Here is a 115,343-nt window from a genome sequence, read left to right as displayed (position 1 = left end):
AGGGCGACGGCGCCACCATCGCCGACGGCGACACCGCCCTCGTGCAGTACAAGGGTGTGCAGCTCGACGGCGGCAAGGAGTTCGACTCCTCGTGGTCGAAGGGCGCTCCGACGACGTTCACCGTGTCCGAGGGCTCGCTCATCAAGGGCTTCGTGACCGGCCTGGTCGGGCAGAAGGTCGGCTCGCAGGTGCTCATCGTGACCACCCCGGAGGACGCCTACGGTGCGAACCCGCCCGAGGGTTCCGGCATCCCGAAGAACGCGTCGCTCGTGTTCGTCGTCGACATCCTCGCCAAGGGCTGAGCGTGGCGAACGGCGTCGGGTCCGGCACGCCCGACCGGTACGGAACGGCCGCAGGACCCGGGGCTGCCCGGCGTCGCATCGTGGTCCTCGGCAGCACGGGATCGATCGGCACGCAGGCCCTCGACGTCGTCGCCCGCAACCCCGACCGGTTCGAGGTCGTCGGCCTGACCGCCGGCACGAACCGCGACCTGGTCGCCGAGCAGGCGGACCGCTTCGGCGTGCGTGACACGGCCTTCGGCGCCGAGGACGCCGAGCGCCTCGTCCGCAGCGTCGAGGCCGACGTGGTGCTCAACGGCATCACCGGATCGGTCGGGCTCGGCCCGACCCTCGCGGCGCTCGGGACCGGCGCGACGCTGGCCCTGGCGAACAAGGAGAGCCTGATCGTCGGCGGACCGCTGGTGCAGCAGGCCGCCGCGCCCGGCCAGATCGTGCCGGTCGACAGCGAGCACTCCGCCATCGCGCAGGCGCTCCGTTCGGGCTCCGACGCCGAGGTCCGGCGGCTCGTCCTCACCGCGAGCGGCGGACCCTTCCGTGGACGCTCGCGGGAGAGCCTCCGTGCCGTCACCCCTGCCGAGGCGCTCGCCCACCCCACCTGGGACATGGGCCTCGTGGTGACGACCAACTCGGCGACGCTCGTGAACAAGGGGCTCGAGGTCATCGAGGCGCACCTGCTCTTCGGCGTGCCGTACGACCGTATCGACGTCACCGTGCACGCGCAGTCCGTCGTGCACTCGATGGTGGAGTTCGTCGACGGCTCGACGATCGCACAGGCCTCGCCGCCGGACATGCGGCTCCCGATCGCCCTCGGCCTCGCATGGCCCGACCGGGTGCCCGGAGTCGGTGCCCCGCTCGACTGGACCACCGCGAGCACCTGGACGTTCGAGCCGCTCGACGCCGAGGCGTTCGGAGCCGTCGACCTCGCCAAGCACGTGGGCGTGCTCGGCGGCACGTACCCCGCCGTGTTCAACGCCGCGAACGAGCAGGCCGTCGCCGCCTTCCACGCGGGCGCGATCGGGTTCCTCGACATCGTCGCCACGGTCCGGCGTGTGGTCGACGAGCACCGCGCGGGGGAGGCGTCCCTCGAGGGCGTCCTCGCGGCGGAACGCTGGGCGCGCGCCGCGGCGGACCGCGCGCTGGCGCGCTGACCGGAGCCGCATCCTCGTCGGCACCCCGGAACGACGACGCGGTTCGCGACCGCGTCCCGCGACCGGCACCGGACGCACGGCCGGACCACGCGGTGACGTGACCGACGCGGTTCCGGTGGGTCCTGCCTCCAGGCCGGCCGGGAGGCGCGGCAGACCTCCCAGGGCGCGCTCGGCTCCGTCATGGGCGCGGTCCCGTACCCTTCTCCGGTGACCGTCGAATCCGTGCTCCTCTTCGTCCTCGGTGTGGTCGTCTTCATCGTCGGCCTGCTGGTCTCGATCGGACTCCACGAGCTGGGACACCTCTCCTTCGCGAAGCTCTTCAACGTGAAGGTGACCCAGTACTCGCTCGGCTTCGGCAAGGCGATCTGGTCGTTCCGGCGCGGAGAGACCGAGTACGGCATCCGACCGATCCTGCTCGGCGGCTACATCTCGATGGTCGGCATGCTCAAGCCGCGGGCGTCGGGTCGGCCGAACGCGATCACGAACACCGGCATGTACGGCGCGTTCGTGCAGGACGCTCGCCAGGCGAGCGCCGAGCAGATCGCGGACGCGGGCGGCGACGACTCCCGGGCGTTCTACCGACTCACCCCGTGGAAGCGGATCATCGTCATGGTCGCCGGCCCGGCGATGAACCTCGTCATCGGCATCGTGCTGTTCGGCGTGCTGCTGTGCGGCTTCGGCGCACCGACCACGACCTTCACGTCGAGCGTCGACTGCGTCCTGCCGACGAGCAGCTCGACGGCCTGCGCGCCCGGTGACGCCGAGTCGCCCGCGAAGCAGGCCGGGATCCGTGACGGTGACGTCGTGCTCGCGGTGAACGGACGGCAGGACCCGACGATCGCCGAGGTCTCGAGGGTGTTCCAGCGGTCGGCCGGCAAGGTGGTCACGGTGGTCGTCGAGCGCGACGGTGCCCGCAAGACGCTCGAGGTGACCCCGCAGCTCGCCACCCGCGACGTCGTGACCGACCGGGGCACGGCGGCGAAGAACGCGGACGGCACGACGAAGACCCAGCGCGTGGGCGTCGTCGGCGTCAGCATCGGACAGTCCCTCGTCCGGCAGTCGCCCACCGCGGTGCTGCCCGCGACCGGCGCGCAGATCTCCGCTTCGGCGCACCTCATCATCGACCTGCCGCAGCGGTTGGTCGCGGTGTGGAACGCCGCGTTCGGGGCCCAGGAGCGGTCACAGGACAGTCCGGTGTCGGTCGTCGGCGTCGGGCGGGCGATCGGCGAGGTCTCGTCGATGAGCGGCGTCCCCGTGGTGGACAAGGCGTACACGATCCTCGGCCTGCTGGCGTCGCTGAACATCGGACTCTTCGTGCTCAACATGGTGCCGCTCCTGCCGCTCGACGGTGGGCACATCGCCGGTGCGCTCTGGGAGGCCGTGAAACGTCGGGCCTTCACGCTCGTCGGCAAGCCGGACCCGGGTGCGATCGACCTGGCGAAGTCCATGCCGCTGACGATGGTGGTCGTCGTGTTGCTGGCCGGCATGAGCGCGCTGCTCATCTACGCCGACCTCGTCCGGCCCGTGGACCTGTTCGGGTAGCACTACGCTCACCGCATGAGCACAGCGCCCATGCCCCCTGCCGCCGAGGTCCGCACCGTCGAGCGCCAGGGCATCGACGTCATCGCCGAGTCCGACCGGAAGGGCCGTCCGCGCGGCCTGTTCTGGCCGTGGTTCGCCGCGAACGTGTCGGTGCTCGGGCTGAGCTACGGCTCGTTCGTGCTCGGCTTCGGGATCTCGCTCGCACAGGCGACGATCGTCTCCGTCGTGGGGGTGGCGTTCTCGTTCCTGCTCTGCGGCATCGTCGCGATCGCCGGCAAGCGCGGGTCGGCGCCGACGATGGTGCTGAGCCGTGCCGCGTTCGGGGTCCGGGGCAACCGGTTGCCGTCGTTCCTCAGCTGGGTGCTCACCGTCGGGTGGGAGACGGCGCTGGCGTCCCTCGCGGTGCTCGCGACCTCGACGGTCTTCCGCGAACTCGGGTGGGACGACGGGGTCGTGACGAAGCTCGTCGCCCTCGTCGTCGTGGCGGCGCTGGTCGTCGGCGCGGGCATCGCCGGCTTCGACGTCATCATGCGGCTGCAGACGGTGATCACCGTCGTGACCGCCGTGCTCACGGTCGTCTACGTCGTCCTCGCGGTGCCGTCCATCGACCTCGGTGCGCTCGGCGCGCTGCCGAGCGGGAGCACCCAGAACGTCATCGGCGCCCTCGTCCTCGTCATGACCGGCTTCGGGCTCGGCTGGGTGAACGCCGCGGCGGACTACTCGCGGTACCTGCCGCGGACGTCCTCGACCGGTGGCGTGGTCGGCTGGACCACCTTCGGCGGGGCGCTCGCGCCGGCGGTGCTCGTCGTCGTCGGTGTCCTGCTGGCCGGCTCGTCGAAGACCCTGGACGCCGCGATCGGCGCCGACCCGATCGGAGCCCTGACGACGATCCTGCCGGTCTGGTTCCTCATCCCGTTCGCCGTCGTCGCGATCCTCGGGCTCGTCGGTGGCGCGGTGCTCGACATCTACTCGTCCGGTCTGGCGCTGCTGAGTGCTGGCGTCCGCATCCCGAGGCCGGTCGCCGCGGGGGTCGACGGCGCCTTCATGGTCGCCGGCGCGGTGTACGTGGTCTTCTTCGCCAAGGACTTCATCAGCCCGTTCCAGGCGTTCCTGGTCACCCTCGGCGTCCCGATCGCCGCCTGGGCCGGGGTCTTCGTCGCGGACGTGCTGCTGCGTCGCCGCGCGTACGCCGACACCGAGCTCGACGACGTCCGCGGCCGGTACGGCGACGTCCGCTGGTCCGCCATCGGGCTCGTCGTGCTGGGCACCGCGCTCGGGTGGGGGCTCGTCACGAACACGTACGGGGTACCCGCCTGGCTCAACTGGCAGGGCTACCTGCTCGGCCCGTCCGGGCTCGGCGGCCGCGAGGGCGCGTGGGCCTACGCCAACCTCGGGGTCCTCGTCGCCCTCGTGGTCGGCTTCCTCGGCACGCTCCTCACCGCGCGCGGCGCGGTGCGACGCCAGGAGCAGGCGCCGATCCCCACGAGCAGCGCGACCGGCGCGACCGGCGACCGTCGGGAGTCGGCAGCGTGAGTGCGGGCGTCGAGGTCCCGTCGGACGCCTGGCTCGTCGCGATCGACCTGCAGCAGGTCTTCACCGGGGACAGCCCGTGGGCGACGCCGCGGTACGACCACGCCGCCGCCGGTACCGAGCGGCTGCTCCCACGGTTCGCCGGGCGGACGGTCTTCACGCGCTTCGTGGCGCCCGAGCGTCCGCAGGGCGCCTGGGTGCCGTACTACGACGACTGGTCGTTCGCACTCGTGCCGGACGCGGATCCGTTGTACGCGCTGACCGAGCCGTTCGCGGCCGCCGCAGCCGACCGACGCGACCCCGTCGTCACCGAACCGACGTTCGGCAAGTGGGGGACGAGCCTCCAGGCCGTGGTCGGCGACCGCCCGCACCTCGTGCTCACCGGCGTCTCCACCGACTGCTGCGTCGTGTCGACCGCCCTGGCGGCGGCGGACGCCGGCGCGACCGTCACGGTCGTCGCCGACGCGTGCGCGGGGGCGAGCGACGAGGACCACGAGCGCGCCCTCGCGCTCATGCGGCTGTACGCGCCGCTCATCACCGTCGTCGAGCGCGGGACGGACCTGGTCACGCGCCAGGTGTGACGTCACCCGGAGCGCGTAGAGTCGCACTCGTGCCAGCAGTGAACCTCGGTCTGCCGAAAGTCCCCGAAACCCTGAGCCCGCGTCGGAAGTCGCGGCAGATCCGGGTGGGGAAGGTCCTCGTCGGCGGTGATGCGCCGGTGTCGGTCCAGTCCATGACGACGACCCCGACGACGAACATCAACGCGACCCTGCAGCAGATCGCCGAGCTCACCGCCTCCGGCTGCGACATCGTCCGCGTGGCCGTCCCGAGCCAGGACGACGCCGACGCGCTCCCGATCATCGCGAAGAAGTCGCAGATCCCGGTCATCGCCGACATCCACTTCCAGCCGAAGTACGTCTTCCAGGCGATCGACGCCGGGTGTGCCGCGGTCCGCGTGAACCCGGGCAACATCCGGAAGTTCGACGACCAGGTCGGCGCGATCGCGAAGGCCGCGAAGGACGCCGGCGTCTCGCTCCGCATCGGGGTCAACGCCGGGTCGCTCGAGCCGAGCCTGCTGCAGAAGTACGGCAAGGCCACCCCCGAGGCGCTCGTCGAGTCCGCGGTGTGGGAAGCGAGCCTCTTCGAGGAGCACGACTTCCACGACTTCAAGATCTCGGTCAAGCACAACGACCCGATCGTCATGGTGAAGGCGTACCGGCAGCTCGCCGCGGCGGGGGACTGGCCCCTGCACCTCGGCGTGACCGAGGCCGGCCCGGAGTTCCAGGGCACGATCAAGAGCGCCACCGCCTTCGGCATCCTGCTCGCCGAGGGCATCGGCGACACCATCCGCGTCTCGCTCTCCGCGCCCCCAGCGCAGGAGGTGAAGGTCGGCCTGCAGATCCTGCAGTCGCTCAACCTCCGCGAGCGCAAGCTCGAGATCGTCTCGTGCCCGAGCTGCGGCCGCGCGCAGGTCGACGTCTACCAGCTGGCGAACGACGTGACGAAGGGCCTCGAGGGCATGACCGTGCCGCTGCGCGTCGCCGTCATGGGTTGCGTCGTGAACGGCCCCGGCGAGGCCAGAGAGGCCGACCTCGGCGTCGCGTCCGGCAACGGCAAGGGCCAGATCTTCGTCAAGGGGCAGGTCGTGAAGACCGTCCCGGAGAGCGAGATCGTCCCGACGCTCATCGCCGAGGCGAACCGCATCGCCGACGAGATGGGGCCCGACGCCGCCACGGGGACTCCGCAGGTCGTCACCACCACCTGAGCCGGCGCGCGGGCGCGGCGCGGGAGCGTGAGCGCTGCCCGTGGAGCAGAAGACGTCGGGTCGCGGTCCGCGACCCGACGTCTTCTGCTCCATCCACTGCCGCTCCAACCACGTGGACGGGGGTGGACGGGACCAGGCGACGGACGGGAGGCGCGGGGCGGGCCCGCCCCGCGCCTCCCGTCCGTCGCGGCGCGGCTCCGCGCACGTCGGTCGCCTGCCGCTCATCGGTGGAGCAGGAATCGTCGGGTCGCGATCCGCGACCCGACGATCCCTGCTCCACCGACAGGCCCACGCACGGACGCACGCCCATGCGAACGCACGCGCACGCGCCGCGGCCGCGACGCGCGCCGCTAGGCTTGCGTCCGTGGTCACACGGCTCTCCCATCTCTTCCTCCGCACGCTCCGCGACGACCCCTCCGACGCCGAGGTGACGAGCCACAAGCTGCTCGTCCGCGCCGGCTACGTCCGCCGCCAGTCCCCGGGGATCTTCGCGTGGCTGCCGCTCGGCCTGCGCGTCCGCCGCCGGATCGAGGACATCGTCCGCGAGGAGATGGTGGCCGCCGGCGCGCAGGAGGTCCTGCTGCCCGCACTCCTGCCGCGGGAGCCGTACGAGGCGACGAACCGCTGGACCGAGTACGGCGACGGCATGTTCCGCCTGCAGGACCGCAAGGGCGCCGACTACCTGCTCGCGCCGACGCACGAGGAGATGTTCGCGCTCCTCGTGAAGGACCTGTACGGCTCCTACAAGGACCTGCCCGTCACGCTGTTCCAGATCCAGGACAAGTACCGCGACGAGGCCCGCCCGCGTGCCGGTCTGCTGCGCGGTCGCGAGTTCACCATGAAGGACGCGTACTCGTTCGACCTCACCGACGAGGGCCTCGAGCGCAGCTACCAGGTGATGCGCGACGCCTACGAGAAGATCTTCACGCGCCTGGGCCTCGAGTACGTCATCGTCAAGGCGGACGCCGGCGCGATGGGCGGCTCGAAGTCCGAGGAGTTCCTGCACCCGATCGGCGTCGGCGAGGACACCTTCGTCCGGAGCGCCGGCGGCTACGCGGCCAACGTCGAGGCGTACGTCACCCCCGCCGCGCAGGCCCTGCCGGTCGGCGGCCAGCCGGAAGCCGTGCGCCTGCCCGCCGCGGACACCCCCACCATCGACACGCTCGTCGCGCACGCGAACGAGGCCGCTCCGCGCGCCGATCGCCCGTGGACCGCGGCGGACACCCTGAAGAACGTCGTGCTCGCCTTGACGCACCTCGACGGCACCCGCGAGGTCGTCGTCGTCGGGCTGCCCGGTGACCGCGACGTCGACCTGAAGCGCGCCGAGGTGGCCTTCGCGCCCGCCGAGGTCGAGGCCGCCGGCGACGACGACTTCCGGAAGCACCCGGGCGTCTTCGTGAAGGGCTACATCGGCCCGCAGGTCCTCGGGGCCGACAGCCCCTCCGGCATCCGCTACCTCGTCGACCCCCGCGTCGCCGACGGCACCGCGTGGGTCACCGGCGCGAACGAGCGCGGCGTGCACGTCTCCGGGCTCGTCGCGGGCCGCGACTTCACCGCGGACGGCACCGTCGACGTGGCGGACGTGCGTGCGGGCGACCCCGCACCGGACGGCTCCGGCCCGCTGGAGACCGCGCGCGGCATGGAGATCGGGCACGTGTTCCAGCTCGGCCGCAAGTACGCCGAGGCGCTCGACCTCAGGGTGCAGGACGAGAACGGCAAGCTCGCCACGGTCACGATGGGCTCCTACGGCATCGGTGTGACGCGCATCATGGCGATCCTGGCCGAGGCGCACAACGACGAGAAGGGCCTGGCCTGGCCGAAGGAGATCGCGCCGTTCGACGTGCACGTGGTCGCCACCGGCAAGGACCAGGTGGCGTACGACCTCGCGTCCTCGCTCATCGACACCCTCGAGGGCGAGCGGTACGACGTCGTGTACGACGACCGGCCGAAGGTCTCGCCGGGCGTGAAGCTCCGCGACGCCGAGCTGCTCGGCGTCCCGGTGGTCGTCGTCGCCGGGCGGAACGCCGCCGACGGTGTCGTCGAGCTCTGGGACCGCCGGTCCGGCGAGCGGCGCGACGTGCCGGTCGCCGAGCTGCTCGAGGCGGTCCGCGCGATCTAGCCGGCCCGGGCGAGCCGAGCCCGCAAGACGCAACGTCGGCGGTTCCTCGCAGCGGTACTCCGCTGCGCGAAGCCGCCGACGTTGCGTTCTGCGGCAGGACGTCCGTCTCGGGTTCTGGGGTACGCTGGTCGCCGACTTCCGCGTAGATCCACCCGCGGGAGCGACTCAGCTGAATACGGAGGCACCTCGGTGAAGATCGATCTCGCAGTCCTGCGACTCATGGAGCGCGAGCGGGAGATCCCGTTCGACGAACTCGTCCGCATCATCGAACAGGCCATCCTGACCGCCTACCAGAAGCACCGCGCCGAGAACGACGAGCCCGTCGACGCCCAGGCCCGCGTCGAGCTCGACCGGAAGTCCGGAGAGGTCTCCGTGTACGTGCCGGAGCGCGACGAGGAGGGCACCGTCGTCGGCGAGGCCGTCGACCAGCCGAGCGACTTCGGCCGCATCGCCGCGTTCGCCGCCAAGCAGGTCATCAACCAGCGCCTGCGCGACATCGGCGACGACAAGATCCTCGGCCAGTTCCGCGGCAAGGAGGGTGACATCGTCGCGGGTGTCATCCAGCAGGGACCGAACCCGAAGATGGTGCACGTCGACCTCGGCACCGTCGAGGCGATCCTGCCGCCCGAGGAGCAGGTGCCGGGCGAGGAGTACAAGCACGGCAACCGCATCCGTGTGTACGTCACGAGCGTCGGCCGCGGTCCCAAGGGCCCGCAGATCACGGTCTCGCGCACGCACCCGGGCCTGGTCCGGAAGCTCTTCGCGCTCGAGGTCCCGGAGATTGCGTCGGGCGTGGTCGAGATCACGTCGATCGCTCGCGAGGCCGGCCACCGCACGAAGCTCGCCGTCAAGGCGAACGAGCCCGGCGTGAACGCCAAGGGCGCGTGCATCGGCGAGCTGGGTGCGCGCGTGCGGGCCGTCACCACGGAGCTCGGCACCGAGAAGATCGACATCGTCGACTACTCGTCCGACCTCGCCTCGTTCGTCGCCAGCGCGCTCTCGCCGGCGAAGGTGACGAGCGCGTTCGTGCTCGACGCCTCGACGAAGGCCGTCCGCGCCCTCGTGCCGGACTACCAGCTGTCGCTCGCGATCGGCAAGGAGGGGCAGAACGCCCGCCTGGCCGCCAAGCTGACCGGTGCGCGGATCGACATCCAGCCGGACTCCATCCTCGACGGCGACGAGTAGTGGGTGCCCGTGCCGGCCGACGAGCGTCGTCCGGCACGGTTTCGCCCGTGGCGTGGCCGGAGCGGGCGCGCCGGATCGCGGTCGTCGGAGGCAAGGAGTAAGGTGTATCCCGTCAGAACATGCATCGGCAGTCGTCGTCGTGCTCCCCGGTCCTCCCTCCTCCGTGTCGTCGCCCTGAGTGACGGTCGCGTCGTGGCGGACCCGAAGGCAGTCATGCCGGGGCGGGGAGCGTGGCTCACACCGACCGTCGAAGCACATGATCAGGCCGTCAAGCGCAGGGCCTACCGCCGTGCGCTCAGGCTCGATCGTGAACCCGACACGTCAGCGGTACGTGACTACCTCGAGGCGCTCAGCGCTGCAGAGCAGGCGCGGCACCGGGACACGACAGAACAGGCTGAACGGCTTATGGACAACTGATGAGCGGCTCGAAATGAGACCCGTCATCCAGTGAGTCCTGCCCCCTTCGCGGGGTGGGACCCGTGAAGGAGAACAGTGGCAAAACCACGCGTACACGAGATCGCATCCGAACTCGGTGTCGACAGCAAGACCGCAATGGAGAAGCTCAAGGAACTCGGTGAGTTCGTCAAGGGCCCGAGCTCCAGTGTGGAACCCCCCGTCGCGCGCAAGCTCCGTGCTGCGCTGCAGGCGGACGGCGCCTCGACGGCGTCGAAGCCCGCGGCCTCGGCAGCGCCGAGCGCCCCCGCGAAGACCGCTGCCCCGCGGTCCGGCGCTCCGAAGCCCGGCGGTCCCCGCCCCGGCCCGGCGCGTCCGGCTCCCGCTCCGCAGCCCGAGCCCGAGGTGCAGGCGCCCGTCGCCGACGCGCCGACGCCGGCCGCCCCGAAGTCCGTCGCGCAGCGACAGGCCGAGGCCGAGGCCGCACGGAAGGCCGCTGCTGCCGAGAAGGCAGCCGCAGCCGAGCAGGCCGCGTCCGGTGCGCAGCCCGACGGCGGCACGAGCGCCCCGAAGAGCGACTCCGTCAAGCCCGGCGGAGCGCCGAAGCCCGGTTCCGCAGCCGGCCCGAAGCCCGGTGGTCCGAAGCCGGGTGCGCGTCCGGGCAACAACCCCTACGCGTCCAGCCAGGGCATGGGCTCGCGCCCGCCGCGTCCGGGCAACAACCCGTACTCGTCGAACCAGGGCATGGGTCAGCGTCCCGCCGGCGGTGCCGGTGGTGGCAACGGCATCCCGCGTCCGGCTCCGCCGCGTCCCGGTGTGCCCCGCCCGGGCGCTCCGCGTCCCGGTGGTCCCGGCCAGGCGAACCGCGCGCCCGGTTTCGGGCAGCGCCCCGGTGCCGGCGGTCGTGGCGGCCCCGGTGGTCGTCCCGGCGGTGCCGGTGGAGCCGGTGGCGGCTTCCCGCGTCCGGCCTTCAGTGGTCCGCGTCCCGCCGGTGGCGGCGGCCGTGGACGTGGTCCCGGTGGTGGCACCGCCGGTGCGTTCGGTCGTGGTGGCGGCAAGAGCCGCGCCCGCAAGTCGAAGCGGACGAAGCGCGCCGAGTACGAGATGCGGCAGGCGCCGTCGCTCGGCGGCGTGCAGGTCCCTCGTGGTGACGGCAACACGGTCGTCCGTCTCCGCCGGGGTGCGAGCATCTCGGACTTCGCGGACAAGATCGACGCCATGCCCGGCAACCTGGTGACGGTGCTCTTCCACCTCGGTGAGATGGCGACCGCGACCGAGTCGCTGGACGAGGCGACGTTCGAGGTCCTCGGCGAGGAACTGGGCTACAAGATCCAGATCGTCTCGCCGGAGGACGAGGACCGCGAGCTCCTCGAGGGCTTCGACATCGACATCGACGCCGAGTACGCCGACGAGGACGACTCCGTCCTGCAGCAGCGTCCCCCGGTCGTCACCGTCATGGGCCACGTCGACCACGGCAAGACCCGCCTGCTCGACGCGATCCGCAACTCGAAGGTCGTCGAGGGCGAGGCCGGTGGCATCACGCAGCACATCGGTGCGTACCAGATCGTCACCGAGCACGAGGGCATCGAGCGTCCGATCACGTTCATCGACACCCCGGGTCACGAGGCCTTCACGGCCATGCGTGCCCGCGGTGCCCAGGTGACGGACATCGCGATCCTGGTGGTCGCGGCGGACGACGGCATCATGCCCCAGACGATCGAGGCGCTGAACCACGCGCAGTCGGCGAACGTGCCGATCGTGGTCGCGGTGAACAAGATCGACAAGGAGGGCGCGAACCCGGCGAAGGTCCGGCAGCAGCTCACCGAGTACAACCTGGTGGCCGAGGAGTACGGCGGCGACGTCATGTTCGTCGACGTGTCGGCGCGCAACAACGTCGGCATCCAGGACCTGCTCGACGCGGTCCTGCTCACGGCGGACGCCGGTCTCGACCTGCGTGCCAACCCCGACAAGGACGCCCGCGGTGTCGCGATCGAGGCCCGACTCGACAAGGGTCGCGGTGCGGTCGCCACGGTGCTCATCCAGTCCGGCACGTTGCACGTCGGTGACGCCATCGTCGCGGGTACGGCCTACGGCCGCGTCCGTGCGATGACCGACGAGAACGGTGTGGCGGTCAAGGCCGCGACGCCGAGTCGTCCGGTCCAGGTGCAGGGTCTGTCGTCGGTGCCGCGCGCCGGTGACACGTTCCTCGTCACGGAAGAGGACCGCACGGCACGTCAGATCGCTGAGAAGCGTGAGGCCGCCGAGCGCAACGCCCAGCTGGCCAAGGCCCGCAAGCGCATCTCGCTCGAGGACTTCACCCGTGCGCTCGAAGAGGGCAAGGTCGACTCGCTCAACCTCATCATCAAGGGTGACGTCTCCGGTGCCGTCGAGGCACTCGAGCAGTCGCTCCTGGACATCGAGGTCGACGACAGCGTCCAGCTCCGCATCCTGCACCGCGGTGTGGGTGCGATCACCGAGTCGGACATCGACCTGGCCACGATCGACAACGCGATCGTCGTCGGCTTCAACGTCCGCCCGGACGTCAAGGCCCGCGAGCGTGCGGCGCGCGAAGGCATCGACGTGCGCTTCTACTCGGTCATCTACAACGCACTCGAGGACATCGAGCAGTCCCTCAAGGGCATGCTCAAGCCCGAGTACGAAGAGGTCCAGTCCGGTGTCGCCGAGATCCGCGAGGTGTTCCGCTCCTCGAAGTTCGGCAACATCGCGGGTGTCATCGTCCGCTCCGGAACGATCACGCGCAACGCCAAGGCGCGCGTCATCCGTGACGGTGTGGTCCTGGCCGACGGACTGGCGATCGAGTCGCTGCGTCGCTTCAAGGACGACGTCACCGAGGTCCGCACGGACTTCGAGGCCGGTATCGGTCTGGGCAAGTACAACGACATCCAGATCGGTGACGAGATCGAGACCACCGAGCTCGTCGAGAAGCCGCGCGACTGACGCCTGGCTAGTCTGGACCCCGCTCCTCCTCCGGGAGGGGCGGGGTCCGTCCCGTTCCACCAGAAGAATCCCTGCCCCAGGAGGCACCAATGGCCGATCCGCAGCGCGCGCGCAAGATGGCGGACCGCATCAAGGAAGTCGTCGCTCGTCGACTGGACAAGGGTCTGCGCGACCCACGACTCGGTTTCGTGACCATCACCGACGTCCGTGTGACGGGTGACCTGCAGCACGCGTCGGTCTTCTACACCGTGTACGGCTCCGACGAGGAGCGCGCCGACTCCGCGGCGGCGCTCAAGGCCGCGACCGGGATGCTCCGCAGCGAGGTCGGCAAGAACATCACGGCGCGACTCACCCCGTCGCTCGAGTTCATCGCCGACGCCCTGCCGGAGACCTCGGCCCACATGGAGGACCTGCTCGCCCAGGCGCAGGTCCGCGACGCGCAGGTGCGTGCGGCCTCGGCCGGTGCGCAGTACGCCGGCGACGCCGATCCGTACAAGCACGACGAGGACGACGACGAGGACGAGGCGCGCGCCTAGTCCTCACACACTCGGGAGCGTGTACCCGCCCGCATCGTCGCCGACGGCCAGTCCGTCGCGGAGGAGCGAGGCGAGGGCACGCTCCCGTTGTGCGTCGTCGGGCCAGACCAGGTCGATCTCGGACCGGAGCACGGGGACGTCGCTAGACCGCAGCTCGGCCATGATCAGCCCGCGGACCTGCCGGTCGCTCCCGGCGAAGCGCGCCTGCTTCGGCGCACGCGGCCCGTCGTGCTCCGGGTACCCGGCGGCACGCCACGCGCAGCGGTCGGCGATCGGGCAGGCGTCGCAGGCCGGGGAGCGGGCGACGCAGACGAGCGCTCCGAGCTCCATCACGGCCGCGTTGGTCGCAGCGGCTGCGTCGCGGTCCTCGGGCAGCACCGACTCCATGAGCGGCAGGTCCTGCTTCGCCTTCGCCGGTCCGGGCTGCCCGTGGCCGAGGAGGGCGCGCGCGAGGACGCGCCGCACGTTGACGTCGACGACGGGGTGCCGGTCCCCGTACGCGAAGACGGCGACCGCGCGCGCCGTGTAGTCCCCGATGCCGGGCAGTGCCAGGAGCGCGTCCACGTCCCGCGGCACCACGTTGCCGTGCTGCTCGGCGATGGCGGTCGCCGCCGCGTGCAGCGCGATCGCGCGTCGCGGGTAGCCGAGCCGGTCCCAGGCACGCACGGCCTCACCGGGAGGCGAGGCCGCCAGGTCCGCAGGTGTCGGCCACCGGGTGAGCCACGCCTCCAGGCGGGGGACGACGCGCGCCACCTGCGTCTGCTGGAGCATGATCTCGCTCACCAGCGTGCCCCAGGCGGGGAAGCCGGGCCGACGCCAGGGCAGGTCCCGCGCCGCGTCGCGGAACCAGGCGACCAGCGGGGTCGCGATGTCGGGTCGGCCACGGTCCGGTGCGTTGTCCACAGACCGCCGGGAGGCTCCGCTCGCGTTCACCACGACAGCCTACGGTGGGTGCATGGCACGCTGGGCACCGCAGGAGACCGACACGATGGCCGCGATCGCTGGCGAGGTGATCGCACAGGTCGGGACGAACCGCACGGTCGTCGGGATCGACGGACAGGACGGCACCGACCTCGAGCGCGTCGCCGCCGCCCTCGTCACGGGGTTCCAGCAGCACGGCGTGTCCGCGATGGCCGCCGCGGCGCCGTCGGCCGACGCCGACGTCCTCCGCTCGGACATCGTCACCCCGTTCCGCACGACCGGCGCCGGTGAAGGCGTGCTCGTCGTGCACGGCCAGGGGCTCCTCGCTCCCGGGGCGCGCGGTCTGTGGCGGTGGTCGCTGTGGGTGGAGCAGGAGGCCGGTCGGCTCGAGCGGCGGGCGGACGTCAAGATCGCAGCCTCGGCCGTGCTCGACGTCACCGACCCGGAGCACCCGCGCCGCGAGTGGAACGACGCCTGCTGACCTGGCGTCTGCTGACCTGGTGGGGACCGGCGGCGCTGGTAGCCTCGTCCGGTGCTCGCTACCGCGCCTGACGGCATCCTCCTCGTCGACAAGCCGCAGGGCATCTCCAGCCACCGGGTGGTCTCGATCGCCCGACGTCGGCTCGGACTGAAGAAGATCGGCCACGCGGGCACGCTCGACCCGATGGCGACCGGGCTGCTGCTGCTCGGCGCCGGCCCGTCGACGCGGCTCCTGACCCACCTGGTCGGCCTCGGCAAGACCTACACGGCCACCGTCCGGCTCGGCGTGGCGACGGACTCCGACGACGCCGACGGCACCCCGACCGCCGCGCTCGGTGTGCTGGCAGCCGACGTGAGCGACGACGCCGTCGAACGCGCCGTGGCCGCGCAGCGAGGGGTCATCGACCAGGTGCCCTCGACGGTCAGTGCCATCAAGGTCGACGGCCGTCGCGCCTACGACCTCGCGCGCAAGGGCGAGGACGTCGTCCTGCGGTCGCGCACGGTGACCGTCTCCCGCTTCGAGGTCACCGGGCGGCGTGACCACACCGTCTCCGTGGACGGGGACCAGGTCGCCGTGGTCGACCTCGACGTCGTGGTCGACTGCTCGTCCGGCACCTACGTGCGTGCGCTCGCGCGGGACATCGGTGCCGCGCTGGGGACCGGAGCACACCTCGTGGCCCTCCGGCGCACGGCGGTCGGCCCCTTCGACGTCGCCGACGCGGTCGACCTCGAGGACGACGTCGTCGACGTCTCCGGGGCGCTCATCCGCCCGGCGGACGTGGCCCGTCGCCTGTTCGACGTGGTCACGCTCGACGCCGGTGCCGCGAAGGACCTGACCGACGGCAAGCGCGTCGCCGCGGAACACCCCGACGCCGACGGTCCCGTGGCCGCGATCGCCGCCGACGACGACCGCCTCGTCGGGCTCGTGTCGGTCCGTCGGGGGAGACTGCGGGTCATCACCAACTTCCCGGCGCCGACGACGTCCGGCACGACCACGGACGGAGCCGACGCGTGATCGAGTGGTTCATGTGGGTGCAGCTCACCATCGCCGTCGTCGCCGGCCTGTTCGCGGTCGTGGTCGGGTTCATCGGGTGGAAGCCGAACGACTACACCGTCGGTTCGCTGGCGCTCATCGAGCTGCTCCTGCTGGCGCAGGGTGTGATCGCCCTCGTGCTCCCCGCCGTCGGCAGCCCGCCGCAGGGCAGCGCGCTCGAGTTCGGCGTCTACGCGGTGTCGGTGCTCCTCGTGCCGCCGGCCGCGATCCTCTGGGCGCTGATCGACCGGACGAAGTGGAGCACCGTCGTCCTCGGGGCGGGCGCCTTCACCGTCGCGGTCATGGTCTACCGGATGTACCAGATCTGGTTCGCGCTCAACTGATCCGACTGTCGTCCGACGACGTCGACACCGCTCCGGGCTGCCGATCGTCGCGGACGGGGGACGGGCGTCAGCGGGCGTCGTCGGCCGTCGGTAGACTCGGTGCCGTGGCGACCAGATCCTCCCTCGCGACCGGTGTCGGCCGGGTCCTCATCGCCGTGTACGGCATCCTCGCCCTCGCGGCGACCGGGCGCAGCGTCGTCCAGATCATCGAGAAGTTCTCCTTCGCCCCGTTCGCGTACACGCTGAGCGCGGTCGCGGCGGTCGTGTACATCGTCGCGATGATCGCCCTGATCGCGCCGGGCCGCGCCTGGTACCGCGTCGCCTGCGTCACGATCGGCTTCGAGATGGCCGGCGTGCTCGTCGTCGGGACGCTGTCGCTGCTCGACCGGCAACTCTTCCCGGACGACACCGTGTGGTCGTACTACGGCCTCGGCTACGTCTTCGCCCCGCTCGTGCTGCCGATCGCCGGCCTCTGGTGGCTCCGCAAGCACCACCGCGCCGCCGTCGCCGAGCCCGTCCGGGCCACCGCACCGGCCGGCGAGTAGGGACCGCCGTGCAGTACTACGACGACATCGCCGACGTCGCGCAGGGCTTCGGTCCGAGCGCGGTCACGATCGGCAAGTTCGACGGGGTCCACGTCGGCCACCGCGCCGTCGTCGCCCACCTCGAGCGCGCAGCGCGGGAACGCGGCCTCGTCTCGACCGTGGTGACCTTCGACCGGCACCCCCTCAGCGTGATCGACCCCGAGCGCGTCCCGCCGGCCCTCACGAGCACGGCGCAGCGACGCGAGCTGCTCGAGGGGATCGGCGTCGACGCGATGCTGCTCCTGCGCTTCGACCAGGACCTGCAGTCACAGGCGCCCGAGGCCTTCGTGTCGGAGATCCTCGTCGGCACCCTGCACGCCGAGCTCGTGTTCGTGGGCAGCGACTTCCGCTTCGGTGCCCGCGGCGCCGGCGACGTGGCACTGCTGCGGCGTCTCGGGGAGCAGTACGGCTTCCGTGTCGAGCTCATCGACGACGTCGACCTGCGCGACGACGTCCGGCCGTCCGACGAGCGCCGGGTGTCCTCGACGTGGATCAGGGAGCTGCTCGGTGGTGGTCGGGTGGCCGAGGCCGCACGGCTGCTGGGGCGCGAGCACGAGGTACGCAGCACGGTGGTGCACGGCAACCAGCGCGGGCGTGCCATGGGGTACCCGACCGCGAACCTCGACCCCGCGTGCGAGGGGTTCGTGCCGGCCGACGGCGTCTACGCGGCCCGGGTGCTCCACGAGGGCACGGTGTACCCGGCCGCCGTGTCCGTCGGGAACAACCCGACGTTCCAGGGGGTGCCGGCGAAGCAGATCGAGGCGCACCTGCTCGACGTCGACATCGACCTGTACGGGGACACGATCTCGGTGCTGTTCGTCTCGTACGTGCGGGGCATGGTGGCCTTCTCGTCGATGGACGAGCTCGCCACCCAGATGCGTCAGGACGACCTCGACATCCGCCTGCTGCTCGGGATGCCCGCGCCGGTGCAGTAGCCGAACGCTGGCGCTCGTCCGCACGCCGCTGCAGGAGCGTCGCGCGCCGGTGCTCGGGAGCCCGCGCCGTCGCAGGAGCTGGTGCGCCGTTGCGCCGTTGCAGCAGTGCGGTGCCCTCCCGGCGATGCCGGCTTCGGCCAGGCGGGGCGACGACGACACCGTCGTACGACGACGAAGACCCCGTGCCATGTGGCACGGGGTCTTCGCAGTCGTCCGGAGGCGGGCGGACCCGCGCGGGGGGTCAACCGCCGAGTGCGTCCAGCCAGATCTTCCGGGCGTCCAGGGCTTCCTGGGCCTCCTTGATGCGTCGGGAGTCGCCGGAGGCCTGCGCGGACTCGAGCTCCGACTGGAGCTTCCCGATGGCGTCCTCGAGCTGGCTCGCCAGGCCCGTCTGCCGGGCCTTGCGCTCCGGGTCGGAGGCCTTCCAGTGCTCGTCCTCCAGGCTGCGCACGTGGTCCTCGACCGCACGGAGCCGGTCCTCGATGCGGCGGACGTCCCCGCGGGGGACCTTGCCGATCTCGTCCCAGCGGCGCTGGATGTCGGTCAGCGTGCGGCGCGCGGCGACGCGGTCCCGCTGCTGCAGGAGCGGCTCGGCCTCGGTCAGCAGGGCCTGCTTCGCGACGAGGTTCGCGGAGAACTCCTCGTTCTCGACGGCGGCCTCGGCGTGGCGCTGTTCGAACAGCACGTCACCGGCAGCCTTGAAGCGTGCCCAGAGTGCGTCGTCGTGGCGCTTGCCGGCGCGGCCGGCCCGCTTCCAGTCGTCGAGCAGCTCGCGGTACGCCGGGATGCCGTCCGAGCCGCGCGAGGCGAGCGCCTCGGCCTGCTGCACGAGCTCCTGCTTGCGATTGCGGGCGTCGCGGTGCTGGGCGTCGAGCTCCGAGTAGAACGCGCGCCGGTGCTGGTCGACGGTCGAGCGGGCGGCGCGGAAGCGCTTCCAGAGCTCGTTGGCCTCGTTCTTGGGCAACCGGGGCCCGTCGTGCTGGTGCTGCTGCCACCGTGCGAAGACGTCGTCGAGCTGCGCGGTGATCTGCTTCCACTGCGCTCGAGCCGGGTCGACGGCGGCGAGCGACTCGGCCTCCTCCACCAGTGCGCTCCGGTACGCGAGTGCCTCGGTGAGAGCCTGCTGCGCCTGCGCGCTCTGCTCCTTCGTGAGCGTGCCGACCTGCTCGGAGAGTGCCGCCACGCGGTCCTCGAGCGACTTCAGGTCGCCGACGACGCGTGCCTCCGACACCTGGGCACGGAGGTGCTCGACGGTCCGGCCGACGTCGTTCGCCGAGGCGCCGCGCTGTGCGCGCTGCTCGGCGATCTTCACCTGTCCCTCGAGGTCGGCGTACTTGCGCGCGAAGTACGCGAGGGCCTCGTCAGGGGTGGCGTCCGGGTACTCACCGACCGCCTTCTCGGTGTCCTCGTACCGGACGTACACCGTCCCGTTCTCGTCGACCCGGCCCCAGGTCGTTGCTTCGTCAGGTCCCACAGGTCTCGCCTCGATCGTGGTCGTGCATCACCGACGTCCCCGTCGGCACGGTCAGATCGTCAGCCTATTGCACGCAGGGGTCCCCGCGACCAGCGCGACGTGCGGCCTGTGGACGAAGGCCAGCACCCGACCGTCGGCGTGACCGGTCAGTCGGCCTCGCGCACGGTCGCCCCGGTGATCTTGGTCGCGACCTCGGGCTCGCCGCTGCCGTCCGAGCCCGCCGACGTGATCCCCTTCGACGTGATCTCCGACTCGAGGTCGTCGAGGCCGCTCGTGACCCTGCCGACGACGGTGTAGCCGCCGCTCGACCCGTCGAGCGTGGTGTCCCCGTAGACGATGAAGAACTGCGTGCTCTGCGAGTACGGCGAGGACCCGCGGGCGATCGCCAGCGTGCCCTTCGCGTACCGCCCGTCGCTCGGCACGTTCTCGAGCGGTCCGTACTCGAACCCGGCGTCGCCGGTGCCGTCGCCGTTCGCCGACCCGCACTGCAGGAAGCGGAAGTCGGCACGGTCGGCGAGCCGGTGGCAGGTCGTGCCCTGGTAGAACTGCTTGCGGATCAGGTCGATCTCGACGCTCGCGGCCTGCGGCGCCTTCGCTCCGTCGAGCTCGAAGCCGAGTTCGACGTCGTCGTTCAGGGTCAGCGTCCCGGTCCAGGTCCTGCCGTCGGCGATGCCCTTGCTCGGCACCTTCCCGGTGTTCCCCGCGGTGGCGCTGGCGGACGGCGTGGGGGTCCCGGTCGCGCTCGCACCCGACCGGGCCGGTGCCTGCGCGCCGGCGAACACCAGCTGCGACCCGGTGGCCAGCGCCGCGACGAGCACGAGCACCACGACCCCGACGACGTCGTCCCGCACGCGACGGCGTCGCTGCCGCTCGTGCAGGCCCTGACGAGCCTGGTACAGACGGAGCCGCTCACGCGCCTCGCGGTTGTCACGCGCCTGGTTCTTCGGTGCCACGGTGCTGATCGGACCTCTCGTCGACTGTGCCGACGAGCGTAGCGGACCGCTGGGTGCGCCCAGCCGGGAGGCACGCGGCACGTCGGTGGGTCGGCCTACGATTGACCCATGGCGGATCGATCGGGCATGCGTGCGCCCACGACCGGCGGTCGCGCCGGCTTGGCGCAGGGCTCCGTCCCGCTCGCCGTGCGCATGCGACCGACCAGCCTCGACGAGGTCGCCGGGCAGCAACACCTGCTCGGACGGGGGAGCCCCCTCGTGCAGCTCGCCACCGGCACGCGCGAGAACCCGGGTGGGGTCTCCGTGATCCTCTGGGGGCCGCCCGGCACCGGCAAGACGACGCTGGCACAGGCGATCGCCCGGCAGTCCGGCCGCGAGTTCGTCGAGCTCTCCGCCGTGACCGCCGGTGTCAAGGACGTGCGCGAGGTCATGGAGAAGGCCCTCACGCACCGTGACCTCTACGGCTCGACGACGGTGCTCTTCCTCGACGAGATCCACCGCTTCAGCAAGGCCCAGCAGGACGCGCTGCTGCCGGGGGTCGAGAACGGCTGGGTCATCCTCATCGCGGCCACCACCGAGAACCCGTCGTTCTCCGTCATCTCACCGCTGCTGTCCCGGTCGCTGCTCCTCACGCTCAAGCCCCTCACCGACGAGGACCTCGGCATGCTCGTGGACCGCGCGGTCGAGGACCCGCGCGGGCTCGGCGGGTCCGTCGTGCTCGGGGACGACGCCAGGGCCGCCATCGTCCGGTTGTCGTCCGGTGACGCACGGCGCGCCCTGACGGCACTCGAGGCGGCAGCGTCGTCGGCGCTGGCCGCGAACGACGACGACCACGACGAGGACGACGCGTCGCTCGACGGCGTCGAGACCGTCCCGCTCGTGGACGCGGACACGGTGGCGGCCGCCGTCGACCGTGCCCTGCTCCGCTACGACCGCCAGGGCGACGAGCACTACGACGTCATCAGCGCCTTCATCAAGTCGGTCCGGGGCAGCGACGTCGACGCCGCGCTGCACTACCTGGCCCGGATGATCGAGGCGGGCGAGGATCCCCGGTTCATCGCGCGACGGATCATCATCTCCGCGTCGGAGGACATCGGCATGGCCGACCCGCAGGCCCTGCCGATCGCGGTCGCCGCGGCGCAGGCGGTGCAGCTCATCGGGATGCCCGAGGGGCGGATCCCGCTGGCCGAGGCCGTGGTCTACCTGGCGACGGCCCCCAAGTCGAACGCTGCGTACAACGGGGTGAACGCCGCGATCGCCGACGTGAAGGCCGGGCGGATGGGCGTCGTGCCGACACACCTGCGGGACGCGCACTACCCGGGGGCGAAGCGCCTCGGTCACGGGAAGGGCTACGTGTACTCGCACGACGCCGAGCACGGGGTGGCACGACAGCAGTACCTGCCCGACGCCCTCGAGGGCACCGAGTACTACGCGCCGACCGGCAACGGGTACGAGCGCGAGGTCGGACCGAGGCTCGAGCGCCTCCGCAGGATCACCCGCGGCGAGTGACGCTTCACGAAGGCCCCGGATGCTGCTAGCATCAACGGGCCTACGTCCTGGTCCTCGCGTGCGGCTGCGCCGAGGACAGAGTCCCGCTCCGGCGGTACGGGGACAGAGGTTCGGACTGTAGCCGTCCGATCCCACAGGCTCATCCCTCTGGATCCCGTCGCCGGGACCGAACCGCCCGCGCGCCCTGTGCCGACTGCCCAGAGCCCGCGGAGGCACGGTGCCCGTCGAGTCATTCAGTTCAGACAGAGAAAAGGACCCTGTGTCTACCAAGTCACGCACCCGCAGCAAGACCCGTCTCTCGCGCGCGCTCGGCATCCCGCTGACGCCGAAGGCGGCCCGTTACCTCGAGAAGCGCCCCTACGGCCCCGGTGAGCACGGCCGCACCCGCCGTCGTGCGGACAGCGACTACGCCGTCCGCCTCCGTGAGAAGCAGCGTCTGCGCGCCCAGTACGGCATCCGCGAGAAGCAGCTCCGCATCGTCTTCGAAGAGGCCCGCAAGACGAAGGGCCTGACCGGTGAGAACCTGGTCGAGCTCCTCGAGCAGCGCCTCGACGCCCTCGTGCTCCGTGCCGGCTTCGCCCGCACCACCGCGCAGGCCCGTCAGCTGATCGTGCACCGCCACATCCTCGTCGACGGCAAGCTCGTCGACCGCCCCTCCTTCCGCGTCAAGGAGGGCCAGATGATCCACGTCAAGCAGCGCTCCGAGTCGCTCGAGCCCCTCCAGGTCGCCGCCGCCGGTGGTCACCTCGAGGTCCTGCCGAAGGTCCCGGGCTACCTCGAGGTCGAGATCGAGAAGCTCCAGGCCCGCCTGGTCCGTCGCCCGAAGCGCGCCGAGGTCCCCGTGACCTGTGAAGTGCAGCTCGTCGTCGAGTACTACGCAGCTCGCTGATCCACCGATCACACCCGGACGGCGGGTCGTCCTCTCAGGAGGGCGGCCCGCCGTTCGGCGTACCCGGGGCCCTGCGCCACTACACTCGTTCGGGCACGCACCGCTCGCGTGCACGACAGGGAGAGGCACCGTGAAGCAGCTGTTCTTCGTCGCCGTCGGCATCGTCATCGGGTTCGCCGCGGCGCACCGGATCGCGAACACGCCCCGCGGAGCGCGCTTCTTCGCGGACGTCGACGCCCGGACGAAGGCCTTCACCGGCGCCGTGGCCGACGGGTACCGCTCCCGCGAGGCCGAACTCCGCACCGACGGCTGACCGCTGCGTCGCCCACGCCTCACACCCTCCCGCCGACCTGAATCAGGAAGCACCATGCAGACCGCAGAGATCCGCCGCCGTTGGCTCCAGTTCTTCGGCGACCGCGGACACACCGTCGTCCCGTCCGCGTCGCTCGTCTCGGACGACCCCTCGCTGCTCTTCACGGTCGCCGGCATGGTCCCGTTCATCCCGTACCTGACCGGGCTGATCCCCGCGCCGTACCCGCGCGCGACGAGCGTGCAGAAGTGCATCCGCACGAACGACATCGAGGAGGTCGGCAAGACCCCTCGGCACGGCACGTTCTTCCAGATGAACGGCAACTTCTCGTTCGGTGACTACTTCAAGGAGCAGGCGATCCAGTACGCCTGGGAGTTCCTGACGTCACCGGAGGCGGACGGTGGCCTCGGGTTCTCGGCGGACGACCTCTGGGTCACCGTCTACGAGGAGGACGACGAGGCGATCGCGTTCTGGAAGGCGCACTCGTCGCTGCCGGACGACCGCATCCAGCGTCTCGGTAAGGACACCAACTACTGGTCGACCGGACAGCCCGGCCCCGCGGGCCCCTGCTCCGAGATCTTCTTCGACCGCGGCCCTGCTTACGGCCAGGACGGCGGCCCGGCGACGGACGACGACCGGTACGTCGAGATCTGGAACCTCGTGTTCATGCAGTACCAGATCGCCGACGTCCGCTCGAAGTACGACTTCGCGATCACGGGCGAGTTGCCGAACAAGAACATCGACACCGGCATGGGTCTCGAGCGCGTCGCGTTCATCAAGCAGGGCGTCGACAACATGTACGAGATCGACCAGGTCCGTCCGGTGCTCGACCGGGCGGCCGCGATCTCGGGCCGCGAGTACGGAGCCGTGCACGAGGACGACGTCCGCATGCGCGTGATCGCCGACCACGTCCGCTCCTCGTTGATGCTCGTCGCCGACGGCGTGACCCCGTCGAACGAGGGCCGCGGGTACATCCTCCGCCGCCTGCTCCGTCGCACCGTCCGCGCGATGCGCCTGCTCGGTGTCGAGGGCGCGACCTTCCCGGAGCTGTTCCCGGCGTCGCGCGACGCGATGCAGGGCGCGTACCCCGAGGTGGCGAGCGACTACGACCGCATCGCGCGCACCGTCTACGCCGAGGAGGAGACGTTCCTCCGCACCCTCGCGCAGGGCACCACCATCCTCGACGTCGCCGTCGAGCGCGCGAAGCAGGACGGCGCCCCGGCGATCGGTGGCGACACCGCCTTCCTGCTGCACGACACCTTCGGATTCCCGATCGACCTCACCATGGAGATGGCGGAGGAAGCGGGCGTGCAGGTGGACCGTGGCGCGTTCGAGACGCTCATGTCCGAGCAGCGTGCCCGCGCCAAGGCCGACGCGAAGAGCAAGAAGACCGCCCTCGCCGACCTCAGCGTCTACAGCGCCTTCCGGGCGAAGGGCGAGACCGTCTTCCTCGGCTACGACGCGCTCGAGGCCGAGTCCGCGGTGCTCGGCATCATCGTCGACGGCGTCAGCGTGGACCGCGCGGTCGCGGGGGACATCGCCGAGGTGATCCTCGGCGAGACGTCGCTCTACGCCGAGTCGGGCGGCCAGGACGCCGACCAGGGCTCGATCGTCGGCAACGGCTTCGACCTCGAGGTGCTCGACGTCCAGCGCCCGGTCACCGGCCTGTGGAGCCACACGGTCCAGGTCCGCTCCGGCGAGGTCGGTGTGGGTGACGCCGCCACGACGATCGTCGACGCGGAGTACCGTCGCGGAGCCACGCAGGCGCACTCCGCCACGCACCTGGTCAACGCGGCGCTCCGCGACGTGCTCGGGCCGGAGGCGCTCCAGGCGGGCTCGTACAACAAGTCCGGCTACATGCGCCTCGACTTCTCGTGGTCGCAGCCGGTCTCGGGCGCGACCCGCTCCGAGATCGAGGAGGTCGTGAACACGGCGATCCGGTCCGACCTCGAGGTCTCCACGCGGATCATGCCCCTCGACGAGGCGAAGGCCCTCGGCGCACAGGCGCTGTTCGGCGAGAAGTACGGTGCCGAGGTCCGCATGGTCGACATCGGCGGCCCGTGGTCCCGAGAGCTGTGCGGCGGTACCCACGTCGCGTCGAGCGCGCAGGTCGGGCTCGTCAACCTGGTGGGGGAGTCGAGCGTCGGCTCGACCAACCGCCGCGTCGAGGCGCTCGTCGGCCTCGAGGGCTTCCGTGACCTGGCGGTCGAGCGCACCATCGTGTCGCAGCTGTCGAGCGCCCTGAAGGCCCCTCGCGAGGACCTGCCGACCCGGGTGCAGGGTCTGATGGAGGACCTGCGCGCGGCCCAGAAGCGGATCGCGGAGTTCGAGTCGGCGAACCTGCAGCAGCGCGTCCCGTCGATCGCCCGCCAGGCGACGACCGTCGGTGCCACCACCGTCGTGGCCGAGACCGTCGACGGCCTGCAGTCGGGCGACGACCTGCGATCGCTCGCCACCGGTGTCCGCGGGCAGCTCGGTGACGGCGCCGCGGTCGTGGTGCTCGGCGCGGTCGTGGCCGGCAAGCCCGTCGTCATCGTCGCCACCAACGACGCAGCCCGCGCAGCCGGGGTCCAGGCGGGTCCGCTCGCCAAGGAGGCCGCGGGCGTCCTCGGCGGTGGGGGTGGCGGCAAGCCGGACCTCGCGCAGGGCGGTGGCACCGACGCGACGGCGCTCCCCGCGGCGCTGCGTGCCGTGACGGCGCGTCTGGCCGGCTGACCGTGGCGATGCGACCGGGCCGACGGCTCGGCATCGACGTCGGCCGGGCACGCATCGGTGTCGCCGTGTGCGACCGGGACGGTCTGCTGGCCACGCCGGTGGAGACGGTCCGGCGGGACGACGCGACCGACGTGCAGCGGATCGTCGAGCTGGCGGACGAGTACGACGTGCTCGAACTGGTCGTCGGTCTGCCGCTGTCGATGTCGGGCGACGACACGCCGTCGACCGCGGACGCCCGGTCCTTCGCGGAGCGGCTCGCCGCTCACCGGGCCGTCCGTCTCGTCGACGAGCGCCTGTCGACGGTGACCGCACAGCGCGGACTGCACCAGGCGGGACGGAACACGAAGCAGTCCCGGGCCGTGATCGACCAAGCGGCCGCTGTTATCATTCTGCAACACGCGCTCGACCACGAGCGTGCGTCCAGCGCCGCTCCCGGCGCCACGCTCCCCTGACCGACCGGCCCCGGGGCGGGTCGGGAGACCGTCGTTCCCGGACCGGCGGGGCCCAGGTGGAGCCCCAGACCCGAGAGACCGAGGATCCGTTGGCAGACGACCTGGACTGGAACGCGATCATCGCGCCCGGCAACGACGCCGAGCGACGACGACGCGCCACCGACCCCGCGGCCGAGACCGACCGGCCGATGTCGCGGCGTGAGGCGAGGGCGGCCGAGGCCGACGCCGCTGCCGCAGCCGCTGCCGCTGCCGCTGCAGAGCGTGCCCGATCGCAGGACACCGCGGCGCCCTCGCCGCACGACCCGGCCGGCGGTGCACGCGAGCAGTCCGGTGGTCGGCCCGTCTCGCCCGCGGACGCTCCGGTGGCGCGGTCACACGACGAGCTCCACCCCGAAGTGCAGGCGCTCCTCACCGGTGAGGTCCCCGCGCCCGACGCCGACGAGGTGCGGAGTGCTCGCGGCGGCGGCGCGGGTGCCGGCGCAGCCGGTGGGCACGGCGGGTCCGGGCGCGGCGGTGGTGGCACGGGAGGCACCGGGGGCGACGGACGGGGCGGCGGAGGCCGTGCCTCCCGGCCGCAGCGCGAACCGCGCCCGAAGCGACGTCGGGGACCGCTCGTCGCCGGGATCCTGATCGTCGCGGTGGTCGTGGGCGGCGGTGTGGGTGCGTACGCGTTCGCGGCACCGAAGGTGCAGCAGCTCGTGGGCGCCCTCGGCGGCGCGAAGGAGCCCGACGACTACACGGGGAGCGGCACCGGCAAGGTGACCATCACCATCAAGCAGGGCGACATCGGCGAGGACGTCGCGAAGACGCTGCAGCGCAGCGGTGTGGTGAAGAGCTCGCAGGTCTTCTACAAGCTGCTGCTGGCGACGCCGGACGTGCAGTTCCAGCCCGGCTCGTACGCCATGAAGAAGGAGATGAGCGCGAAGTCGGCGCTCGACGCGCTGCAGGACGACGACAACCGCGTGCAGGCGTCCATCGTCATCCCCGAGGGCACGGCACTGAAGGACATCGAGGCCGGCATGGTCTCGAAGGCCGGACTGACCGCGGCCGAGGTGTCGGCCGCGGCGAAGGACGTGCAGGCGTACGGGCTGCCGGCGAACGCCACCACGCTCGAGGGCTGGCTGTTCCCCGCCACGTACCCGATCAACCCGGGTTGGACGGCGAAGCAGTACTTCCAGTCCATGGTCGACACGATGAAGCAGCACCTGGCCGCTGCGGGCGTCGCGGAGGCGGACCAGGAGCGCGTGATCGTCTTCGCGTCGCTCGTGCAGAAGGAGGCCGGTCTGGCCGCCGACTACCCGAAGGTCGCCCGGGTGTTCCAGAACCGGCTCGACATCGACATGCCACTGCAGTCGGACGCCACGGTGGCGTACGGGACGGGCAACACGCACACCGTCACCACCACCGACGCCGAGCGCGCCGACGCGGGCAACCGGTACAACACCTACGTGCACAAGGGCCTGCCGCCCGCGCCGATCTCGAACCCCGGCGACATCGCCATCAAGGCGGTCACGCAGGAGGCGACTGGGAACTGGCTCTACTTCGTCACGGTCGACCTGGAGACGGGCGAGACGGTCTTCTCCGACACGTACGCGCAGCACCAGGTGGCCGTGAAGCAGTTCCAGGCCTGGCTCCGGGCGCACCCGGACTACCAGTAGCCGCAGTCGCCGCACGGGCCGTGCGCGCGGGGGTACCAGCCCGCGTCGCACGGCCCGACGCTGTGGGAGGATGGTCGACATGCTTCGTTGGTTGACCGCTGGTGAGTCCCACGGACCCGAACTCGTCGCGATGCTCGAGGGCCTGCCCGCTGGCGTCCCGGTGTCGTTCGAGTCGATCCGCACCGACCTCGCGCGACGCAAGCTCGGCTACGGGCGGGGCTCGCGCATGAAGTTCGAGCAGGACGAGCTGCACGTGTCCGGCGGCGTCCGCCACGGGTACTCGCTCGGCAGCCCGATCGCGATCCGCATCGGCAACACTGAGTGGCCGAAGTGGGTCGAGGTGATGAACCCGGAGCCCGTCGAGTCCACCGAGATGTCGCGCGGTCGCAGCGCGCCCCTGACCCGACCGCGTCCGGGCCACGCCGACCTGGTCGGCATGCAGAAGTACGGCTTCGACGAGGCCCGACCGATCCTCGAGCGTGCCTCGGCCCGCGAGACCGCGGCTCGGGTGGCGCTCGGCGCCGTCGCGAAGTCCTTCCTGTCCGAGCTGGGCATCCGTTCGGTGGCGCACACGCTGCAGGTCGGCACCGTGCGGGTCCCCGACGGCACCGACCTGCCGCTTCCCGACGACGTCGACCGCCTCGACGAGGACCAGCTCCGGTGCTTCGACGCCGAGACCTCGGCACGGATGGTGACCGAGGTCGAGGCCGCGAAGAAGGACGGTGACACCCTGGGCGGCGTCGTCGAGGTCCTCTTCTACGGCGTGCCGCCGGGGCTCGGCTCGCACGTGCAGTGGGACCGGCGGCTGGACGCCCGGCTCGCTGCGGCGATCATGGGCATCCAGGCGATCAAGGGCGTCGAGGTCGGCGACGGCTTCGCCACCGCGGGTCGCCGTGGCTCCGAGGCGCACGACGAGCTGTACCGCGAGGACGGCCAGATCGTCCGTACGAGCGACCGCGCCGGCGGGACCGAAGGTGGCATGTCGACCGGCACCGTGCTGCGCGTCCGCGCCGGCATGAAGCCCATCGCCACCGTGCCGCACGCGCTCCACACGATCGACGTCGCCACCGGCGAGGACGCCTCCGCGCACCACCAGCGCAGCGACGTGTGCGCCGTGCCCGCCGCCGGGGTCGTCGCCGAGGCGATGGTCGCACTGGTGCTGGCCGACGCCGTGCTCGAGAAGTTCGGCGGCGACAGCCTGGTGGAGACGAAGCGGAACCTCGACGCCTACCTCGCCTCGATCCCGGAGACCCTGCGCTCGCGTCGCACCGAGGCCGCCGAGCACTCGACCGCCCGGTGAGCGGCACCGACGCGTCGAGGCGGGCCACCAGCGCCGGCACCGCACCCGTCGTGGTCATCGGGCCGATGGGCGCCGGCAAGTCGAGTGTGGGCAGACGGGTCGCGAAGGCCCTCGGCGTCCCGTTCACCGACACGGACCGGGTGATCGCGCGGGAGCACGGTCCCATCCCGGGCATCTTCGCCGAGCGCGGCGAGCCGGTGTTCCGGGTGCTCGAGGCCGAGGCCGTGCGCGTCGCCCTGGCGGCCGGCGGCGTGATCGCCGTGGGCGGGGGAGCAGTGACGCACCCGGACACCAGGGCCCAGCTCGCCGGCGCACGCGTCGTGCTGCTGACGGTCTCGCCCGAGGCCGTCGCCGACCGGATCGCCGGCAGCGACCGTCCGCTGCTGGCGCAGGGCGGCATCGACGCGTGGCAGTCGATCCTCGACGCCCGGGCCGCGACCTACGCCGAACTCGCCCACGCCACGTTCGACACGTCGAGGCGGCCGATGTCCCACGTCGTCCGTGACGTCGTGGCCTGGCTCACCGACACGACCGGCACCGATGCGGCCGGTACCGATGCGACCGGCACCGCCGCGGCCGGCACCGCCGCGACCAGCACCGACGAGAACAGCACCGACGAGACCAACGCTGACGAGACCAACGCTGACGAGACCAGCGCCGGCACGGGCAGCCGCCCGCAGTCGACCACCGGAGGGACACCGTGACCACGTCGAACCTGCCCGAGGGCACCACCGAGATCCGCGTCGGCGGCGCCGACGGCTACCCGGTCGTGGTCGGCAACGGCCTGTTCGGATCGGTCGCTGCGCTCCTCGGTCCCCGCGTGGCCAAGGTCCTGATCGTGCACGCTCCGACACTCGGCGCGCGCGCGAACGACCTGCGCGCCGTCCTGGTCGAGGCCGGGCTCGACGCGCTCATCGCCGAGGTTCCGGACGCCGAGGCCGCGAAGCGCGTCGAGGTCGCCGCCTTCTGCTGGCAGGTCATGGGACAGGCCGACTTCACCCGCACCGACGCCGTCATCGGGCTCGGCGGCGGCGCCGTCACGGACCTCGCCGGCTTCGTCGCCGCGACCTGGCTGCGGGGCGTGGCCTTCGTCGCCGTCCCGACCAGCGTCCTCGGCATCGTCGACGCGAGCGTCGGCGGCAAGACCGGGATCAACACGAACGAGGGCAAGAACCTGGTGGGCGCCTTCCACCACCCGCGCGCCGTCGTGGCCGACCTGGACCTGGTCCGGACGCTGCCCAGGAACGACGTGCTGACCGGCTTCGCGGAGATCGTGAAGGCCGGCTTCATCGCCGTGCCCGAGATCCTGGACGTCATCGAGGCGGACGTCGACCGGGCGACCGACCCGACCACACCCGAGTTCCGCCGGGTGGTGGAGCTCGCGATCGCGTTGAAGGCCGAGGTCGTGGCGGACGACTTCACCGAGCAGGGGCGGCGTGAGGTCCTGAACTACGGGCACACGCTCGGCCACGCCATCGAGCACGCGGAGCGCTACCAGTGGCGGCACGGTGCCGCGGTGTCGGTCGGCATGGTCTTCGCGGCCGAGCTCGCGCGACTCACGGGGCACCTGGACGACGCCACGGTGGACCGGCACCGCTCGATCCTGGAGTCGCTCGAGCTGCCGACCTCCTACGGGATCGGGCGGTGGGAGGGGCTGCTGGCGACCATGCGTCGTGACAAGAAGGCGCGCGCCGGCATGCTGCGGTTCATCATCCTCGACGGGGTCGGCAAGCCGGTCACCCTCGAGGGGCCGGAGGACCACCTGCTGTTCACCGCGTACCAGGAGGTCGGCGTCTAGTCGACCTCGTTCGGTCGCCCACGGATGCGGTGTCCGTGTCGGGGGGCGAGCGGTCAGACCGAGCGCGTCGAGGACCCGGGCCGATCTGTGGACGGTGCGTCGCGCCTCCAGGCTGTGCAGGAGCGGGGCGGGACCGCGGGGCGGGGGAGCAGACTGGCTCGGTGCCCACCCCGCCCCGCCTGAGCGACCTCGGCCAGCAGGACGTCGCCGTCGGCAGCCTCCGGTCCCGCGCCCGCCGTGCCGCCGAGCTGCTCGCGATCGCCCGCCGCCACGAGCTCGTCCCGTTCCGCCGGCTCGACTTCACCCGCGACCCCGAGACCGCCGACCTGCGGCGGCGGCAGGCCGAGCACCTCCGCCGGGCGCTCGAGGAGGCCGGTGGCGGGTTCGTCAAGATGGGCCAGCTGCTGTCGACGCGCGACGACCTGTTGCCCGACGAGTGGACCGAGGGGCTCGTCCACCTGCAGCGCAGCGTGCGGCCCGCCGACCCGGCCGCGGTCGTCGCGCTGCTCGAGGAGGAACTCGGGGCTCCCGTCGACGAGGTGTTCGCCACCTTCGACCCGGAGCCGGTGGCCGCCGCGTCCATCGCCCAGGTGCACCGCGCCACCCTGCGTGACGGCACGGTCGTCGCCGTCAAGGTGCAGCGGCCGGGCATCGACCAGGCCGTGCGCCGCGACGTCGACATCGCCCTGCGGGTGGTCCGCTTCCTCGCGCGGACGAGCGCCGAGGCGCGCCAGGTCGGCGTGGCGGACGTGGCACAGCAGTACGCCGACGACCTCGTCCGGCAGGTCGACTTCACGGCCGAGATGCGCAACCTGACGGCCCTCCGCGCGGCCCAGGCCCGGAGCGCCCGCCCCGACGCGGTGGCGTTCCCCGAGCCGTACCGGGACCTGTCCGGGCGCCGGGTGATGGTGATGGAGTACCTGGAGGGCGAGACGCTGAGCGCGCTCCGGGCGGCCGGCGCGGGGGAGGACCTCGACGCCCCGATGCGTGCGGTGCTCGACGCGTTCCTGCGGCAGGTCGTCTTCGACGGGATCTACCACGCCGACCTCCACCCCGGGAACGTCGTGCTGCTGCCGGACGGTCGCCCGGCGCTCATCGACTTCGGGTCGGTCGGGCGGCTCGACCCCGGCCTGCGGTCGACCGTGCAGGACCTGCTGGCGGGGTACATCCAGGACGACACCGAGCGGATCGCCGACGCGGTGATGCGGATGGCACCGGTGCGGGACGCCGAGGACGAGCCCGACTTCCGCCGTGACATCGCCGCGTTCGTCGCGGACGAGCTCGGCCCCGGTGCCCGGATCGGCGTCGAGACGGTGGACGACGCCGTCGCGGTGTTCGGGCGGTACCGGCTCAAGCCCCCGCCGGACTTCGTCGCGGCCGCACGTGCGCTCGCGATCTTCGAGGGGACGCTCCGCAGTCTGGCGCCGTCGTTCGACCTGCTCGAGGAGTCCCGTGACCTGGCACGGCGGCAGATCCGCGACCAGCTCCGACCACGGGCGGTCCGCGACCTCGCGCTCCGCGAGCTCTTCGGCGTGGTGTCGACGGTCCGGAAGTTGCCGCGCCGCGTCGACCGGATCGGCGAAGCCCTCGAGTCGGGCAGGCTCGCGGTCAACATCCGGCTCTTCTCGGACCGGCGCGACCGCGAGGTCGTGTCCGGGCTCGTCCGCCGCGTGCTGCTCGTGCTGCTCGGCGCGGGGGCCGGCGTGCTCGCGATCGTGTACCTCGCGACGCCGGCACGGCCGACCGCGGTGCTGAGCACGGGGGCGGCGGGCGGCATCCTCGGCGGCACGGCCGTCGTGCTCCTGGTGTGGGCCGCGGTCGATGCCTGGCGTGCGCGCCGACGACGCTGACACCGCCCGGGAGCGGACGGCCCGGGCCGTCGACGCCGGCACCGCCCGGGAGCGGACGGCCAGCGCCGTCGACGCCGGCACCGCCCGGGAGCGGACAGCCCGCGCCATCGGCGCCGGCGCCGACGCGGCCAGGGGCCCGGCACGCGCCCGGGGTGGTGGGCACCCGTCCGCTACACTCGTCGGGGCGTCGACACGGGCACGGCCCGCCGACACCGGGACCGGACGCACGTCCGGGAGACCTTCACAACACCATCGAACGGAAGACCCATGGCGAGTACCACTGACATCAAGAACGGCGCCGTTCTCATCATCGACGGGCAGCTCTGGTCGGTCGTCGAGTTCCAGCACGTCAAGCCGGGCAAGGGCGGCGCGTTCGTCCGCACGAAGCTCAAGAACGTCGTGTCGGGCAAGGTCGTCGACCGCACGTTCAACGCCGGTGCGAAGATCGACACCGCGACCGTCGACCGTCGTGACTACCAGTACCTGTACCAGGACGGCGAGTCCTACGTCTTCATGGACACCGACACCTACGACCAGGTCCCGGTCTCCGAGACCGTCGTCGGTGACGCGAAGAACTACCTGCTCGAGTCGGCGATGGTCACCATCGCGATGAACGAGGGCAACCCGCTCTACATCGAGCTGCCGACCTCGATCGTCACCGAGGTCGAGACCGAGCCCGGTCTGCAGGGCGACCGTTCGTCCGGCGGCACCAAGGACGCGACGATCATCGCGACCGGCCACCGCATCCAGGTCCCGCTCTACCTGGACAACGGCACCACCGTGAAGATCGACACGCGCGACGGCAGCTTCCTCGGCCGCGTCAACTCCTAGGCGCGCTGCATGAGTGCTCGTTCGAAGGCCCGCAAGCGCGCCCTCGACATGCTCTACGTGGCGGAGGTCCGTGAGCTGCCGATCGCTGACGTCCTGGCCACCGAGACCGTGCGGCACCTGGACCAGCCCGAGCGCGCCTCGAGCTGGGACTACGCCCGCCAGATCGTCACCGGCGTGGACGACGACCGCCCGGCGATCGACAAGGTGATCGTCGAGCACGCGCAGGGCTGGTCGATCGCCCGCATGCCGGTGCTCGACCGCTGCATCCTGCGGATGGGCGTCTGGGAGCTCCGGTACAACCCGGAGGTCCCGGACGCGGTCGCGATCGCCGAGGCCGTCGAGCTCGCCCAGTCGCTCTCGACGGACGACTCGGCCGGCTTCGTGAACGGCGTCCTCGGTGCCGTCGCCGGTGGCCGTGCGCCGTCGTCGAAGGGTGCGGACCACGGTGCCGCACCGTCCGGTCGGACGGTCGCAGGGGACCAGGAGTCCCGGTAGGGTTGACCACGTCAGCGTCCTTTAAGTCCGTCCGGTGAGGCGGGGAAGGAGGTCGGCGTGGGTACCAGAACGGTCCTGCAACACACCGACATCACGCGTGCTCTGACACGCATCGCGCACGAGATCCTCGAGGCCAACCACGGCGCCTCGGACCTCGTGCTCCTGGGCATCCCGACGCGGGGAGCCGTCCTGGCCGAGCGGCTCGACCGCGTCCTGGCCGACATCGAACCCGACTGGGCAGCGGACCGCGACCAGCGGCTCGGCACACTCGACGTGACGATGCACCGGGACGACCTCGGCCACGGCATCGGTCGGGCGCCGCACCGCACGACCATCCCGACGAGCGGCATCGACGGCAAGGTCGTCGTGCTCGTCGACGACGTGCTGTACTCCGGCCGCACCGTCCGGGCCGCGCTCGATGCCCTGCAGGGCATCGGGCGCCCCCGGGCGGTCCGGTTGGCGGTGCTCGTCGACCGTGGGCACCGGCAGCTGCCGATCCGTGCCGACCACGTGGGCAAGAACCTGCCGACGGCGTCGGACGAGCGGGTGACGCTGCGCCTGACCGAGACCGACGGCAGCGACGAGGTCGTCATCGAGCAGCCCGAGCAGCCCGAGCAGCCCGAACGGCCCGAGCAGCCCGAACGGCCCGAGCGGGAGGTCGCGCCGTGAAGCACCTCCTCTCCACCGCCGACCTCTCCCGCGACGAAGCCGTCCACGTCCTCGACGTCGCCGAGGAGATGGCCGAGGTCGCCACCCGCGAGGTCCGCAAGCTCCCGGCACTGCGGGGCAAGACCGTGGTGAACCTCTTCTTCGAGGACTCCACGCGCACGCGCATCTCGTTCGAGGCCGCCGCCAAGCGCCTGTCCGCCGACGTCATCAACTTCGCCGCGAAGGGGTCGAGCGTCTCCAAGGGCGAGTCCCTGAAGGACACCGTGCAGACCCTCGGCGCGATGGGCATCGACGGCATCGTCATCCGGCACCCGGCCTCGGGGGCCCCGCGCGTCCTCGCCGAGGCGGACTGGATCGACGTCCCCGTGGTGAACGCGGGCGACGGCACCCACGAGCACCCGACGCAGGCGCTGCTCGACGCGTTCACGATGCGCCGACGCCTGCACGGCACCGCGAGCCGCGGCAAGGCGCTCGACGGCATCCGCGTGACGATCGTCGGCGACGTCCTGCACAGCCGGGTCGCCAGGAGCAACGCCTGGCTGCTCCGCACGCTCGGCGCCGAGGTCACCTTCGCCGCTCCGCCGACCCTGCTGCCCGCGGTCGACCGGCCCTTCGGAGCCGCCGTGCACCACGACCTCGACGTCGCCCTCGCCGAGGACCCGGACGTCGTCATGCTGCTCCGCATCCAGCAGGAGCGGATGAACGACGCCTTCTTCCCGAACCCCCGCGAGTACACGCGCCACTTCGGCCTGACGGCGGCCCGGACGGCAGCCCTGTCCGAGCGCACGCTGATCATGCACCCCGGGCCGATGAACCGTGGCCTCGAGATCGCCGGCGTCGCCGCCGACGACCCGCGCTCGACGGTCGTCGAGCAGGTCGCCAACGGTGTCTCCGTCCGCATGGCCGTCCTGTACCTCGCCCTCACCGGCGAGCACGAAGCGAAGGAGTCCGCCGCATGACCGCCCACCTCATCCGCGGCGCGCAGCTGGTCGACGGCTCGCGTGCCGACATCCGCCTGGAGGCACGGCGCATCACCGCGGTCGGGTCCGGTCTCGACACGGCCGGCGCCACGGTCGTCGACGCGGACGGGCTGATCGCCCTGCCCGGTCTCGTGGACCTGCACACCCACCTGCGCGAACCCGGCTCCGAGGAGTCGGAGACCGTCCTGACGGGCTCGCGGGCCGCGGCCGCCGGCGGCTTCACCGCCGTCAACGCGATGGCGAACTCGTCGCCCGTCGCCGACACCGCGGGCGTCGTCGAGCAGGTGCAGGCGCTCGGCGACGACGCCGGCTACGTCACCGTCCGCCCGATCGGTGCGGTGTCGCAGGGCCTGCAGGGCACACACCTGTCGGAGATCGGGGCGATGGCGACGAGTCGCGCGAAGGTCCGGGTGTTCTCGGACGACGGCTCGTGCGTCGCGGATCCGCTGCTCATGCGTCGGGCGCTCGAGTACATCAAGGGCTTCGGCGGGGTGCTCGCGCAGCACGCCCAGGAGCCGCGCCTGACGATCGGTGCGCAGATGAACGAGGGCCGGCTGTCGTCGGAGCTCGGACTCGCGGGCTGGCCGGCCGTCGCGGAAGAGGCGATCATCGCCCGCGACGTCCTGCTCGCGGACCACGTCGGTGCGCGCCTGCACGTGTGCCACGTCTCGACCGCGGGCAGCGTCGAGGTGATCCGCTGGGCGAAGTCGCGCGGGATCGACGTCACCGCCGAGGTCACGCCGCACCACCTCGTGCTCACCGAGGACCTCATCGCCGGGGTCGACGGCGCGCCCGGGTACGACGCCCGCTACAAGGTGAACCCGCCGCTGCGCTCCCGCGAGGACGTCGACGCGCTCCGCGCCGCCCTGGCCGACGGCACGATCGACATCGTCGCCACCGACCACGCTCCGCACACCGCCGAGGCGAAGTGCTGCGAGTGGCCGGCCGCCGCGAACGGCATGGTCGGTCTCGAGTCGGCGCTGAGCGTCGTGCACGCCGCCGTCGTCGAGTCCGGCCAGCTCGGGTGGGCCGACGTCGCCCGCGTGCTGTCCGAGGCGCCGGCTCGCATCGGCCAGGTCGACGGCCACGGCCGGGGCATCGCCGAGGGCGCCCCCGCCGAGCTGACGCTGTACGACCCCGCCGTGGTGCGGGAGTTCTCGGTCGACGACCTCGCCGGCCAGTCGCAGAACTCGCCGTACCTCGGCATGCGCCTGCCCGGACGGGTCGTCGCGACCTTCCACCAGGGGTACCCGACGGTCCTCGACGGCCGGCTCACCGACGCCGGGACGGTCGCCGCGCGCGCGGCGGCGGCACGGGCGGCGAGCGCGTGAGCGGCGACGCGCTGCGCTGGCTCGAGGGCGCGGTCGTCCTCGCCCTGGTCGCCCTGCTGTTCGTCGCCATGGCGCGCAGCTGGCGGACGCGGGCCAGGAGGCAGGCGGATGCCGTGCCTCCCGTCCCGGTGCCGGCCGGGCTGGGACCGGCGGCCGGGTCGTGGGACGGGTTCACCGTCGCGACGACCCGCGCCGACCAGCCGCTCGAGCGCATGACGGCAGGCGGCCTGGGCTTCCGCGGGCGCGGCGGCGTGACCGTGCACGACACCGGGGTGGTGCTGCACCACGCCGGGGTCGCGGACCGCTGGATCGCGGCGGCCGACGTCCGCGGTGCCGACCGGGCCACCGCGGCCATCGACCGCGTGGTCGAACCCGGGGGGCTGGTCCGTCTGCGATGGACGGCGACCGGCGCCGCAGGTGCGACGGACCTCGACACCTACTTCCGGTTCCCGGAGGGCGACGCAGCAGCACTCGCCGCCCTGCAGGGACTGACGACGACGCACGAACCCCCGCACACCGCGGGCGAAGGGACGAACTGATGACACGCGAACGGGCCGTACTGGTCCTCGAGGACGGCACCCGCTACGACGGACGGGCGTACGGCGCCCGCGGCCGATCCCTGGGAGAGGTCGTCTTCGCGACCGGCATGACCGGGTACCAGGAGACGCTGACCGACCCGTCCTACGCCGGACAGATCGTGGTGCAGACCGCGCCGCACATCGGCAACACGGGCGTCAACGACGAGGACCCCGAGTCCCGTCGCATCTGGGTCGCCGGGTACGTGGTGCGCGACCCCAGCCGGGTGGTGTCGAACCACCGCGCGAACGCCACGCTCGACGACCACCTGGTGCGCGACGGCATCGTCGGCATCTCCGGCATCGACACCCGTGCGCTGACCCGCCGCATCCGCGACGCCGGCGCCATGAAGGGCGGCGTCTTCAGCGGTGCGGACGCGGACCTGTCCGCCGACGAGCAGCTGCGTGCCGTCCGCGAGCAGGCCGCGATGACGGGCGCGAGCTTCTCGTCGATCGTGTCGACGCCGGAGACCTACGTGGTCCCCGCCGTCGGCGAGCAGATCGGCAAGCTGGCGGTGCTCGACCTCGGGGTCAAGGCGTCGACCACCCGGTACCTGGCGGAGCGCGGGTTCGAGGTGCACGTGGTGCCGCAGGACATCACCGCCGCGTCCCTCGAAGCCCTCGCGCCGGACGCCCTCTTCTACTCGAACGGCCCCGGTGACCCTGCGGCGTCCGACGCCCAGGTGTCGCTGCTGCAGGAGTCCCTGAAGACCGGCCGTCCGTTCTTCGGCATCTGCTTCGGCAACCAGCTCCTCGGCCGCGCGCTCGGCTTCGGCACCTACAAGCTGCCGTTCGGCCACCGTGGGATCAACCAGCCGGTGCTCGACACCGTGACCGGGAAGGTCGAGATCACGAGCCAGAACCACGGCTTCGCGGTCGACGCGCCCCTCGGCGAGGTCATCGAGTCGCCCGCCGGGTTCGGACGGGTCGAGGTCTCGCACTACTCGCTGAACGACCAGGTCGTCGAGGGGCTCCGTGCGCTCGACGTGCCCGCGTTCAGCGTGCAGTACCACCCCGAGGCCGCCGCCGGCCCGCACGACTCCATGTACCTGTTCGACCGGTTCGCGGACCTGGTCCGTGCGCGTCGCGAGGGCAGGCCGCTCGATGCGGCCACCGCCGACGCCACGACCCCCGCAGCAGACATCACCAAGGAAGCGAACTGATGCCCAAGCGCGCAGACATCAACTCCGTCCTCGTCATCGGCTCGGGCCCGATCGTCATCGGTCAGGCCGCCGAGTTCGACTACTCCGGCACGCAGGCGTGCCGCGTGCTCCGCTCCGAGGGCGTCCGCGTCATCCTCGTCAACCCGAACCCGGCGACGATCATGACCGACCCCGACTTCGCCGACGCGACGTACATCGAGCCGATCACGAGCGCCTCGCTCGAGGAGATCATCAAGATCGAGCGTCCGGACGCCGTGCTGCCGACGCTCGGCGGGCAGACCGCCCTGAACGCGGCGATCAAGCTCGACGCCGAGGGCATCCTCGCGAAGTACGACGTCGAGCTCATCGGCGCGAAGGTCGACGCGATCCAGCGCGGCGAGGACCGGCAGCTCTTCAAGGAGCTCGTGCTCGAGTCCGGCGCCGACGTCGCCCGCAGCCACATCGCGCACACCCTCGACGAGGCCAAGGAGTACGCCCAGGACCTCGGGTACCCGCTCGTCGTGCGGCCGTCCTTCACGATGGGCGGTCTCGGCTCCGGCTTCGCGTACAACGAGGAGGAGCTCGTCCGCTTCGTGGGCGACGGCCTGCAGTCCAGCCCGACCACCGAGGTGCTCCTCGAGGAGTCGATCCTCGGCTGGAAGGAGTACGAGCTCGAGCTCATGCGGGACAACTACGACAACACCGTCGTGATCTGCTCCATCGAGAACGTCGACCCGGTCGGCGTGCACACCGGCGACTCGATCACCGTCGCCCCCGCGCTGACGCTGACCGACCGCGAGTACCAGAACATGCGGAACATCGGCATCGACATCATCCGTCGCGTCGGCGTCGACACCGGTGGCTGCAACATCCAGTTCGCCGTCGACCCGTCGAACGGCCGCCTGATCGTCATCGAGATGAACCCGCGCGTCTCCCGCTCGTCGGCGCTCGCGTCGAAGGCGACGGGCTTCCCGATCGCGAAGATCGCCGCGAAGCTCGCCATCGGGTACCGCCTCGACGAGATCGAGAACGACATCACCCGCGTGACGCCGGCGAGCTTCGAGCCGACGTTGGACTACGTCGTCGTGAAGACCCCGCGCTTCGCGTTCGAGAAGTTCCCGGCGGCAGACGCCACGCTCACCACGACGATGAAGAGCGTCGGCGAGGCGATGGCCATCGGCCGGAACTACGCCACCGCCCTGCAGAAGTCGCTCCGCTCGCTCGAGAAGCGCGGCTCGTCCTTCCACTGGGACACCCCGGCGGCCGAGCTCGACAAGGACGCCCTGCTCGAGGAGTCGAAGACCCCGACCGACGGTCGGATCGTCACGGTGCAGCAGGCCCTCGTCGCCGGCGCCACCGCGGACGAGGTCTTCGAGGCCACGAAGATCGACCCGTGGTTCATCGACCAGATCGTCCTCATCAACGAGGTCGCGGACGAGGTGCGCGCCGCGGAGACGCTCGACGCCGACACCCTGCGCTGGGCGAAGGAGCACGGGTTCAGCGACGCCCAGATCGCCTCGCTGCGGGGGATCTCCGAGCAGGAGGCGCGCGACGCCCGACACGCCGAGGGCATCCGTCCGGTGTTCAAGACCGTCGACACCTGCGCCGGCGAGTTCCCGGCCCTCACGCCGTACCACTACTCGTCGTACGACACCGAGACCGAGGTCGCCCCGAGCGACCGGAAGAAGGTCGTCATCCTCGGCTCCGGTCCGAACCGCATCGGTCAGGGCGTCGAGTTCGACTACTCGTGCGTGCACGCCTCGTTCGCGCTGTCGGACGCCGGCTACGAGACGATCATGATCAACTGCAACCCGGAGACGGTCTCCACCGACTATGACACCTCGGACCGGCTGTACTTCGAGCCGCTCACCACCGAGGACGTCCTCGAGGTCATCGAGGCCGAGGCCGCGTCCGGCGAGCTCGTCGGCGTCGTCGTGCAGCTCGGCGGCCAGACCGCCCTCGGGCTGGCGAAGCCGCTCGAGGCCGCGGGCATCCCGATCCTCGGCACCACCCCGAGCGCGATCGACTCCGCCGAGGAGCGCGGGCAGTTCGCCGCGATCCTCGAGCAGGCCGGTCTGCTCGCGCCGCGCAACGGCACCGCGCACGACCTCGCCAGCGCGACCGCGGTGGCCGAGGAGATCGGCTACCCGGTCCTCGTCCGCCCGTCCTTCGTGCTCGGCGGGCGCGGCATGGAGATCGTCTACGACCCGTCCGCCCTGGCGGACTACTTCGACCGGATGGCCGACCAGGCGATCATCGGCCCGGACCTGCCGCTGCTCGTCGACCGGTTCCTCGACGACGCGGTGGAGATCGACGTCGACGCGCTCTTCGACGGGGAGCGGCTGTACGTCGGCGGCATCATGGAGCACATCGAGGAGGCCGGCATCCACTCCGGCGACTCGGCCTGCACCCTGCCGCCGGTCGGGCTCGGCAAGGCCGAGATCCGTGGCGTGGTCGAGGCGACCGAGAAGATCGCACGCGGCATCGGTGTTCGTGGCCTGCTCAACGTGCAGTTCGCGATCGGCGCCGGCGTGCTCTACGTCCTCGAGGCCAACCCCCGCGCCAGCCGCACGGTCCCGTTCGTGTCGAAGGCGCTCGGCATCCCGCTCGCCAAGGCCGCCTCGCGCATCATGACCGGCACGTCGATCGACGCGCTCGTCGCCGAGGGCCTGCTGCCCGAGCGCGACGGCTCCTCGGTGCCCGCGCAGGCGCCGGTCGCCGTCAAGGAGGCCGTGCTGCCGTTCCGTCGCTTCCGCACCCACGACGGCCAGGTGGTCGACTCGGTGCTCAGCCCGGAGATGCGCTCCACTGGCGAGGTGATGGGCATCGACCGCGACTTCCCGCGCGCGTTCCTCAAGTCGCAGGACGCCGCCTACGGCGGCCTGCCGACGAGCGGCACGGTCTTCGTGAGCGTCGCGGACACCGACAAGCGCCAGGTGGTGCTGCCGGTGCACCGCCTGCAGCAGCTCGGCTTCACGATCACCGCGACCGAGGGCACCGCCGAGGTGCTGCGTCGGAACGGCATCGAGGTCACCCTCGTCGGCAAGTACAGCGAGGGTGGCGAGAGCGTCGTCGACCTGCTCGCCCGCGACGCGGTCGACATCGTCATCAACACCCCGTCCGGTGCCGCCGGTCGTGCGGACGGCTACGAGATCCGCGCGGCCACCGTCGCTGCGGACAAGCCGCTCTTCACGACCATCGCGCAGCTCGGCGCGGCGGTGGCGGCGATCGAGACGATCGGCACGCCGCTCTCGGTGCGCAGCCTGCAGGACTACGCGCTCGAGCGCGCGACCTGGTGACCGTCGACGTGTCGACGGCCCAGCCGGGAGGCGCGCCCTCCTTCGGTGTCCGGCTCGCCGCCGCGATGGGGGAGCGTTCCCCCCTGTGCGTCGGCATCGACCCCCACGCCGCCACCCTGGCGGCGTGGGGGCTCGGGCGCGACGAGCAGGGCCTGACCGCCTTCGGCGCGACCCTGGTCGACGCGGCCGCAGGCCGCGCCGCGATCGTCAAGCCGCAGATCGCGTTCTTCGAGGCGGCGGGCGTCGCTGGCTACCGCGCGCTCGACGCGACCCTGCGTCGTGCGCGTGATGCGGGCCTCCTGGTCGTCGCCGACGTCAAGCGGGGCGACATCGGCTCGACCGGTGACGACTACGCGCTGGCGTGGTTGGACCGCGACGGGCCGTTCCGAGCGGACGCGATGACGGTCTCGCCGTACCTCGGGTACGGGGCCCTCGCCGGCACGGTCGACGTCGCCCGTCGCAACGGCGCGGGCGTGTTCGTCCTCGCCGCGACGAGCAACCCGGAGGCGCGCGTGCTGCAGACCGCCGTGCTCACGGAGGGGCCGCGTGCCGGGCGGTCCGTCGCGGCCGGTATCGTCTTCGACGTGGCAGACGACAACCGGACCGGCGGCGAGCAGCCGCTCGGGGACGTCGGGCTCGTGCTCGGCGCCACCCTCGACCTCGACGACTTCGGCATCGACGCGGACGCCATCGGCAACGCGCCGGTGCTCGCGCCGGGCTTCGGTGCCCAGGGCGCCCGCATCGAGGACCTGCGCGCCCGGTACGGTGCGCGGGCCGAGCAGGTGCTCGTGAACGAGTCGCGTGGCCTCCTGACGGACGGACCCGAGGGTGTCGCCGCCCTCGTGCAGGACCGTGCCGACCGCATCCGCCGGGCCCTCGGGGCTGCCGCGTGACGGACGAGACGCCCGCGGTCCCCGACCGGAGCGAGCTGCCGGCACACCGCAACCCGCCGGAGGTCGACCGCGTCGCCGCTGCCCGTGCTGCGGTCGCCGCGCGGCGAGCCCGTGCTGCCGTGAAGGCACAGGTCGCCTCGGGGGAGCGCAGCGCCCTCGAGGTCGCCCGCGCCGCGTGGTCCGACGACGACCTGCCTGCCGAGAAGTCCCTGCGGGTGCGGGACCTGCTCACCAGCATCTCCGGCATCGGACCGGCCCGTGCCGAGGCCGTGATGGGGGAGCTCCGCATCGCCCCGTCCAAGCGGCTCGGCGGGCTCGGTACGCGCCAGCGGTCCGCCCTGGCCGACTGGCTCGCCGCGCGCGGCCGGAAGCGCGGAGCGTCGAAGCTCGTCGTCCTGGCCGGTCCGACGGCCGTGGGGAAGGGCACGGTGAGCGCGTACATCCGCGAGCAGTACCCGGACGTCAACCTCAGTGTCTCGGCGACCACGCGCAAGCCCCGCCCGGGCGAGGTGGACGGGGTGCACTACTACTTCGTGGACGACGACGAGTTCGACCGGATGATCCGCGACCGCGAGCTCCTCGAGTGGGCGGTCGTGCACAACTCGTACCGGTACGGCACGCCGAGGCCGCCGATCGACCGCGCGCTCGACGCCGGCGACAAGGTGATGCTCGAGATCGACCTGCAGGGTGCCCGGCAGGTGCGCGACGCCATGCCCGAGGCCGTCCTCGTGTTCCTGCTGCCGCCCACGTGGGAGGAGCTGGTCCGCCGGCTCATCGGCCGCGGCACCGAGTCGGCCGAGGAGCAGGCCCGTCGGCTCGAGACCGCGAAGGTCGAACTCGCCGCGCAGGACGAGTTCGACGTGCGCATCGTGAACTCCCATGTCGGCACGGCGGCACGCGAGGTCGTAGACTTGTTCACTGCGCCCTAGCCGGGAGCGCCCGTGCCCCCCGGGGCGCGCACCATCTTCTGTCGACTGGAGACACCATGGCCAACCCCCAGGGCATCATCGACCCGCCCATCGACGACCTGCTCGCCAAGGTGGAGTCGAAGTACGCGCTCGTCATCTTCGCCTCGAAGCGCGCGCGCCAGATCAACGACTACTACGCCGACCTGCACGAGGGTTCGCTCTTCGACAACGTCGGCCCGCTCGTCGACTCGACGATCGACGACAAGCCGCTGTCCGTTGCTCTGCACGAGATCAACGAGGACAAGCTGACCGTCACCAAGCAGCAGCAGCCCAGCGACTGATCGCGGTGACGAGCACCAACCTGCGCCTCTTCACGTCCGAGTCGGTGACGGAGGGGCACCCCGACAAGATCTGCGACCAGATCTCGGACACGATCCTCGACGCCCTGCTCACGGTCGACCCGCACGCCCGGGTCGCCGTCGAGACGATGGTGACGACGGGACTGGTGCACGTCGCCGGCGAGGTCACGACCTCCGGGTACGTGGAGATCCCGAAGCTGGTCCGAGACGTCATCACGGGCATCGGCTACAACTCGTCCGAGGTGTCCTTCGACGGCCGCACGTGCGGTGTCGAGGTCTCGATCGGCGCGCAGTCGCCGGACATCGCGCAGGGCGTGGACGAGTCACTCGACAGCCGGTCCGGCGCGGGCGTGGACGAGCTCGACCGCCAGGGTGCGGGTGACCAGGGCATCATGTTCGGCTTCGCGACGAACGAGACCCCCGAGTACATGCCCGTCGCGATCTGGCTCGCGCACCGCCTGGCGGAGCGGCTGGCTGAGGTCCGCAAGAGCGGGCAGCTCGACTTCCTCCGCCCGGACGGCAAGACCCAGGTCACCGTCGGCTACGACGGCGTCGTGCCGAAGACCGTCGAGACGGTCGTGCTCTCCACGCAGCACTCGCCCGCGGTGACGCTCGACGAGCTCACGGCGCAGATCACCGAGCACGTGATCCGTCCGGTGCTCGACCTGGTCGACCTGGACTCGTCCCACGTCGACGTGATCGTGAACCCGACCGGCCGGTTCGAGATCGGTGGCCCGCAGGGTGACGCCGGACTGACCGGGCGCAAGGTGATCGTCGACACGTACGGCGGCGCCTCCCGCCACGGCGGTGGCGCGTTCAGCGGCAAGGACCCCTCGAAGGTGGACCGTTCCGCTGCCTACGCGTTGCGCTGGGTCGCGAAGAACGCCGTCGCCGCGGGACTCGCGGACCGGCTCGAGGTGCAGGTCGCCTACGCCATCGGCCGTGCGAAGCCGGTCGGCCTGTACGTCGAGTCCTTCGGCACCGGGCACGTCGACGACGCCACGATCGAGGCCGCGATCACCGAGGTGTTCGACCTGCGTCCGGCTGCGATCATCCGCGACCTCGACCTGCTCAAGCCGCGGTACGCACAGACCGCCGCGTACGGGCACTTCGGCCGCGAGCTGCCGGGCTTCACCTGGGAGCAGCTCGACCGCGTCGAGGAGCTCCGCGCCGCAGCAGGGCTCGTCACCGCCGCCGTCTAGGCACCGTGTGACCACCGTCGCGCGCGTCGTCCTCGACTCGCCGCTCCCGCAGTTGGACCGTCTGTTCGACTACCGGGTGCCGGCCGAGCTCGAGGACGACTGCGTGCCGGGGGTTCGCGTGAAGGTGCCGCTGCGCACGGGCGCACGGATGTCCGATGCGTACGTCGTCGAGGTCGTGTCCGAGGGTGACTGGCCCGGTGAGCTCAGCCCGATCGAGCAGGTCGTCTCCCCGGTCCCGGTCCTCGCCCCGGAGATCTGGACGCTGGCGCGTGCCGTCGCCGACCGCGCCGCCGGGGTGGCGTCCGACGTGCTCCGGCTCGCGGTGCCGCCCCGACAGGTTCGCGCCGAGAAGGCCTGGCTCGCGCGGGACCCGGAGTGGTCGCCCGCCCCGGTGTCGGCACCGCCCGTCGCGGGGTACGGCGAGGGCGTCCTGGAGGCGCGGGTCGCCGACCACGGTCGGGCTGCGGTCGCCGCCGTGCCCCACCCCGTCGCACTGGTCCCGACTCCGGGCTCGGCCACGGGGTCCGCGACGGCCAGCGGGTCCGAGTCTGCCTCCGAGTCCGAGTCTGTCTCCGGATCAGGGGCCGTCGCGGGGTCCGAGTCGGCCGCGCCGACACCGACGTCCGCGCCGTCCGCGAGCGCGGAGCGGCCCCCGACCGCCGCCGGGCCGGAGCCCGTCTGGGTGCCGGGTTGGGCGGCGACGATCGCCCAGGCCGCTGCGCACGCCGTCGCGGCCGAGCAGTCCGCCGTCGTGGCCGTGCCCGACTTCCGGGACGTCACCGACCTCGAGCGCGCCCTGCTCGCGGTGCTCCCCGCGGAACGCGTGGTGCGCTTCGACGCGAAGCAGACGAACGGCGCGCGGGCCAAGGCGCTGCTGCAGGCCCGGTCGCACGCCGTCGTGGCGATCGGCAACCGGACCGCGATGTACGCGCCGGCGGCCGACCTCGGGCTCATCGCGGTGTGGGACGACGGGGACGCCTCGTTCGTCGAGCCCCGCGCGCCCTACGTGCACACCCGCGACGTGGCCCTGGTCCGCGCCGCACAGTCCGGCGCCGGGCTGCTGTTCGTCTCGCACGCCCGGAGCACCGACGTGCAGCGACTCGTCGAGCTGCACTGGCTCGACGAGGTCGCGCCGCACCGGGTGCCGACCCCGAAGGTGATCCCGACCGTGCAGCAGGCCGGCGCCGAGGGCTTCGCGGCCCAGGCCCGGATCCCGAGCACCGCCTGGCGGGCCGCACGCGAGGCGAGCCAGCACGGACCCGTGCTGGTGCAGGTCGCCAGCCCGGGCTTCGGCACGGGGTTGGTCTGCGCGCAGTGCGGAGAGCGCGCCCACTGCCGCATCTGCGGCGGTCCGCTCGGGCAGCCACACCGCGGTGCGACGCCGCAGTGCCGGTTCTGCGGTGCCCTCGCCGTCGGCTTCCGCTGCCCGACCTGCGGCAACGGCACGGTGAAGGCGGTCGGCCAGGGCGCGCAACGCACAGCCGACGAGCTCGGCAGGGCGTTCCCCGGCACGCGCATCGTCGTCGCGGACGGGTCGCGGCCGCTCGACGAGGTGCCGGCGCGCCCCTCGGTCGTGGTGGCCACACGCGGGGCCGAACCGGACGTGCCCGGCGGCTACGCCTGCGTGCTGCTCCTGGACGGGGAGCGGATGCTCGCCCGCGAGGGCCTGCGGGTGCAGGAGGACGTGCTGCGCTTCTGGACGGGCGCCGCCGCGAAGGGTGCCCCCGGCGCCGAGGTCTACCTGGTCGGGATCGGCGGGAGGCTCGCCACGGCGATGGCGCTGTGGCGGCTCGACGGCCCCGCGCACGACGAGCTCGTCGACCGCCGGGCCCTGCACTTCCCGCCGGCAGTCCGGGTGGCGACGCTCACCGGCACGGACGACGCCGTCACCGCCGCGGTCGAGGCGCTCGGGGACGCGACCGTCGGGGACGTGCTCGGCCCGGTCCCGGTACCCGACGACCCGAGCCCGGGCACCGTGCGGGCGATCGTGCGGTTCCCGTACGCCCACGGTGCCGAGGTCGCCGCGACCCTGAAGGCCGAGGTCATCCGCCGCTCGTCGACCCGCCGCGTGCTGCCCGGCGGCAACCGACGGCGGGCTGCCCCGGCGCTCCGCGTCCGGCTCGACGACGCCGAGCCCTTCACCGAGGTCTGACGCCCCCTGCTCTCCGCGAAACGCAACGTGGGCGGTTCCTCGCAGCGGTACTGCGCTGCGAGGGACCGCCCACGTTGCGTGTTGCGGGGTCGGAGGAGGCGTCAGGCGCCGACGGGGCGACGACGCTCGCGCGGGAAGACGATGCCGAGCGCGACCATGCCGATCGCGAGCACGAGGTGCAGCCAGTTGTCGGCCCAGTTGAGCGGGACGAAGTTCGCACCGGACATCGTGCCCGCCGTGAACAGGCCGTACACCCACAGCACGAAGTAGACGACGCCGCCGATCACGAGGTACATCCGAGAGCCGGTCGCACGGTTGGCCGCGAGCAGGCCGACGACGCCGAACAGGAGGTGCACGATGTTGTGCAGGACCGACACCTGGAAGATCCCGAGCAGCATCGCCATGGAGTGGTGCCCGGCGCCGCCGAGGTCGCCGGAGGTGAGCCCCGGCACGAACCCGGCGATCCCGACGAGCAGGAACACGATGCCGACGACGAGCGTGACCTTCTGGATCGACGAGCCGGCGTAGCGGTTGGTGGGGGTGGTGACGTCACTCATGCCCCGGACGATACCCAGCCGGTTCACGGTGCGTTCGCAGACCGGTCCGACGTCGGTCACGTGGGACACTCGTCGGGTGACGACGGGGGAGGCGACGGGTCCGCTCGCGGGCTGGCGGTACCGGGGGACGCTGCGCACCTACCAGCGGGACGTGCTCGAGCGCGTCCCGGTGGTGCCGGGAGACCCGGTGCACGTCGTCGCACCGCCCGGCGCGGGCAAGACCCTGCTCGGGCTGCTCCTCGCCGCACGCCACGGTGCTCGTGCGGTGGTGCTCAGCCCCACGACGACGATCCGATCGCAGTGGGCGCGCTCGGCGGTCGGTCTCGAGGGGACCGCCACCGTCTCGGAGGACCCGGAGCGCCCCGGCGACCTGACGGCGCTGACCTACCAGGTGCTGTCGGTGCTCGAGACCGGCAACCCGCTGACCGACCTCGCGCGGACGCAGTGGCTCCAGGAGCTCGCCGAGGGCGGTCGCGACCCGGCGGCTGCCGCGGCCTGGCTCGACGACCTGGAGCGCACGAACCGGACGGCGCACCGCAAGGGGATCGCCCGTCGGTCACGGACCATCCGCCGTCGGCTCGCCCAGGAGGACCCCGCGCTCCTCGCATCCGTTCTCCACCCCAACGCCCGGGCACTGGTGGACCGTCTCGTCGCGCACGGTGTCGAGACGATCGTCCTCGACGAGTGCCACCACCTGCTCGACCACTGGGCGCTCGTCGTCGCGTACCTCGCCGCCGCGGTCCGCGCGGCGGGACGGGAACCGGTGCTGATCGGCCTGACCGCGACGTTGCCGTCGACCGAGGACCGCGACGCCCACGACAACTACACGGCGCTCCTCGGCGAGGTCGACCACGAGGTGCCGACGCCCGCGGTCGTGAAGGAGGGCAACCTCGCGCCCTACCGCGACCACCTCTGGGTCGTCGAGCCGACCGCCGACGAGCTGGCGTTCCTCCGCGACCACGAGGCGCGGCTCGCCGAGCTCGTGCGCAGCGCGTTCGCGGACCAGGACGGCACCGACTGGCTGGTGGCGACCCTCCAGCCCGGCTCGGGTGACGCCGAGCACCGGCTCGCCGCCGCGTTCGACGCGGACCCCGCCGTCGCCGAGTCGGCGGTCCGGATGCTCGCCCTGGTGCGGCCGGAGCACCCGCTGCTCGCGTTCCTCCCCGCCGAGGCCCGGACCGAGCCGGACGTCGAGCAGCGCCTGCGGGTCCTCGCCCGCTACGCCCTCGACCGCCTGCTGCCCGACCCCGCGCGCGCCGACCAGTGGCAGCGGATCAAGCGGTCGATCGTCGACTTCGGCTTCACGCTGACCGACCGCGGGGTCCGCCGTGGCCGCGACCCGGTGGACACCGTGCTGGCGTCGTCCGCCGCGAAGGACTCCGGGGTGGGCGAGGTGCTGCGCCTCGAGCTCGCTCAGGAGACCGGGGACCGCCTGCGCGCCGTCGTCGTCACCGACCACGCCACACACGGCAACGGCCGGGGAGGCGACGGGCACGGGGCGGGGGCGCTCCGCACCTTCGCGACCGTGGTCGCTGACGAGTCGCTGTCCACGCTGCACCCGGTGCTCGTCACCGCCCGGCACCTCCGCATCGCCGCACGGGACGCCGACGTGCTGCTGCCCGCCCTCGCGGACCGGGTCGGGGCGATGCTCGAGGCCGCGCCGGTCGGGGACGACCCCGCGGTGCTCGCCCTCGACACGGCGGGACTCGGATCCGCGCGTGTGCTCGGCGCGGTCTCGGCCCTGCTGACCGACGGCACCACGCGGCTCGTGGTCGGCACCCGCGGCCTGCTCGGCGAGGGATGGGACTGCCCGGCGGCGAACACGCTCCTCGACCTCACCGCGGTCGCGACCTCGTCGGCGACCCAGCAGCTCCGGGGCCGGACGCTGCGACTCGACCCTGCATGGCCGGAGAAGGTCGCGCACAACTGGACGATCACGGCGGTCGTCCCGTCGGACGTGCGGCTCCCGGCAGCACCCGACGTCGCCCGTGCGCACCGCAAGCACGACCAGCTGTGGGGACTGCTCCGCGCGGACGACACGCAGGTCGTCCGCGGCGCGGGTGCCGTGACGACCGACCGGCAGGCACGGCTGCTCGGTGCCGTCGTGGCGAAGGACCGTCGGGCGACCGTCGCGGACGTCGACGCCGCCGTCGTCGCTGAGCTCCCCTCGCGCCGCGACACCCGCGCCGCGTGGCGGGTCGGCGAGCCGTACGCCGATCGCGAGAGCGCCGCCGCGGTGCTCGACGGCCCCCGGGCCGCGCCGTACACAACCGGCCCCACGGCAGAGGCGGTGCTCGCCGCGGTGCTGGTCGTCGTGCTGTTCGTGGTGCTGCAGTCTTCACGCGGGCTCGTCGAGGCCTGGCGCTCCGGAGCCGTGGCGGGTGTCCTCGGCACCGTCGCCGTCGTCGCGGTCGGAGTCGGAGCGGCCTGGCCGGTCGCCCGGCAGCTCGGGACGGCCCTCCGACAGCGGTTCGACACCGCCCTCGGCTACCGACGGGCGGTCCGGGTGGTCGTCGACGGGCTGCACCGCGCCGGTCGGGTTCCCGCGTACGGCGACGGCGACCTCCGCATCACGCCGCACACCGAGGGACGGATCGTGCACTCGTTCACCATCGAGGCACTCGGCGGGCCGATCGGGGCCCGTCGGACGGTCACTGCCGCCCTCGCCGAGGTGTTCGGTCCGGTCCGCACACCGCGGTTCCTGCTCGAGCTCGGGCGGACCCCACCCGCGCGGGCGCGCCGGGCCCCGCTCCTCGCGCTCGCGCTGTGGATCGCCCGACGCACCACGCGACGGACCCGCTACGTGCCCGTGCCGAGCGCGATCGGCCGCCGGCGTGCGGACGCCGAGGCGTTCGCGGCCGACTGGGCACGCACGGTGGGGCCGTGCCGGCTGCTGGAGACGGACTCCCCGGACGCGCTCGTGGTGCTCTTCCGGGCACGGCGGGAGTCCGGCGCGACCAGGACCCCGCCGACGCTCCGCGACCAGTGGTCCTGACCGAGCCGACCGAGCCGACCGAGCGGACCGAGCGGACCGGTCCGACCGATCCGACCGCCCCGACCGCCCGACCGGGCCGACCGGTCCCGACGCGCACGACCGGTCCGACCGGGACCCCGCCTCGTGGGACCATGGAACCCATGCGCCTCGTCGTCGCCGGCAGCCCCGCTGCGGCCGTCCCCACCCTCCGACGCCTCGCGGCCTCCGACCACGAGATCGCCGCCGTGCTCACCCGCCCGCCGACCCCGCAGGGCCGCAAGCGCGTGCTGACCCCCACACCCGTCGCGCAGGTCGCCGAGGAGCTCGGACTGCCGGTCGTCGAGGCCACCCGTGTCGACGACGCGGTCACCGCGCAGCTGCGGGACCTGCACGCCGACCTCGGTGTGATCGTCGCGTACGGCGCACTGCTGCGTCGTCCGGCCCTCGACGCACCGCGTCTCGGCTGGGTCAACCTCCACTTCTCCGCCCTGCCCGCGTACCGGGGCGCCGCCCCCGTGCAGCGCGCCGTCATGGCCGGCGACACCCGCACCGCGGCGACGGTCTTCCAGCTCGTCGAGGCGCTCGACGCCGGCCCCGTGTACGCGAGCGACCCGTTCGACATCGACCCCGAGGCGACCGCCGGCGAGGTCCTCGCCGCGATGGCCGAGACGGGCGCCGACACCGTGGCGCGTGTCGTCGACGGCCTCGCCGCCGGCACCGCGGTCGCCGTCGAGCAGGTCGGCGAACCGACGACGGCCCCGAAGACGACGATCGCCGACGGCCACGTGGACTTCGGCCGCTCCGCGGCTGCCGTGCACGCGCACCTGCGCGGCGTCACGCCCGAGCCCGGCGCGTACGCCCACCTCGCGGACACCCGGGTGAAGCTGCTGCGCAGCAGACGGTCTGGGGCCACGCCGCCGGTTCCTGACCGACGCGTCAGCGGCGGGCAGGCCGTGCCGGCGGGGAGAGACACGTCCGCCTCCGCCACGCCGCTCGCGCCCGGCGCGCTCGGCCTGGTCGACGGGCGGCTGCTGGTCGGCACCGCGGACGAGCCCCTCGAGCTGCTCGAGGTGCAGCCCGCCGGCAAGAAGCCCATGGACGCCGCCGCCTGGGCGCGCGGCCTCGGCGCACTGGACGGGAAGGTCCTCTCGTGAACGACACGGCGCGGCAGCAGGCCCGGCGGCAGCGGAGTGATCGGGGTCCCCGGGCCGTGAGTGCCCGCCGCGTCGCGTTCGACGTCCTCCGCGCGGTGCAGGTGGACGACGCGTACGCCAACCTGCTCCTGCCGACCCGCATCCGCCGTGCCGGGCTGTCCGCACGCGACGCCGCGTTCGCCACCGAGCTCACCTACGGGTCGATCCGGATGCTCGGCCGGTACGACGCGATCGTCGGCGCTGCCTCCGGCCGACGGGTCGAGAACATCGAGTCGGACGTCCTCGACGTCCTGCGGCTGGGCGTGCACCAGCTGCTCGGCATGCGGACGCCGACCCACGCGGCGGTGTCCGCCACCGTCGAGCTCGCCCGGGAGGTCGGGGCCCGACGCGCCACCGGCTTCGTGAACGCGGTGCTCCGCAAGGTCGTCGCGCGGTCCGACGACGAGTGGGACGCGCTGATCACCGCCGGTCGGGGCGGGGACGCCCTGCTCGCGACCCGCTGGTCGCACCCGGCGTGGGTGGTCGCGGCGCTGCGGGACGCCCTCGCGGCGGAGCGGTCGCGCGACGAGCTCGCCGCGCTGCTCGCCGCCGACAACGTCGCACCGCGCGTGCAGCTCGTCGCGCTGCCCGGCCTGGCGACCGGCGAGGACCTGCAGGCCGCCACCCGCGAGCCGGCACCGGCAGCGGGAGTGGAGCCGAGCGCTCCGGAGACCCGCGCCGACGCGGCGACGGAGGACGAGCCTCCCGTCAGCGTGCCGGCAGCCGACGGCGACGGGGCGGACGTGACCGACGCGCCCGGACCGACCGACGTGGTCGACGCGCCCGCCGCGATCGCAGTGGCGGACGCGGGCCCGGTGTCGCCCGTCGGCATCCGCGGGACGTCCGGCGACCCCGCACGCGTCCCCGGTGTCGCAGCCGGGCGGCTGCGCGTGCAGGACGAGGGCTCGCAGCTCGCCGCCCTCGCCCTGACCAGGTCGTCGGCCGTGCGCCCGGGGGAGCGGTGGCTCGACATGTGCGCCGGACCCGGCGGCAAGGCGGCACTCCTGGCCGCCGAGGCCGCGCTGGGCGGCGCCACACTGGTCGCGAACGAGCTCGTGCCGGCGCGCGCCGGACTGGTCCGCAAGGCCCTCGCGACCGTGGCGGGCGACGACGTCGTGACGGTCGTCCAGGGCGACGGACGCCGGTTCGGGCGGCCGGACGACGAGCGCTTCGACCGGATCCTCCTCGACGCGCCGTGCACCGGTCTCGGTGCGCTCCGCCGTCGACCCGAGGCCCGGTGGCGCAAGCAGCCCGAGGACGTCGAGGAGCTCGCGGCGCTGCAGACCGAGCTGCTCGACGCCGCGGTCCGCGCCCTCGCACCCGGTGGCACGCTGGCGTACGTCACCTGCTCGCCGCACCTCGCCGAGACGCGCGGGCAGGTCGATGCGCTCGTGGCCCGCCACGGTGACGTCCTGGAACAGCTCGACACCGCCGGTGTGGTCCGGTCGGTGGCGGCCCGGGACCCGCAGGTCGCCGACGGCCCGACGGTGCAGCTCTGGCCGCACCGGATCGGCACGGACGCGATGTTCATCGCCCTGTTCCGCCGCACCGCCTGACCCCTCCGCAACACGCAACGTCGGCGACTCCTCGCAGCGCAGTACCGCTGCGAGGAGTCGCCGACGTTGCGTCTTGCGAGGGAGCGGATCGGTAGGATCGGCTGGTGACGATCCGCATCTCGCCGAGCATCCTGTCCGCCGACTTCGCCAACCTCGAGCGGGAGCTGCACCGCATCGAGAGCGCCGACATGGTGCACGTCGACGTGATGGACAACCACTTCGTGCCCAACCTCACCCTGGGGCTGCCGATCGTGCAGCGCCTGCAGGAGGTCTCGACGGTGCCGCTCGACGTGCACCTCATGATCACCGACGCCGACACGCAGGCGCCGAAGTACGCCGAGACGGGCGCCTCGAGCGTCACGTTCCACTTCGAGGCCGCCACCGACCCCGTGGCCACCGCCGCCGCGATCCGGTCGAACGGTGCTCGTGCCGCCGTCGCGGTGAAGCCCGGGACGCCGATCACGCAGGTGCTCCGACACCTCGACGCCTACGACATGGTCCTGCTCATGACCGTCGAGCCCGGCTTCGGCGGGCAGTCGTTCATGCCGTCGGTGATGCCGAAGCTCGCCGACGCGCGCGCGGCCGTCGACGCGTCGGGGCTCGACGTCTGGCTCGAGGTGGACGGTGGCATCGCGGTCGACACCGTGCCCGAGGCCGTCCGGAGCGGCGCCGACACGCTCGTCGCGGGGTCCGCCGTCTACGGCGGCGAACCGTCGCAGCGCATCGCCGACCTGCGCGCGGCAGCCGCGGCGGCGCGCGCGTGACCGGCGACCCGGGCCAGCCGACGATCGACGCGACCGGCGTGGCGGATGCGGGACGGGCCTCCCGTCCGGACGGTGCGTCGGCGGGTCCTGCGCCGACCGGTAGCCTGGTCCCCGTGAAGACGTTCGACGACCTGTTCGCGGAGCTGATCGAGAAGGCGCGGACGCGCCCCGAGGGCTCCGGCACCGTCGCCGAGCTGGACGCCGGCGTGCACCAGATCGGCAAGAAGATCGTGGAGGAGGCCGCCGAGGTCTGGATGGCGGCCGAGTACGAGGGCGACGAGCGCACCTCAGAGGAGATCTCGCAGCTGGTCTACCACCTGCAGGTCCTCATGGTCGCGAAGGGGCTCACCCCGGCGGACGTCTGGCGACATCTGTAGGAACGCGTGCCGCGCCACCCCGGCGCCGCCGCGACCACAGCCGTCCCGACCCTCCAGCAGGAAGCAGACCACCTGATGCTCCGCATCGCCGTGCCCAACAAGGGCTCACTGTCCGAGACCGCCTCCGAGATGCTCAAGGAGGCCGGGTACGCCGGTCGCCGTGACCCGAAGGCACTCCACCTGCTCGACGAGCGCAACGGCGTCGAGTTCTTCTTCCTCCGTCCGCGGGACATCGCGACGTACGTCGGATCGGGCGCGCTCGACGTCGGGATCACCGGGCGCGACCTGCTGCTCGACTCCGGGTCGGCGGCGCACGAGGTAGACGCGCTGGGCTTCGCCGACTCGACGTTCCGGTTCGCCGGCACGCCCGGCCGGTTCACCGAGCTGCAGGACCTCGACGGCGTGCGGGTGGCGACGAGCTACCCCGGCCTGGTCGGGGAGTTCCTCGCGCAGCACGGCGTGACCGCGACCCTCGTCAAGCTCGACGGCGCCGTGGAGAGCGCGGTCCGCCTGGGCGTGGCCGACGCGGTCGCCGACGTCGTCTCGACGGGCAGCACGCTCCGCGCGGCCGGCCTCGAGATCTTCGGCCCGGTCATCCTCGAGTCGACGGCCCTGCTCATCTCGACCGACGAGACGATCCCGGGGATCGACGTCCTCCGGCGCCGGCTGCAGGGCGTCCTGGTCGCCCGCGGCTACGTGATGCTCGACTACGACATCCCGACCGGTCTGCTCGAGCAGGCGACGGCGGTGGCCTCGGGCATCGAGTCGCCGACGGTCTCCCCGCTGCACGACCGTGACTGGTCGGCCGTGCGGGTGATGATCCCGCGCGAGGACGCCAACCTCATCATGGACGCGCTCTACGACCTGGGCGCGCGCGCGATCCTGGTCAGCCCGATCCACGCCGCACGCCTGTGAACGAGACGGCGCAGTCCGGAGCGACGGAGCCCGACAGCGGCCTCGCCGGTGTCGCCGGCGGGGTGTCCGTCCGGGTCGTCCCGTGCCTCGACGTGCAGGGCGGACGGGTCGTCAAGGGCGTCAACTTCCTCGACCTGCAGGACGCCGGCGACCCCGTCGAGCTCGCCGCGCGGTACTACGAGCAGGGTGCCGACGAGTTGACCTTCCTCGACGTCGGCGCGACGGTCGAGAACCGCGCGACGATGTACGACACCGTCACCCGCACCGCGGAGCAGGTCTTCATCCCGCTCACGGTCGGTGGTGGCGTCCGGAGCGTCGACGACGTCTCGCGCCTGCAGCAGTGCGGCGCAGACAAGATCGGCGTGAACAGCGCCGCCATCGCCCGCCCGGCGCTGGTCGGCGAGATCGCGGACCGCTTCGGCGCGCAGGCGGTCGTGCTCTCGCTCGACGTCAAGCGCAGCGACCGGATGCCCTCGGGCTTCGTCGTGACGACACACGGCGGGCGGACCGAGTCCGACCTCGACGCGATCGCGTGGGCGCGCGAGGGCGTGGAGCGCGGCGCGGGCGAACTGCTCGTCAACTCGATCGACGCCGACGGCACGAAGAACGGGTTCGACCTCGAGCTCATCGCCGCGGTCCGTGCGGTCTCCTCGGTGCCGGTCATCGGTTCGGGAGGCGCGGGGCGCGTCGAGCACTTCGCCCCGGCCGTCGAGTCGGGTGCGGACGCCGTGCTCGCCGCGAGCGTCTTCCACCGCGGTGAGATGACCATCGGCGACGTCAAGGCGGCGCTGCGCACCGCCGGCCTGCCCGTCCGCTGATCCGCCGCCGTAGGCTAGGAGCCTCATGACCGACAGCACCAGCACCAGCACGGACGCGGTCCTCGACCGCGCACGGTTCGGTGCGGACGGGTTGCTCCCCGCCGTCGTGCAGGAGGAGTCCACGAAGGACGTCCTCATGCTCGGCTACATGGACCGGGAAGCCCTCCGCCGCACCCTCACCGAGGGGCGGGTGACCTTCTGGTCGCGCTCTCGGCAGGAGTACTGGCGGAAAGGCGACACCTCCGGGCACGCCCAGTACGTCCGCGCGGCCGCACTCGACTGCGACGACGACACCCTGCTGGTCACCGTGCAGCAGGTCGGTGCGGCCTGCCACACCGGCGCGCACCGATGCTTCGACGTCGACCCGCTCGACCCGGTGACCGCGTCGGCCCCCGATCCTGCACCGAGCGCACCGATCGCACCGAGTGCTCCGAGCGCACCGACCGCGTCGGTGCCGGACGGCGTGTCCGGCGACCCGTCGTCGACGGACGCGACCACGGCAGTGGAGGCGACCCGATGACGGGCGCGACCGGCGCCGAGGAGCCGCGCACGACCTCCCGTCCGGCCTTCGACGCCCTGCTCGCCGACCACCGCGTCGTCCCCGTCGTCCGCGCGCTCTACGCGGACAGCGAGACCCCTGTCGGCGTGTACCGCAAGCTCGCGGACGGGCGTCCCGGTTCGTTCCTGCTCGAGTCGGCAGGCCAAGGCGGCCTGTGGTCCCGCTGGTCCTTCGTCGGCGTCCGCAGCTTCGGTGTCCTCACGCAGGACGGCGACCGGGCCGCGTGGATCGACACCGGCATCCCGGCGACGCGGGCCGTGGACTCGCTCGACGGCGAGCCCCTCGAGGTGCTCGCGCGGCTCCACGAGCGCTGGTCGACGCCGCGGGTCCCCGGGACACCGCCGCTCGTCGGCGGCACCGTCGGGTTCATCGGGTGGGAGGCCGTGCGGCAGCTCGAGCACCTGCCCAACGTGCCCGCGGCCGACTTCGAGGTACCCGGCCAGGCACTCGCGTTCGTGTCCGAACTCGCGGCGCTCGACCACCGCACCGGGCTCGTGCTGCTCGTGGCGAGCGTGCTCAACGACGGCACCGACGACGCCGACACGATGTGGACCGATGCGCAGTCCCGGCTCGACCGCATGCAGGCAGACCTGGTGCAGCCGAGCCCCGCGACCGTCGCCGAGGCGTTCGAGATCGCCGAGCCCACCCCGCGGCACCGCACCTCGCCCGAGGACTACATGGCCGCGGTCGAGCGGTCGAAGGACTTCATCCGTGACGGCGACGTGTTCCAGGTCGTCGTCTCGCAGCGGTTCGACCACGACGTCACGGCCGACCCGCTCGACGTCTACCGGGTGCTGCGGACCCTCAACCCGAGCCCGTACATGTACTTCCTGTCCCTGTCGGACACGGCGGACGAGCGCTTCTGGATCGTCGGCGCCTCGCCCGAGGCCCTGGTCAAGGTGCAGGACGGCCGGGCCATCACCCACCCGATCGCCGGGTCGCGGCCGCGCGGCGACACCCCGGTGGAGGACGTCCGGCTCGGCGACGAGCTGCTCGCCGACCCGAAGGAGCGGGCCGAGCACCTCATGCTGGTCGACCTGGCGCGCAACGACCTGCAGAAGGTGTGCGAGCCCGGCACGGTGGCGGTCACCGAGTTCATGACCGTCGAGCGCTTCAGCCACATCATGCACCTGGTGTCGAGCGTCGAAGGGTCGGTGCGACCCGGAGCCTCGGCGATCGACGTGTTCCGTGCGACGTTCCCGGCCGGCACGCTGTCCGGGGCGCCCAAGCCGCGTGCGCTCGAGATCATCGACGAGCTCGAACCGTCGAAGCGTGGTGCCTACGCGGGCGTGGTGGGCTACTTCGACTTCGCGGGTGACGCCGACCTCGCGATCGCGATCCGGACCGCCCTCATCAAGGACGGAGTCGCCCGGGTGCAGGCGGGGGCCGGCCTCGTCGCCGACTCCGACCCGCGCACCGAGCACGTGGAGGCCGTGAACAAGGCGGCAGCCCCGCTGCGCGCCGTGGCGACCGCGAACCGGATGCGCGAGGTGCGGTCGTGACGCCGGCACGCTCCCGTCCGCTCGTCGTCGTGGCAGGCCTCGCGGTCGCGGGCATCGTCATGCTCTCGTGGACCCAGACGTGGTTCACCGTGCACCTGCAGGCCGGCAGCGCGGTCGTCCCGCGGGTCGTCGCGGACGGCGCCGCCGTCGTGCCGCAGTACACGGCGCTGGCCATCGCGAGCCTGGCGCTGTTCCTCGCGCTGACGATCGCGGGCCGGGTGCTCCGCATCGTCCTCGCGGCGGTCGAGGTGCTGCTCGGCGTGGCGGTCGTCGCGACCGGCGTCGCCGCGCTGTCGGACCCGGTCGGCGCGTCGAAGGGCGCCGTGGGCAAGGTCGCCGGCGTGAGCGACGCCGACGCGGTGCGCCGTGTCGTGGAGCGTGTCGACGTGACCGCCTGGCCCGCGGTCGGGATCGCGGGTGGCGTGCTCGCCGTGCTGCTCGGGGTCGTCGTGTTCGTCGTGCAGCGCTCCTGGCCCGGACCGACGCGGAAGTACGCCGCCGCCACGGCCGGCGCGGCGGCCGATGCGCGCACGGCCGCGCCCACGGAGCGCGACGCGATCACCGACTGGGACGACCTGAGCGCCGGTTCCGACCCCACGGCGGGCGGCGCTGCGGGGGAGTCCTCGACGCCCGACACGGTAGGATCGGAGGGGCGTCGGTCGAACGACGACGCCGGAACAGAACGAGGAGCACCGTGAGCAACACTGAGCCCGCAGAACTCGGCGAAGGCCACTCGCCGGCAGCCTGGACCGCCGTCGTGATCATGCTGATCGGATTCGCGGCAGGCACGCTGTTCTTCTGGTTCGACCAGCCCTGGGGCGTCTGGGCCTCGGCAGGCGTCGTGGTCATCGGCCTCGTCGTCGGCGCGGTCATGAAGCGTGCCGGTTACGGTGTCGACGGCCCGAAGTTCGTCCCCAAGCACCACGGCGAGTAGGTCCCGCATGGCGAACGTGCTCGAGACCCTCGTCGCCGGCGCGCTCGAGGACGCCGCGGCCCGGCGCCTCGACCGTCCGTACGCGGACGTCGAACGCGACCTCGACCGTGTCGCGTCCCCGCTCGACGCCCTCGACTTCCTGGCTCCCGGCGACCGCGTGAAGATCCTCGCCGAGGTCAAGCGTGCGAGCCCCTCGCGTGGCTCCATGGCCACGATCGAGGACCCGGCGGCCCTCGCCGCCGACTACGAACGCGGCGGCGCGTCGACGATCAGCGTCCTGACCGAGGGGCGGAAGTTCCTCGGCAGCCTTGCCGACCTCGAGGCGGTCAAGGCCCGCGTGTCGCTGCCGGTGCTCCGCAAGGACTTCATCGCCGAGCCGTACCAGGTGCTCGAGGCCCGCGCCGCGGGTGCCGACCTCGTGCTGCTCATCGTCGCGGCGCTCGAGCAGCGTCAGCTCGTCGAGCTCCACGAGCTCGCCGAGCAGCTCGGCATGCGCGTGCTCGTCGAGGCGCACTCCGGGGACGAGGTCGCTCGCGGCCTCGACGCCGGTGCCCGCATCCTCGGCGTCAACGCTCGCGACCTGACCGACTTCTCGTTGGACCGCGACCTGTTCGGCTCGCTCGTCGACCGGATCCCCGACGGGGTCGTCCGCGTCGCCGAGTCCGCCGTCGCCGGTCCCGCCGACGTCGCGCACTACCGCGCGGCAGGTGCCGACGTCGTCCTGGTGGGGGAGGCGCTCGTCACGGGCGACGACCCCGCCGCCACCCTCGCGTCGTTCATCGCCGCCGCGGACGGCTCCGGCCGCCCGCGCGCCTGAGCGACCCCGTCCCCACCGGCGGTGTCCCCGTGGACGCTGCCGCACACCCCGGGAGACCCACCGTGACCTCACTCCGTGACCTGCAGGGTCCGTACTTCGGCGACTTCGGCGGACGCTTCGTCCCCGAGTCGCTCGTCCTCGCGCTCGACGAGCTCGAGACCGCCTTCCGCGAGGCCTGGGCCGACCCGTCGTTCCGGCAGGAGCTCGACGAGCTCCAGCGCGACTACACCGGTCGGCCGTCGATCATCACCGAGGCGCCGCGGTTCGCGAAGCACGCCGGCGGTGCGCGGATCATCCTCAAGCGCGAGGACCTCAACCACACCGGCTCGCACAAGATCAACAACGTGCTCGGACAGGCCCTCGTGGCGAAGCGGCTCGGCAAGACCCGCCTCATCGCGGAGACGGGTGCCGGACAGCACGGCGTCGCCACCGCCACCGCGGCGGCACTCTTCGGCATGGACTGCGTCGTGTACATGGGGGCGGTCGACACCGAACGGCAGGCCCTGAACGTCGCCCGGATGCGGCTGCTCGGCGCCGAGGTGATCCCCGTCGAGACCGGGTCCCGCACGCTCAAGGACGCCATCAACGACGCCCTGCGCGACTGGGTGGCGAACGTGGAGTCGACGCACTACCTGCTCGGCACGGTCGCCGGTCCGCACCCGTTCCCCGAGATGGTCCGTGAGTTCCACAAGGTGATCGGGGAGGAAGCGCGTCAGCAGGTCCTCGACCGGGTCGGTCGCCTGCCCGACGCCGTCGCGGCGTGCGTCGGTGGCGGCTCGAACGCCATGGGCATCTTCGAGGCCTTCCTCGACGACGAGTCCGTCCGGCTGCACGGCTACGAGGCCGGCGGCGACGGGATCGAGACCGGTCGGCACGCCGCGAGCATCTCCCTCGGCCGCACCGGCGTGCTGCAGGGCACCATGTCGTACCTCATGCAGGACGAGGACGGCCAGACCATCGAGAGCCACAGCATCTCGGCCGGCCTCGACTACCCGAGCGTCGGTCCGGAGCACGCCTACCTCGCGTCGATCGGCCGCGCGCAGTACGAGCCGATCACCGACGCCGAGGCGATGGAGGCGTTCCGCCTGCTGAGCCGGACCGAGGGCATCCTGCCCGCGATCGAGTCCTCGCACGCCCTCGCCGGGGCGATCAAGCTCGGCAAGGAGCTCGGCCCGGACGGCGTCGTGCTCGTGTCCCTGTCCGGACGCGGTGACAAGGACGTCGCGTCCGCCAGCCGCTACTTCGGCATCCTCGACGAGAACGCGGTGCAGCTGTGACGAAGCACGGTACGACCCGCTCGGTCGCCACGACCATCGACACCGCGAACGCCGAGCGCGCGGGCGCCGTCGTCGGGTACCTGCCCGCCGGCTTCCCGGACCTGCGGACGAGCGTCGACGCAGCGGTGGCCCTCGCCGAGAACGGCGTCGACGTCATCGAGCTCGGCCTGCCGTACTCCGACCCGGTCATGGACGGTCCCGTGATCCAGCGTGCCGCCGAGGAGAGCCTGGCGAACGGGTTCCGGGTCGCCCAGGTCTTCGACGCGGTCGACCAGATCACGAGCCGTGTCGACGTGCCGGTGCTCGTGATGACGTACTGGAACCCGGTGCTGCGCTACGGCGTCGACCGGTTCGCGGACGACCTGGTCGCCGCGGGTGCGTCCGGTCTCATCACCCCGGACCTGATCCCCGACGAGGGCCGCGCGTGGATCGACGCCTCGGAGCGCACCGGGCTCGACCGCGTCTTCCTCGCCGCACCGTCCTCGACGGACACGCGCATGGAGCAGGCCGTCGCGTCGAGCCGCGGCTTCGTCTACGCCGTCTCGACCATGGGCGTCACCGGCGCCCGCGTCGGCGTCGACACCGCCGCCCGGACGGTCGTCTCGCGCCTGCGGGACGCCGGCGTCGAGCGCACGTGCGTCGGCCTCGGCATCTCGACGGCGGACCAGGTCGCCGAGGTGCTCGAGTACGCCGACGGCGCGATCATCGGCTCGGCCTTCGTCCGTGCCCTCGCCGACCTCGGTGTCCAGGGCGTCGCCGACCGGGCCGCCGACCTGACCAGCGGGGCGCGACGCGGCTGACGCCACCAGGCGCCGGACAGGAGGCACGGTGCGGGTGACCGTCGGCGGTCACCCGCACCGTGCCTCCCGTCCGATCCGGTCACAGTTCCCACAGGACGGTCCACCGCGTTCCAGGGACGCGCGCTTCCCGCGCTACAGTGAGCGGGGCCGCCCCTCCGGCGGCACCGCGGCCGTCCAGCACCGAAAGGCGACAGCACCTCCATGCCCCTCCTGAGCATCCCGAGCCCGAGCACCGCGTGGCAGTACTTCGACCTGACCGCCTGGTTGCGCGACGTCTTCGGTTGGTCGCTGCCGCTCGACTTCCGGATCCACGCCTACGCGATCTGCATCCTGCTGGGCATCGTCGCCGCCGTCGTGCTGGCGAACCGTCGCCTGAACGCGCGGGGGGTGGAGCGCTGGATCATCATCGACATCGCCATCTGGGCGGTGCCGGCGGGCATCATCGGCGGTCGCCTGTTCCACGTCCTCACCCACGTCAGTGACTACTTCGGTCCGGGGCGCGACCCGTGGTCCTTCCTCTACGTGTGGGAGGGCGGTCTCGCGATCTTCGGCGCGCTCATCCTCGGGTCGCTCGGTGCGTACATCGGTTGCCGTCAGGTCGGCCTGCGCTTCTCGTCGCTCATCGACGCCATCGCGCCGGGGGTGCTGCTGGCCCAGGCCTTCGGCCGCCTCGGCAACTACTTCAACCACGAGCTGTTCGGCATGCCGACGAGCCTGCCGTGGGGCCTGCAGATCGAGTCCACGAACCCCGCGTTCCCGAAGGGCCTGCCGGACGGCACCCTCTTCCACCCGACGTTCCTCTACGAGATCGTCTGGAACGTCGTCGGCGTCGTCGTGATCCTGCTGCTCGACAAGCGCTTCCGGCTGCAGTGGGGCAAGGTCATGGCCCTGTACCTGGTCTGGTACGGCACCGGTCGCTCCGTCCTCGAGTCGATCCGCGTCGACACGAGCGAGACGTTCTTCGGCATCCGCACGAACGTCTGGATGTCGTTCGCCGCGATCCTGCTCGGCATCGTCGTCTTCCTCGTGCAGTCGCGCCGCCACACCGGCAAGGAGCCGAGCCCGTACCTGCCGGGTCGCGAGCCGCGTCGGAGCACCGATGTAGACTCGGACGACACCTGGTCGGAACACGACGACGACGCTCCTGCGGCCGCCGCCGACGCCGATCCGGTACCCGCGACGGGCGCCGCCCGGTAGCACCCCGACACCCCGGGGCGGCGCCGGACCGGACGGTCCGTCGCGGGCCGCCGAACCCCGTGGACGGTACCCGCCGACCACGACGATCCACCGCACGGTCGAACCGCCACGAGCGGCTCACCCTCCTCGCGCGCCGTCCACGCACCCTCCCGGACGCCGCGCACGGGCACCAGTCCCGCCCGCTCGGGCGGAACGCACCACCGGGCCACCGACGTCCCTGTTCCACTTCCTCGTGAGGACGGTTCCCCATGGCGCTCCAGCCAGACCCTGCCCCCCGTTCGACGCGCTCGACCCGGCCGCTGCCGCCGGCGCACCGCCGATTCTCGGCCGTGCCCGAGGCGGCCGGCATGTACGACCCTGCGAACGAGAAGGACGCCTGCGGCCTCGCGATGGTCGCGACGCTCCGCGGCACCGCCGGGCACGACATCGTCGACGCCGCCCTCGGCGCGCTGCGGAACCTCGAGCACCGCGGCGCGGTCGGCTCGGACGCCGGCACCGGTGACGGCGCGGGCATCCTGTGCCAGGTGCCCGACGCGTTCCTGCGCGACGAGGTCCCCTTCGAGCTTCCCGCGCCGGGGGAGTACGCCGTCGGCACGGCCTACCTGCCCGTGGACGAGGACGAGCGCCACGCGGTGCAGGGTGCCGTCGAGCGCATCGCGCGCGAGGAGGGCCTGAAGGTCCTCGGCTGGCGCGAGGTGCCCGTGCGCCCCGAGGTCCTCGGCACGCTGGCCCGTGCTGCGATGCCGGCGTTCGCCCAGCTCTTCGTCGCCTCGACCCGGCACGACGTGCACGGTGCCGCCTGGAACGGGATCGCCCTGGACCGTCAGGCGTTCCGGCTCCGCAAGCGCGCGGAGCACGACGTCGAGGTCTACTTCACGTCGCTGTCGAGTCGGACGATGGTGTACAAGGGCATGGTCACGACGCTGCAGCTCGAGCCGTTCTACCCCGACCTCAGCGACGAGCGCTTCGCGTCGAAGCTCGCGATCGTGCACTCGCGGTACTCGACGAACACCTTCCCGTCGTGGCCCCTCGCCCAGCCCTTCCGCACGCTCGCGCACAACGGTGAGATCAACACCGTGCGCGGCAACCGGAACTGGATGCGGGCGCGGCAGTCGCAGCTCGAGAGCGAACTGCTCGGCGACCTCGCGCCGCTGCTGCCGATCGTCAGCCCCGGTGCCAGCGACTCGGCGTCGTTCGACGAGACGCTCGAGCTCCTCACGCTGACCGGCCGCAGCCTGCCGCACGCCGTGTCGATGATGGTGCCGGAGGCCTGGGAGAACCAGGTCGGGATGGACCCGGACCTCCGGGCGTTCTACGAGTACCACTCGATGCTCATGGAGCCGTGGGACGGACCGGCTGCGATCACCTTCACCGACGGCGCGATCGTCGGCGCCACGCTCGACCGCAACGGGCTGCGCCCCGGCCGCTTCCTCGTGACGGACGACGGGCTCATCGTGATGGGTTCCGAGACCGGTGTGATCGACGTCCCGCCGGCGAAGGTCGTCCGCAAGGGCCGCCTGCGTCCGGGCCGCATGTTCGTCGTCGACACCGAGGCCGGCCGCATCATCGAGGACGACGAGGTCAAGCGCGAGCTCGCCGCTTCCGGCCCGTGGGCGCAGTGGCTCGACGAAGGGCGCATCAACCTCGCCGACCTGCCCGAGCGCGAGCACATCGTGCACACCCCGGCGTCGGTGACCCGGCGGCAGCGCGCCTTCGGCTACACCGAGGAAGAGGTCCGCATCCTGCTGCGTCCCATGGCGCAGACCGGCGCGGAGCCGCTGGGTGCCATGGGGTCGGACACGCCGATCGCGGTGCTCTCCGAGCGACCGCGCCTGCTGTTCGACTACTTCACGCAGCAGTTCGCCCAGGTGACGAACCCGCCGCTGGACTCGATCCGCGAGCAGGTCATCACCTCGATGGGCATGGGCCTCGGTCCGGAGCGCAACCTGCTGAGCGCGGGTCCGGAGCACGCGAAGCAGATCGTGCTCGACTTCCCGGTCATCGACAACGACGAGCTCGCGAAGATCCAGCACTTCGAGACGACGTCCGGACGCCACCTGACCGTCACGATCAAGGGCCTGTACCGCGTCGACGCGGGCAAGAAGGCGATGCAGAAGCGCATCGCGGCCGTCTGCGACGAGGTCGACCAGGCCATCGAGTCGGGCAAGCAGTTCATCGTGCTGTCCGACCGCGACGGCAACGCGGAGCAGGCGCCGGTCCCGAGCCTGCTGCTCCTCGCCGCCGTGCACCACCACCTCATCCGCACGGAGCAGCGCATGAAGGTCGGGCTCATCGTCGAGGCCGGCGACGTCCGCGAGGTCCACCACGTCGCGACCCTGATCGGGTACGGCGCCTCGGCGATCAACCCGTACCTGGCGATGGAGACGTGCGAGAACCTCGTGCGCTCGGGCATGATCACCGGCATCACGCCCGAGCAGGCCGTGAAGAACGTCATCAAGGCGCTCGGCAAGGGCGTCCTGAAGATCATGTCGAAGATGGGCATCTCGACGGTGTCCAGCTACGCCGGCGCGCAGGCGTTCGAAGCGGTCGGGCTCAGCCAGGACTTCGTCGACCGGTACTTCACGGGGACCTCGTCGATCCTCGGCGGCGTCGGCATCGAGGTCATCGCGAAGGAGAACGCCGAGCGGCACGCGCAGGCGTACCCGCAGGACGGCGCGGTGCTCTCGCACGAGCGCCTGCAGACCGGTGGCGAGTACCAGTGGCGCCGCGAGGGGCCGCCCCACCTGTTCAACCCGGACACGGTCTTCCGCCTGCAGCACGCGACGCGTGCCCGCCGGTACGACATCTTCCGTGAGTACTCGCGCGCGGTGGACGACCAGTCCGAGGAGCTCATGACGCTCCGCGGCCTGTTCCGCTTCCGCCACGGCGTGCGGGAGCCGATCGCGCTGGACGAGGTCGAGCCGATCGAGTCCATCGTCAAGCGGTTCAACACCGGCGCGATGTCGTACGGGTCGATCTCACAGGAGGCGCACGAGACCCTCGCGATCGCGATGAACCGGCTCGGCGCGCGCTCGAACACCGGCGAGGGCGGCGAGGACGTCGAGCGCCTGCTCGACCCCGAGCGTCGCAGCGCGATCAAGCAGGTCGCCTCCGGCCGCTTCGGCGTCACGAGCATGTACCTGACGCACGCGACGGACATCCAGCTCAAGATGGCGCAGGGCGCGAAGCCGGGTGAGGGCGGTCAGCTGCCCCCGACCAAGGTGTACCCGTGGGTCGCCCGCACGCGGCACGCGACCGCCGGCGTGGGACTCATCTCGCCGCCGCCGCACCACGACATCTACTCGATCGAGGACCTCAAGCAGCTCATCTTCGACGTGAAGCGGGCGAACCCGTCCGCACGCGTCCACGTGAAGCTCGTGAGCCAGTCCGGCATCGGCGCGGTCGCGGCCGGCGTGACCAAGGCACTCGCCGACGTGGTGCTCGTCTCCGGCCACGACGGCGGGACGGGTGCGTCGCCGCTCAACTCGCTCAAGCACGCGGGGACACCGTGGGAGATCGGCCTCGCCGAGACCCAGCAGACCCTGATGCTCAACGGGATGCGCGACCGCGTGGTCGTGCAGGTCGACGGGCAGATGAAGACCGGCCGCGACGTGGTCGTGGCGGCGCTGCTCGGTGCCGAGGAGTACGGCTTCGCGACGGCACCGCTCGTCGTCGAGGGCTGCATCCTGATGCGGGTCTGCCACCTCGACACCTGCCCGGTGGGCGTCGCCACGCAGAACCCGGAGCTGCGCAAGCGCTTCACGGGCAAGCCGGAGTTCGTCGTGAACTTCTTCGAGTTCATCGCCCAGGAGGTCCGCGAGCTCCTCGCCGAGCTCGGCTTCCGGTCTCTCGACGAGGCGATCGGACAGGTCGACGCGCTCGACACCGACCGTGCCGTCGAGCACTGGAAGGCGTCCGGGCTTGACCTGGCACCGGTGCTGCACGGCCCGGAGTTCGGTCGTGAGGAGCCGCGCCGTCACCTCCGCGAGCAGGACCACGAGCTCGACGAGCACTTCGACGTCCAGCTCGTGCAGCGCACCGCTGACGTCCTCGAGCACGGCGGGTCCGTCGCACTCGACCTGCCGATCCGGAACACCGAGCGCGCCGTGGGCACGATGCTCGGCCACGAGGTCACGCTCCGCCACGGCGAGCACGGGCTGCCCGCGGGGTCGATCGACATCACGCTGCGCGGATCGGCCGGGCAGTCGCTCGGCGCGTTCCTGCCGGCCGGCATCACGCTCCGTCTCGTCGGCGACAGCAACGACTACGTCGGCAAGGGCCTGTCCGGGGGCGCGATCGTCGTCCGACCGGACTCCGAGTCCGCGTTCGAGCCGTCGGAGAACGTCATCGCCGGCAACGTCATCGGCTACGGCGCCACCCAGGGCAGCATGTTCATCCGCGGCATCGTGGGAGAGCGCTTCCTCGTCCGCAACTCCGGCGCGACGGCCGTCGTCGAGGGCGTGGGCGACCACGCGCTCGAGTACATGACCGGTGGTCTCGCGCTGATCCTGGGCGAGACCGGCCGCAACCTCGGCGCCGGCATGTCCGGTGGTACGGCGTACGTGCGCGGGCTCCGACGCGAGCACGTCAACGCGGACGCCCTGGCGAGTGGCGAGCTGCGGCTCGGGGAAGTCGACAGCGCCGACGTCGAGATCGTCACCGACCTGCTCCGGCAGCACCACGCCGAGACCGGGTCGACCCTCGCGGGCGACCTGCTCGAGTCCGGCGACCTGGGCGACTTCGTCAAGGTGCTCCCGCGCGACTACGCCGCGGTGCTCGAGACCCGACGGCAGGCGGTCGACGAGGGCCTCGACCCCGACGGCACCGTCGTCTGGAACCGCATCCTGGAGGTGACCGGTGGCTGACACGTCCACGGCGCGTCCCAGTACCGACCACCCCACCCTGAACCAGAACGAGCAGGAGGCGAACCATGGCTGACCCGAAGGGCTTCCTCAAGGTGCAGGAGCGCGAGCTCCCGCCCCGTCGTCCCGTGCCGTTGCGGCTCATGGACTGGAAGGAGGTCTACGAGCAGCAGGACTCCGGCGCGCTCAAGCGACAGGCCGGCCGGTGCATGGACTGCGGTGTGCCCTTCTGCCACCAGGGCTGCCCGCTCGGCAACCTGATCCCCGAGTGGAACGACCTGACGTGGCGCGGCGAGGGCCGGCAGGCGATCGAGCGGCTGCACGCGACGAACAACTTCCCGGAGTTCACCGGGAAGCTCTGCCCGGCTCCGTGCGAGGCGTCCTGCGTGCTCGGCATCAACCAGCCGCCGGTGACCATCAAGCAGGTCGAGGTCTCGATCATCGACGAGGCGTACAAGAACGGCTGGGTCACCCCGCACCCGCCGGAGCGGCTGACCGGCAAGACGGTCGCGGTCGTCGGCTCCGGTCCGGCCGGACTCGCCGCCGCGCAGCAGCTCACCCGCGCCGGGCACACCGTCGCCGTGTACGAGCGTGACGACCGGATCGGTGGTCTGCTCCGCTACGGGATCCCGGACTTCAAGATGGAGAAGCGCCAGATCGACGCGCGCCTCGCCCAGATGCAGGCCGAGGGCACCCGGTTCCGCGCGGGTGTGGAGATCGGCGTCGACATCACGTGGGACGACCTGAAGTCGCGCTACGACGCGGTCGTGGTCGCCACCGGCGCCACCGTGCCGCGCGACCTGCCCATCCCGGGCCGCGACCTCGCGGGCGTGCACTTCGCGATGGACTACCTCGTCCAGCAGAACAAGGCGGTCGCCGGCACGACGGTCGACAACCAGGTCACCGCGGAGGGCAAGCACGTCGTGGTCATCGGCGGCGGCGACACCGGTGCGGACTGCATCGGCACCGCTCACCGACAGGGCGCCCTGAGCGTGACGAACCTGGCGATCGGCAAGCAGCCGCCGCTGGAGCGTCCATCCGACCAGCCGTGGCCGATGTTCCCGACGGTGTTCGAGGTGACGAGCGCCCACGAGGAGGGCGGCGAGCGGCACTTCCTCGCCTCGACCGTCGAGTTCCTCGGCAACGCCGCCGGCGAGGTCCGCGCCCTGCGTGTGGCCGAGACGGAGTACCTCGACGGACGCCGCGTGCCGAAGGCGGGCACCGAGCGTGAGATCCCGGCGGACCTCGTGCTCATCGCGATGGGCTTCACCGGTCCGGAGACCGACACGATCGAGCCGCAGCTCGGGCTCCCCGCCACGGTGTCCGGCGCGGTCGCGCGGCAGGCCGACTACTCGACGAACGAGCCCGGCGTGTTCGTCGCCGGGGACGCCGGCCGCGGACAGTCGCTCATCGTGTGGGCGATCGCCGAGGGCCGTGCGGCCGCCTCGAAGGTCGACGCGTACCTCGAGGGCTCGACGATCCTGCCCGCCCCCGTCAAGGCGACCGACCGTGCCCTCACGATCTGACCTCGTGAACCAGCACGGAACACCGGTCCGACAGTGACCAGCAGGCCACCGGCACTCGATAGGGTGCTGGTGGCCTGCTCTCGTTCCGCGCGGCCCCACAGCGCGGAAACCCGGCACCATCCACCACACGAAGGAATCCATTGAGACGCGCAAAGATCGTTTCGACGCTCGGTCCGGCTACGTCGGACTACGAGACCGTCAAGGAGATCATCGAAGCGGGCGTCGACGTCGCCCGCCTCAACCTCAGCCACGGTGACTACAGCGTCCACGAGGCCAACTACGAGAACGTGCGCCGCGCGGCCGAGGAGCTCGGCAAGCCGGTCGCGATCCTGGTCGACCTGCAGGGCCCGAAGATCCGCCTGGCGAAGTTCGCCGACGGCCCGCACGAGCTCGCCGTCGGCGACGTCTTCACGATCACGACCGAGGACGTCCCCGGCTCGAAGGAGATCTGCGGCACGACGTTCAAGGGCCTGCCGCAGGACGTCAAGCCCGGCGACCCGCTGCTCATCGACGACGGCCGTGTCCGTCTGCGCGTGCTCGACACGGACGGCGTGCGCGTGCGCACCGAGGTCGTCGTCGCCGGCACCGTGTCGAACAACAAGGGCATCAACCTGCCCGGCGTCGCCGTGAACGTCCCCGCGCTGAGCGAGAAGGACGAGGCGGACCTCCGCTGGGCGATCCGTCAGGGCGCCGACCTGATCGCGCTGTCGTTCGTGCGCAACGCCGCCGACGTCGAGCGCGCCCACGAGATCATGGACGAGGAGGGCAAGCGCCTCCCCGTCATCGCCAAGGTCGAGAAGCCGCAGGCCGTCGACGCGCTCGAGGAGATCATCGACGCGTTCGACAGCATCATGGTCGCCCGCGGTGACCTCGGTGTCGAGCTCCCGCTCGAGGCCGTCCCGATCGTGCAGAAGCGCGCGGTCGAGCTGTCCCGCCGGATGGCGAAGCCGGTCATCGTCGCGACGCAGATGCTCGAGTCGATGATCTCCTCGCCGATCCCGACCCGCGCGGAGACCTCCGACGTCGCGAACGCCGTCCTCGACGGCGCGGACGCGGTCATGCTCTCGGGTGAGACCAGCGTCGGCGAGTACCCGGTGCAGACGGTCCGCACGATGGCGCGCATCGTCGAGTCCACCGAGGACCACGGCCTGGAGCGCATCGCCCCGCTCGGCACGAAGCCGCGCACGCTCGGCGGCGCGATCACCCTCGCCGCGGTCGAGATCGCGGAGTTCACCGAGGCGTCGTACCTCTGCGTCTTCACCGAGTCCGGCGACTCGGCGCGCCGCATGTCGCGACTGCGCCACGGCCTGCCGATCATCGCCTTCACCCCCAACGAGGCCACGCGTCGCCGCATGGCACTCACGTGGGGCGTGCGGTCGTTCCTCGTCGAGCGGAAGACCCACACGGACGAACTCTTCTCGCAGGTCGACGACGTGCTGCTCGCGAACGGTCTCGCTGCTCCCGGCGACCGGGTGATCGTGACGGCCGGTTCGCCTCCCGGCATCGAGGGGTCGACCAACGACCTCCGTGTGCACCGTGTCGGCGACGCGCACGCCGAGGCGGCGCCCGCCTACGTGCGGGACTGACCTGGTCACCGCACTCGGACACGCCGACAGGGCGCGGACGGGAGGCACGGCGCGACACCGCGCTCGGCCTCCGTCCGCGCCCTGTCGCGTCCCACCCTCGCGGCGCCTCGCGCCGCGCCGCGCCGCGAGGGCGAGCCTCGTCTCTCCGGACACCTTCGTGCCCCGACGGGTGCGGGAGCGTCCGCCTGGCCGAGCCTCGGCGCCGCGCCGCCGCGCCGCCGCGCCGCCGCGCCGCCGCGCCGCCGCGCCGCCGCGCCGCCGCGCCGGCGCGACCACCCGCCGACGGGACCGGGCAGGATCGGTGCTGTGAGCCTCCAGGACGAACGCCCCACCACACCCACCGCAGCGGACGTCCGCCGCTGGCGCCGCTACCTGGCGGACGAGCGGGCGGAGGCCGCGGTCTACCGCAACCTGTCGACCCGCAGGACCGGTGAGGAACGCGAGATCCTCGCCGCCCTCGCCGACGCGGAGGGACGCCACGAGCAGCACTGGCTCGACCTGCTCGGCGACGACGTCGGGCGGCCGCTCCGCGGCAGCCTGCGCACCCGGGTGCTCGCCGCGCTCGCGAAGCGCTTCGGTTCGGTGTTCGTGCTCGCGCTCATGCAGCGCGCCGAGGACCGCTCGCCGTACGCCGAGGACGACGACGCGACCGCGCGGATGGCGGCCGACGAGCGGATCCACGGGGAGGTCGTGCGCGGCCTCGCGAACCGCGGGCGGATGCGCTTGTCGGGCACCTTCCGCGCAGCGGTGTTCGGCGCCAACGACGGGCTCGTGTCGAACCTCGCGTTGATCATCGGCATCAGCGCCTCCGGAGCAGACCGGCACTTCGTGCTCCTCAGCGGCATCGCCGGGCTGCTCGCCGGTGCGCTGTCGATGGGTGCGGGGGAGTACGTGTCGGTGCGGTCACAACGCGAACTGCTCGACGCGTCCGCGCCGCACCCCGAGGCCGGACGGGCGGTGGCCGACCTGGACGTCGACGCGAACGAGCTCGCGCTGGTGTACCGGGCTCGTGGGATGGACGAGGCCGCTGCCCGGGAACACGCGGCAGAGGTCCTCGGCGGTCGCACGGTCACGGCCGCCACCGCGACCGACGAGCACGAGGCGGTGGGGAGCGGCACGAGCGCGGCGGTGTCGAGCTTCTGCTTCTTCGCCTCCGGTGCGATCATCCCGGTGCTGCCGTACCTGTTCGGGCTCGAGGGGTGGCCGGCGATCGTCCTCGCGGCCGTGCTGGTCGGCATCGCGCTCCTCGGCACCGGCGCCGTCGTGGGCGTGCTCAGCGGGGCCTCACCGCTCAAGCGCGCGCTGCGGCAGCTCGCCATCGGGTTCGGAGCCGCCGTGGTCACGTACGGGCTGGGCCTGCTGTTCGGGACCGGGAGCGCGTGACGCCGTCGTGAGCGGCTGTTGCCCGACGCCTCAGCGGCGGGCAGCCGCGCGCGGCGGCAGCAGCAGGAGTGCCGCAGCGCCGACGACGACGAGCGCGATGCCGGAGAACACCGTGAACACCGTGAGCGCGAGCCCCGGCGCGACGAGCACGACGACCCCGCCGATGACCGAGAGCAGACCGCTCACCGCGGTCGGCAGCCGCGAGGAACCCGGGTGCCCGACGACTGCACCGACGAGCGCGGCGACGCCCTCGAGCAGGAACGCCACCCCCGCCAGCACGGCGTAGGCCAGCAGGGGGATCGCCGGATCGACGAGTGTCACCAGGCCGGCGACTGCGACCAGGCCGCCGACGACCCCCGACGTCCACCGCCAGACGGCGGACGTACCGTGTCCGCGCACCGCCGCGACCACGCGCATCGCACCCGCCGCCACCAGGTAGACGCCGAAGACGAGCGCGACGAGGACGAGGGACGGCTGGGGCCAGACGACGGCGACGATGCCGAGCGCGATCGCGACCACGGCCGTGACGACGACGAACGCGCGGAACGACCGCACGGCACGAGAGTCCACGGGTGCCCCTTCCGCTCGGTCCGCGTGGACACCGACGGTACCCGTGGGAGCGCTTCGGCGTCCGCTGTCGAGACCGGGGCACCCCGGTCCGGCCGGGAGGCGCGCCGTGCGTCGACCGTGCGGCCGACGGCGGGCGCCTCCCGCACCGGGCGTGCTCCGCTCAGGATCCGGAGGTCGGCGCCGGCGTCGCGGAGCCGTCCGTGCCCTTCGGCGGGGTGGGTGCGTCGCCGTCCTTCGGCTTCGGAGCATGCCCGTCCTTCGGCTTCGGGGCATCCGTGCCCGTCGGCGGGGTCGGGGCGTCCGTGCCCGTCGGCGGGGTGGGGCCCTTGCCGTCCTCCGGCTTCGGTGCGTCGCCCGCCGCTGGCGGGGCCGCCACGCAACCGGGAGCCGGAGCAGCGCCAGGGCCCGTGCCCTCGGCACCCGGGCCGGGGGCGCCCTCTGCGCCCGGGGTGGGAGCGCCGCTCGGTGCGCCGCTGGGTGCGCCACTGGGAGCCCCCGTCGGCGCGCTCGGCGTGCTCGAGGTGCCGGTGCCGTCGGCGACGGCCGCGGTCACGCCGAGACCGCCGAGGAGCAGTGCCGCGGCAGCAGCGGAGCCGATCCCCACGCGACGCAGCGTGCGTCGACGGCGCTCGGGAGCGGAGACGGGCTGGGCGTGTCGTTCGTCCTGCATGGTGTGCCTTCCGTGTCGGTGTCGCGGGACCGGGTCGGTCCGGCGACGAGGACGACGGTCGAGCTCGAATCTGAAGCAGGACTGAAGCACAGGGGTCCTCCAGCGTCCTCCATGCTCCTTGCGGGCAGTTCCCACCTAGCGTGTCCGCCGTGAACGCACCCGCACGTGTCCTGGTGGTCGAGGACGACGACTCCCTCCGCACCGCCGTCGCGACGACCCTGCGCGCCGAGGGCTTCGTCGTGACCGACGCGACCGACGGCCGGTCGATCGCCGAGGACCTCGACCGTGCCGCCCCCGACCTCGTGCTCCTCGACTGGATGCTCCCCGGCCCGAGCGGCATCCTGCTCGCAGCGCGGGTGCGGCAACGGTCGGACGCGGCCGTCGTGATGATGACGGCGCGCGACGAACTCGACGACCGACTCCGAGGCTTCGCCGAGGGTGCCGACGACTACGTGGTGAAGCCCTTCGCGATGGCGGAGCTCGTGGCAAGGGTGACCGCGGTGCTGCGTCGACGGGGACGGGTCCCGTCGGTGATCGAGGTCGGGGACCTGGTGGTCGACCCCGAGGGCGCGACCGTCCGACGCGGTGGTGTCCTGCTCGACCTGACCGCCACGGAGTTCCGACTGCTGCGCTTCCTCGCCGAGAGCCGCGGCCGGACGGTGTCCAAGGGGCAGATCACGACGCAGGTCTGGGGGTACGAGGACATCGCGCCGAACCTGGTGGAGGTGCACCTCAGCGCGCTGCGCCGCAAGATGGAGGCACACGGGCCCCGACTCGTGCACACGGTCCGGGGGCTCGGCTACCGGCTCGCGGTGGACCGGGGCGCGGCGTGATCCCGGCGGGCGGACGGTTGCGCACCACGTCGCTGCGGCTCCGGACCGTGGTGGCGGTGCTCGTGCTGCTCGCGGTGCTGCTCGCCGGCCTCGTCGTCGCGGTCGAGGCGGTGCTCGGTGCCCGGCTCCGCGCCCAGGTCGAGGACCGGCTGCGGGACCGGGCTGCCGCCGCCGCAGCGCTCGTCGGGGTGCTCGACGCCGACGATCTGGCCGACCGGTTGTCGGCGCAGGGGCTCTCCGTGCGGATCGTGCAGTCCGACGGTGCCGCGGTCGAGGCCGGTCCGACCCCCGACCAGCTCCGCTCCGGGCCACCCGACCCGGCAGGGCTCCCGGGCCCGGCGGCGCGCGAGCGGTCGTCCGGTGGCTCGTCGAGCCCAGGATCGTCGGCGCCGGGATCGTCGGACCCGGGATCGTCCTCGGCCGGCTCGACCAGGTCCGGGGCGGGGGCCACGACGACGTCCGGTGCATCCGTCGTGTCCGCCGACGTGCGCGACGACGACGGCGTCCTCACGCTCCGGTCCGTCCTCGACGACGGCACCCGCATCACGCTCACCGCCGGGACGCGCGACGTGCAGGAGACCCTCGCGCAGCTCGGGTGGGTGATGGGCGGGGCGTCCGCGGCCTTCCTCGGGGTCGCCGTGGTCGGTGTCGTCCTGGTCGTCCGTCGCGCGTTGCGTCCGCTCGACGAGGTCACGGCGACGGCGCGCTCGATCGCCGACGGCGACCGCGGTCGGCGGCTGCGACCCGCACGGACCGACACCGAGATCGGCCGCGTGGCCGCCGCCTTCGACGAGATGCTCGACGCCGTCGAGGGCGCCGAGGCCCAGGCCGTGGCGGCCGAGGAGCGCGTCCGCGGGTTCCTGTCGGACGCCGCACACGAACTCCGCACGCCGGTGGCCGGGGTCCGCGCGGCCGCGGACACCCTCGTGCGGAGCGGCGGCGACGACCCGGCGACGACCGAGGTCCTCGCCGTGCACGTCGTCCGGCAGGCGGACCGTGCAGCGCGCCTCGTGGACGACATGCTCACCATGGCCCGCCTGGACCGTGGGATCGCCCTCGACCGACGGCCGACCGACCTCGTCGCGTGGCTGCGTGCCGAGGTCGACCGGCTCGGACTCCGGCTGCCGGGTACCGCCCTGCGTCCCGAGCTGCCGTCCGGACCCGTCCGTGCGGACGTGGACCCCGACCGGCTCGCGCAGGTGCTCGCCAACCTCGTCGACAACGCCGCACGCGCCACGGGTGGGACGGGGACCGTGCGGCTGTCCCTCGCCGCCGACGGTGACGGAGCGGTGCTCGAGGTCGAGGACGACGGCCCCGGCATCCCGCTCGGGGACCGGGAGCGGGTCTTCGACCGGCTCGTGCGGCTCGAGGACGCTCGCGACGTCCGGTCGGGTGGTGCGGGACTCGGTCTGCCGATCGCCCGCGGCATCGCGGTCGCCCACGGCGGCACCCTCGTCCACGGGGACGACGGCACGCTCGGTGGCGCCCGGTTCGTGCTCCGCCTGCCACGGACCTGCCGGTCCGTCGAGCCCGGGTCGGCAGCAGGTCGGGGTGTCGACCGGGCGCCCGTGTCTGCCACGATGGAGGCGTGAGCACTCGTCAGGAGACCGGTCGGGTCGTCGCCGTGGGTCGCGACGCCGAGCACCGCTTCAGCAAGCCCGTCGTGGAGGAGATCACCCTCGTCGCGGGGTGGGGCGTCGAGGGCGACGCCCACGCCGGCGCCACCGTGCAGCACCGGTCCCGCGTCGCCCGGGACCCCTCGCAGCCGAACCTCCGACAGGTGCACCTGCTGCACGCCGAGGTGTTCGACGAGGTCGCGGCGGCCGGGCACACCGTCGTCCCCGGGGACATGGGGGAGAACGTCACCACGCGCGGTGTCGACCTGCTCGGGTTGCCGACCGGGACGCTGCTCCACCTCGGTGACGAGGCCTCCGTCCGCGTCACGGGGCTCCGGAACCCGTGCCAGCAGATCAACGACTTCGACCCGGGGCTGCTCCGCGCGGTCCTCGGCCGGTCCGAGGACGGCAGCGTGGAGCGCAAGGGCGGCGTGATGGGCGTCGTGGTCACCGGCGGTACGGTCCGAGCCGGCGATGCCGTCCGTGTGGAGCTGCCCGCGGGGGAGCCGCAGCCGCTGGTGCCGGTGTGACGGCCGGAGGCGGACCCGGGCCCTGCTAGCCTGGTGCCCTCGCGAGTGTGGTGGAACGGTAGACACGGGGCACTCAAAATGCTCTGCCTCACGGCGTGCGGGTTCGAGTCCCGCCACTCGTACAAGGTCGCTCACGGCGTGCGGGGCTGCGCACACGGAGCGTCCCGCCACTGGTACAAGGTCGCTCACGGCGTGCGGGGCTGCGCACACGGAGCGTCCCGCCACTCGTACGAGGTCGCTCACGGCGTGCGGGGCTGCGCGCGCGGAGCGTCCCGCCACTCGTACGAGGTCGCTCACGGCGTGCGGGGCTGCGCGCACGGAGCGTCCCGCCACTCGTACAGAACGGCCTCCTTGAACGGTGCCTCCACAGTTGACGGAAGCCGCGCGCTCCGTCTAGTAGGCTCTCGGTCGTGAGTGACACAGAAGCAACCCCAGCAGCACCGCGTCGCGTCGTCGTCGCCGAGGACGAGTCGCTCATCCGTCTCGACATCGTCGAGATCCTCCGCGACAACGGGTTCGACGTGGTCGGTGAAGCCGGTGACGGTGAGACCGCCGTGCAGCTCGCGACCGACCTCCGCCCGGACCTCGTCGTCATGGACGTCAAGATGCCCCAGCTCGACGGCATCTCCGCGGCCGAGAAGCTCTCCAAGAACCACATCGCTCCGGTGGTCCTCCTCACGGCGTTCAGCCAGAAGGACCTCGTCGAGCGCGCGACCGAGGCCGGCGCCCTCGCGTACGTCGTGAAGCCCTTCACCCCGAACGACCTCCTCCCCGCGATCGAGATCGCCCTCTCGCGGCACCAGCAGATCATCACGCTCGAGGCCGAGGTCGCCGACCTGGTCGAGCGCTTCGAGACGCGCAAGCTCGTCGACCGCGCCAAGGGCCTGCTCAACGAGAAGATGGGCCTCACCGAGCCCGAGGCGTTCCGTTGGATCCAGAAGGCCTCGATGGACCGCCGCCTGACCATGCACGACGTCGCGAAGGCGATCATCGAGCAGCTCAGCGCCAAGAAGTAACGCGGCACCCACCGCTCACGCCACAGCGCCGCCGGACACCGTCCGGCGGCGCTGTCGCGTCGTCCGGCCGTTCCGACGGTCCTCGGTGGAGCAGTTGCTGTCGGGTCGGCGGGCGCCACCCGACAGCAACTGCTCCACCGAGGGCACGGGACACGGGCTCCGTGCGTGTGTGCGCGTCGGACGGGAGGCGCGGGTCGGCCCCGCCGCAGCGGCGACCACCTGGCAGGGTGGAGCGATGGACGACGTGGTGATCCGTGCCTCCCGGCTGGAGGACATGCCTGCGGTGGCCGACCTCCGGTGGCGGTGGAGCGTGGACGAGGACGGCACCGCCCCGGCGGTCACGCCGGCGGAGTACCGCGAGGCGATGACCGCGTTCGCACGGGAGCACGCTGCGACGCACCGGTGCGTCGTCGCCGAGCGGGACGGCACGGTGCTCGGCATGGCCTGGCTGGCGCTGAACGCCCGACCGCCGGCACCGCACCGACCACGGGGGCGTGTCGCCGCGGAACTGCAGACGGTCTACGTGCACCCGGACCTGCGCGGTGGCGGGGTCGCTGCCCGACTGGTCGACCGGCTGGTCGAGACCGCGGACGAGCTCGGCGCTGAGCGCATCGTGGTGCACTCGAGCGTCGTGGGGGAGTCGCTCTACCGACGGCTCGGGTTCGGGGACGCGCGACTGCTGCTGCAGCGCCCGCCGGAGGACTGACCGGTCCGGACCGGGGTCAGCGCCGCTCGCGGATCATGTTGGTGATGCGCACGGTCGAGCAGCGGCGGCCCTCGTCGTCGGTGAGCACGATCTCGTGCGTGGTGAGCGTGCCGCCGAGGTGGATCGCGGTGCACGTACCGGTGACGCGTCCGCTCGTGGCGCTCCGCGAGTGCGATGCGCTGAGCTCGATGCCGACGGCGAAGCGGCCGGGACCGGCGTGCACGTTCGCGGCCATCGACCCGAGGCTCTCCGCGAGCACCACGTAGGCGCCACCGTGCAGCAGGCCGACCGGCTGGCGGTTGCCCTCGACGGGGATCGACCCGACCGCGCGTTCGGCGCTGAGCTCGGTGATCTCCATGCCCATCTTCGTGGCCAGTTCGCCCATCCCGCGGTCGGACAGTCGCTCGTCGACGGCTCCGGAGGTGGTCGGTTCGTGGGTCACGTCGTCGGTCACGCTCGAGGACTCCCGTGTCGGATGGCGTCGGTAGGCTGTCCGGGTGTCGGACTCCGCAAAGCCTACCCTCATGGTCATCGACGGCCACTCGCTCGCCTTCCGGGCCTTCTACGCGCTCCCGGTCGACAGCTTCGTGAACCGCGAGGGGCAGCACACGAACGCCATCCACGGCTTCATCTCGATGCTGCTCATGCTCCTGCAGCGCGAGAAGCCGACCCACCTGGCGGTCGCGTTCGACATCTCCCGGTTCTCGTTCCGCACCCGTGAGTACGAGGACTACAAGGGCACCCGCTCCGAGACCCCGCCCGAGTTCAAGGGCCAGATCCCGCTCCTGCAGCAGGCGCTCGAGGCGATGGGCATCACGACGGTGACGAAGGAGGACTACGAGGCCGACGACATCCTCGCCACCTTCGCCCGTCAGGGCTCGGAGCAGGGCTACCAGGTGTACGTCGTCTCCGGCGACCGCGACTCGATCCAGCTCGTGAACGACGACGTCACGCTGCTGTACCCGTCGGTCCGCGGCGTCTCCGAGCTCACCCGGTACGACCGCGACAAGGTCTACGAGCGGTACGGCATCGAGCCGCACCAGTACCCGGACATCGCGGCGCTCGTGGGGGAGACGAGTGACAACCTGATCGGCATCGACAAGGTCGGCGAGAAGACCGCGGTGAAGTGGGTCACCGCCTACGGCTCGCTCGACGGGGTGCTCGAGCACGCGGACGAGATCAAGGGTGTGGTCGGCAACAACCTCCGCGAGCAGAAGGACCGGGCGATCCGGAACCGGAAGCTGAACCGGTTGGTGGACGACGTCGAGCTGCCCGTCGGGCCGGCCGACGTCGCCCTCCGCCCGCTGGACGAGCAGGCGGTGCGCGACCTCTTCGCGAAGCTGCAGTTCCGCACGCTGCTCGACCGCGTGTTCAAGGTGGCCGGGACGGGCGAGCCGGCCGAGGCCACCGACACGACCGGATCGGTCGACAACGGTGCGCCGACCCCGCCGCCGGTGAAGACCGTGATCGACGAGGAGCTCGGACACTGGCTCGAGCGCAAGGGGGCGAACGACGCCGAGAACGGCTTCGGCGTCGCGGTCGAGGTCGTCGACGGCCGGCTCAGCGCGATCGGCATCGCCACGCACGACGACGCCGTCCTGGTGCCCGGCGGCAGCGGCGCGAAGGACTACGAGCAGCTCGCCGCGTGGTTCGCCTCCGACGCACCGAAGCACTTCCACGACGCCAAGGCCGCCATCAAGGCGCTCGGCACCGTCGGCATCACGGTCGCGGGCATCGCCGGCGACGCACGCCTGACCGGCTGGCTCGCGCAGCCCGGCAAGCAGGGCCAGCCCCTCGCCGACCTCGTCTACCAGGAGCTCGGCGAGGAGCTGCCGACCGCCGACCCGAACCAGCTCGTGCCCGAGACCGAGCCGGTCAACATCGGCGTGCACGCCTGGTACGTCCTCCGCGTCGACACCGCGCTGCGCGCCCGCGTCGACGAGTCCTCGCTCCGGGTGCTCGACACCATCGAGCTCCCGCTCGTCCCGGTCCTCGCCAGCATGGAGACCATCGGCGTCGGCATCGACCGTCCCGTGCTCACCGGTCTGTCGCACGACCTGGGGGAGCGCGCCGCCGAGCTCGCGCAGCAGGCCTTCGCGGAGATCGGGCACGAGGTGAACCTCGGATCGCCGAAGCAGCTGCAGGAGGTGCTGTTCACCGAGCTCGCGATGCCGAAGACCCGCAAGACCAAGACGGGCTTCTCGACCGACGCTGCGAGCCTCGCCGACCTGCAGGAGCAGCACCCGCACCCGTTCCTCGGTCTGCTGCTGCGGCACCGCGACGCCACGAAGCTCCGGCAGATCGTCGACACGCTCGACGCCGCCGTGGTGGACGGCCGCATCCACACGAGCTACGAGCAGACCGGCAGCAGCACGGGCCGGATCTCGTCGACCGACCCGAACCTGCAGAACATCCCGGTGAAGACCGCGGTGGGCCGCCGGGTCCGTTCGGCCTTCGCGGTCGCCGAGCCGTACACGACGCTCGTGACCGCCGACTACTCGCAGATCGAGATGCGCATCATGGCGCACCTGTCCGGCGACCCCGGGCTGATCCAGGCCTTCAACGAGGGCGAGGACCTGCACCGCTTCGTCGGCGCCCGCGTGTTCGGCGTCGAGCCGGCTGACGTCAGCCCGGAGATGCGCACGAAGGTCAAGGCGATGTCCTACGGCCTGGCGTACGGCCTGAGCCCCTTCGGCCTGTCGAAGCAGCTCCGCATCGAGCAGTCCGAGGCGCGGACGCTCATGAACGAGTACTTCGCCCGGTTCGGCGCGGTCCGCGACTACCTCCGCGGCGTCGTCGAGCAGGCACGGGAGGACGGCTACACCGAGACGATCTTCGGCCGTCGCCGTCCGTTCCCGGACCTGAAGAGCCCGAACCGCGTCCTGCGCGAGAACGCCGAGCGAGCGGCGTTGAACGCCCCGATCCAGGGGTCCGCCGCGGACATCATGAAGATCGCGATGCTCGGGGTCGACGCGGACCTGCGCGAGGGGTCCCTCGAGTCGCACCTGCTCCTCCAGGTGCACGACGAGCTCATCCTCGAGGTCGCACCCGGTGAGCAGGAGCGCGTCGAGGAGATCCTGCGCACCCGCATGGGTGCGGCAGCCGAGCTGAGCGTCCCGCTCGACGTGTCCGTCGGCGTCGGCGCGAACTGGGAGGCCGCGGCGCACTGACGCGCACGGGTCGCGACGCGACCGGCTCACGGACGGGAGGCACGGTGCCAGCGGGTACCGTGCCTCCCGTCCGTCGTCGGCTCGCCTCGCGCCGCGGTCACATCGCGTCGACCCCCGTCTCGCCGACCGGACACCGCGGACGCGACCGCGTCGCCGCGCGTCGACGCCCCCGACTCGTGAGCAGGACCTCCCGCCCCCGCCGCACCGCTCGGTAGGGTCGGGGCATGAGCGAAGACCGACCCGTCCGCCAGCCCTCCGCCGTCGACCGCGTCGCCGAGGACTGGGTGACCACCCTCGTCGACCTCGACCCCACCGTCGCCACGTACATCGGCGTCCCCGGACGGACCGACGGCTACGGCGACACCTCGCCCGCCGGCGCGGACGCCCTCGCCGACGCCGCCCGTGCCGCGCGTCGGGCCCTCGACGCCGCCGAGTCGTCCGACGACGTCGACCGTGTGACGAAGACCGACCTCGGTGCCGAGCTCGACCTCGTCGTCGAGTCGCACGAGCGGAAGCTGCACCTGCGCGACCTCAACGTCATCCAGAGCCCGGCGCAGGAGCTCCGCGACGTGCTCGACCTCATGCCCACCGCGACCACCGACGACTGGCAGGACGTCGCCGGACGGTTGCACGCGCTGCCCGACGCGCTCGAGGGGTACCGCGAGACGCTGCTGCAGGGCACGCGCGAACAGGTCACCCCGGCCCGCCGCCAGGTCGCCCTCATCGCCGAGCAGGCCGCGCGGAACGGTGCCGAGGGCGGGTTCTTCCGGCAGCTCGTCGACGGCGCGACGCTCGAGGGCGGCGCGCCGCTGCCCGGGACGCTGCAGGCCGAGCTGACCCGTGGTGCCGAGGTGGCCGCCGCCGCCTACCGGTCGTTCGGCGGCTTCCTCGAGCACGAGCTGCTGCCGCTCGCCACCCCCGTCGACGCCGTCGGCCGCGAGGACTACGCGCTGCACTCCCGGCGGTTCCTCGGCGCCGTGGTCGACCTCGACGAGACGTACGAGTGGGGGATCGAGGAGCTCGCCCGCATGCGCGACGAGCAGGAGCGCATCGCCGACCGCATCGAGTCCGGCGCCTCGGTCGCACGCGCCATCGAGGTGCTCGACGCCGACCCGGCCCGGGTCCTGCGCGGAACGGACGCACTGCAGCGCTGGATGCAGGAGACGAGCGACGCGTCGATCCGCGCGATGGACGGGGAGTACTTCGACATCGCCGACCCGATCAAGCGCCTCGAGTGCCGCATCGCCCCGACGCAGGAGGGCGGGATCTACTACACCGGCCCGTCCGACGACTTCTCGCGGCCCGGCCGCATGTGGTGGTCCGTGCCGCAGGGCGTGACCGAGTTCGGCACCTGGCGCGAGAAGACCACGGTCTACCACGAGGGCGTCCCGGGCCACCACCTGCAGATCAGCCAGGCGGTCCACAACCGCGGGGAGCTCAACACGTGGCGTCGGCAGCTCGCCGGTCCGTCCGGCCACGTCGAGGGCTGGGCGCTGTACGCCGAGCGCCTGATGGAACAGCTCGGCTTCCTCGACGACGACGGCGACCGCCTCGGCATGCTCGACGGGCAGCGGATGCGCGCGGCGCGCGTCGTGCTCGACATCGGCGTGCACCTGCAGAAGACGAACCCCGACGGCGGCGGCTGGACCTGGGAGTACGCGCTCGACTTCATGGGCCAGAACGTCAACATGGCCCCCGAGTTCGTGCAGTTCGAGGTCGCCCGCTACTTCGGGTGGCCCGGACAGGCACCGTCCTACAAGGTCGGCCAGCGTGTGTGGGAGTCGATCCGCGACGAGGTCGCCGCCCGCGAGGGCGCCGCGTTCGATCTGAAGGCGTTCCACCACCGGGCGCTCGCGCTCGGCGGTGTCGGCCTGGACACGCTCCGGAGCGCCCTGCTCGGCTGACGGCCGGCGGCTCCCGACCGACGGCCGGCGGCTCGCGACCGACGGCCGGCGGCTCCGCACCGAGGGCTGACGGACAGGAGGCGCGGGGCGGGCCCCGCCACGTGCCTCCCGGCCGTCACCGGTCGGGGCTCGTCCGTTCCGCGACACGCGGCGACACGCCCGGTTGTCAGCGCCTCTGCGCTGCGGTTAGACTCGATCGGCGCAATCTGCGTCATCCAATCAACCGCTGCGGCGGCTCGCACCTGTGTCAGGTGCGGACCAGGGGGTCGCTCCCTCGCCGTCACGGCCCGACTCATGTCCGTTCGGAGCAATCTCTACATGACAACCACCACGACCAAGGCTCCCAAGCAGGTCGCCATCAACGACATCGGCTCGGCTGATGACTTCCTGGCCGAGGTCGAGAAGACCCTGAAGTTCTTCAACGACGGAGACCTCATCTCCGGCACCGTCGTGAAGATCGACCGCGACGAGGTCCTCCTCGACGTCGGGTACAAGACCGAGGGTGTCATCCCCTCGCGCGAGCTCTCGATCAAGCACGACGTCGACCCCAACGAGGTCGTCGAGGTCGGCGACGAGGTCGAGGCCCTGGTCCTCCAGAAGGAGGACAAGGAAGGCCGCCTCATCCTGTCGAAGAAGCGTGCGCAGTACGAGCGCGCGTGGGGCGACGTCGAGAAGATCAAGGAGTCCGACGGCGTCGTGACCGGCACGGTCATCGAGGTCGTCAAGGGCGGCCTGATCGTCGACATCGGCCTCCGTGGCTTCCTCCCGGCCTCGCTCATCGAGCTGCGTCGCGTCCGCGACCTGACCCCGTACCTGGGCCAGGAGCTCGAGGCGAAGATCCTGGAGCTCGACAAGAACCGCAACAACGTGGTCCTCTCGCGCCGCGCCCTGCTCGAGCAGACGCAGTCCGAGTCGCGCACCACCTTCCTCAACAACCTCCACAAGGGCCAGGTCCGCAAGGGCATCGTGTCGTCGATCGTCAACTTCGGTGCGTTCGTCGACCTGGGCGGCGTCGACGGTCTCGTCCACGTCTCCGAGCTCTCCTGGAAGCACATCGAGCACGCCAGCGAGGTCGTCGAGGTCGGTCAGGAAGTCACCGTCGAGATCCTCGAGGTGGACCTGGACCGCGAGCGCGTGTCGCTCTCGCTCAAGGCCACGCAGGAGGACCCGTGGCAGGTCTTCGCCCGCACCCACGCGATCGGCCAGATCGCACCGGGCAAGGTCACGAAGCTCGTGCCGTTCGGTGCCTTCGTCCGCGTCGCCGACGGCATCGAGGGCCTCGTCCACATCTCGGAGCTCTCGAACAAGCACGTCGAGCTCGCCGAGCAGGTCGTCTCCGTCGGTGACGAGGTCTTCGTCAAGATCATCGACATCGACCTCGACCGTCGCCGCATCTCGCTCAGCCTCAAGCAGGCCAACGAGGGCGTGGACCCGGAGGGCACCGAGTTCGACCCGGCGCTCTACGGCATGCCGACCGAGTACGACGAGCAGGGCAACTACAAGTACCCCGAGGGCTTCGACCCGGAGACGAACGAGTGGCTCGAGGGCTACGACACCCAGCGCACCGAGTGGGAGGGCCAGTACGCGGCCGCCCAGTCGCGTTGGGAGGCCCACAAGGCCCAGGTCGCGAAGACCATCGCCGACGAGGCGCAGGGTGGCTTCGACCTCCCGGCCGCCGCGTCGACCGCGTCCTCCTCGTCGTCGTTCTCGAGCGAGTCGAACGGTCAGGGCACCCTGGCCGACGACGCCTCGCTCGCGGCGCTCCGCGAGAAGCTCAGCTCGAACAACTGATCGAGCGGGTCGCACCGTACCGGAAGCCCGGCACCCCTGACGGGGTGCCGGGCTTCCGGCGTTCCCGGGCTCGGTAGCCTGGGGCGGTGCGCATCATCGGTCTGACAGGCGGCATCGCCGCGGGCAAGTCCACCGTCTCCCGTCGCTGGGCCGAGCACGGAGCGGTGGTCGTCGACGCGGACCAGCTCGCGCGCCGCGCGGTCGAGCCCGGCAGTCCAGGGCTGGCGCGGGTCGTCGAACGCTTCGGCCGGGGTGTGCTGGCCCCTGACGGGTCGCTCGACCGCCCGGCGCTCGGGAGCATCGTGTTCGCGGACCCGGCCGCGCGGAAGGACCTCGAGGGGATCACGCACCCCGAGGTCTGGCGGCTGGCGCAGCAGGCGTTCGACGCCGCCGAGGCTGCCGACCCGGACGCGGTCGTCGTGTACGACGTCCCCCTGTTGGCCGAGGCCCGGGGGAGCCGGCCGATCCGCTTCGACGCGGTCGTCGTGGTCGACGCGCCGGCCGCGGTGCGGGTCGAGCGGCTCGTCGAGCACCGGGGGATGCCCCGCGACGAGGCCGAGCGTCGCGTCGCCGCGCAGGCCTCGGATGCCGACCGGCTGGCCCTCGCCGACCACGTGGTCGACGCCACGGGGACCGAGGGCGACACCGTCCGGTCTGCGGACGAGGTCTGGACGCGCATCGCCGGGTGACCGCTCCACCGCCGGTCCGGGGCAGCCGCGTTCCGGCGCTCTGCTGTGGGCGATCAGGGCCGCGTGGTGTCAGCGGTGCCGACTACCGTTGACGTCATGGCAGTGTCGATCGAGCCCACGCGGGCGATCCGTCCGTTCGAGGTGATCAGCGAGTACTCGCCGAGCGGTGACCAGCCGGCGGCGATCGCCGAGCTCGCCGGTCGGATCAACGCCGGTGAGACCGACGTGGTGCTGCTCGGCGCCACCGGTACCGGCAAGTCGGCGACCACGGCGTGGCTCATCGAGCAGGTGCAGCGTCCGACGCTGGTGCTCGCGCACAACAAGACGCTCGCCGCGCAGCTCGCCAACGAGTTCCGCGGCCTGCTGCCGAACAACGCTGTCGAGTACTTCGTCTCGTACTACGACTACTATCAGCCCGAAGCGTACGTGCCGCAGACGGACACCTTCATCGAGAAGGACTCCTCCGTGAACGCCGAGGTCGAGCGGCTCCGGCACTCGACGACGAACTCGCTGCTCAGTCGGCGCGACGTCGTGGTCGTGTCGACCGTGTCCTGCATCTACGGCCTCGGGACGCCGGAGCAGTACATGAACGCGTCCATCGCCCTGCACATCGGGCAGACGATCTCGCGCGACCAGCTCGTCCGCAAGTTCGTCGGGATGCAGTACCAGCGCAACGACGTCGACTTCGCACGCGGCACGTTCCGCGTCCGCGGCGACACGATCGAGATCATCCCGATGTACGAGGAACACGCGATCCGCATCGAGATGTTCGGTGACGAGATCGAGGCGCTGACCTCGCTGCACCCGCTGACGGGCAACGTCATCGCCGACCTGCCCGGGGTCTCGATCTTCCCGGCGTCGCACTACGTGGCCGACACCGACGTCATGCACCGCGCGATCGAGCGCATCAAGGAGGAGCTCGCCGAACGGCTCGCCGAGCTCGAGGGGCAGGGCAAGCTGCTCGAGGCCCAGCGGCTCCGGATGCGGACGACGTTCGACATCGAGATGATGGAGCAGATCGGGTTCTGCTCGGGCATCGAGAACTACTCGCGGCACATGGACGGGCGCGAGGCGGGCGAGGCCCCGCACTGCCTCATCGACTACTTCCCGGACGACTTCCTCATCGTCATCGACGAGTCGCACGTGACCGTGCCGCAGATCGGCGCGATGTACGAGGGCGACGCGTCCCGCAAGCGCACCCTGGTGGAGCACGGCTTCCGCCTGCCGAGCGCGCTCGACAACCGCCCGCTGACGTGGGAGGAGTTCCTGGAGCGCGTCGGCCAGAAGGTCTACCTGTCGGCGACCCCGGGCAAGTACGAGCTCGGGGTGACGGACAGCGTCGTCGAGCAGATCATCCGCCCGACCGGCCTGGTCGACCCGGAGATCGTCGTCAAGCCGAGCGACGGACAGATCGACGACCTGCTCGAGGAGATCAAGCTCCGGGTCGAGCGCGACGAACGTGTGCTCGTGACGACGCTCACGAAGCGGATGGCCGAGGAACTCACCGACTTCCTCGGCAACGCCGGCGTGCGGGTGCGGTACCTCCACTCGGACGTCGACACCCTGAAGCGCGTCGAGCTGCTCACCGAACTCCGGCAGGGCGTGTACGACGTGCTGGTCGGCATCAACCTGCTGCGTGAGGGCCTGGACCTGCCCGAGGTCTCCCTCGTGGCGATCCTCGACGCCGACAAGGAGGGCTTCCTGCGCTCGTCGACGTCGCTCATCCAGACGATCGGTCGCGCGGCCCGCAACGTGTCGGGTCAGGTGCTCATGTACGCGGACAAGATCACCGACTCGATGCGACAGGCGATCGACGAGACCGATCGTCGCCGCGAGAAGCAGGTGGCGTACAACCTGGAGCACGGCATCGACCCGCAGCCGCTCCGGAAGAAGATCGCGGACATCACCGAGGTGCTGCAGCGCGAGAGCGACGACACCAAGGCCCTGCTCGAGGGCCGCCCGGCCGCCGACGGACGCCGTTCGCCGACCCCGAACCTGCGGCGTGAGGGGATCGCGGGCGAGGGCGCGACCCAGCTCGAGGCGACCATCGCGGACCTGAACGACCAGATGCTCCAGGCGGCGGCCGAGCTGAAGTTCGAGCTCGCTGCACGGCTCCGCGACGAGGTCCAGGACCTGAAGAAGGCGCTGCGGCAGATGGAGTCCGCCGGCCATGTCCGCTGACACCGAGGGCGACCCGGCGGCGGGCCGTCGCACCGTCGTCGTGACCGGTGCGAGCGCGGGTCTCGGGTACCACGCCGCGGAGCAGCTCGCGGCGCAGGGCCACCGTGTCGTCCTCGCGACACGGAATGCCGAGCGCGGCGCTGCAGCCGAGCGGAGCATCCGCAGGCACGTCGACCACGCGGACCTGGTGCAGTTGCACCTCGACCTGGCGGACCTGGACAGCGTCCGTGCCGCCGCGTCCGAACTCGCCGGGCTCGGCCCCGTGCACGCCCTGCTGAACAACGCCGGGGTCGTCGGTTCCGCCGAGCGGCAGGACACCGTGCAGGGCTTCGAACTGCAGGTCGGGACGAACCACCTCGGGCACTTCGCCTGGACCGCGCTGGCGATGCCGCTGCTCGACCAGGAGACCGGTCGGGTCGTGCACGTCGGCTCGATCGCGCACCGGTTCACGCGGCTGGACCGGAGCGAGCCGCTCGCGGTGGGGCGGTACGAGGGACACCGCCAGTACGCCAGGAGCAAGCTCGCGGTGATGCTGTTCGGCTTCGAGCTCGCGCAACGGCTCGGTGACGCCGGGTCCGGTGTCCGCAGCGTCGTCGCGCACCCCGGGCTGGCCCTCGACGCCGCCGCGCCACCCCGCCCGGACGTCGCACCGACGCGGTCCGAGCCGGCGTGGATGCGCGTGGGGTCCGGCTGGGTCGCGCAGGGCAAGGACGCCGGAGCGTGGCCGCTCGTGCACGCGGCCGTCGGCGACGGTGTCCGGTCGGGGGAGTACTGGGGACCCGCCGGTCCGCTGCAGCTCGCGGGGCCGGCCGCTCCGGTCCGTGCCCGGACCCGTGCACACGACCGCACCGTGGCGGCGCAGCTCTGGACGGCGAGCGAGCGTGCGACGGGCGTCGCGTTCGCTCTCGACGCACTCGACTGAGGCGATCCCGGGCGCCACGCCCGGACGGATGTCGGCGGGGCTTCGTACAATCGTCTGCGATGACCATCACTTCTGACCGCGGAACCGCGACCCCGGGCCGGACCGCCTTCGGCGAGCCTGCCGACCTCCACATCCCGGGCGGGACGGCACCGCACAGCACCTCGACGCTCAGCGTCCGCGGTGCCCGCGTCCACAACCTCCGCGACGTCGACCTCGAGATCCCGCGCGACTCGCTCGTCGTCTTCACCGGACTGTCCGGGTCGGGCAAGTCCTCGCTCGCGTTCGACACCATCTTCGCCGAGGGGCAGCGCCGCTACGTCGAGTCGCTCTCCGCCTACGCGCGCCAGTTCCTCGGGCAGGTGGACCGCCCGGACGTCGACTTCATCGAGGGCCTGTCGCCCGCGGTCTCGATCGACCAGAAGTCGACGAACCGCAACCCGCGGTCGACGGTCGGCACCATCACCGAGGTCTACGACTACATGCGTCTGCTCTGGGCGCGCATCGGCGTCCCGCACTGCCCCGTCTGCGGCGAGGTGATCAGCAAGCAGAGCGTGCAGCAGATCGCGGACCAGCTCATGGAGTTCGAGACGGGCACCCGCTTCCAGGTGCTCGCACCCGTGATCTCGAAGAAGAAGGGCGAGTTCGTCGACCTCTTCCAGGAACTCGCCGCGTCCGGCTACGCCCGCGCGATCGTCGACGGGGAGCGGGTCCAGCTGAGCGATCCGCCGAAGCTGAAGAAGCAGGTCAAGCACGACATCTCCGTCATCGTCGACCGTCTGGTCGCGAGCGACGACATCCTCGGGCGTCTCACCGACTCGCTCGAGACGGCCCTGCGCCTGACCAACGGCACCGTGGCGATCGACCTGGTCGACCACGAGGGCCCCGGCGCGGTGCGGACCTACTCCGAGAACCTCTCGTGCCCGAACAACCACCCGCTCGCGCTGACCGAGATCGAGCCCCGCACGTTCTCGTTCAACGCGCCGTTCGGTGCGTGCCCTGAGTGCTCGGGTCTCGGCACCCGCATGTCGGTCGACCCCGACCTGGTGCTCGGCGACCCCGAGGCGTCGCTCCGCGACGGCGTGCTGCTGCCCTGGACGGGCACGAGCGGGCTCTACTCGTACTTCGAGAAGCTCCTCGCGGGCCTCGGCAAGGACCTCGGGTTCAGCCTCGACACCCCGTGGAGCCAGCTCGACCCGTCGGTCCAGGCGGCGATCCTGACCGGCAAGGACTTCCAGGTCTCCGTGTCGTGGAAGAACCGCTTCGGCCGTGAGATGCGGTACACGAGCGGGTTCGAGGGCGTGATGCCCTACATCGAGCGCAAGTTCGCCGAGGCCGAGTCGGACTCGCAGCGTCAGCGCTTCCAGGGCTACCTGCGCGAGGTCCCGTGCCCGGTCTGCGACGGCACGCGCCTGAAGCCCGAGGTCCTCGCCGTGACGGTCGACGGCCGCAGCATCGCGGACGTGACCGACATGTCGCTCGACCAGGCGTACGGCTTCATGGAGGAAATCACGCTGACCGAGCGTGAGGCGCACATCGCTGCAGCGGTGCTCCGCGAGATCCGCGCACGGCTCGAGTTCCTGCTCGAGGTCGGGCTCAACTACCTGACGCTCGCACGCGGTGCCGGCGGACTCTCCGGCGGCGAGGCCCAGCGCATCCGACTGGCGACGCAGATCGGCTCCGGCCTGACCGGCGTGCTCTACGTGCTCGACGAGCCGAGCATCGGTCTGCACCAGCGCGACAACCGCCGGCTCATCGACACGCTCGTCAAGCTCAAGGACCTCGGCAACACGCTCATCGTGGTCGAGCACGACGAGGACACCATCCGGACCGCGGACTGGGTCGTCGACATCGGACCCGGCGCGGGCGTGAACGGCGGCAACGTCGTGCACTCCGGTTCCTACGAGGGCATCATCGCGAACCGCGAGTCCATCACGGGTGACTACCTCGCGGGTCGTCGCGCCATCGAGGTCCCCGCCGAGCGGCGGAAGATCAACCCGAAGCGCGTCATCAGCGTGCAGGGCGCCCGCGCGAACAACCTCAAGCAGGTGGACGTCGACTTCCCGCTCGGGGTGTTCACGGCAGTCACCGGCGTGAGCGGTTCCGGCAAGTCGACCCTGGTCAACGACATCCTGTACAAGGTGCTCGCGAACCAGCTCAACGGTGCGCGGCACATCGCCGGCAAGCACACCCGCGTGAAGGGGCTCGACCAGCTCGACAAGGTCGTGCACGTCGACCAGGCGCCGATCGGTCGCACGCCGCGGTCGAACCCGGCGACCTACACGGGCGTCTTCGACCGCATCCGGCAACTCTTCGCCGAGACGCCCGAGGCGAAGGCGCGCGGCTACCAGCCGGGTCGCTTCAGCTTCAACGTCAAGGGCGGTCGCTGCGAGAACTGCTCCGGCGACGGCACCATCAAGATCGAGATGAACTTCCTGCCGGACGTCTACGTCGCGTGCGAGGTCTGCGGTGGTGCTCGGTACAACCGCGAGACGCTGCAGGTGCACTACAAGGGCAAGGACATCTCCGAGGTCCTCGACATGCCCATCAGCGAGGCCGCCGAGTTCTTCGAGCCGATCTCCGCGATCCACCGCTACATGGCGACCCTCGTCGACGTGGGCCTCGGGTACGTCCGGCTCGGGCAGAGTGCCACGACGCTCTCCGGGGGCGAGGCGCAGCGCGTCAAGCTCGCGACCGAGCTCCAGCGTCGCTCGAACGGACGGACGGTCTACGTGCTCGACGAGCCGACGACCGGTCTCCACTTCGAGGACGTCCGGAAGCTGCTGCTCGTGCTGCAGAGCCTGGTCGACAAGGGCAACACCGTCATCACGATCGAGCACAACCTCGACGTCATCAAGTCGGCGGACTGGCTCGTCGACATGGGCCCCGAGGGCGGCGCGGGTGGCGGGACCGTCCTGGCCGTCGGCACCCCCGAGCACGTCGCCGACGTGCCGGAGAGCCACACCGGCGTGTTCCTGCGCGAGATCTTCGACGCGCAGGACGCACGGGTCGGCAAGGAGCAGGCCGTCGGCGCACGTCAGGCGACCCAGAAGCAGCAGCAGGGCAAGCAGAAGGCAGGTGCTCGGTAGGTGGCGGACACCGTCTCCTGGCGGCCGAAGGCGGGGGAGATCCCGACCGACCCGGGCGTCTACCGATGGCGTGACGAGGCCGGACGGGTGCTCTACGTCGGCAAGGCGAAGAACCTCCGCGCACGGCTGAGCAACTACTTCGCGCCGCTCCCGACGCTCCACGAGCGCACGCGGCGGATGGTGCTGACCGCCCGCAGCGTCGAGTGGACCACGGTCGGCTCCGAGATCGAGGCCCTGCAGCTCGAGTACACGTGGATCAAGGAGTTCGACCCGCCGTTCAACGTCAAGTTCCGGGACGACAAGTCGTACCCGTACATGGCGATCACCCTGGGCGAGGAGTCGCCGCGGGTGATGGTGACCCGCAACCGGAAGATCAAGGGTGCGAAGTACTTCGGGCCGTACCCGAAGATCTGGGCGGTGCACGACACGATCGACCTGATGATCAAGGTGTTCCCGATCCGCACCTGCTCGGACTCCTCGTACAAGAAGGCGATGCAGACCGGCAAGCCGTGCTTCCCGGGGCAGATCGGCAAGTGCGGCGGCCCGTGCTCGCAGAAGGTCACGATCGCCGAGCACCGCGCGATCGTCGAGGAGTTCGTCCGCTTCATGGGCAGCTACGACCGACGCGTGATCACCACGCTGCGGCAGCGCATGGCCGCGTCGGCCGACGCGATGGACTACGAGCAGGCCGCGAAGTACCGCGACCAGGTCGGTGCGCTCGAAGCCGTCCTCGAGAAGTCCGCGGTGGTGCTCCGCGACTCCGTCGACCTCGACCTGTTCGGCGTCGCGGAGGACGAGCTCGCGGCCGCCGTGCAGCTGTTCTCGGTCCGGGGTGGACGCATCCGTGGTGTCCGTGGCTGGGTCGTCGACAAGGAGCTCGACATCAGCACGGGCGACCTCGTCGAGCAGATCGTGCAGGGCCAGTACGCGACGAGCGAGGACGTCCCGCGCGAGGTAGTCGTGCCGGAGCTGCCCGAGGACGCCGAGGCCCTGCAGCAGTGGCTCAGCGAACGCCGTGGCGGCCGCGGCACGAAGCTCAGCACCGCGCAGCGCGGCGACCGTGCCGGCCTGGCCCGGACCGCCGCCCAGAACGCGGCGCAGGCCCTCATGCTCTACAAGACGAAGCGGAGCGCCGACTACACCACCCGCTCGGCCGCGCTGGCCGACATCCAGGACGCCCTCGGCATGACCGAGGCGCCGCTGCGGATGGAGTGCTACGACATCTCGCACCTGCAGGGCACGAACGTCGTGGCCTCCATGGTGGTGTTCGAGGACGGGCTCCCGCGGAAGGACCAGTACCGGCGGTACACGATCGCCGAGACGACCGACGACACCGACAGCATGTACCAGGTGCTCTCGCGACGTCTGGCCCGTCTCGACGAGGACGCAGCCGTCCCGGACGTGCCCGACGCCACGAGCGACGGCGTCGTCGAGGGCACGAAGCCCACGAAGCGCTTCGCCTACCGACCGCAGCTCGTCATCGTCGACGGCGGGCAGCCGCAGGTGCAGGCGGCGAAGCGGGCGATGGACGAGGCCGGCGTGCACGACATCGCGCTCGTCGGCATCGCGAAGCGTCTCGAGGAGCTCTGGCTGCCCGACGACGACTTCCCGGTGATCATGCCGCGCAACTCGGAGGCGCTCTTCCTGATCCAGCGGATCCGCGACGAGGCGCACCGCTTCGCCATCACGCACCAGCGCACCCGGCGAAAGCGGGACGTGCGGTCGCAGCTGTCGGAGATCCCCGGTCTCGGGCCGTCCCGGGTGAACGCGCTGCTGAAGCACTTCGGGTCGGTGGCCCGGCTCCGTGAGGCGACGGCGGAGCAGGTCGCCGAGGTGAACGGCGTCGGCCCGGCCACCGCGGCGGCGGTCGTCGCCAAGTTGGCCCAGACGCCGCAGAGCGCCCCGACCACGAGCCCGGCCGAGCCCACCAGCGCAGCCGAGCCCACCAGCGCAGCCGAGCCCACCAGCGCAGCCGAGCCCAGCAGCGCATCCGAGCCGGGCAGCGCAGCCGAGCCGGGCAGCGCAGCCGTTCCTGCCAGCGCGACCGGACCCGCCAGCCCGACGGACGCGACCCCGATCCCGGTCCCGACCCCCGCGACCGGCGCGACCGAGCCGGGTCGTGCCTCCCGTCCGGCCGGTCCCGTCCGCGTCCCGGACGTGACCGGCGAGGGTCCGCACCGCCCGCTGTGACCGGGCGGCACGACGGACCGGACCCCGCTGCCGGACGCAGCAGCGGGGTCCTGCCCGCTCCGCGGGCGGCGGGCCGCCCCGTCCAGCACGCGGACGGTAGCCTGGACGTGCAGCCGAGACCTCCCCGGGCCGTGGCCCGGGCCGCCACGACGGAGCCCTCCCACACATGAGCGACACGAGCGACACGAGTCGCACGAGTGACCCGAGTCCCACGAGCGACCCGAGTCCCACGAGCGAGACGAGCACCGGCAGAGCGCCGGACGGGACGGGCCGCACGACGCAGCAGCACGACATCCTCATCGTCACCGGCATGTCCGGGGCCGGGCGGTCGACCGTCGGCAAGGCCCTCGAGGACCTCGGCTGGTACGTCGTCGACAACCTGCCCACCCAGATGCTCGGTCCGCTCACCGAGCTCGCCGACCGAGCGGGCGAGAAGATCCCCAAGATCGCCACGGTGGTCGACGTCCGCGGCGGGCGGTTCTTCACCGACCCCGAGCAGGCCGTCGAACAGGTCCGGTCCGGCACGTCGGCCCGCGTCCGCGTCCTGTTCCTCGAGGCGACCGACGCCGTGCTCGTCCGCCGCTTCGAGCAGGTCCGCCGCCCGCACCCCCTGCAGGGGGACGGCACGCTCCTCGACGGCATCGGGCTCGAGCGGTCGCGGCTGTCGGGGCTCCGCGAGGCGTCCGACGTGGTGATCGACACGTCGGACCTCAACATCCACCAGCTCGCGAACACCGTGACGGAGCGGTTCGCCGACGACCACTTCGTCGGCGTGCAGGTCACCCTGATGAGCTTCGGCTTCAAGTACGGGCTGCCCGCCGACGCCGACATGGTCGCCGACGTGCGGTTCATCCCGAACCCCTACTGGGTGCCGGAACTCCGTCCGCACACGGGCCTCGACGCCCCCGTCTCCGACTACGTCCTGGCCCAGCCGGGAGCCCGTTCGTTCGTCGAGCGCTACGCCGCCGTGCTCGAGCCCGTGCTCGCCGGGTACCAGCGCGAGAACAAAAGACACGCTACGATCGCCATCGGCTGTACCGGCGGCAAGCACCGCTCGGTCGCCGTCGTCGCCGAGTTGGCGAACCTCCTCCGCGGGATGCCCGACGTCGCCGTGCGTGTGAAGAACCGAGATCTCGGCCGGGAGTGACCGTCCCTCCGGCCGCTCCACACGGACGTGCGCCGGGGCCGCGGACCCCACCGAAGAAACGTTAGGAATGATGCTGTGCCGTTGACTGCCGAGGTCAAGGACGAACTGGCCAGGGTCGTCGTGAACCGCAACACGGTCCGCGCCGCCGAGCTCGCGACCATCCTGCGGTTCGCGGGCGGCCTGCACGTCATCTCCGGCAGGATCGCCGTCGAGGTCGAGCTCGACACCCGGATCATCGTGCACCGCGTGCGGAAGGACCTGGCGGAGCTGTACGGCGTCCGGTCCGAGGCGAGCGTCGGCTCGTCCGCGTCGTCGCGGCGCGGCACCCGCTACCTCGTGCGCGTGCTCGAGGCGGGGGAGACCCTCGCACGCCAGACCGGTCTGATGGACGCCCGACGTCGTCCCGTCCGCGGGCTGCCGAACCGGCTCACCACCGGGAACCGCGAGGACCTCGCCGCCATCTGGCGCGGCGCCTTCCTCGCCTCCGGCACCCTCACGGACCCGGGTCGGGCCGCGGCGCTCGAGGTCACCTGCCCGGGCAACGAGGCCGCGATGGCCCTGGTCGGCGCCGCCTCGCGCCTCGGCATCGCCGCGAAGGGCCGTGAGGTCCGCGGTGTCCACCGTGTCGTGATCCGGGACGGCGAGGCCATCGGCCAGATGCTCACCGTGATGGGTGCCGCGCGGACGACCGCGGAGTGGGAGGAGATGCGCCAGCGCCGCGAGGTCCGCGCCACCGCCAACCGCCTGGTCAACTTCGACGACGCGAACCTCCGCCGCTCCGCGCAGGCCGCCGTCGCCGCCTGCGCCCGTGTCGAGCGTGCGCTCGAGATCCTCGGCGACGAGGTCCCGGACCACCTCAAGTACGCCGGTTCGCTGCGCCTCGAGCACCGGGACGCCTCGCTCGACGAGCTCGGCCAGCACGCCGACCCGCCCATGACGAAGGACGCCATCGCCGGCCGCATCCGCCGCCTGCTCGCGATGGCCGACAAGAAGGCCTCCGACCTCGGCATCCCGGGCACCGAGGCCAGCGTGCCGGAGGAGCTCGAGGGCGCGTAGTCGCAGCGTGCGGGCCATCCGGACGGGAGGCGCGGTGCCAGCTGGCACCGCGCCTCCCGTCCGTCTCCGGCCCGGTTCCACCCCCGTCCGGACCACCGTCCGGACGGACCGTCATCCGGCGCTGGCGCGCAGTGTCCGACTGCTAGGGTCGTGACGGCGACGTTACGGGGCGTATCGTCCACCACACGTGGGCCCGAAGGGCACACGACTCCGAAAGCAGCGCCCCCGGGGCGCTCCACACCCACCAGGAGATCCATTGACCGTCAAGATCGGCATCAACGGCTTCGGCCGCATCGGCCGTAACTTCTTCCGGGCCGCCCTCGCGAAGGGCTCCGACCTCGAGATCGTGGCGGTGAACGACCTCACCGACAACGCGGCCCTCGCGAACCTGCTGAAGTTCGACTCCGTCACGGGTCGTCTCGGTGTCTCCGTCGAGCTCGACGGCGACAGCATCGTCGTCGACGGCAAGCCGATCAAGGTCCTCGCGGAGCGCGACCCCGCCAACCTCCCCTGGGGCGAGCTGGGCGTCGACATCGTCATCGAGTCGACCGGTTTCTTCACCAAGGCCGCCGACGCGCAGAAGCACATCGACGCGGGCGCCAAGAAGGTCATCATCTCGGCCCCGGCGACCGGCGACGACGTCACCATCGTCCTCGGCGTGAACGAGGACCAGTACGACCCGGCCAACCACAACATCATCTCGAACGCGTCCTGCACCACGAACAGCCTCGCGCCGCTCGCCAAGGTGTTCCACGACAAGTTCGGCATCGAGCGCGGCCTCATGACGACGGTGCACGCCTACACCGCCGACCAGAACCTGCAGGACGGCCCGCACAAGGACCCGCGTCGTGCCCGTGCCGCCGCACTGAACATCGTCCCGACCTCGACCGGTGCCGCCAAGGCCATCGGTCTGGTCATGCCGGAGCTCGCCGGCAAGCTCGACGGCTACGCGCTCCGCGTGCCGGTGCCGACCGGTTCGATCACCGACCTCACCCTCGAGACCAAGTCCGAGGTCACCGTCGACGAGATCAACGCGGCGTACAAGGAGGCGGCCGAGGGCCCGCTCAAGGGCATCCTGCTCTACAGCGAGGACCCGCTGGTGTCGACCGACATCACCACCGACCCGCACTCCTCGATCTACGACTCGGGCCTGACCAAGGTCATCGGCGGTCTCGTGAAGATCACCTCGTGGTACGACAACGAATGGGGCTACTCGAACCGCCTCGTCGACCTCACCGAGTACGTGGGCGAGCGACTCTCGGCATGAGCCTCCGCACCCTCGAGGACCTCGGCGACCTCGCCGGCAAGCGGGTCGTCGTCCGTTGTGACCTGAACGTCCCGCTCAAGGACGGCACGATCACCGACGACGGCCGCGTGCGGGCGTCGCTCGGCACGCTGAACACCCTGGTGAACGCCGGGGCGCGGGTCATCGTGATCTCGCACCTCGGCCGGCCCGACGGGTCGCCGGCACCGGAGTACTCGCTCGCCCCCGTGGCGCAGCGACTCTCCGAGCTGCTGGGCAAGGAGGTCACCTTCGTCGGCGAGACCGTCGGCGACGAGGCGACCGCTGCCGCCGAGGCCCTCGGGGACGGCGACGTCCTGCTGCTCGAGAACCTCCGCTTCAACCCGGAGGAGACGTCGAAGGACGCCGCCGCGCGTCAGCAGTTCGCCGAGCGGATCGCCGCCCTCGGCGACGCGTTCGTGTCCGACGGCTTCGGCGTCGTGCACCGCAAGCAGGCCTCGGTCTACGAGCTCGCCGACGCGCTCCCCAGCGCTGCCGGCTCGCTCATCGAGTCCGAGCTGACGGTGCTCGAGCGGCTGACCAAGGACCCGCAGCGCCCCTACACGGTCGTGCTCGGCGGGTCGAAGGTCAGTGACAAGCTCGGCGTCATCGAGCACCTGCTCCCGCAGGTCGACACGCTCTGCATCGGCGGCGGCATGCTCTTCACCTTCCTCGCGGCTCAGGGCCACGGGGTGGCGAAGTCGCTGCTCGAGCAGGACCAGCTCGACACCGTCCGCGCGTACCTGGCGAAGGCCGACGAGCTCGGAGTGACGATCGACCTGCCGACCGACGTGGTGGTGGCCTCCGGGTTCTCCGCCGACGCGTCGCACGAGACCGTGGCGGCGGACGCGATCGAGTCCTCGTCGTTCGGTGCGGACGGCATCGGCCTCGACATCGGCCCGGAGACGGCGGCGCGGTTCGCTGCGGCGGTGTCCAGCTCGAAGACCGTGTTCTGGAACGGCCCGATGGGCGTGTTCGAGTTCCCGGCCTTCGCGGCCGGCACGAAGACCGTTGCGCAGGCCCTGACCGAGGTCGACGGACTCGGCGTGGTCGGTGGCGGCGACTCCGCGGCGGCCGTCCGGTCGCTCGGCTTCTCCGACGACCGGTTTGGGCACATCTCGACGGGTGGTGGCGCGAGCCTCGAGTTCCTCGAGGGCAAGTCGCTGCCCGGCCTCGAAGCACTGGGGTGGTCCCGATGAGCCGTACTCCGTTCATCGCCGGGAACTGGAAGATGAACCTCGACCACCTGCAGGCGATCGCCACCGTGCAGAAGCTCGCGTGGACGCTGAAGGACGCGCGTCACGACCACGACGACGTCGAGGTCGCGGTGTTCCCGCCCTTCACCGACCTCCGCAGCGTGCAGACGCTCATCTCGGCGGACAAGCTGCAGATCCGGTTCGGCGCTCAGGACCTCTCGCAGTACGACTCGGGTGCCTACACCGGTGACGTCTCGGGCGCGTTCCTCGCCGCCCTCGACGCGCAGTACGTCATCGTCGGGCACTCCGAACGTCGCACGATGCACGGCGAGACCGACGAGGTCGTCGCCGCGAAGACCGCCGCTGCCGTCAAGCACGGCATCGTGCCGGTGGTCTGCGTCGGCGAGACCGGCGAGGAGCGCGAGCAGCGGGGTGCGGGCGTCGTCCCGGTCGAGCAGCTGAACGTGGTCCTCGGCGCGGTGCAGCCGGCGGAGATCGTCGTGGCGTACGAGCCGGTCTGGGCCATCGGCTCCGGTCAGGCCGCGACGCCCGAGCAGGCGCAGGACGACTGCGCCGCACTCCGTCGTGCCGTCGCTGCGGCGTGGGGCGAGGAGGCGGCCGCGGCCACGCGGGTCCTCTACGGCGGTTCGGTCAAGTCGGGCAACATCGCCGGCTTCCTCCGCGAGCCCGACATCGACGGCGCGCTCGTCGGTGGCGCCTCCCTCGACGTGCAGGAGTTCGCGGCCATCGCGCGCTTCCGGCAGCACGTCGGACTCTGAACCACCCCGTCCAGGCCGGTCACGTCCGCGTGACCGGCCTGGACCACGTCCGGGCCTGCGGTGCGCCGCGGGCCACGCCCGTGCCGGTGACCCCGGCCGCTCCGGTGGCCCGCTACACTTGCATGGCTGACTGACACGAAAGGTACGTCGTGGCGATACTCTCCGTCGTGCTGCAGGTCCTGCTCGCGATCACGAGCCTCCTGCTCACGCTCCTCATCCTCCTGCACAAGGGCCGCGGTGGTGGCCTGTCCGACATGTTCGGCGGCGGCGTGACGAGCAACCTCGGGGCGTCCGGCGTCGCCGAGCGCAACCTCAACCGCATCACGGTGATCCTCGGTCTGGTCTGGATCGTGTCGATCATCGTGCTCGGTCTCATCAACAAGTTCACGGCTGGGAGCTGACACATGGCGAGCGGAGGCAGTGCAATCCGGGGATCCCGCGTCGGCGCGGGCCCGATGGGTGAGCAGGACCGCGGGGTCCAGGCCGAGCGCGTGGCGATCTCGTACTGGGACGCCCTCGGCAACGAGGTCGTGCGGTACTTCGCCGCGAACCTGCCGGACGACGAGATCCCGGAGACGGTCGACTCGCCCTCCACGGGGCTGCCGGCCGGCCGCGACAAGGAGAACCCTCCCGTCGTCGCGAAGACCGAGCCCTACAAGACGCACCTCGCGTACGTGAAGGAGCGCCGCACCGAGGAAGAGGCGGCGCAGCTCCTCGAGGACGCGCTCCAGCAGCTCCGGCAGCGGCGCGGCACCGCGAAGTAGCACCACACATCCGAAGGCCCCCGCACCGATCCCGGTGCGGGGGCCTTCGTCGTCTGTCGTCGAACCCTCGGACGCGCCAGACACGGCTCGTCGAGGTTTCACAACTCGCCGCGTCCGTGCGGCGGGGTTCCATGAAGCGAGTCCGCGTGCACCGAGAGCGCAGGATTTCGGAACCCGGAGGGACCGGGGTCAGGCGGGTCTAGAAGCCAGGTGGGCGGAGACGGATGGGAGGCGCGGTGCCAGCTGGCACCGCGCCTCCCATCCGTCCGTCCGGGGTCGCGTCTAGTAGGTGGAAGCGATGAGGTTCTCGGGGACCTCGCGGGCAGCGTCCTGGTCGACGAAGAAGACCGTGCGCTTCCGGCCCTGCACGCCGCCGACGGGCACCTCGTCGACCGCGGCACCGGCCAGCGCGAGGCCGAGGACGGACGCCTTCTCGGCGCCGGACAAGATGACCCACACGCGCTGCGAAGCGTTGATCACCGGGAAGGAGAGCGTGAGGCGCTGCGGCGGCGGCTTGGGGGAGTCGTCGACGGTGAGCACGGCGCGGTCGGTGACCGAGAGCTGCGGGAACTCCGGGAACAGCGACGCCGTGTGGCCGTCGGGGCCGACGCCGAGCAGCGTGATGTCGAAGCGCGGGGTCACGGCTCCCTCGGGGGCGGCCTCCTGCAGTTCGCGCTCGTACTGCGATGCGGCCTCCTCGATGGTGAGGCCGGCGTCCGACGCCGCCATCGGGTGGATGTTCTCGGCCGGGACGTCGACGTGGGCGAAGAAGTCTGCCTGCGTCCCGGTGACGTTGCGGTCCGCGTCACCCTCGGCGACCCAGCGCTCGTCGACCCACCACACGTGCACCTTCGACCAGTCGACGCTCTCGCGCGCCGGCGACTGCCCGATCGCGGCGAGGACGAGGGACGACACCGAACCACCGCTGATCGCGATGTCCGCGCGCTCCTGCTCGTCGAGCACGTCGATGATCTTCGTGATGAAGCGAGCGGCGACCGATGCGCCGAGGGCCTGCTTGTCCGGGTGCACCAGCACCCGTCGTTCGTTGGTCACGTGACTCCCGTGTTCGTGGCGGCCGACCGGTGCGACCGCCTTCGGTCCGACCGGGCGGCACTGCCGTCCGGTCCGACCGGGCCCCCGCGCGAGCGGGAGGCCCGGTCCGGGCGGGCCGGGTCGGCGCTCGTGGAGAACGCCGACCCGGACCCGACCGTGTGGGCGCTCAGCCCGCGATCGAGTCGCGGAGCTGCGGCACCCCGTGCTTGACGACGTCCCCGAAGAGGACGTCCGGGTCGAGTCTACGGAGTTCCTCTGCGAGGCAGTCACGCAGGTTGCGCCGCGGCAGCGAGAGGTCGTGCGTCGGCTGGCCCGGCATCGACAGCGTGGCGACGTCGACGAGCGAGCGCTCCAGGTCGATCGCGCCCGAGGCGCGCTCGAGCTTGACCCCGTGGATGCCGCTCGACCCGGTCGCGCGTGGCGACGTGACGACGGACACCGGGACCTGCAGCTGCAGCTGGAGCCACGCGGCGAGCAGGATCGTCGACGGGCTGTCGCTCGCTCCGGAGACCTCCACGCCCGTGACCGGCTCGTACGGCGGCTGGTCGAGCGCCGCGGCGAGCTGGTTCCGCCAGAGCGTGAGCCGCGTCCACGCGAAGTCGGTGTCGCCCGGCACGTAGGACTTCCCGAGCGCCTCGATCGCGCCGTTCGGGTCCTTCTGCGCGGCGGCGTCGGTGATGCGGCGCTGCGCGATCCGGCCCAGCGCGGACGCCGCCGGCTGCTCCGGAGCGGTCTGCGGCCACCAGGCCACGACGGGCGCGTCGGGCAGGAGCAGGCCGGTGACCAGGCTCTCCTCGTCCGTCGCGGTCTCGCCGTATGCGCGGAGGACGATGACCTCACTCGCACCCGCATCGCTGCCCACGCGGATCTGCGCGTCGAGACGACCGGGGGACTTCGTGTCACCGTCGTTCTTCGACACGATGATCACGCGCATCGGGTGCTCGCGCGACGCCTGGTTCGCGGCCGAGATCGCCTCTTCCTCGTGGCCCAGTGCCGTCGAGATGATGAGCGTCAGCACGCGGCCGAGGGCGACGGCGCCGCCCTCCTCGCGGATGTGCACGAGCTTCTTCTGGATCTTGGACACCGTGGTGTTCGGCATGTCGATCTTCATGGACGCCTCCAGGTCCGGCCGTCGCGGGCGAGCAGGGCATCGGCGGACGCCGGACCCCACGTGCCGGGACGGTACTGCTCGGGCTGGCCCTGCGTGGCCCAGAACTCCTCGATCGGGTCGAGGATCTTCCACGACAGTTCCACCTCTTGGTGACGGGGGAACAGGGGCGGATCGCCGAGGAGCACGTCGAGGATGAGCCGCTCGTACGCCTCGGGCGAGGCCTCGGTGAACGCGTGTCCGTAGCCGAAGTCCATCGTCACGTCGCGCACCTGCGTGCCGACGCCCGGGACCTTCGAGCCGAAGCGGAGCGTGACCCCCTCGTCCGGCTGCACGCGGATGACGAGCGCGTTCTGCCCGAGCGGCGCCTGCGTGTTGCCGTAGACGTCCTCGGGGACGCGCTTGAACACGATCGCGATCTCGGTGACGCGGCGACCCAGGCGCTTGCCGGCGCGCAGGTAGAAGGGCACGCCCTGCCAGCGACGGGTCGCGATGTCGAGCTTGATCGCCGCGTAGGTCTCCGTCGTGGACTCGGGGTTCATGCCCGCCTCCTCGAGGAACCCGAGCACCTTCTCGCCACCCTGCCAGCCGCCGTCGTACTGCCCGCGGGCCGTCGCCGTTGCGAGGTCCTCGGGCAGTCGGACCGCGGAGAGCACCTTCTCCTTCTCGGCACGCAGGTCCGCGGCCTTGAACGAGACGGGCTCCTCCATCGCGGTCAGCGCGAGGAGCTGCAGCAGGTGGTTCTGGATGACGTCGCGCGCCGCACCGATGCCGTCGTAGTAGGCGGCACGCCCGGCGACGCCGATGTCCTCGGCCATCGTGATCTGCACGTGGTCGACGTAGTTCGAGTTCCAGATGGGTTCGTACATCTGGTTGGCGAACCGGAGCGTCAGCAGGTTCTGGACGGTCTCCTTGCCGAGGTAGTGGTCGATGCGGAACACGTCGTCGGGCGCGAAGACGCTCTCGACGATCGCGTTCAGCTCTCGGGCGGTGCGGAGGTCGGAGCCGAAGGGCTTCTCGACGACCACACGGCTCCACGAGTCCTCGCGCTTCTCGGTGAGCCCCGAGACCTTCAGCTGCTCGGTCACGACCGGGAACATCTTGGGCGGGATCGACAGGTAGAAGGCGTGGTTGCCGAGCGTGCCGCGCTGCGCATCGAGCTCGTCGACCGTGCGCTTGAGCTCGAGGAACGCCTCGGGGTCGTCGAACGAGCCCTGCACGAAGCGGATGCCCTGTTCGAGCTGCTTCCAGACGGCCTCGTCGAAGGGGGTGCGGGAGTGGTCCCGGACCGCGTCGTGCACGAGCTGGGAGAAGTCCTGGTCCTCCCAGTCGCGCCGGGCGAACCCGACGAGTGCGAAGCCCGGGGGCAGGAGGCCCCGGTTCGCCAGGTCGTAGACCGCGGGCATCAGCTTCTTGCGCGACAGGTCGCCCGTCACGCCGAAGATGATGAGGGTGCTGGGACCCGCGATCCGGTTCAGACGTCGGTCGGTCGGCAACCGGAGCGGGTTGTGCTCCGGGGTGATCGCCACCGGTGACATGAGTCGGTGAACTCCTTGTGAGTCGAACGGAGACGGCGGAGCGCTGCGCTGCGGTGGCAGCGGCGACTCCGCCGTCGTGGTGGTCGGGTCCGGCCGGGAGGCACGTGGCGGCCCCGGCGGTCGGGTCACGACCGTGGGTGCCCGCGTCCCGAGGGCGGTGGTGCCGTCCGCGGGACGCGGGCTCCTGGTGTGCTTACTTGCTGTTCTCGAGCGCGGTCTTCACCGTGTCGACGAGCTCGCCCCAGGAGACGTTGAACTTGTCCACGCCCTCCTTCTCGAGCAGGGCCACGACGTCGTCGTAGTCCACACCGGCGGCGGCGATCTGGTCCATGACCTGCTGCGCGTCGTCGAACGAGCCGGCGATGGCGTCGCCGTGGATCTCGCCGTGGTCGAAGGTCGCGTCGAGCGTCTTGCCCGGCATGGTGTTGACGGTGTTCGGCGCGGCGAGCTCGGTCACGTAGAGCGTGTCGGGCAGCGACGGGTCCTTGACACCGGTCGAGGCCCAGAGCGGGCGCTGCGTGTTGGCACCGGACTCGAGCAGGCCCAGGGCGCGCTCGGTGGCGAACTGCTCGGTCCAGACCTGGTACGCGAGCTGCGCGTTGGCGATGCCGGCCTTCGACTTGAGGGCCTTGGCCTCGTCGGTGCCGACGGAGTCCAGGCGCTTGTCGATCTCGGAGTCGACGCGCGACACGAAGAACGACGCGACCGAGTGGATCTTCGAGAGGTCGTGACCGGCAGCCTTGGCCTTCTCGAGCCCGCCGAGGTAGGCGTCGATGACGGCGCGGTAGCGCTCGAGCGAGAAGATCAGGGTGACGTTGACCGAGATGCCCGCACCGATGACCTCGGTGATGGCCTCGAGGCCCTCGAGGGTCGCGGGGATCTTGATGAGGACGTTCTCGCGGCCGACCTTCTCGAACAGGAACTTGGCCTGCTCGATGGTCTTCTGCGTGTCGTGGGCCAGGCCCGGCTCGACCTCGATGGAGACACGGCCGTCGAAGCCCTTGGTCTCGTCGTAGATCGGCTTGAAGACGTCGGAGGCGTTCGCGACGTCCTGCGTGGTGATCTCGAAGATCGCCTCGGTGACGTCGGTGCCCTTCGCCGCGAGCTCCTTGACCTGCGAGTCGTAGCGCTCGCCCTTGGCGAGGGCCGACGCGAAGATGGTCGGGTTCGTGGTGACGCCGACGACGTTCTTCTGCTCGATGAGCTCGGTCAGCTTGCCGGTCTCGAGCAGCTCGCGCGACAGGTCGTCGAGCCAGATGCTGACGCCGACCTCGGAGAGGGCGGCGGTGGGGGTGTTCTCAGCCATGGGTTTCTCTTCTTCTTTCGTCGACCGGCCCGGTCTGCGTGACGCGACCGGGGCCGTGGTGTCGTGGTCTGGAGGCCGGGAGGCACGTGGCGGGGCCGCCGCGTGCCTCCCGGCAGAGGGGCCGGATCCGGCGTACCGGACCCGGCCCCTCGAGGGTCAGGAAGCTGCGATCGATTCCTTGGCGGCGGCGACGACGTGCTCCGTCGTGAAGCCGAACTCGGCGAACAGGCGCTGGTAGTCCGCCGAGGCACCGAAGTGCTCGATCGAGACGCTGCGGCCCTTGTCGCCGACGATGTCGCGCCAGCTCATGCCGATGCCGGCCTCGACGGAGACGCGCGCGGTGACGGCCTTCGGGAGGACCTGCTCGCGGTAGGCCTCGTCCTGCTCGAAGAACCACTCGAGCGACGGGGCGCTCACGACGCGGGCGTTGATGCCCTCGGCCTTGAGCTGCTCGCGTGCCTCGACCGCGATCTGCACCTCGGAACCGGTGCCGATGAGGATGACGTCCGGGGTGCCGTTCGGCGCCTCGGCCAGGATGTACGCGCCCTTCGCGACGTTCTTCGCGGAGGCGAGCGTCTCGCCGGAGGCGTCGCCCTCACCACGCTCGAAGACCGGGAGGTTCTGGCGGCTCAGCGCGATGCCGGCCGGACGGTCCTTGTGCTTGAGCATCTCGAGCCAGGCGTACGAGACCTCGTTGGCGTCGGCCGGACGGACGACGTCGAGACCCGGGATCGCACGGAGGGCGGTGAGCTGCTCGATCGGCTGGTGCGTCGGGCCGTCCTCGCCGAGGGCGATGGAGTCGTGGGTCCAGACGTAGATCGCCGGCGCCTTCATGAGCGCGGCGAGACGGACCGCCGGACGCATGTAGTCGCTGAAGATGAGGAACGTGCCGCCGAAGGGGCGGGTGTTCCCGTGCAGCACGATGCCGGACAGGATCGAGCCCATCGCGTGCTCGCGGATGCCGAAGTGCAGCACGCGGCCGTACGGGTCGGTCGACCAGGTCTTCGTCGACGCCTCGGCCGGACCGAAGGACTTCGCGCCCTCGATCGTGGTCAGGTTCGACTCGGCGAGGTCCGCCGAACCGCCCCAGAACTCGGGCATGAGCGGCGCGATGGCGTTGATGACCTTGCCGGAGGCGGCGCGGGTGGAGACGGCCTTCTCGGTGGAGAAGACCGGCAGGGCCTCCTCGAGGCCCTCGGGGAGCTCGCCGGCGTTGATGCGGTCGAGCATCGCCTTCTTCTCCGGGTTGGCCGCGGCCCACGCGTCGAAGGTCTTCGTCCACTCGGCGTGCTGCTCCTGGCCCTTGGCGATCGCACCGCGGGTGTACTCGAGCACCTCGGGGTCGACGTCGAAGGTCTTCTCCGGGTCGAAGCCGAGGACCTCCTTGAGGCCCTTCAGCTCGTCGGCGCCGAGCGCGGAGCCGTGGATCTTGCCGGAGTTCTGCTTGGTCGGCGACGGCCAACCGATGATCGTCTTGAGGACGATGAGCGACGGCTTCGTCGTCTCGGCCTTGGCGGCCTCGACGGCGCGGTGGAGCTCCTCGACGTCCTCGGAGTACTCGCCGGTCTTCTTCCAGTCGACGTGCTGGACGTGCCAGCCGAGCGACTCGTAGCGGGCGGCGACGTCCTCGGAGAACGCGATGTCGGTGTCGTCCTCGATCGAGATCTGGTTCGAGTCGTAGAAGACGACCAGGCGGCCGAGCTGCTGGCGGCCGGCGAGGCTCGCGGCCTCGTTCGTGACGCCCTCCTGCATGTCGCCGTCACCGGCGATCACGTAGGTGAAGTGGTCGAAGGGCGACTCGCCGTCGGCGGTCTCCGGGTCGAAGAGGCCGCGCTCGAAGCGCTGGGCGTAGCCGAAGCCCACGGCCGAGGCGAGGCCCTGGCCGAGCGGGCCGGTGGTGATCTCCACGCCGTCGGTGTGGCCGTACTCCGGGTGACCCGGGGTCTTCGAGCCCCACTTGCGCAGGTGCTGGAGGTCCTCGAGCTCGAGGCCGTAGCCGTGCAGGTAGAACTGCACGTACTGCAGGATCGAGGCGTGACCGGCGGAGAGGATGAAGCGGTCGCGGCCGATCCAGGTGGAGTCGCTGGGGTCGCGACGCATCACCTTCTGGAAGAGCAGGTGGGCGACCGGCGCGAGGCTCATCGCGGTGCCGGGGTGACCGTTGCCGGCGGCCTCGACCGCGTCGGCGGCGAGGACGCGTGCCGTGTCGACGGCCTTCCGGTCGATGGCGTCCCAGGTGAATTCAGCCACTTGGATGTTGACCCTTCGTTGTTGCGACATGTGCGAGGGCTCGTGCCATCGCACGGACATGATCGCCGTCCCGGGGCCGTGTGTCGTGTCGCCGTCGAGCGGCGGCCGACCGGCTCGATACGGCCGACGTCTTCGGGGCACGCAATGCGGGAGGGCGTGTCCAGCATACTGACCACGCACTCAGAAGGTGTCCAGGTGACGACGGAGCCGTGTCGGGCGTCGGCCCGGTCGGCGGGGCGGGGCATCGTCGCGGCGCCTCGATGGCCTAAACTGACGTGGGCCCGTGTGCATTCCGGGTCCACGCACGCCCCGACGACGACGGAGCCGTCCACCGAGTGTGCGAGCTGATGCGAACAGACTGAGGTTGCCCTGTTGACTGCCACCGAGACCCGGCCCGACATCGTTCGACCCCGCTCGACGCTGTCCCGCAAGGTCCGTGCGTACGTCTCTCTCACGAAGCCGCGCGTCATGGAGCTCCTGCTCGTGACGACCGCGCCGACGATGTTCCTGGCCGAGCGGGGCGTGCCCGACCTGTGGCTCGTGTTCTGGACGATGCTCGGTGGGGCGATGTCGGCGGGGTCCGCATCGGCGTTCAACTGCTACATCGACCGTGACATCGACCGGCTGATGAAGCGGACGAGCACCCGTCCGCTCGTCACCGGTGAGCTCACCGACCGCGAGGCCCTGGTGTTCTCGTGGGTGCTCGCGGTGCTGTCGACGGCCGTGCTCGGGTTCCTGGTGAACTGGCTCGCCGCGGCGCTCAGCGTCGTCGCGATCCTCATCTACGTGTGCGTCTACACGCTGTGGCTCAAGCGCCGCACGCCGCAGAACATCGTCTGGGGTGGGTCGGCCGGCTGCATGCCGGTGCTGATCGGCTGGGCCGGCGTCACCGGGTCGCTGTCGTGGGCGCCGATCATCCTCTTCATGGTGATCTTCCTCTGGACGCCGCCGCACTACTGGCCACTGTCGATGAAGTACCGCGACGACTACGACGCCGCCGACGTGCCGATGCTCGCGGTGGTCCGGGGCCGCACGGTCGTCGGGCTCCAGGTCGTCCTGTACGCCTGGGCGACCCTGGTCTGCTCGCTGCTGCTGATCCCGGTCGCGGGCATGGGGCCGCTCTACACGGTCGTCGCACTCGCGGGCGGCATCTGGTTCGTCGTCGAGTCGCACAAGCTCTACTCGCGGGCGATCCAGCACGTCGAGCACGTCCAGCCGATGCGCGTCTTCCACAGCTCGATCACCTACCTGACGCTGCTGTTCATCGCCGTGGGCATCGACCCGCTGCTGCCGCAGGTCTTCACCTTCTCGCTCTAGCGCGGGCTCGTCGCCCAGGACAGCGCCGCCGGTCCGCCGGCGGCGCTGTCGTGCGTCGTGGGGCTGCGCGGACGCGGGCGGTGCGCGGCCGGGGGACTGCGCGGCGCGGGGGACTGCGCGGCTGCGGGACTGCGCGGCCGGGGCAGACGCGGGCAGCTGGGCGCGGGTGTGGGTGAGTGCTTCCGGCTGCCATGACACAGCCGCTGTCGCACGACGACGACGGTGTCGCGGGAGGCGGCGGGCGACGCGGGCTGCTCCGGGCGGGTCGACCGGGGCGACGATGCCGCTGTTGTACGACGACGACGGTGTCGCGGGAGGCGGCGGGCGAGGCGGGCCGCTCCGGGCGGGTCGACCGGGGCGACGATGCCGCTGTCGTACGACGACGACGGTGTCGCGGCAGCCGCGCGGCGGCGAGCGGGCGCCGGACGGGAGGCGCGGGGCGAGCGGGCGACGGGCCTCCCGTCCGAGTCGTGGCCGGGCCTGCGGGGGCGCGAGACGGTCGCGTCCGCCCGGTACCCAGTCGGATCCGGGGGCGTCTCGCGCTGTCGGCGGTGTCGCGCTGCGTCGCCGGCGTCTCGAGCGTGGTCGCCGGCACCGAGGCAGTCCGGACGACGACATCCCACGCGGCGTCGATGGGAGCGGGGCGACGCATGGACGCCGACATCCCACGCGCCGCCGATCGGAGCGGGGCGACGCGCGGGATGTCGGAGGACGAGCGAGGAGCGCGTCAGGCGGCGATGCGCTCCCGGACGGCCTGGCGGCCGGCGCTGCCGCGCGTCGAGAGCACGACGACGGTCACCGCACCCACGAGCAGTCCGGCGAGCACCATGTGCGTCCCCACCAGGCCGACCGGCAGACCGGTCCGCGCCTGGGTCAGGCCGACGGCGATCTGCACGAACTCGACGACGAGCAGGACGAGGGCCCAGCGGCTCGACAGACGGAGGACGACCGCGCCGACGACGAGCGCGAGGGTCAGGGCGAAGAGCACGTAGGCCGGGATCGCGTGCAGGTGCTCCATGAGCTGCGGGTCGAAGCCCGTGCGGTGCAGGCGCCCACCGTCGACCGCCTCGCTCGCACCGGCGTGCGGGCCGGAGCCCGTCGTCAGGATGCCGACCAGGACGGTGACCACCACGGCGGCGACGGTGCAACGGACCAGGCCCGTGTACCAGCCGGGGACGAGCCGTGCGGCGGTCCGCGGTCCGTTCATCGAGCGGTACACGAGCGTGGCGGTGACCGCGACGAGCGTCGTGGAGACCACGAAGTGCAGGCCGACGACGAACGGGTTGAGGTTCGTGAGCACGCTGAGGCCGCCGATCACCGCCTGCACCGGGATCGCGATGCCCTGGGCGAACGCGAGCCAGAAGAGTTCGGGACGCGTGCGGCGCATCCGGACCACGGCGAGGAACATCGCGACCGCGACGACCACCAGGACGAAGGTGAGCAGCCGGTTGCCGAACTCGATGACGCCGTGCACACCCATCTCCGGGGTCGACACGAGCGACTCGGCGGTGCACTTCGGCCACGTCGGGCACCCCAGACCGGACGCGGTCAGGCGGACGAGGCCGCCGGTGCCGATCAGCACGACCTCGACCACGAAGGACGCCCAGGCGAGCCAGATCACGCGGGGGTCGACGGCGCGGGGGAGCGACCACCACCGTGGGTTCCGGGTCTCCTGCTGGACGCCCTGCTCGACGGTGGGTCCGACGCGAGTCACGAGGGTGGTGCCTTCCTGTTGTTCCGTGCGGTGAACCTGTAGGATTCGAGGGTTCAGCAGCAGTCAAGTCTAGGCAGGCGCCGGCTCCGAATGGGCCGAGATCGCCGTTCGGTCGGACGACTGCGTGGGACCATCGACGTTGCGAGGCAGCAACGCCGTGGGACTCCTGTCGGAGGTCCGCGGTGGAATGGCGTCCGGACGTCACGGGTTGTCCCCACAGACGCTGCCGCGAGAAGGAAACGAGGAGACCATGTCCGACGTGCTCATCGACCGTCCAGAACTCGAAGGGCTCGGCCAGTACGAGTTCGGCTGGTCCGACTCCGACACGGCCGGTGCGTCTGCGCGCCGCGGTCTGTCGGACGAGGTGGTCAGCGACATCTCCGCCCGGAAGAACGAGCCCGAGTGGATGCGCAAGCTCCGCCTCAAGGCGCTGACGCTGTTCGACCGCAAGCCGATGCCGTCGTGGGGTGCCGACCTGTCGGACATCGACTTCGACAACATCAAGTACTTCGTGAAGTCCACCGAGAAGCAGGCCCAGACCTGGGAAGAGCTGCCCGAGGACATCCGCAACACCTACGAGCGCCTGGGCATCCCCGAGGCCGAGCGCCAGCGCCTGGTCGCCGGCGTCGCCGCGCAGTACGAGTCCGAGGTCGTCTACCACCAGATCCGCGAGGACCTGGAACAGCAGGGCGTCATCTTCATGGACACCGACACGGCGCTCCGCGAGCACCCGGAGTTCTTCGAGGAGTACTTCGGCTCCGTGATCCCGGCGGGCGACAACAAGTTCGCCGCGCTGAACACGGCCGTGTGGTCCGGCGGCTCCTTCGTCTACGTGCCGAAGGGCGTGCACGTCGAGATCCCGCTGCAGGCCTACTTCCGGATCAACACCGAGAACATGGGCCAGTTCGAGCGGACGCTGATCATCGCGGACGAGGACTCCTACGTCCACTACATCGAGGGCTGCACCGCCCCGATCTACAAGTCCGACTCGCTGCACTCGGCCGTGGTCGAGATCATCGTGAAGAAGAACGCCCGCGTGCGCTACACGACGATCCAGAACTGGTCGAGCAACGTCTACAACCTCGTCACCAAGCGCGCGATCGCGCACGAGGGCGCGACGATGGAGTGGATCGACGGCAACATCGGGTCCAAGGTCACGATGAAGTACCCGTCGATCTACCTCGCGGGCGAGCACGCCAAGGGCGAGACCCTGTCCGTCGCGTTCGCCGGTCCCGGCCAGCACCAGGACGCCGGCGCGAAGATGATCCACATGGCGCCGTACACGACGTCGTCGATCGTCTCGAAGTCGATCGCCCGTGGCGGTGGCCGCGCCGGGTACCGCGGGGAGGTCCGCGTCGACCCGGCCGCGCACCACGCAGCGAACACGGTCCGCTGTGACGCGCTGCTCGTCGACACGGTGAGCCGCAGCGACACGTACCCGGCGATCGACATCCGCGTCGACGACGTGCAGCTCGGGCACGAGGCCACGGTCTCCCGCGTGAGCGAGGAGCAGCTGTTCTACCTCATGTCGCGCGGCATGCCGGAGGACGAGGCGATGGCCATGATCGTCCGCGGCTTCATCGAGCCCATCGCCCGCGAGCTCCCGATGGAGTACGCGCTCGAACTCAACAAGCTCATCGAGATGAGCATGGAAGGATCCGTCGGCTAGATGTCGAACACCAGCACCAACCCGACACCGACCGGCGGGTCCACCCCCGCTCCGCACATCGACCAGCCGATCGAGCCCTCCGCCGTGGCGCAGGGCCAGCAGGCTCCGTCGGCGCAGGGTCAGGGCACCGAGCAGCACGGCGCGCGCGCGCACTCCGACGGAGGATGGGACACGAAGGTCCCGGTCCAGACCCGCTCGGAGCGCCCGCAGTCCGGCGACCTCGACGCCTTCCCGCCGGTCACCGGCCGCGAGGTCAACTGGAAGTTCGCGCCGCTGACCAAGCTCCAGCCGCTGCTCGACGGCGGCCTCGACGGCTCCGCCTACCCGTTCCTCGCCCGTCAGACCGAGGGCGCCGACGTCGAGTGGGGTCGGAGCGACGACCCGGCCGTCGGCACCGCGGGTCTGCCCGAGGACCGCGCCGCGGCGGCTGCCTGGACCGCGCGCGACGCCGTGCTCAAGGTCACCGTCAAGGCGACCGAGGCGCACGAGTCGATCTCGATCACCCGCTCGGACTTCGGCACCCAGCCGCGCGCCGCGCACACCGTGATCACCGCGGAGCAGCACGCGCAGGGCATCGTCGTGATCGACAACCGCGGGTCGGCGGTCCTCAGCGAGAACGTCGAGATCGTGGTCCGCGACGGCGCCCGGCTCACGGTCGTCAGCCTGCAGGACTGGGACGACGACGCGGTGCACGTGTCGACGCAGTTCGCCGAGGTCGGTCGTGACGCCTTCCTGAAGCACGTCGTGGTCTCGCTCGGCGGCGACGTCGTCCGGGTCAACCCGTCGACGCACCTCGGAGCCCAGGGTGCCGACACCGAGATGTACGGCGTGTACTTCGCCGATGCGGGGCAGTACATCGAGCAGCAGGTCTACGTGAACCACGACGCCCCGAACACCCGCGGCCGCGTCAACTACAAGGGTGCGCTGCAGGGCGAGGGTGCGCACACGGTGTGGATCGGCGATGTCCTCATCGGCCGCGCCGGTGACGGCACCGACTCGTACGAGCAGAACCGCAACCTGGTCCTGACCGACGGCACGCGCGCGGACAGCATCCCGAACCTCGAGATCGAGACGGGCAACATCGAGGGCGCCGGGCACGCGAGCGCGACCGGTCGCTTCGACGACGAGCAGCTGTTCTACCTGCAGGCCCGCGGTATCCCCGAGGAAGAGGCCCGTCGCCTCGTCGTCCTCGGCTTCCTGGTCGAGGTCATCCAGAAGATCGGTGCGCCCGAGCTCGAGGAGCGCCTCATCGCCGCGGTCGAGCAGGAGCTCGCCGAGGGCCGCACCGCGGTCGCCGCCGCCACCCCCGAGGCCGAGCAGGCGGACGCCTGATGGCCGAGAAGGTCTGCTCCGAATCGGACATCGCGGTCGACAGCCCGATGCGCGTGGTCGTCGACGGTACCGCCGTGGCGATCGTGAAGGACTCGGCCGGCGTCGTGCACGCGATCGGGGACACCTGCACGCACGGGGACATCTCCCTGGCCGAGGGGTTCGTCGAGGGCGACACGCTCGAGTGCTGGGCCCACGGGTCCCGGTTCTCGCTGGCCACCGGCAAGCCGCAGAACTTCCCGGCCTACGAGCCGGTCCCGGTCTTCCGGGTCGAGGTCCGCGACGGCGACGTCTACGTCGACGTGCACGACCCGGTCCCCGTCGACTGAGCGTCACCCCCACTCTTCCCGCGCGGCTGACGCCGCACAGCAGCTGTAACCGAAGGAACGCAATGTCCACTCTCGAAATCCGCGACCTGCAGGTCTCGATCGACACCGACCAGGGCACCAAGGAGATCCTGAAGGGCGTCGACCTCACCATCAACGAGGGCGAGATCCACGCGATCATGGGGCCGAACGGCTCCGGCAAGTCCACCCTCGCGTACACGATCGCCGGCCACCCGCGGTACAACGTCACCGGCGGTTCGATCACGCTCGACGGCGAGGACGTGCTCGCGATGAGCGTCGACGAGCGCGCCCGCGCGGGCATGTTCCTCGCGATGCAGTACCCGGTCGAGATCCCCGGCGTCACGGTGTCGAACTTCCTCCGCACCGCCAAGACGGCGATCGACGGCGAGGCTCCGGCGCTCCGCAGCTGGGTGAAGGACCTCCGTCAGTCGATGGCCGACCTCAAGATGGACTCGGCCTTCGCCGAGCGCAACGTCAACGAGGGCTTCTCCGGCGGCGAGA

At 71.7% G+C, this 115,343-nt stretch carries 95 protein-coding genes, 1 tRNA gene and 1 pseudogene (2 of these 97 cut by a window edge); 84 read left to right on the top strand and 13 right to left on the bottom strand.

Annotation, left to right across the window (positions count from 1 at the left end; all coding sequences use genetic code 11):
• The 11 genes from QUG93_RS01570 to rbfA form a co-directional block, all read left to right on the top strand.
• Positions 1-302, top strand: partial view of an FKBP-type peptidyl-prolyl cis-trans isomerase gene (locus QUG93_RS01570; protein WP_289471854.1) — the end only. It extends 670 nt beyond the left edge of the window; only the last 302 of its 972 coding nucleotides appear in the window; the start codon falls outside the window, past its left edge; its stop codon occupies positions 300-302.
• A 77-nt stretch (positions 303-379) separates the two neighbouring features.
• A complete protein-coding gene (gene dxr, locus QUG93_RS01565) occupies positions 380-1,447 on the top strand; it encodes a 1-deoxy-D-xylulose-5-phosphate reductoisomerase (protein ID WP_289472057.1) in 1,068 nt (355 codons plus the stop codon).
• A gap of 207 nt (positions 1,448-1,654) precedes the next feature.
• Entirely contained in the window at positions 1,655-2,989 is a 1,335-nt protein-coding gene (locus QUG93_RS01560) for a M50 family metallopeptidase (RefSeq protein WP_289471853.1), read from the top strand.
• A 15-nt stretch (positions 2,990-3,004) separates the two neighbouring features.
• Complete coding sequence (locus tag QUG93_RS01555; protein ID WP_289471852.1) at positions 3,005-4,522, top strand: purine-cytosine permease family protein; 1,518 nt, start codon at positions 3,005-3,007, stop codon at positions 4,520-4,522.
• Entirely contained in the window at positions 4,519-5,100 is a 582-nt protein-coding gene (locus tag QUG93_RS01550; RefSeq protein WP_289471851.1) for a cysteine hydrolase family protein, read from the top strand. Before QUG93_RS01555 ends, QUG93_RS01550 begins: the two co-directional genes overlap by 4 nt.
• Positions 5,101-5,150: 50 nt before the next feature.
• Positions 5,151-6,284, top strand: coding sequence for a flavodoxin-dependent (E)-4-hydroxy-3-methylbut-2-enyl-diphosphate synthase (gene ispG / locus QUG93_RS01545; RefSeq protein WP_289472056.1), 1,134 nt, complete (start codon positions 5,151-5,153; stop codon positions 6,282-6,284).
• A gap of 364 nt (positions 6,285-6,648) precedes the next feature.
• Positions 6,649-8,403 carry a proline--tRNA ligase gene (locus QUG93_RS01540; RefSeq protein ID WP_289471850.1) on the top strand — a complete coding sequence of 585 codons (1,755 nt, stop codon included), beginning with the start codon at positions 6,649-6,651 and terminating at the stop codon, positions 8,401-8,403.
• Positions 8,404-8,592: 189 nt separating this feature from the next.
• Positions 8,593-9,588 carry a transcription termination factor NusA gene (nusA, locus tag QUG93_RS01535; RefSeq protein ID WP_289471849.1) on the top strand — a complete coding sequence of 332 codons (996 nt, stop codon included), beginning with the start codon at positions 8,593-8,595 and terminating at the stop codon, positions 9,586-9,588.
• Between the two features lie 3 nt (positions 9,589-9,591).
• Positions 9,592-10,005 carry a YlxR family protein gene (locus tag QUG93_RS01530; RefSeq protein WP_353067727.1) on the top strand — a complete coding sequence of 138 codons (414 nt, stop codon included), beginning with the start codon at positions 9,592-9,594 and terminating at the stop codon, positions 10,003-10,005.
• A 75-nt stretch (positions 10,006-10,080) separates the two neighbouring features.
• Positions 10,081-12,939 (top strand): translation initiation factor IF-2, encoded by a 2,859-nt coding sequence (gene infB / locus QUG93_RS01525; protein ID WP_289471847.1) that lies wholly within the window; start codon positions 10,081-10,083, stop codon positions 12,937-12,939.
• Positions 12,940-13,028: 89 nt separating this feature from the next.
• Positions 13,029-13,475 (top strand): 30S ribosome-binding factor RbfA, encoded by a 447-nt coding sequence (gene rbfA / locus QUG93_RS01520; protein WP_289471846.1) that lies wholly within the window; start codon positions 13,029-13,031, stop codon positions 13,473-13,475.
• Positions 13,476-13,478: 3 nt separating this feature from the next.
• On the opposite strand, the gene QUG93_RS01515 is transcribed toward rbfA, so the two are convergent.
• Positions 13,479-14,333, bottom strand: coding sequence for an HhH-GPD family protein (locus QUG93_RS01515; protein WP_289472055.1), 855 nt, complete (start codon positions 14,331-14,333; stop codon positions 13,479-13,481).
• 97 nt (positions 14,334-14,430) lie between these two features.
• Here QUG93_RS01515 and QUG93_RS01510 point away from each other — a divergent pair, with 97 nt between their 5' ends.
• The 5 genes from QUG93_RS01510 to QUG93_RS01490 all read left to right on the top strand — a co-directional run bounded on the left by QUG93_RS01510 (position 14,431) and on the right by QUG93_RS01490 (position 17,772).
• Positions 14,431-14,877 carry a hypothetical protein gene (locus QUG93_RS01510; protein WP_289471845.1) on the top strand — a complete coding sequence of 149 codons (447 nt, stop codon included), beginning with the start codon at positions 14,431-14,433 and terminating at the stop codon, positions 14,875-14,877.
• 51 nt (positions 14,878-14,928) lie between these two features.
• Positions 14,929-15,891, top strand: a complete 963-nt coding sequence (gene truB / locus QUG93_RS01505; protein WP_289471844.1) for a tRNA pseudouridine(55) synthase TruB — start codon at positions 14,929-14,931, stop codon at positions 15,889-15,891.
• Positions 15,888-16,253: a hypothetical protein gene (locus QUG93_RS01500; RefSeq protein WP_289471843.1), complete on the top strand. Its 366-nt coding sequence runs from the start codon at positions 15,888-15,890 to the stop codon at positions 16,251-16,253. Before truB ends, QUG93_RS01500 begins: the two co-directional genes overlap by 4 nt.
• A 104-nt stretch (positions 16,254-16,357) precedes the next feature.
• Positions 16,358-16,798: a hypothetical protein gene (locus QUG93_RS01495; RefSeq protein WP_289471842.1), complete on the top strand. Its 441-nt coding sequence runs from the start codon at positions 16,358-16,360 to the stop codon at positions 16,796-16,798.
• An 8-nt stretch (positions 16,799-16,806) separates the two neighbouring features.
• Positions 16,807-17,772, top strand: a complete 966-nt coding sequence (locus QUG93_RS01490; protein ID WP_289471841.1) for a bifunctional riboflavin kinase/FAD synthetase — start codon at positions 16,807-16,809, stop codon at positions 17,770-17,772.
• A gap of 241 nt (positions 17,773-18,013) precedes the next feature.
• On the opposite strand, the gene QUG93_RS01485 is transcribed toward QUG93_RS01490, so the two are convergent.
• Positions 18,014-19,246 (bottom strand): DUF349 domain-containing protein, encoded by a 1,233-nt coding sequence (locus tag QUG93_RS01485; RefSeq protein ID WP_289471840.1) that lies wholly within the window; start codon positions 19,244-19,246, stop codon positions 18,014-18,016.
• A 146-nt stretch (positions 19,247-19,392) separates the two neighbouring features.
• Positions 19,393-20,199, bottom strand: a complete 807-nt coding sequence (locus tag QUG93_RS01480; protein WP_289471839.1) for a peptidylprolyl isomerase — start codon at positions 20,197-20,199, stop codon at positions 19,393-19,395.
• A 108-nt stretch (positions 20,200-20,307) separates the two neighbouring features.
• Between QUG93_RS01480 and QUG93_RS01475 the strand changes: the two genes are divergently transcribed.
• The 23 genes from QUG93_RS01475 (at position 20,308) to QUG93_RS01365 (ending at position 47,516) form a co-directional block, all read left to right on the top strand.
• On the top strand, positions 20,308-21,708 hold the full coding sequence (locus tag QUG93_RS01475) for a replication-associated recombination protein A (protein ID WP_434533067.1): 1,401 nt from the start codon (positions 20,308-20,310) through the stop codon (positions 21,706-21,708).
• A gap of 259 nt (positions 21,709-21,967) precedes the next feature.
• Positions 21,968-22,597 carry a 30S ribosomal protein S4 gene (rpsD, locus tag QUG93_RS01470; protein WP_066654559.1) on the top strand — a complete coding sequence of 210 codons (630 nt, stop codon included), beginning with the start codon at positions 21,968-21,970 and terminating at the stop codon, positions 22,595-22,597.
• A gap of 130 nt (positions 22,598-22,727) precedes the next feature.
• Positions 22,728-22,910, top strand: coding sequence for a hypothetical protein (locus QUG93_RS01465; protein ID WP_289471838.1), 183 nt, complete (start codon positions 22,728-22,730; stop codon positions 22,908-22,910).
• 54 nt (positions 22,911-22,964) lie between these two features.
• On the top strand, positions 22,965-25,622 hold the full coding sequence (gene alaS, locus QUG93_RS01460) for an alanine--tRNA ligase (protein WP_289471837.1): 2,658 nt from the start codon (positions 22,965-22,967) through the stop codon (positions 25,620-25,622).
• An 8-nt stretch (positions 25,623-25,630) separates the two neighbouring features.
• Positions 25,631-26,074 carry a Holliday junction resolvase RuvX gene (gene ruvX / locus QUG93_RS01455; RefSeq protein ID WP_289471836.1) on the top strand — a complete coding sequence of 148 codons (444 nt, stop codon included), beginning with the start codon at positions 25,631-25,633 and terminating at the stop codon, positions 26,072-26,074.
• An 89-nt stretch (positions 26,075-26,163) separates the two neighbouring features.
• Positions 26,164-27,732 carry an endolytic transglycosylase MltG gene (gene mltG, locus QUG93_RS01450; protein WP_289471835.1) on the top strand — a complete coding sequence of 523 codons (1,569 nt, stop codon included), beginning with the start codon at positions 26,164-26,166 and terminating at the stop codon, positions 27,730-27,732.
• A 79-nt stretch (positions 27,733-27,811) separates the two neighbouring features.
• Entirely contained in the window at positions 27,812-29,032 is a 1,221-nt protein-coding gene (gene aroC / locus QUG93_RS01445) for a chorismate synthase (RefSeq protein WP_289471834.1), read from the top strand.
• Positions 29,029-29,736 (top strand): shikimate kinase, encoded by a 708-nt coding sequence (locus QUG93_RS16000; protein ID WP_353067726.1) that lies wholly within the window; start codon positions 29,029-29,031, stop codon positions 29,734-29,736. Before aroC ends, QUG93_RS16000 begins: the two co-directional genes overlap by 4 nt.
• Positions 29,733-30,830, top strand: a complete 1,098-nt coding sequence (gene aroB / locus QUG93_RS01435; RefSeq protein ID WP_434533066.1) for a 3-dehydroquinate synthase — start codon at positions 29,733-29,735, stop codon at positions 30,828-30,830. Before QUG93_RS16000 ends, aroB begins: the two co-directional genes overlap by 4 nt.
• Before the next feature lie 161 nt (positions 30,831-30,991).
• Positions 30,992-32,680, top strand: coding sequence for an ABC1 kinase family protein (locus tag QUG93_RS01430; RefSeq protein ID WP_289471833.1), 1,689 nt, complete (start codon positions 30,992-30,994; stop codon positions 32,678-32,680).
• A gap of 267 nt (positions 32,681-32,947) precedes the next feature.
• Positions 32,948-33,511 (top strand): elongation factor P, encoded by a 564-nt coding sequence (efp, locus tag QUG93_RS01425; RefSeq protein ID WP_289471832.1) that lies wholly within the window; start codon positions 32,948-32,950, stop codon positions 33,509-33,511.
• 9 nt (positions 33,512-33,520) lie between these two features.
• Positions 33,521-34,006, top strand: coding sequence for a transcription antitermination factor NusB (nusB, locus tag QUG93_RS01420; RefSeq protein WP_289471831.1), 486 nt, complete (start codon positions 33,521-33,523; stop codon positions 34,004-34,006).
• Between the two features lie 57 nt (positions 34,007-34,063).
• Positions 34,064-34,675, top strand: a complete 612-nt coding sequence (gene pyrR, locus QUG93_RS01415; protein WP_289471830.1) for a bifunctional pyr operon transcriptional regulator/uracil phosphoribosyltransferase PyrR — start codon at positions 34,064-34,066, stop codon at positions 34,673-34,675.
• Positions 34,672-35,634, top strand: coding sequence for an aspartate carbamoyltransferase catalytic subunit (locus tag QUG93_RS01410; protein WP_289471829.1), 963 nt, complete (start codon positions 34,672-34,674; stop codon positions 35,632-35,634). Before pyrR ends, QUG93_RS01410 begins: the two co-directional genes overlap by 4 nt.
• On the top strand, positions 35,631-36,986 hold the full coding sequence (locus QUG93_RS01405; protein ID WP_289471828.1) for a dihydroorotase: 1,356 nt from the start codon (positions 35,631-35,633) through the stop codon (positions 36,984-36,986). The genes QUG93_RS01410 and QUG93_RS01405 overlap by 4 nt, the downstream gene beginning before the upstream one ends.
• The gene (locus tag QUG93_RS01400; protein WP_289471827.1) at positions 36,983-37,525 is read left to right on the top strand and encodes a PH-like domain-containing protein; all 543 of its coding nucleotides are present in this window, start codon (positions 36,983-36,985) and stop codon (positions 37,523-37,525) included. The genes QUG93_RS01405 and QUG93_RS01400 overlap by 4 nt, the downstream gene beginning before the upstream one ends.
• Positions 37,525-38,724 carry a glutamine-hydrolyzing carbamoyl-phosphate synthase small subunit gene (carA, locus tag QUG93_RS01395; protein WP_289471826.1) on the top strand — a complete coding sequence of 400 codons (1,200 nt, stop codon included), beginning with the start codon at positions 37,525-37,527 and terminating at the stop codon, positions 38,722-38,724. The genes QUG93_RS01400 and carA overlap by 1 nt, the downstream gene beginning before the upstream one ends.
• Positions 38,724-42,002 (top strand): carbamoyl-phosphate synthase large subunit, encoded by a 3,279-nt coding sequence (gene carB, locus QUG93_RS01390; RefSeq protein ID WP_289471825.1) that lies wholly within the window; start codon positions 38,724-38,726, stop codon positions 42,000-42,002. Before carA ends, carB begins: the two co-directional genes overlap by 1 nt.
• Complete coding sequence (pyrF, locus tag QUG93_RS01385; RefSeq protein ID WP_289471824.1) at positions 41,999-42,895, top strand: orotidine-5'-phosphate decarboxylase; 897 nt, start codon at positions 41,999-42,001, stop codon at positions 42,893-42,895. Before carB ends, pyrF begins: the two co-directional genes overlap by 4 nt.
• Positions 42,892-43,824 (top strand): guanylate kinase, encoded by a 933-nt coding sequence (gmk, locus tag QUG93_RS01380; RefSeq protein WP_434533065.1) that lies wholly within the window; start codon positions 42,892-42,894, stop codon positions 43,822-43,824. Before pyrF ends, gmk begins: the two co-directional genes overlap by 4 nt.
• Positions 43,825-43,880: 56 nt before the next feature.
• Positions 43,881-44,144, top strand: coding sequence for a DNA-directed RNA polymerase subunit omega (rpoZ, locus tag QUG93_RS01375; protein ID WP_065959155.1), 264 nt, complete (start codon positions 43,881-43,883; stop codon positions 44,142-44,144).
• 5 nt (positions 44,145-44,149) lie between these two features.
• Positions 44,150-45,364 (top strand): methionine adenosyltransferase, encoded by a 1,215-nt coding sequence (gene metK, locus QUG93_RS01370; RefSeq protein WP_289471823.1) that lies wholly within the window; start codon positions 44,150-44,152, stop codon positions 45,362-45,364.
• Between the two features lie 7 nt (positions 45,365-45,371).
• Positions 45,372-47,516: a primosomal protein N' family DNA-binding protein gene (locus QUG93_RS01365; RefSeq protein WP_289471822.1), complete on the top strand. Its 2,145-nt coding sequence runs from the start codon at positions 45,372-45,374 to the stop codon at positions 47,514-47,516.
• 101 nt (positions 47,517-47,617) lie between these two features.
• Here the strand turns inward: QUG93_RS01365 and QUG93_RS01360 are convergent, their stop codons facing one another.
• On the bottom strand, positions 47,618-48,073 hold the full coding sequence (locus tag QUG93_RS01360) for a DUF4383 domain-containing protein (protein WP_289471821.1): 456 nt from the start codon (positions 48,071-48,073) through the stop codon (positions 47,618-47,620).
• 76 nt (positions 48,074-48,149) lie between these two features.
• Between QUG93_RS01360 and QUG93_RS01355 the strand changes: the two genes are divergently transcribed.
• The 19 genes and pseudogenes from QUG93_RS01355 (at position 48,150) to QUG93_RS01265 (ending at position 73,113) form a co-directional block, all read left to right on the top strand.
• Complete coding sequence (locus QUG93_RS01355; RefSeq protein ID WP_289471820.1) at positions 48,150-51,068, top strand: DEAD/DEAH box helicase family protein; 2,919 nt, start codon at positions 48,150-48,152, stop codon at positions 51,066-51,068.
• A 140-nt stretch (positions 51,069-51,208) separates the two neighbouring features.
• A complete protein-coding gene (locus QUG93_RS01350; RefSeq protein ID WP_289471819.1) occupies positions 51,209-52,201 on the top strand; it encodes a methionyl-tRNA formyltransferase in 993 nt (330 codons plus the stop codon).
• A 56-nt stretch (positions 52,202-52,257) separates the two neighbouring features.
• Positions 52,258-53,796: an RsmB/NOP family class I SAM-dependent RNA methyltransferase gene (locus QUG93_RS01345; protein WP_289471818.1), complete on the top strand. Its 1,539-nt coding sequence runs from the start codon at positions 52,258-52,260 to the stop codon at positions 53,794-53,796.
• 104 nt (positions 53,797-53,900) lie between these two features.
• Positions 53,901-54,560, top strand: coding sequence for a ribulose-phosphate 3-epimerase (rpe, locus tag QUG93_RS01340; protein ID WP_289471817.1), 660 nt, complete (start codon positions 53,901-53,903; stop codon positions 54,558-54,560).
• A gap of 113 nt (positions 54,561-54,673) precedes the next feature.
• Positions 54,674-54,937, top strand: a complete 264-nt coding sequence (locus QUG93_RS01335) for a phosphoribosyl-ATP diphosphatase (RefSeq protein WP_289471816.1) — start codon at positions 54,674-54,676, stop codon at positions 54,935-54,937.
• 75 nt (positions 54,938-55,012) lie between these two features.
• Positions 55,013-55,852 (top strand): ATP phosphoribosyltransferase, encoded by an 840-nt coding sequence (hisG, locus tag QUG93_RS01330; RefSeq protein ID WP_289472051.1) that lies wholly within the window; start codon positions 55,013-55,015, stop codon positions 55,850-55,852.
• Positions 55,853-55,914: 62 nt separating this feature from the next.
• Complete coding sequence (hisF, locus tag QUG93_RS01325; RefSeq protein ID WP_289472050.1) at positions 55,915-56,670, top strand: imidazole glycerol phosphate synthase subunit HisF; 756 nt, start codon at positions 55,915-55,917, stop codon at positions 56,668-56,670.
• Positions 56,671-56,695: 25 nt separating this feature from the next.
• A pseudogene (gene hisI / locus QUG93_RS01320) lies at positions 56,696-57,064 on the top strand (phosphoribosyl-AMP cyclohydrolase); the annotation flags it as partial.
• 122 nt (positions 57,065-57,186) lie between these two features.
• On the top strand, positions 57,187-58,731 hold the full coding sequence (locus QUG93_RS01315) for an anthranilate synthase component I (protein ID WP_289471815.1): 1,545 nt from the start codon (positions 57,187-57,189) through the stop codon (positions 58,729-58,731).
• Complete coding sequence (locus QUG93_RS01310; RefSeq protein WP_289471814.1) at positions 58,728-59,429, top strand: Trp biosynthesis-associated membrane protein; 702 nt, start codon at positions 58,728-58,730, stop codon at positions 59,427-59,429. Before QUG93_RS01315 ends, QUG93_RS01310 begins: the two co-directional genes overlap by 4 nt.
• Entirely contained in the window at positions 59,426-59,665 is a 240-nt protein-coding gene (locus tag QUG93_RS01305) for an HGxxPAAW family protein (RefSeq protein WP_289471813.1), read from the top strand. The genes QUG93_RS01310 and QUG93_RS01305 overlap by 4 nt, the downstream gene beginning before the upstream one ends.
• A gap of 16 nt (positions 59,666-59,681) precedes the next feature.
• Complete coding sequence (gene trpC / locus QUG93_RS01300) at positions 59,682-60,482, top strand: indole-3-glycerol phosphate synthase TrpC (protein ID WP_289472049.1); 801 nt, start codon at positions 59,682-59,684, stop codon at positions 60,480-60,482.
• Between the two features lie 62 nt (positions 60,483-60,544).
• Positions 60,545-61,759, top strand: coding sequence for a tryptophan synthase subunit beta (trpB, locus tag QUG93_RS01295; RefSeq protein ID WP_289471812.1), 1,215 nt, complete (start codon positions 60,545-60,547; stop codon positions 61,757-61,759).
• Positions 61,756-62,559 carry a tryptophan synthase subunit alpha gene (gene trpA, locus QUG93_RS01290; protein ID WP_434533064.1) on the top strand — a complete coding sequence of 268 codons (804 nt, stop codon included), beginning with the start codon at positions 61,756-61,758 and terminating at the stop codon, positions 62,557-62,559. The genes trpB and trpA overlap by 4 nt, the downstream gene beginning before the upstream one ends.
• A gap of 201 nt (positions 62,560-62,760) precedes the next feature.
• The gene (gene lgt, locus QUG93_RS01285; RefSeq protein WP_289471811.1) at positions 62,761-63,756 is read left to right on the top strand and encodes a prolipoprotein diacylglyceryl transferase; all 996 of its coding nucleotides are present in this window, start codon (positions 62,761-62,763) and stop codon (positions 63,754-63,756) included.
• Positions 63,757-64,103: 347 nt separating this feature from the next.
• On the top strand, positions 64,104-68,621 hold the full coding sequence (gene gltB, locus QUG93_RS01280; RefSeq protein WP_289471810.1) for a glutamate synthase large subunit: 4,518 nt from the start codon (positions 64,104-64,106) through the stop codon (positions 68,619-68,621).
• 65 nt (positions 68,622-68,686) lie between these two features.
• Entirely contained in the window at positions 68,687-70,144 is a 1,458-nt protein-coding gene (locus tag QUG93_RS01275; protein ID WP_289471809.1) for a glutamate synthase subunit beta, read from the top strand.
• A 140-nt stretch (positions 70,145-70,284) separates the two neighbouring features.
• Complete coding sequence (gene pyk / locus QUG93_RS01270) at positions 70,285-71,730, top strand: pyruvate kinase (protein WP_289471808.1); 1,446 nt, start codon at positions 70,285-70,287, stop codon at positions 71,728-71,730.
• Between the two features lie 306 nt (positions 71,731-72,036).
• Positions 72,037-73,113, top strand: coding sequence for a VIT1/CCC1 transporter family protein (locus QUG93_RS01265; RefSeq protein WP_289471807.1), 1,077 nt, complete (start codon positions 72,037-72,039; stop codon positions 73,111-73,113).
• A 30-nt stretch (positions 73,114-73,143) separates the two neighbouring features.
• Here the strand turns inward: QUG93_RS01265 and QUG93_RS01260 are convergent, their stop codons facing one another.
• Together QUG93_RS01260 and QUG93_RS01255 are read right to left on the bottom strand one after the other, a co-directional pair.
• Positions 73,144-73,683 carry an HdeD family acid-resistance protein gene (locus QUG93_RS01260; RefSeq protein WP_289471806.1) on the bottom strand — a complete coding sequence of 180 codons (540 nt, stop codon included), beginning with the start codon at positions 73,681-73,683 and terminating at the stop codon, positions 73,144-73,146.
• Between the two features lie 160 nt (positions 73,684-73,843).
• Positions 73,844-74,353 carry a hypothetical protein gene (locus QUG93_RS01255; protein WP_289471805.1) on the bottom strand — a complete coding sequence of 170 codons (510 nt, stop codon included), beginning with the start codon at positions 74,351-74,353 and terminating at the stop codon, positions 73,844-73,846.
• 149 nt (positions 74,354-74,502) lie between these two features.
• Here QUG93_RS01255 and QUG93_RS01250 point away from each other — a divergent pair, with 149 nt between their 5' ends.
• The 6 genes from QUG93_RS01250 to QUG93_RS01225 all read left to right on the top strand — a co-directional run bounded on the left by QUG93_RS01250 (position 74,503) and on the right by QUG93_RS01225 (position 79,054).
• Positions 74,503-75,186, top strand: a complete 684-nt coding sequence (locus QUG93_RS01250) for a response regulator transcription factor (RefSeq protein WP_289471804.1) — start codon at positions 74,503-74,505, stop codon at positions 75,184-75,186.
• A gap of 17 nt (positions 75,187-75,203) precedes the next feature.
• Positions 75,204-76,778 carry a sensor histidine kinase gene (locus QUG93_RS01245; RefSeq protein ID WP_289471803.1) on the top strand — a complete coding sequence of 525 codons (1,575 nt, stop codon included), beginning with the start codon at positions 75,204-75,206 and terminating at the stop codon, positions 76,776-76,778.
• The gene (locus QUG93_RS01240; protein WP_289471802.1) at positions 76,775-77,332 is read left to right on the top strand and encodes an MOSC domain-containing protein; all 558 of its coding nucleotides are present in this window, start codon (positions 76,775-76,777) and stop codon (positions 77,330-77,332) included. The genes QUG93_RS01245 and QUG93_RS01240 overlap by 4 nt, the downstream gene beginning before the upstream one ends.
• 41 nt (positions 77,333-77,373) lie before the next feature.
• Positions 77,374-77,454: transfer RNA gene (locus tag QUG93_RS01235), tRNA-Leu, on the top strand.
• Positions 77,455-77,742: 288 nt separating this feature from the next.
• Positions 77,743-78,348 (top strand): ANTAR domain-containing response regulator, encoded by a 606-nt coding sequence (locus QUG93_RS01230; protein WP_022903868.1) that lies wholly within the window; start codon positions 77,743-77,745, stop codon positions 78,346-78,348.
• A gap of 235 nt (positions 78,349-78,583) precedes the next feature.
• Complete coding sequence (locus QUG93_RS01225) at positions 78,584-79,054, top strand: GNAT family N-acetyltransferase (protein WP_289471801.1); 471 nt, start codon at positions 78,584-78,586, stop codon at positions 79,052-79,054.
• A gap of 16 nt (positions 79,055-79,070) precedes the next feature.
• Here the strand turns inward: QUG93_RS01225 and QUG93_RS01220 are convergent, their stop codons facing one another.
• Positions 79,071-79,439, bottom strand: coding sequence for a PaaI family thioesterase (locus QUG93_RS01220; RefSeq protein ID WP_289472047.1), 369 nt, complete (start codon positions 79,437-79,439; stop codon positions 79,071-79,073).
• Between the two features lie 112 nt (positions 79,440-79,551).
• Here QUG93_RS01220 and polA point away from each other — a divergent pair, with 112 nt between their 5' ends.
• From polA to QUG93_RS01145, 15 genes are all read left to right on the top strand, one after another.
• Positions 79,552-82,224: a DNA polymerase I gene (gene polA / locus QUG93_RS01215; RefSeq protein ID WP_289471800.1), complete on the top strand. Its 2,673-nt coding sequence runs from the start codon at positions 79,552-79,554 to the stop codon at positions 82,222-82,224.
• Between the two features lie 224 nt (positions 82,225-82,448).
• Positions 82,449-84,128, top strand: a complete 1,680-nt coding sequence (locus QUG93_RS01210) for a DUF885 domain-containing protein (RefSeq protein WP_289471799.1) — start codon at positions 82,449-82,451, stop codon at positions 84,126-84,128.
• A gap of 318 nt (positions 84,129-84,446) precedes the next feature.
• Positions 84,447-85,919, top strand: a complete 1,473-nt coding sequence (rpsA, locus tag QUG93_RS01205) for a 30S ribosomal protein S1 (protein WP_289471798.1) — start codon at positions 84,447-84,449, stop codon at positions 85,917-85,919.
• A gap of 86 nt (positions 85,920-86,005) precedes the next feature.
• Positions 86,006-86,608, top strand: coding sequence for a dephospho-CoA kinase (gene coaE, locus QUG93_RS01200; protein ID WP_289471797.1), 603 nt, complete (start codon positions 86,006-86,008; stop codon positions 86,606-86,608).
• A gap of 96 nt (positions 86,609-86,704) precedes the next feature.
• On the top strand, positions 86,705-88,789 hold the full coding sequence (uvrB, locus tag QUG93_RS01195; protein ID WP_434533063.1) for an excinuclease ABC subunit UvrB: 2,085 nt from the start codon (positions 86,705-86,707) through the stop codon (positions 88,787-88,789).
• Positions 88,779-89,711, top strand: a complete 933-nt coding sequence (locus QUG93_RS01190) for an SDR family NAD(P)-dependent oxidoreductase (protein ID WP_289471796.1) — start codon at positions 88,779-88,781, stop codon at positions 89,709-89,711. Before uvrB ends, QUG93_RS01190 begins: the two co-directional genes overlap by 11 nt.
• A 59-nt stretch (positions 89,712-89,770) precedes the next feature.
• Positions 89,771-92,797 (top strand): excinuclease ABC subunit UvrA, encoded by a 3,027-nt coding sequence (gene uvrA / locus QUG93_RS01185; RefSeq protein WP_289471795.1) that lies wholly within the window; start codon positions 89,771-89,773, stop codon positions 92,795-92,797.
• On the top strand, positions 92,798-94,987 hold the full coding sequence (gene uvrC, locus QUG93_RS01180; protein WP_434533062.1) for an excinuclease ABC subunit UvrC: 2,190 nt from the start codon (positions 92,798-92,800) through the stop codon (positions 94,985-94,987). It begins immediately after the preceding gene.
• Positions 94,988-95,153: 166 nt separating this feature from the next.
• Positions 95,154-96,134, top strand: coding sequence for an RNase adapter RapZ (gene rapZ, locus QUG93_RS01175; protein WP_289471794.1), 981 nt, complete (start codon positions 95,154-95,156; stop codon positions 96,132-96,134).
• Between the two features lie 75 nt (positions 96,135-96,209).
• Positions 96,210-97,190 (top strand): DNA-binding protein WhiA, encoded by a 981-nt coding sequence (whiA, locus tag QUG93_RS01170; protein ID WP_289471793.1) that lies wholly within the window; start codon positions 96,210-96,212, stop codon positions 97,188-97,190.
• A gap of 256 nt (positions 97,191-97,446) precedes the next feature.
• On the top strand, positions 97,447-98,457 hold the full coding sequence (gene gap / locus QUG93_RS01165) for a type I glyceraldehyde-3-phosphate dehydrogenase (RefSeq protein ID WP_289471792.1): 1,011 nt from the start codon (positions 97,447-97,449) through the stop codon (positions 98,455-98,457).
• On the top strand, positions 98,454-99,671 hold the full coding sequence (locus QUG93_RS01160; RefSeq protein ID WP_289471791.1) for a phosphoglycerate kinase: 1,218 nt from the start codon (positions 98,454-98,456) through the stop codon (positions 99,669-99,671). Before gap ends, QUG93_RS01160 begins: the two co-directional genes overlap by 4 nt.
• On the top strand, positions 99,668-100,447 hold the full coding sequence (gene tpiA, locus QUG93_RS01155; protein WP_289471790.1) for a triose-phosphate isomerase: 780 nt from the start codon (positions 99,668-99,670) through the stop codon (positions 100,445-100,447). The genes QUG93_RS01160 and tpiA overlap by 4 nt, the downstream gene beginning before the upstream one ends.
• A 149-nt stretch (positions 100,448-100,596) precedes the next feature.
• On the top strand, positions 100,597-100,848 hold the full coding sequence (gene secG, locus QUG93_RS01150) for a preprotein translocase subunit SecG (protein WP_058727797.1): 252 nt from the start codon (positions 100,597-100,599) through the stop codon (positions 100,846-100,848).
• Positions 100,849-100,851: 3 nt separating this feature from the next.
• Positions 100,852-101,211, top strand: a complete 360-nt coding sequence (locus QUG93_RS01145) for an RNA polymerase-binding protein RbpA (RefSeq protein ID WP_289471789.1) — start codon at positions 100,852-100,854, stop codon at positions 101,209-101,211.
• 282 nt (positions 101,212-101,493) lie between these two features.
• On the opposite strand, the gene pgl is transcribed toward QUG93_RS01145, so the two are convergent.
• The 5 genes from pgl to tkt all read right to left on the bottom strand — a co-directional run bounded on the left by pgl (position 101,494) and on the right by tkt (position 108,466).
• Positions 101,494-102,264 carry a 6-phosphogluconolactonase gene (gene pgl / locus QUG93_RS01140; protein ID WP_289471788.1) on the bottom strand — a complete coding sequence of 257 codons (771 nt, stop codon included), beginning with the start codon at positions 102,262-102,264 and terminating at the stop codon, positions 101,494-101,496.
• Between the two features lie 166 nt (positions 102,265-102,430).
• On the bottom strand, positions 102,431-103,375 hold the full coding sequence (locus QUG93_RS01135) for a glucose-6-phosphate dehydrogenase assembly protein OpcA (protein ID WP_289471787.1): 945 nt from the start codon (positions 103,373-103,375) through the stop codon (positions 102,431-102,433).
• Positions 103,372-104,910: a glucose-6-phosphate dehydrogenase gene (zwf, locus tag QUG93_RS01130; protein ID WP_289471786.1), complete on the bottom strand. Its 1,539-nt coding sequence runs from the start codon at positions 104,908-104,910 to the stop codon at positions 103,372-103,374. The genes QUG93_RS01135 and zwf overlap by 4 nt, the downstream gene beginning before the upstream one ends.
• Positions 104,911-105,103: 193 nt before the next feature.
• Positions 105,104-106,216, bottom strand: coding sequence for a transaldolase (tal, locus tag QUG93_RS01125; RefSeq protein WP_289471785.1), 1,113 nt, complete (start codon positions 106,214-106,216; stop codon positions 105,104-105,106).
• 156 nt (positions 106,217-106,372) lie between these two features.
• Complete coding sequence (tkt, locus tag QUG93_RS01120; RefSeq protein ID WP_289471784.1) at positions 106,373-108,466, bottom strand: transketolase; 2,094 nt, start codon at positions 108,464-108,466, stop codon at positions 106,373-106,375.
• 369 nt (positions 108,467-108,835) lie between these two features.
• On the opposite strand from tkt, the gene QUG93_RS01115 reads away from it, so the two are divergent.
• Complete coding sequence (locus tag QUG93_RS01115) at positions 108,836-109,783, top strand: heme o synthase (RefSeq protein ID WP_289472045.1); 948 nt, start codon at positions 108,836-108,838, stop codon at positions 109,781-109,783.
• Between the two features lie 727 nt (positions 109,784-110,510).
• Here QUG93_RS01115 and QUG93_RS01110 read toward each other — a convergent pair.
• Positions 110,511-111,497 carry a COX15/CtaA family protein gene (locus QUG93_RS01110; protein WP_289471783.1) on the bottom strand — a complete coding sequence of 329 codons (987 nt, stop codon included), beginning with the start codon at positions 111,495-111,497 and terminating at the stop codon, positions 110,511-110,513.
• A gap of 250 nt (positions 111,498-111,747) precedes the next feature.
• Between QUG93_RS01110 and sufB the strand changes: the two genes are divergently transcribed.
• From sufB to sufC, 4 genes are all read left to right on the top strand, one after another.
• Positions 111,748-113,166 carry a Fe-S cluster assembly protein SufB gene (gene sufB, locus QUG93_RS01105; RefSeq protein ID WP_289471782.1) on the top strand — a complete coding sequence of 473 codons (1,419 nt, stop codon included), beginning with the start codon at positions 111,748-111,750 and terminating at the stop codon, positions 113,164-113,166.
• On the top strand, positions 113,167-114,498 hold the full coding sequence (gene sufD / locus QUG93_RS01100) for a Fe-S cluster assembly protein SufD (protein ID WP_289471781.1): 1,332 nt from the start codon (positions 113,167-113,169) through the stop codon (positions 114,496-114,498).
• Positions 114,498-114,824: a non-heme iron oxygenase ferredoxin subunit gene (locus QUG93_RS01095; protein ID WP_434533061.1), complete on the top strand. Its 327-nt coding sequence runs from the start codon at positions 114,498-114,500 to the stop codon at positions 114,822-114,824. The genes sufD and QUG93_RS01095 overlap by 1 nt, the downstream gene beginning before the upstream one ends.
• A gap of 62 nt (positions 114,825-114,886) precedes the next feature.
• Positions 114,887-115,343, top strand: the 5' portion of a protein-coding gene (sufC, locus tag QUG93_RS01090; protein ID WP_289471780.1) for a Fe-S cluster assembly ATPase SufC. 311 nt of this gene lie beyond the right edge of the window; the window shows 457 of its 768 coding nt (coding positions 1-457); it begins with the start codon at positions 114,887-114,889; its stop codon lies off the right edge, out of view.

It is taken from the genome of Curtobacterium caseinilyticum (assembly GCF_030363035.1).
Taxonomy (GTDB): domain Bacteria; phylum Actinomycetota; class Actinomycetes; order Actinomycetales; family Microbacteriaceae; genus Curtobacterium; species Curtobacterium caseinilyticum.
The sequence above is the reverse complement of the archived record's forward strand: the minus strand, read 5'-3'. Positions and strand labels throughout refer to the sequence as shown.

Excerpts from the sequence above, each read along its gene's own strand:
- QUG93_RS01555 (WP_289471852.1), top strand. The coding sequence starts at position 3,005 with ATGAGCACAGCGCCCATGCCCCCTGCCGCCGAGGTCCGCACCGTCGAG.
- rbfA (WP_289471846.1), top strand. The coding sequence starts at position 13,029 with ATGGCCGATCCGCAGCGCGCGCGCAAGATGGCGGACCGCATCAAGGAA.
- QUG93_RS01510 (WP_289471845.1), top strand. The coding sequence starts at position 14,431 with ATGGCACGCTGGGCACCGCAGGAGACCGACACGATGGCCGCGATCGCT.
- QUG93_RS01475 (WP_434533067.1), top strand. The coding sequence starts at position 20,308 with ATGGCGGATCGATCGGGCATGCGTGCGCCCACGACCGGCGGTCGCGCC.
- alaS (WP_289471837.1), top strand. The coding sequence starts at position 22,965 with ATGCAGACCGCAGAGATCCGCCGCCGTTGGCTCCAGTTCTTCGGCGAC.
- ruvX (WP_289471836.1), top strand. The coding sequence starts at position 25,631 with ATGCGACCGGGCCGACGGCTCGGCATCGACGTCGGCCGGGCACGCATC.
- aroC (WP_289471834.1), top strand. The coding sequence starts at position 27,812 with ATGCTTCGTTGGTTGACCGCTGGTGAGTCCCACGGACCCGAACTCGTC.
- efp (WP_289471832.1), top strand. The coding sequence starts at position 32,948 with ATGGCGAGTACCACTGACATCAAGAACGGCGCCGTTCTCATCATCGAC.
- nusB (WP_289471831.1), top strand. The coding sequence starts at position 33,521 with ATGAGTGCTCGTTCGAAGGCCCGCAAGCGCGCCCTCGACATGCTCTAC.
- QUG93_RS01405 (WP_289471828.1), top strand. The coding sequence starts at position 35,631 with ATGACCGCCCACCTCATCCGCGGCGCGCAGCTGGTCGACGGCTCGCGT.
- carA (WP_289471826.1), top strand. The coding sequence starts at position 37,525 with ATGACACGCGAACGGGCCGTACTGGTCCTCGAGGACGGCACCCGCTAC.
- carB (WP_289471825.1), top strand. The coding sequence starts at position 38,724 with ATGCCCAAGCGCGCAGACATCAACTCCGTCCTCGTCATCGGCTCGGGC.
- rpoZ (WP_065959155.1), top strand. The coding sequence starts at position 43,881 with ATGGCCAACCCCCAGGGCATCATCGACCCGCCCATCGACGACCTGCTC.
- QUG93_RS01360 (WP_289471821.1), bottom strand. The coding sequence starts at position 48,073 with ATGAGTGACGTCACCACCCCCACCAACCGCTACGCCGGCTCGTCGATC.
- QUG93_RS01350 (WP_289471819.1), top strand. The coding sequence starts at position 51,209 with ATGCGCCTCGTCGTCGCCGGCAGCCCCGCTGCGGCCGTCCCCACCCTC.
- hisG (WP_289472051.1), top strand. The coding sequence starts at position 55,013 with ATGCTCCGCATCGCCGTGCCCAACAAGGGCTCACTGTCCGAGACCGCC.
- QUG93_RS01315 (WP_289471815.1), top strand. The coding sequence starts at position 57,187 with ATGACGGGCGCGACCGGCGCCGAGGAGCCGCGCACGACCTCCCGTCCG.
- lgt (WP_289471811.1), top strand. The coding sequence starts at position 62,761 with ATGCCCCTCCTGAGCATCCCGAGCCCGAGCACCGCGTGGCAGTACTTC.
- gltB (WP_289471810.1), top strand. The coding sequence starts at position 64,104 with ATGTACGACCCTGCGAACGAGAAGGACGCCTGCGGCCTCGCGATGGTC.
- QUG93_RS01275 (WP_289471809.1), top strand. The coding sequence starts at position 68,687 with ATGGCTGACCCGAAGGGCTTCCTCAAGGTGCAGGAGCGCGAGCTCCCG.
- QUG93_RS01255 (WP_289471805.1), bottom strand. The coding sequence starts at position 74,353 with ATGCAGGACGAACGACACGCCCAGCCCGTCTCCGCTCCCGAGCGCCGT.
- QUG93_RS01225 (WP_289471801.1), top strand. The coding sequence starts at position 78,584 with ATGGACGACGTGGTGATCCGTGCCTCCCGGCTGGAGGACATGCCTGCG.
- QUG93_RS01220 (WP_289472047.1), bottom strand. The coding sequence starts at position 79,439 with ATGGGCGAACTGGCCACGAAGATGGGCATGGAGATCACCGAGCTCAGC.
- QUG93_RS01210 (WP_289471799.1), top strand. The coding sequence starts at position 82,449 with ATGAGCGAAGACCGACCCGTCCGCCAGCCCTCCGCCGTCGACCGCGTC.
- rpsA (WP_289471798.1), top strand. The coding sequence starts at position 84,447 with ATGACAACCACCACGACCAAGGCTCCCAAGCAGGTCGCCATCAACGAC.
- uvrB (WP_434533063.1), top strand. The coding sequence starts at position 86,705 with ATGGCAGTGTCGATCGAGCCCACGCGGGCGATCCGTCCGTTCGAGGTG.
- QUG93_RS01190 (WP_289471796.1), top strand. The coding sequence starts at position 88,779 with ATGTCCGCTGACACCGAGGGCGACCCGGCGGCGGGCCGTCGCACCGTC.
- uvrA (WP_289471795.1), top strand. The coding sequence starts at position 89,771 with ATGACCATCACTTCTGACCGCGGAACCGCGACCCCGGGCCGGACCGCC.
- rapZ (WP_289471794.1), top strand. The coding sequence starts at position 95,154 with ATGAGCGACACGAGCGACACGAGTCGCACGAGTGACCCGAGTCCCACG.
- QUG93_RS01160 (WP_289471791.1), top strand. The coding sequence starts at position 98,454 with ATGAGCCTCCGCACCCTCGAGGACCTCGGCGACCTCGCCGGCAAGCGG.
- tpiA (WP_289471790.1), top strand. The coding sequence starts at position 99,668 with ATGAGCCGTACTCCGTTCATCGCCGGGAACTGGAAGATGAACCTCGAC.
- QUG93_RS01145 (WP_289471789.1), top strand. The coding sequence starts at position 100,852 with ATGGCGAGCGGAGGCAGTGCAATCCGGGGATCCCGCGTCGGCGCGGGC.
- QUG93_RS01135 (WP_289471787.1), bottom strand. The coding sequence starts at position 103,375 with ATGAAGATCGACATGCCGAACACCACGGTGTCCAAGATCCAGAAGAAG.
- zwf (WP_289471786.1), bottom strand. The coding sequence starts at position 104,910 with ATGTCACCGGTGGCGATCACCCCGGAGCACAACCCGCTCCGGTTGCCG.
- tal (WP_289471785.1), bottom strand. The coding sequence starts at position 106,216 with ATGGCTGAGAACACCCCCACCGCCGCCCTCTCCGAGGTCGGCGTCAGC.
- sufB (WP_289471782.1), top strand. The coding sequence starts at position 111,748 with ATGTCCGACGTGCTCATCGACCGTCCAGAACTCGAAGGGCTCGGCCAG.
- sufD (WP_289471781.1), top strand. The coding sequence starts at position 113,167 with ATGTCGAACACCAGCACCAACCCGACACCGACCGGCGGGTCCACCCCC.
- QUG93_RS01095 (WP_434533061.1), top strand. The coding sequence starts at position 114,498 with ATGGCCGAGAAGGTCTGCTCCGAATCGGACATCGCGGTCGACAGCCCG.